Source organism: Blautia sp. HA9023 (genome assembly GCF_056504095.1).
This window is the reverse complement of record NZ_JBWLUR010000003.1, coordinates 230,687-335,631: the sequence shown is the minus strand read 5'-3', so window position 1 is coordinate 335,631 and position 104,945 is coordinate 230,687. Positions and strand designations below refer to the sequence as shown.

The window sequence follows — 104,945 nt, the reverse complement described above, 5'->3', positions numbered from 1 at the left end:
GGGTGTGACTATGTGGAACTTATTAAAATCGGAATTATTGAAACTGCGCCGGTGCCAAATCCTTTTGGTAGGGTTTGTGGCACTTGCACTTTGTCCTTTGGTGCAATATGGAAGCCAGTTGATTATGGAGGCGGAGTACCGAAATCCAAACTATGATTTTTCTGCACTATTTGAAAATGTTGTTTGGGGAAACACTCAGATATTCCTTCCAATTTCACTGGTAATGATCGGAGGATGGCTTATAGACAGAGAATCCACTCATGATACACTGAAAAACATCATGACAATTCCTGTTTCTATGCCGAAAATGTTGGGAGCTAAGTTACTTTTAGTCGGTATGCTTGCAGTTCTGCTGGGAATATACAGCGTTGGCATTACCTTGATTACTGGTTTGATGGTTGGATTATCGGGATTGACAGCGGAAGTGTTTTTTCATGGAGGTACGCAGATCGTGTTAGCAGCTCTGACGACCTATTTGGTCTGTATGCCGCTGATTCTGATTTTTGGGCAGATCCGAGGGGCATATCTGGGCGGTTCCATTCTGGCGTTCTTCCTTGGATACAGCATGTTGTTTTTCAAAGGTGGTATCTTTGCCAGCATCTATCCTTTCTCTGCTGCGCTGATTTTAGTAGGATTTGACATGAGTGAATATGCTGGAACAACCACATCATCAAATCTTTTGTTGGCGGTTATTGGGGTTGGTATCATGGTTCTTTGGACTGTGCTGTTGTTACTGATGTCCAGTAACAAAAAAGAAATAAAATCCCGTAAACAGACAAATGCCAAGGGAAAAGAAAAGCGTGCTATACGCAGGAAAGGAAGGTGATAGCTGTGAAGAAAATAGTCTTATCATTATGCCTGATGCTATTGGGTGCTTCTGTGCTTTCAGGTTGCACAAAAGATGAAGTTCTCGATCAGTATAACAATATTGTTCAGTCTGCTGGTTCCATAGCGCTTACTGGAAATTCATCCTTACAAGGTACGAAAGAAAAAGGAATTGATGATTATACTGGAAGCTATACAGCCAACTATGAGGATTTTTCAGATACAGAGTATTTGTTCGGCGGAACTTCCATAAAGCGTGAAGCTGGTAAGGATCTGTCTATTGACTGCGCGCTGGAGGTTACGGAGGGAACTGCAAAAGTATTTTGGATTTCTGGAGCTGATGAAGCAGTCACTTTGTTTGAAACAACTGGAACATATAGTGATACAATTACACTCCCTGAAGGTGGAAACTATATCGGTATTGAATGTGAGAATTTCACTGGAAACATTGAATTAAATATTGAATAATACTCTGCTGGACGACGGCAAAAGAAAAAAAGCCGTCGTAGAGCAGACAATTTGAAACGCCCATTTGAAACGGCGGCTTTGATTTTCAGAGCCGCCGTTTCTTTGCGTCTACACAAACCTATGACGACTTGCGGGGACACGGTAGCCGATTGGAGGTTAATTTACCGTGTCCTGTTTGCTTTTTCAAAGCCCACATGATCTACATCAGTTAAAAAAGTATTACTCCTCCCGGGCACGTATAACATTGCATCGGCATTATCGTTCCATGTAATTCAGTATAATAATGGCTGTTCTTGGCGCGCCAGTTTTCCATCACGGAAATCTGGCGTTTTCTTATAGATTTGTACTTGCCTGTTTATCCAATATACGGGAATATTAAAGTAGCTTCACACCCTTTCGGGAAAACATTAGTAAGTTTGAAATTGCCGTTATGAGCTATGGCGACTTGTTGGACAATCAGCAATCCAAGCCCATGTCTTAAATCAAGCCGTTCATCTGTGATTTCCATATAATGCGGTTTTTCTTCCAGCTCTTGTAGCTTTTCAGCAGACAGACCCGTTCCGTTATCCGTAACCGCCAAGATAAGATGGTTTTGCGATGCTGTAAGCGAAAGGCAGACTTCACAGCCCTGTGGGTTGTGTTTTATGCTGTTCTGGACAAGGTTGTTTACAGCTCGCGAAATCAATCTGGCATCACATTCCAACACAGCATTTTCGGCGTCAGGAGTGATCTTAATTCCGATGTTGTAGCTATCGGAAATTCCTGTATTCAACAGGTCTGCTACATAGGATCGCAGTAGTTTGGATAAGCGAACCATCTCTTTATGAAGCGGCTGCATCTCATATTCCAACTGCGATACTAAATTCAAATCCTGCACCAGCTCTTTGATTTTTACACTTTGCTTCCGTACTATTTCCGCCTGTTCACGGATGCTCTTGCTGGCAGCTTTACTTTCTGCAATACGGCCTGCATACCCCATAATCATGGAGAGAGGTGTGCGGATGTCATGGGAAACGCCGCTGATCCAGTTCGCCCGCGCTTCATTTTGCCTATTCAAAATGGAAGAAGCTTTGTTTACACTGCTTGCAATTTCCGATAGTTCTCCGCTGATATGAAGTGAAACTGGCTTTCCATCTGCCAAAGTTTCCACAGCGGACACAATCGGTTCGGTATTGTGAATGATTCTGCGTTTGGAAAAGTAATAGGCTGAAAAGAGGCACAGCAAATCCAAGCCAAGCATCCCCAGAACAAAGATGGGGAGTCGTTGAAGTGCTGCAATGGAATAGTAATTGCTGGTGAGTTTTGTGTAGCTGTCTGTGGGATAGCCCAGCACCAACAACCCATCATCGGTGTTCCAAATAAAAACCGGGTAATCCTCAATATACCCTTTTGAAAATAGTGCGACATCTTGAATTGTGTAATTTTTCGGCACATTGTCCGGCAAATCAACCGACCAATAACATTGACCATCTGTGTTCAAGTAGATCGCCCAAATATGATTCTGTCGGAGCATTTGCACCGCCTCATCCGATAATTGTTCCGGCGTAGCGGCGGTAGCAGTCATTTCCAACATGGCTTGCGGGGATGAATCGCCATAATCCTCGGTCACAATCTTTTGAAAAGTCAGACCGAATACTACTGCATTAAGAAAAAGCAATATCAGAATAAAGGCAACGAACGACACAAGATATTTAGATATATAACTTCCGAATGATTTCATGACATCACTTCCTTGCTATCAGCTTATAGCCTAATCCTTTAATGGTTATTAGGGACACGGGTTTTGATGGATCGGTTTCAATCTTTTCCCGGACGCGCCGGACATGAGCATTGAGGCTGTTTTCGTAGCCAAAAGGATTATCCCCCCAGAGGGCTTCACAAAGCGCATCTACGGTAACAATCTTTCCAGCATTACGGGCAAGCGTTTCAAGTAAAGTATGTTCTTTGGCTGTCAGGGAAATAATTTCGCTGCCCTTATGGACTTCGGCCCGGCTGAAATCAATCGTACATCCATCCAAAACAAGCAGCGGTGAATCCTCTTTGTAGGTCCGCCGCAGTACCGCATAGATACGCAGTAACAGTTCCTGCGGCATAAAGGGCTTAGAAATGTAGTCATCTGCACCAAGCCCCAATCCCGATAATTTGTCGGCTGCTTCGTCCTTTGCTGTTAAGAAAATGATCGGCACATTGGTAAAAGTGCGGAAATGTTGCATCAGAGAAAAGCCATCCCCATCCGGCAGCATGACATCCAAAACAATTAAATCGGGAGTTTCCTCTTTTGCGGTCAAAATAGCTTCTTTGACCGTCATTGCGGTAAGGACAGTTTCAAATCCTGCATCTTTCAATATATCTGAAACCATTTTCAATAGTTCCTGTTCATCATCTACCAACAGGAGCCTTTTAGTATGTAAAAAGGAATTATCCATAGCAGTTTCTCCAATCTGATTTTATTTGTTTCTATTATATCATGGGCTGTCCATTCTGCGTTCTTGTTCCTTGAAAAGTAAGGTAAAAGTAAGGACGGGAGAATGTAGATGTCAGGTTGAAGTTGTACCATAGAAGCATCGAAAGGAGATGTTTCTATGGACTATATCATTACAACGGAACAGTTGACCAAAAAATATAAGAACTTCACTTCGGTCAATCATGTTTCGCTTCATATTCGCAAGGGCAGCATTTATGGTTTTCTTGGCCCGAACGGGGCAGGCAAATCCACTACCATGAAAATGCTGTTGGGGTTGACCGACCCCACAAAAGGCAGCTTTACCATTGATGGGAAACAGTTTCCGCAGGATCGGATTGCCATTCTCAAAGAGATCGGCTCTTTCATCGAAGCGCCGTCTTTCTACGCGAATCTCACCGGGCGGGAAAATCTTGACATTATCCGCCGCATTTTGGGACTGCCGAAAGCGGATGTGGAAGATGCTCTGGAACTGGTAGGGCTGACCGAGTTTGGCGACCGGCTGGCAAAACAGTATTCGCTGGGAATGAAGCAACGCTTGGGCCTTGCCGGGGCACTCTTGGGGCGTCCGCCGATTCTGATTCTGGACGAACCCACAAACGGTCTTGACCCGTCTGGTATCCACGAAATCCGCAATCTGGTAAAATCCTTGCCCGGCCTTTACGACTGCACGGTGCTGATCTCGTCCCATATGCTGTCTGAAATCGAATTGATTGCAGATGACATTGGGATTCTCAACCACGGGCGGCTGCTGTTTGAGGGAAGCATGAATGATCTGCGTCAATACGCCCTGCAATCCGGCTTCGCTGCGGACAATCTGGAAGATGTGTTTCTTTCTATGGTTGAGAAAGATAACATGGACAGAAAGCAGAGGGCAAAATTATGAAAACGCTGGCAATCGAACTTCGGAAAGGAAAGCGAACCGGCGTGATTCCCGTGCTGCTGGCCGTTGGTGTCTTGGGAGCCGCCTACGCATTTGTCAATTTCATTGTGCGGAAAGACACACTTCTGAATTTGCCGCTGGCCCCGATGGATGTCTTGTTGACCCAGCTCTACGGCATGATTATGGTGCTGAATCTGTTCGGTATCGTGGTTGCTACCTGCATGATCTACAACATGGAATTTAAGGGAAGTGCCGTAAAGAAGATGTATATGCTTCCCGTCAGCGTCCCGGCCATGTATCTGTGCAAATTTCTGATTCTGACGGTCATGTTTTTGGTTGCAATCGTGCTGCAAAACCTGGCACTTGCACAGATTGGAATGACGGACTTGCCGGACGGAGCATTTGAGATGGGTACGCTGGTACGCTTTGCCGGATACTCTTTTCTCACATCCATGCCGGTACTGTCGTTTATGCTGCTGATTTCCTCGCGCTTTGAAAATATGTGGGTGCCGCTTGGAATTGGTGTTGCCGGTTTTCTGAGTGGTATGGCCCTTGCAAATTCGGGGCTGACGCTTTTGCTGGTGCATCCTTTTGTGATTATTCTGAAACCAGCAGTAGCCATGAGCGCCCAGCCTGATTCGACGGTTGTCCTTGTCGCTTTGGTGGAAACACTGTTGTTCCTTGCTGTGGGCTTGTGGCTGGCGAAGTACAGACGCTACGAGTAAGGAGGGATAATAAGAAATGAGTTTTTTGGATTTACTCAAAATCGAGTTTATGAAAGTAAAACGCTCCAAAATCGTACCCCTGATTTTCATTGCACCTTTATTGGTGGTGGTTTCTGGGGTTGCGTATTTGAGCAACTACTTTACACCGGAATACACCAATGCGTGGGCTGCCATGTTTATTCAAAGTGCGCTTGTTTACGCCTACTATCTGCTTCCATTCAGCATGATCGTGGTTTGCGTGATGATCGCAGGACGAGAAACAGGAAATAACGGGATTCTGAAAATGCTGGCGCTGCCGGTCAGCCGCTGCGCATTATCCATTGCCAAATTCTGTGTGCTTACCTTTTATCTGTTTATGGAGATGGTGGTGTTTCTTGTCGTATTTGTAATTGCTGGGTTGATTGCGACACAGACAATGGGAGTAACAGGAACCCTGCCGATCCTATATCTTCTGAAATGGTGCTTGGGGCTGTTTCTGACTATGCTGCCGTGCATTGCGGCTATGTGGGCCATCACTGTGCTGTTTGAAAAGCCGCTTCTTTCTGTGGGATTAAATCTGCTGCTTGTGATTCCCGGTGTATTGGTTGCGAATACGCCGCTGTGGATCGCCTACCCGTACTGTTACAGCGGTTATCTCGTTTCCTGCTCTCTCCATGACTTTACAGCAGAAACTTCCGACGCCGCTTTTTCGGTGTTTCCGTTCCTGCCGTGCGCGATTGTAGTGTTTGGCCTGTTTTTCGCGCTGGCTGTCACCCAATTTGGGAAAAAGGAAATGAGGTAAAACTATGGAAAAGAAAAAAATACCAATCAATCAGTATCGCTGCGCTCGTTATGAGCATCCTGCCGTTGGCGGCTCTCGCCCCATCGCTTCTGCACCTTTCGCTGTCGGACGGAGTCCGAACCGCTTGGGCCGGAGCCAATATCGTTTTTGTTCTGCTGGGCCTGATTCTTTCGGTGGTATGTGTGCGGAGCAGGGAAAGCCGCAGCGTTATCAATATCGTATCTACGGCAATCAGCGCGTTTTGGGCGTTGCTGATGGTGGGAATTGTTGCGCTTGCCATGTTCCTTACTTTCGTTCAGTGAGGAAACGGTTATGCGTAGAGTTGGGAAATTTATTGGATGCTGCCTGATCGCGGTTTCTTTGCTGGTTTGTACTGCCTGCTCCGTCTCGATAGGTTAGAGCAAAAAGCCAAACTGTACTATGGTAACTATTGCTGCAAAACGGATTTTGATTTAATCCGAAAAATTAAAGCCATAGTCAGTAACTAACTACAGACACCATCTGCCGGACGACGGCAAAAGAAAAAAGCCGTCGTAGAGCAGACAATTTGACACGCCCTTTCTTTGCGTTTACACAAACCAATGATGAATTTTCCGGAAATATTGTAGCTAATAGTGATTTAAACTGTTGTATTTGTTTAAAAATCAAAAAATTTCTAATGAATCTTCTGCATCTATCCACATTTGCAAATTTTCATCAAGATATAATCTTGCATATTCCAGTGGTTCATCAATAGCAAGTGCATCTAATACACAGTCTGATCCAGGCGTGATTTTTAAGTCCTTCTCAGCTTCCCAACAATCAATGCGGAGCATATAACCAGTAAACATCAATGCTGTTTCTGTGTGGATTGCATTCTGCAAATATCGTTCTCATCGTATAGCATCTCCTTATCATTCAATCAATCATCAGTTACAAAAATTAGAAGCATTTCAATCAGTTCACCATGTCACTTTCATTTTGTGTTATAATGTGTTATCAGATTTTTTTGCCCTTGTATTTGCCCTTATCAGAGTTTGTAAACACTGGTGGGACGATATAACACAAGGGAAACAATAAGGGAAAGCTCACCTGCGACAAATTCAGTGTTTTCAATGGTTTACAGTGAATTTGATAACAAAATATAACAGTTATTAAATCTCTTAAAACAGGTGAAATCTCAATCGAAATTGACCGAGCGCATTGGGCGAGAGATACTTCTTGTTTGAATGTTGGAATGATTATAGGTATTTGTTTTCGGTATGAAAATACCGTTTATTTATTCTAGACATAAGATGTCCGGTTGAAAATTAACGGATTCTCGTTTTATGTCGTGGTAATTTTGGTGCATATTGGTAAGCTGTAAGTGGAAGAGAGGTAGAGATATGGATACAAAAAAGATTGGAGCTTTTTTAAAGCAATGTCGTAAAGAAAAGAATCTTACGCAAGAACAGCTTGCCGAGAAGTTTGGGGTATCTGCAAGAACAGTTTCCAGATGGGAAACAGGAATAAATATGCCAGATCTCAGTGTACTTGTTCAACTTGCTGAATATTACGATGTTGAGATGAGAGAGCTCCTGGATGGAGAAAGGAGCCAGACTATGAATAAAGATATGAAAGAAACACTGGACAAAGTTGCGGTGTATGAAGAATGGGTGAAACAAAAAGCATTAAAGGCTGGAAATCTTGCATTTGCATCAATGTTTGTGATTGGTGTGTTAGCGATTATTATTCAGATGCTATTAATGGTGGATACTCGTTTGGTTTTGGGAGAGATAGTAACTGTCTTAGTAGGAGGAATCCTATATGTAGCTATTATGGTGTATAATGGAATATGGGATAAATGCCTGCCAAAAAGTGCTGCTATATGGCGAAATTTTCTCACCAGTGTAATATGTGCAGGAATTTTTACAGTCATCTATGGTATATGTTTATTTAGAATGGGAGCTACAGAAACACAGATAACACGATTGGCATTGGGATTTCTGATAGGTATTACTATTGTGTCATTTATTATTCTTAGGACCTTAGCATTTATTAATCGAAAAAGAAATCAGAATTCACCAAATGTTCAGGAGAGAAAAGAAACTTCCCAATCTAAGACAGAATGGACAAAGATTTATAATGCACAGAATATAGTAGAGACAGAACAGCTCGTAGAAATGTTAAAGCAAAGTGGAATAGAAGCTTTTTCCCAGGAAGCAGGTGCGAATGTTGCAATGCATGGAGCACCTGGATTTGGAATATATGGTATGGATATATTCGTGAAAACCGATGATGCAAAGAAGGCAGTACAGCTGATCAAGGAGATTAATAACCAAGAGAATGAAGAAATTTTTTGACATTGTCACATATGCGTGCTAATATGATTATAGAAAAAGTGTGCTGCCGATAGACGGTTAGTCCACATACTTAATTGATTGAAAATAACCGTTCAGTTTTGCTGGGACGGTTATTTTTGTGTCTTGTTATTAACTTTGCCGAATACCTTTGAGTAACGAGGGAGTGAGATATATGGAGCAATTATTGATTGTTGAAGATGATATTGGTTTGAATCAAGGTTTATGCAAAGCACTGAAAGTAGATGATCGGAAGATCATTTCCTGCCAAGACCTGAAAACGGCGAAGGAGCAGCTGCTTTGCGGCGGTGTATCCCTGATCCTGTTGGATATCAATCTGCCGGATGGCAGTGGGCTTGAATTGCTACGGGAGGTCAAGGAAAACACACCCGGGATTCCTGTTATTCTGCTGACTGCCAATGATACCGATCTGGACATCGTAGACGGACTGGAGAGGGGCGCTGATGATTACATTACCAAGCCCTTTTCTCTTTCGGTTTTGCGGGCAAGGGTGAATACCCAACTGCGAAAGCAAGCGTCAAACCATAAAAATGCGCCGTTCCATATGGATCTATTTCACTTTGACTTTGAGGCTATGACCTTTTATGTGGGAGATTCAAAAGTGGAATTGAGCAAAACAGAACAAAAATTACTGCGTCTGCTTGTTGAAAATCGTGGTCGAACCATGACCCGTGGAGACCTTGTCGACCGGATCTGGACAAATGGCGCAGAATATGTGGATGAAAATGCTTTGTCTGTTACGATCAAGCGTCTGAGGGATAAGCTTGGTGCACAGAAATACATTAAAACCGTCTATGGAATCGGTTATAGCTGGGTGACAAAAGATGAATAAAACCGGTATTGTGATCATACTGCTGTGTTTTCTGGCGGCGGCAGCTGTTGTGTTATGGGAGCAGAGAAAGACCAGAAAAACGATGGAAGAAATCGAAAGGATGCTGGACGCTGCCATGACCGGCTCCTTTTCTGAAACCAATTTTGATGAAAGTCGGCTGTCTGCTTTGGAAACAAAGTTTGCACACTATCTTTCCGCAGCAGAAGCATCTTCTCGAAATGTAGCGCAGGAAAAAGACAAAATCAAAACCTTGATTGGGGACATCTCGCACCAGACAAAAACGCCGATTGCAAACCTGCTGTTATACAGCGAGCTTCTGAAGGAGGAAACTCTGCCTGCATCGGCGAAGGCAAATGTGGAGGCGCTGTACAAACAATCGGAAAAGCTGCGATTTTTGATCGATTCTCTCGTAAAGCTTTCCAGACTGGAAAATGGGATCATTTCACTCACCCCTCAGCAAGCAGCGCTACAGCCGCTGCTTGAAAGCGTAGTAGAACAATATGCCGCCAAGGCTTCTGAAAAAGGATTGTCTTTGCGACTGCAGGATACCGATGCTTTTGCTGTATTCGACTTCAAATGGACAGCGGAAGCGCTGGCGAATATCGTAGACAATGCCATCAAATATACAGAGCATGGCACAATCAGGATTTCTGCCGTAAGTTACGAAATGTTTGCAAGGATCGATATATCGGATACTGGCACAGGCATTTCGGAAAGTGAGCAAGCGAAAATATTTGCTCGCTTTTACCGCTCAAATAGTGTGCAGAAACAAGAAGGTGTGGGCATTGGCTTATATCTTGCCCGACAGATCATATCCGGCGAGGGCGGTTATATCAAGGTTGCTTCCGTTCCGGGAAAAGGAAGTGCGTTTTCCATATTTCTGCCGAAATAACAACAATTCTTTCAAAACTGTTAGATTTTTTTGCGCCCTCGCAAGAATGTGGAAAGAATCCTATGCGATAATCTGTATGTGTAAAAGGATCATTTCCTTTCATACATACAGATTTTTTCATGGAGGTACTCATTTATGGAAGTTTTACAGGCAAAAGACCTGAAAAAGATTTATGGCTCCGGCAATAACGCAGTTCATGCGTTGGATGGAGTTGATTTAAGTGTGAAGAAGGGCGAATTTGTTGCAATTGTCGGCACGTCCGGCTCCGGAAAATCCACGTTGCTGCACATGCTGGGCGGGCTGGATCGCCCTACAAGCGGTACGGTCATGGTGGACGGACAGGATATTTTCTCCCTGAAGGAGGAAGCGCTGACCATCTTCCGCCGCAGGAAAATCGGCTTTGTATTTCAGAGCTACAATCTTGTTCCGGTGCTGAATGTATATGAAAATATCATTCTACCAATTGAACTGGATGGTGGAAAGGTAAACAAGAATTTTGTGCAGCAGATCGTGCAGACGCTTGGACTGAGCGACCGCTTGGATGCGCTGCCAAATCAGCTCTCAGGCGGTCAGCAGCAGCGTGTGGCAATCGCCCGTGCTTTGGCGGCAGCGCCCGCTATCATTCTGGCAGATGAACCGACAGGTAATCTGGATTCCAAAACCAGCCAGGATGTATTGAGTCTTTTGAAAGTCACAAGTCAAAAATTCGCCCAGACAATCGTAATGATCACTCACAACGAAGAAATTGCGCAGATGGCAGACCGCATTATCCGTATCGAAGATGGTCGGATCGTCTCCGAGAACTAACGGGAGGTGGCTACGATGAATGTCAAAAACAGAAAATGTATTCGAAAGCTCAGCTTAAAATCTCTTTATGCGAACCGTCGCCGCAATCTGATTGCAATTTTTGCTATTGCGCTGACCACGCTGTTATTTACTTCCATGTTCACCATTGTCCTGTCATTGAACGCCAGTTATGAAACCTACCAGTTTCGGCAGGTAGGCGGCTATGCGCATGGCACCTTTAAGGATGTTTCCCCCGAGCAGGCGGAACGTATCGCTGCCCACCCAAAGGTGAAGGCTACGGGGGTACGGAAGGTAATCGGTATCACTGCGGAGGGGGTCTTTGCCAAAATACCGGCAGAGATCAGCTACATGGATGCCAACTGCACTAAATGGAGCTATGCCACCCCTACTATCGGACGGATGCCCGAAAGCGGCAAAGAGGTGGCTATGGATACGACAGCGTTGCAGCTGCTTGGTGTGACACCGGAACTGGGTGCCGAGGTCACGGTTTCCTATTCCATCATGGACAAAGATCAAACCGGTTCTACTGTAACAGATACCTTTACGCTAGTAGGCTATTGGGACTATGATGAACTAATGCCTGTTCACTACATCAACATCAGCCGTGATTACGCAGATGACATCGAAGCGCAGGCAGTGAAAACAGGGTTACAGCCTTTCCGCACCGATTTGAATGTCATGCTGGCTTCCGGCACAAACATTCAAGGGCAGATGGAGCAGGTGGATACCGATCTTGGTTACACATGGGACAGCTATACTGATCCCAACAGCGTCCGAATCGGCGTCAATTGGGGATATACCTCATCTCAGCTGGAGTCGCAGCTCGATCCAGAGCTGATAATTGCCATAGCAGCTTTTTTGTTGCTGGTGATTTTCACGGGGTATCTTATCATCTATAACATTTTTCAGATCTCTGTTGCAGGGGATATCCGGTTTTACGGACTTCTGAAAACCATTGGCACAACGCCCCGGCAGCTCAAACGCATCATTCGCCAGCAGGCACTTCTGCTTTGTCTGATCGGCATTCCGGCGGGGCTGCTACTGGGCTACGGCATCGGTGCTGTTCTGATGCCTATTGTCTTGCGCTCCACCAAGTTGGATGCAGGCATCACCACCATCAGCACTTCGCCTGTGATCTTCCTTGGTTCCATGCTGTTTGCCCTGTTGACGGTGCTCTTGTCCTGTTCCAAGCCTGGAAAAATGGCAGCCAAGGTCTCTCCAGTGGAGGCTATCAAATATACAGATGCAATGCAGACTAAGAAAAAACAGCGCAGCACCCGGGGGGCCAAGCTCCATCAGATGGCCTTTGCCAATCTGGGACGAAATAAGAAAAAGACGGTGCTGGTGGTGTTGTCTCTGGCACTGTCGGTGACACTGTTCAATGCGCTGTGTGCCTTTGTGGGAGGCTTCAGCATGGAGAAGTATGTGTCCAGCATGACCTGCGCCGATTTTATCGTCAGCACGCCCGACTATTTCCGCTACAACCCGGCAGATGAATTCATCACGCCAGAACAGATCGGAGAGATCGCAGCAAACACAAAGGCCAGTCTTTCCGGCACGGGATATGCTGTGCGAAAACCCGCATATCTGTGGATGACGGAGGATGCTCTGCGGCAGGACTATGCATTGTTCGAAAGTGCTGAGCAGGTGGACAGCCATATGAGCCGCATGGAGCACCGGGGCAATATGGTGATGGGAAAGACCAGAATTGAGGCTTTGGATAACAGCCTGTTTGACAAGCTGCAAGTATTCGACGGAGATATTTCTCCTATGCTGGAGCCAAACAATAACGCTATTGCCATTGCGGTTTCCTTAGATGACTACGGTAATCTGCCCAATCCTGAATACTACCCCAAGGTGGGAGACACGATCACAGCTACCTATGCGGACGATGTGAAATATATCGACAGCCGCACCGGGGAACTCTGCACCGAAGATACACCGGAGGAGTACCTTCAGGAAAAACTGTGTGGAGCCAGAGATGTAGAGTACACGGTCTGCGCCTTGGTAGAGCTTCCGTTTTCCATGAGTTATCGTTATGATGGTATTGGATATGAGGCGGTTTTGTCTGTGGATACCGCACAGAGGGACAGCGGTGGTGCAGCCATTCCGATGCTCTACCTGTTCGACACAGCGGACGAAGTTGACGAGGCCGAAGCAGAGCAATATCTATCGAAGCTCACTGCCGGTGAGTTTTCGCCCTTGATGTATGAAAGCAAGGCCACGGCTCGCTCTGAGTTTGCTCAATTCCGGCAGATGTTCCTTCTGATCGGTGGTATCCTCTGTGCTATCATCGGGCTGGTGGGACTCTTAAATTTCTTCAACGCCATGATGACCGGTATTCTTTCCCGCCGCCGTGAATTTGCTGTGCTTCAGGCTGTAGGAATGACAAACCGGCAGCTCAAAACCATGCTGATCTACGAGGGATTGTTTTACGCAATGTCTTCCGTAGCGGCGGCCTTTATTCTGTCGCTGGCGGTGGGACCTCTTGCGGGGAAAATGCTGGGCAGTATGTTCTGGTTCTTTGAGTATCGGTTTACCATTCTGCCTGTCCTGCTGACAATTCCAGTATTTCTTCTGCTGGGGTGGCTGATTCCCTGCATGATGTATGATAACGCAGCGAAATGCAGCATTGTAGATCAGTTAAGGGATGCTCAATAATTGCTAAGCCAAAATTAGCCCTCTGTCAATGAAAAGGCTGAGGGCTGGAATTCAAATAATAATCAAAGTGACCATTACACTGGCCAGCGGCAAGAAACAGGTCATTTCCGTTACTGTGCAAAAAACAACGGTAAGAACAACAAAGATCACCGGAATGAAATCAAGCGTGACCGTTGCAAGAAATAAAAAACTTACGCTGAAACCGGTCATCAGCCCGATCACTTCCCAGGAGAAAGTTACCTACAGTTCTTCAAATAAGAAGATCGCAACGGTAAGTTCCAGTGGTGTGATCACTGGAAAGAAAAAGGGAACAGCCTATATCACAGTGAAATCTGGAAATAGTTGCAAAAAAGTAAAAGTAGTTGTTAAATAAAAATGATTTAAACAGGAGCTGCCGTTCATGAATGCACATTGAATGGCAGCTCCTTTTTTTCATTTTTGGCATGTAGCTTTATTTGCAGAAGCAGATTACGATATTAATAGTTGACCAGGGAGAGAAGAATGATTAGATAATATGTTATAGTGATAATGGAATTATGGTAACAAAAAAATTTATAAAAAAAGTGCAACCAAACAGAAAAAAATACGTTATATATAATAGACAACATTAATATGGCACACTGCAAATAGCCTATCTGCATAAAAGCACTAATATACAAGGGAGAAATGTGATATGGAAGATATACATATTATAAATTTATTTTTAAAAAGATCAGAAGATGCAATTCGCCAGGTAGAAGTAAAGTACGAAAAATTTTGCTTTAAGATTGCATGGAATATTTTATATAACACAGAAGATTCAGAAGAATGCGTAAATGATACGTGGCTGATAACGTGGAATAAGATTCCGCCCAAAACGCCAACAAAATTATCTGCATTTCTTGGAAAAATAACCAGAAATTTGGCATTGGATAATTTCAGAAAGAAAAATGCTTCAAAAAGAGCAGATACACATATGATGGATATTTGTGGTGAAGTGGAAAAACTGGAAAGTACAATAAAGGATTATGTGGAAGAGGATATAAAGAAAAAGGAAATTTTGAATATTTTAGAAAAATTTTTAAGTGATTTAAAAGCAGGGGACAGGGATATTTTTGTCAGGCGATATTGGTATATGGATAATATTAAAGACATTGCAAAAAGACATGGATGCTCTGAGACTAAAATTAAATCCAGCCTTTTTCGAAGCAGAAACAAATTATGGGAAGAGGTGAAAGAAATCATATGAAAAAAGAAAACAATTTTTTGGATCTGATGGGAGAAATAGATGAAAAATTTGTTTATGAAGCTTCCTTGCCATGGGAAAAGCGAAATGTTAATTTGAAATTAAAATTAGCAAAAATTGCAGCAGCAGGAGTTGTAATAGCATTATTGATAGGAGGCTTGGGACATCCGCATGAGATAAAGGCGGCCTGGGAACAGATTACTTCGTGGATTCAAACTGCATTGGGGATTAATGAAAATGTAGAATCATATATAGATAGTGTTGGAAAAACGATTACTAAAAATGGAGTTTCTATTACGTTAGATGAAATTGCTGCTGATAAGGAGAATTTATGGGTGGCAATATCTGATAATATAAATGCTTCAAAAGAAAAGGAGACTATTCTACTAACAGAAGTGGAGATAAATGGAAAAGCGGCACAGTTAGATGGAACATATGCTCTGGAGAAAAAGGAGAACGGAACAGATGGTCAGGTTTGTCATTATAGGTTGGAAGATACAACTATTAAAGATAATACAGCAGATATAAAAATGAAAGTATGGTTATTTGATCCAACAGAAATGGATACTGCAGATACAGAAGATACGGATGACTATATTTTTGAATTTTCATCAAATTGGGAAGAACTGGAGAAGAATACAATAAATGTAAATGTGAATAAAAAAATAAAGATATCTCCAAATCAAAATCTGACGATTTCAAAAATGAGCTTAAACGATTTGGCAAGTACAATTTATGGAAATTTGGATAATAAAGAATATGAAGATTATTATTTACTAGGAACCGACGATAAAGGAAATCAGGGGCTTTATAGAATGACAAATTATGGAGACACAGAGACTGTGTTTGAAGAAAGCAGAAATAATACAAAATATAAAGGAATTTCTCCAGATGCTAAAACGGTGACATTAGAATTATATGTAAATAAAGAAGAAAAAAACAGAACAACATATAAAAAATATGAAACTGGAACAGAAGATACTTACGGAGAAGGCGTAGGACGTGTTTATGAAAGTGATGAAGATCCTCTGGATTTATATAGCCCAGTGGAAGGAAAAATAGAAATTAAAATCAGATGACAAAAGAATAATTTTATCGAAGAGAGGAACAGCCAATATCATCTGCCTTCAGATATTGGCTGTAATATATATGATACATAAAAAATACAAGCAGCAGATAACGATAAGATTCTTATATCAGTCAAGGAAGCCTGTGAACGCACAGGTCTTTCAGAGAAAACCATGAGAACTCTTATGAAGAATAATACCTTCATGGTACGAATTGGGCGAAGAACCCTGATTGATAAGAAAAAATTTCAGAAATGGATAGATTGGCAGTCTTGAAAGGTTTTTGGGGTTGTGTTAAAATTAAGTCCAGTGCCATGCATGATCATCTATTGTTATTAGAAAAAGGATGGTAATGTTATGGAAAAAATCTAAGAGGAAAAGAAATAGGTAAGGGAATCCGACAAAGAAAAGATGGGCGGTAAGAAGCCAGAATCACAATTAAGGAATCTGGCAACCGCCTTTTTCTATCTATGGAACAAATCTTCAGCAGGTGAAAAAGCAAAGAAACATGTATTTGGCGGAAGTTCTCCCAGGTATTCCAGGCTTTGATTCGAGTATGTCCGTTTCAAAATGGTATGAGAAATGGATGGAACTTTATAAGGTTCGAAATCTTAAAGCAACCACGATAAGAAATTATGAAGAAAAGTATGGAAAAGAAAGCTAATTTTACTGATAAAATGACAATTTAGGAAGAGGTTTAAATATTTGGAAAAAGCAAGAAACACTGAAGAAGAAAAAAAAATGGGTCAAAAGTGGGTCAAAGAGGAACATAAAGCATCTACAAGCCGCGTAAATACAGGGTTTCCAGTCAACACAGGGAAATTATCACCGATGATGAAAGAATACGTAAAGACCAAAGAAGAATACAGCGACTGTATCCTTTTTTACCGTCTGGGCGATTTTTATGAAATGTTCTTTGATGATGCGCTGACTGCATCCAAGGAACTGGAGATCACACTTACAGGAAAAGACTGCGGATTGGAAGAGAGAGCGCCCATGTGTGGCGTTCCTTTTCATGCTGCGGAAACTTATATCAACCGATTGATAGAAAAAGGTTATAAAGTTGCCATCTGTGAACAGGTAGAAGATCCGAAAAAAGCCAAGGGTCTTGTTAAACGAGAGGTTGTCCGCATTGTCACACCGGGAACTACTCTGGATACCATGTCACTGGACGAGTCAAAAAACAATTATCTGATGTCCATTGTCTCCATTGGAGATCATTTTGGCTGTGCAATTGCAGATATCACAACCGGTGACTGTTTTCTCACAGAACTGGATAAACCACAGAAGCTTCTGGATGAGATCAATAAATTCACACCTGCCGAGATCATCTGCAACGACGCCTTTCTTTTAAGCGGTGTGGATGTAGCGGATCTGAAGGGGCGTCTTGGGATCTGTGTATTTGCTCTGGATCCCTGGTACTTTGACGACCAGCTGTGCCAGAAAACCCTGAAAGAGCATTTTCACGTCGGAAATCTGGAAGGTCTCGGGATCGGAGATTATGATAGCGGGATCATTGCTTCCGGTGCACTGTTCCTGTATCTGAAGGAAACACAGAAAACAGCACTTTCCCATATGGCAAGCATCCGCCCTTACTCTGCTGAAAAATATATGCTCATCGACAGCTCCAGCCGTCGTAACCTGGAGCTTGTGGAAACCATGCGCGAAAAGCAGAAAAGAGGTTCTCTTCTCTGGGTTCTGGATAAAACCAAAACTGCCATGGGTGCAAGAACCCTTCGTTCTTATGTGGAGCAGCCTCTGATCGATGCAGAGGAAATCGAAAAGAGACTTGGTGCCCTGGAAGAACTGAACGCAAAACCTATGGATCGTGATGAGATCCGGGAATACTTAAATCCGATCTACGATCTGGAACGTCTGATAAGCCGTATCAGCTACAAATCTGCCAACCCAAGAGATCTGGTTTCTTTTGCCTCTTCTCTGGAAATGCTTCCTTATATAAAACAGGTCCTGGCAGAATTCAAATCTCCACTGCTTACTAAGATCAACGAAGATATGGATCCTCTGACAGACATTACCTCGCTGATCCGGAACTCTATCACCGATGATCCGCCTCTTGCCCAGAAAGACGGTGGCATTATCCGGGAAGGATATAATGAAGATGTAGATAAATTCCGCCGTTCCCGGACAGATGGAAAGAAATGGCTTTCTGAGCTGGAGGCAAGAGAGAGGGAACGTACCGGTATCAAAAGCCTGAAGATCAAGTACAATCGTGTATTTGGTTATTCTCTGGAAGTTACCAATACTTTCAAAGATCTTGTGCCGGAGGATTATATCCGCAAACAGACCCTTACCAATGCAGAGCGTTATATCACTCAGGAACTGAAAGATCTGGAAGATCTGATCCTTGGAGCTGAGGATAAGCTTTATGCGCTGGAATTTGAACTGTTTTCCAGTATCCGTGATCAGGTTGGAGCGGAAGTTGTCCGTATCCAGCGCACTGCAAAAGCAGTGGCTGCACTGGATGTTTTCGCTTCTCTTGCACTGGTTGCCCAGAGGAATAATTTCGTCCGGCCCAAGATCAATGAGACCGGCCTCATTGATATCCGAAATGGCCGCCACCCGGTTGTGGAACAGATGATCGAAAACGATATGTTCATTCCAAATGATACGTATCTTGACAACCACAAAAAACGTATCTCCATTATCACAGGACCGAACATGGCCGGAAAATCCACATACATGCGCCAGACAGCCCTGATCGTACTGATGGCACAGATCGGAAGCTTTGTTCCGGCAGACAGTGCAAACATCGGTGTGGTTGACCGGATCTTCACCCGTGTAGGTGCATCTGATGACCTTGCAAGCGGACAAAGTACCTTTATGGTGGAAATGACGGAGGTTGCCAATATTCTTCGCAATGCCACTTCCCGTAGCCTTCTGATCCTGGATGAGATCGGACGTGGAACCAGTACTTTTGACGGTCTCTCCATTGCCTGGGCAGTGATCGAACACATCAGCAACACTAAGCTCTGTGGTGCCAAGACCTTATTTGCGACCCATTATCATGAGCTTACCGAACTGGAGGGAAAACTTTCCGGTGTCAACAATTACTGTATTGCTGTCAAAGAAAAGGGCGACGATATCGTATTTCTTCGTAAGATCGTAAAAGGCGGCGCTGACAAGAGTTATGGTATCCAGGTGGCCAAGCTTGCCGGTGTTCCGGATTCCGTGATCCAGCGTGCCAAGGAACTTGTGGAAGAGCTCAGTGACGCAGATATCACCGCAGCGGTAAAAGACCTGACTGCTCCGAAAAAGAAGCAGAAGATCACCTATGACCAGGTGGATATGGCACAGATGTCACTCTTTGACACGGTGCAGGATAATGATATCATCGAAGAGATCAAAGGCCTGGAGATTGGCAACCTGACTCCAATGGAGGCCCTGAATATTCTCTATAATCTGCAGAACAAAATAAAGAACCGGTGGTGATACCTTGAGAAAAATTGCAGTTTTAGACCAGAATACCATTGATAAGATTGCAGCAGGTGAAGTTGTGGAGCGGCCTTCTTCTGTTGTAAAAGAACTTGTGGAAAATGCTATTGACGCAGGAGCTACCGCCATCACAGTAGAGATCACAGATGGTGGAAAAAAGCTGATCCGTATCACAGATAACGGCTCCGGAATGGAAGCAGAACAGGTTCCCCTTGCTTTTCTACGTCATGCTACAAGCAAGATTGAAAAAGTGGAAGACCTGACACATATTGCCTCCCTGGGCTTTCGTGGCGAGGCTCTTTCCAGTATTGCCGCAGTTTCCCAGGTAGAACTGATCACAAAAACTCCTTCTGCCATCAGCGGTACCCGCTATGTGATCGAAGGTGGAAAAGAACAGTCTTTGGAGGAGATGGGCGCACCGGAGGGAACCACCTTCCTGATCCGGAACCTTTTTTACAACACACCTGCAAGAAGCAAATTTCTGAAATCCGACATGACAGAAGCCGGTTACATCAATACGCTGATGGAACAGCTGGCGCTTTCCCATCCGGAAATTTCCTTTAAATATATCCAGAATCGTCAGGTGAAACTTTCCAGTTCCGGAAATTACAGCGTAAAGGATGTGATCTACAGCGTTTACGGACGGGAGATCGCCAAAGCACTTCTGGAAGTCTCCTATGAAAATGATTTTATGAAGATCGAAGGCTTTGTGGGAAAACCGGAGATTTCCAGAGGAAACCGCACTTTTGAGAATTATTATATCAATGGCCGGTATGTAAAAAACAAGATCATTACCAAGGCTATTGAGGATGGGTATAAAGGACTGGTCATGCAGCATAAATTTCCGTTTGTCTCACTTCGGATTGAAATGGACGGCAATGACCTGGATGTTAATGTGCATCCCGCAAAGAGAGAAGTGCGTTTTGCCAGAGAAACCGAAGTTTATACGGCTATCTATGAAACTGTTCGTAAGGTACTGACTCACAGAGAACTAATCCCGCAGGTATCTGTGGGAAAAGACGAACCGACATCTCACAACGAGCAGATGAAGCCAGGAAATGTTCCGGAACCTTTCGAGGTAAAAAGACGGCAGGAGATGTACGGACACCAGAACCGGACGGCGAATATAGCTTCCCATATTGCACCGACAGCTTCTGAAGTACGTACATCGCCGGTTTCATCGATACCTTATAATAAGTTGACAAATAGTACAGCCTCCTATGGCTCAGCTGAAACAGCTCACAGTTCTTCAGATTCTTTTACAGATAAATACAGGCATATGGGTTCTCTGCGGGAAAATCCCGTATATAGATCTCAGCCCTTTACAAAAGAAGAAGAGGAAATGTTTTCCGGCACACTGAAGGACGGAAAAAAAGAGACTTCCGCTGTAGAAACAGCTGATCCAGAAGTGATATCTGAAAAACCTGCCGAATCGACATCTCCTGAGATAAACAGCGAGCCGATCAAATCCCTGGAACAGGAAACGCCAAAACAGCTGGAACTTTTCGAAGAACGGCTTCTTGCCCCGGAATCCAGAAGCCGCCACAGGCTGATCGGACAGCTGTTTGACACCTACTGGCTGGTACAGTTCGAAGATAATTTTTATATCATTGACCAGCATGCGGCCCATGAAAAAGTATATTATGAGCGGTTCGTAAAGCTGTTCCAGTCTCAGAACATCCAGTCTCAGTACGTAAGCCCTCCGCTGATCGTTTCACTCAGCCTTGAGGAAGAAAACCTGTTAAAAGCAAACGAAAAATATTTTCGGGATTTCGGTTTTGAGATCGAACCTTTTGGGGGAAGAGAGTACAGTATCAGTGCGGTGCCATCCAGTCTTCTGGGAATGACAGAGGAAGAGCTGTTTCTGGAAATGCTGGACCATCTCACTGCAGACGGCTCCAAAGATGCATTTGAACTGTTTACCGCAAGGCTTGCAACTATGGCCTGCAAAGCTGCTGTAAAAGGCAATCATTCCATGTCACCCCAGGAAGCCGACAAGCTGATCGATGAACTTCTGACACTGGAAAATCCTTATAACTGTCCTCATGGAAGGCCAACCATCATTGCCATGAGTAAGACAGAGATTGAAAAAAAATTTAAACGTATCGTGTAAGATACCTATCATAAACGGAGAAAATCTATGAAAAAACCTCTTATCGTCCTTACCGGACCTACTGCCGTGGGAAAAACAAAACTTTCCATTGCCCTTGCAAAAGCAGTAAACGGAGAGATCATCTCCGCAGATTCCATGCAGGTTTACCGCCATATGGATATTGGTTCCGCCAAGATCACACCGGAAGAAATGGATGGCGTCCCTCATCAGCTGGTGGATGTGTTGGAGCCCACAGAAGATTTTAATATTGTCCTTTTCCAGCAGATGGCAAAAGAAGCCATGGAAAAAATTTATGATAAAGGCCGGATCCCGATCCTGGTAGGCGGCACGGGATTTTATATTCAGGCCGTAACCAGAGATATTGATTTTACCAGTTCCAACCAGGATGACCATTACCGCAGGGAGCTGGAAGAGCTGGCAGAACAAAAAGGCCCTTCATTTCTTCATGATATGCTTGCACAGGTTGATCCCAAGTCAGCCCAGGACATCCATGAGAACAATGTCAAGCGAGTGATACGCGCCCTGGAATTTTATAAACAGAACGGTACCAGGATCTCCGAACATAATGAAGAGCAGAAAGAACATACCAGCCCCTATGCCCTGGCATACTTTGTCCTGAACGCACCCCGTCCCCTTCTCTACGAACGCATAGACACAAGAGTGGATGAGATGTTGAAAAACGGGCTTGTAGAAGAAGTAAAAAAGCTCCGGGAGATGGGCTGCCACAGAGGAATGGTTTCGATGCAGGGACTGGGCTATAAAGAAATCCTGGACTGGATGGACGGAGAATACCCTTACGAGGAAGCCGTTCGCATCCTGAAACGTGACACCAGACATTTCGCCAAACGCCAGCTTACCTGGTTCCGAAGAGAAGGCGAGGTAACCTGGGTAGATAAAGATAACTTTGATTACGATGACAGCCGGATCCTTTCCTACATGCTTTCTGTATGCAGAGAAAAAGGGATCCTGCCTGCCAAATAAAATAAAAAAGGAAAAATGATCATGAAAGAATTATATGCACAGCTTGGAATCTCTTCTGCAGTTTACGATTTCGGTAAATCCGTGGAAGATTCCCTGAAAGAACGTTTTGAAAAATTTGATAAAACTGCAGAGTATAACCAGATGAAGGTTATCCATGCCATGCAGAAAAACCGTGTCAGTGAGGCATGTTTCGGAGCTTCCTCCGGTTATGGCTACAATGACCTTGGACGCGAGACCCTGGAGCAGGTCTATGCGGATACATTCCACACAGAAGCCTGCCTGGTCCGCCCGCAGATCACCTGCGGGACCCACGCACTTGCCATTGCACTGTTTGGAAACTTACGCCCGGGCGATGAGCTTCTTTCCCCTGTAGGCAAACCATATGATACTCTGGAAGAAGTCATCGGGATCCGTCCGTCCAACGGTTCTCTTACAGAATATGGTGTAAAATACCGTCAGGTAGACCTTCTTGAGGATGGTACCTTTGATTACGAAAATATCAAAAAGGCAGTCAATGAAAAAACAAAACTGGTAACCATTCAGCGTTCCAAAGGCTATCAGACTCGTCCTTCCTTCTCTGTAAAACAGATCGGTGAGCTGATCGCTTTTGTAAAGAAGATCAAACCGGATGTGATCTGCATGGTAGATAACTGCTACGGTGAGTTCGTAGATACCATAGAGCCAAGTGATGTAGGTGCAGATATCATGGTGGGTTCCCTGATCAAAAATCCAGGCGGCGGTCTTGCCCCTATCGGCGGATATATCGCCGGAAGAAAAGACTGTGTGGAAAACGCTTCCTACCGTATGACCTGCCCGGGACTGGGCATGGAAGTGGGGGCAACCCTTGGTGTAAACCGTTCTCTGTACCAGGGATTTTTCCTTGCACCGATGGTTACCAAAGGAGCTTTAAAAGGCGCCGTTTTTGCAGCAAACATTTACGAAAAACTTGGTTTCCCGGTGGTACCGAACAGCACAGAACCACGTCAGGATATCATCCAGGCAGTCACCCTTGGAACACCGGAAGGTCTTGTAGCATTCTGCCAGGGTATCCAGGCTGCAGCACCGGTAGACAGTTTTGTGACACCGGAACCGTGGGATATGCCAGGGTATGACAGTCAGGTCATCATGGCTGCAGGTGCTTTCATCCAGGGTTCTTCCATCGAGCTTTCTGCCGATGGTCCTATGAAACCACCTTATGCTGTTTATTTCCAGGGTGGTCTTACCTGGGAGCATGCTAAACTTGGAATCCTGAAATCTCTTCAGTATATGGTTGATAAGGAACTTGTGAAATTATGAAAAAATCTGAAGGACAGGACTTAAAAAAGCAGGTCTTTGTCGTAGGAGCAGGTGCTTCCGGCCTTATGGCGGCTATTCAGGCTGCCATAAACGGAGCAGCGGTTACGGTTCTGGAACAGAATGACCGTCCCGGAAGAAAAATCTGTGCTACAGGAAATGGACGCTGTAATATGACAAATCTGAACCAGGATGAAAACGCTTACCGGGGATCCCATCCGGAATTTGTCAAAGATGCCCTGGCACAGTTTCCTGTGGAAAAGACTCTGGAATTTTTTCAGGAACTGGGAATCTGTACCACAGACCGCGACGGATGGATCTATCCCCGGAGCAGCCAGGCGCAGAGTGTGGTAGATGTTCTTACCATGAAAGCACGCAGCCTGAAAGTAAAACTGAAAACCAATCAGACTGTTACCGGCGTGTCTTTCACAGACGGACAGTGGAAGATCCATACTGACGGATGGACCTACAATGGTGATGCCGTGATTCTTGCAAACGGTTCCCGCGCCTCTTCCGTTGCAGGTTCCAGTGAAAGTGGATACAAAATCGCAGAAAGTCTCGGACATCATCTGATCGAACCTCTTCCAGCTCTGACAGCTTTGAAATGTAAGGGAAATTCTTTTTCCGGCTGGAGTGGTGTGCGGACAGAAGGTAAGATAACCCTTTATATAGATGGCATTCCGGCAGCCTCTCAGCAGGGAGAACTGCAGCTTACCGATTACGGTGTATCCGGGATCCCGGTATTTCAGATTTCCCGCTACGCCATCCGAGCGGTTCACGAAAACAAAAACGCAGAGCTTTCCATAAATTTTTTTCCGGAACTGAACCAGAAAGAACTGGAAGAATACCTGGAACAGAGAAAAACAGCCTGCCCTTATAAAACAGAAAAAGAACTTCTCATCGGACTTTTTCCGGAAAAACTGATCCGTGTCTTATGTGCACAGAAGGATCTGATCCATGGGATCAATGATTTTCGCCTTCCGGTAAAAGACAGCCTTTCTTTTGAACAGGCACAGGTTTGTTCCGGCGGCGTGGATACTTCTGAAGTTCAAAGTAAAACCATGGAATCCAGACTTCATAAAGGCCTTTATTTTGCCGGAGAACTCCTTGATATTGACGGCACCTGCGGTGGATACAACCTGCAGTGGGCATGGTCAAGTGGAGCTACCGCCGGTATCTGGGCAGCAAAGGAGGAATAACAATGATCCGGATCACACAGTTGAAGCTTCCCATCACCCATACAGAAGAGCAGCTTCACAGAAAAATAGCGAAAACACTTCGCCTTGGAAATCAGCCGTTCACTTATGAGATCCGAAAACAATCTCTGGATGCCCGGCATAAAGAGGACAAAAAATTTGTCTATACTGTAGACATTAAAGTGGATAATGAATCCCGTGTTTTAAAAAAGGTTCACGATAAAAACATTATGTTAACTACAGAGAGAAAGTATCATTTTCCGACACCTGGTTCTGAAACATTGTCCCATCGACCGGTAGTGATCGGAAGCGGACCGGCCGGATTATTCTGCGCCTGGTATCTGGCAAAAGCCGGATACTGTCCATTGGTACTGGAACGTGGAGAAGAAGCAGATAAACGCCAGGAAACTGTAGAAAATTTCTGGAAGAACGGCATCCTGGATCCGGATTCCAATGTGCAGTTCGGAGAAGGCGGTGCGGGAACTTTTTCCGACGGAAAGCTGAATACTCTGGTAAAAGATACCTACGGAAGAGGAAAAGAAGTCCTTTCCAGATTTGTAGAAGCAGGAGCTCCATCTGAAATCCTTTACCAGCAGAAACCCCACCTTGGTACGGATCAGCTTGTGGGAATCGTTCAGTTTATGCGCCATCAGATTGAAGAAATGGGCGGGGAATTCCGATTCCGTTCCACAGTGACTGATCTGGTGGTCCGTGACCAGAAACTTGCGGCTGTCATCGTCAATGAAAAAGAAGAAATACCGGCAGAAATCTGCGTTCTTGCTCCCGGCCACAGTGCCAGAGATACTTTTGCCATGCTGAACAAGCACAATCTTTCCATGGAGCCAAAATCTTTCGCAGTAGGAGTACGAGTGGAACATCCACAGACCATGATCAACCAGGATCTTTACGGAGAGCCGGAAAATGATTACCTGGGCGCAGCCAGCTACAAAGTTACCCATACACTGGAAAACGGACGTGGCGTTTATTCTTTTTGCATGTGTCCCGGTGGCTATGTGGTAAATGCTTCTTCTGAGGAAGGCATGCTGGCAGTAAATGGGATGAGTTACCAGGCACGTGACAGCCGTAATGCCAACAGTGCCATCATCGTTACAGTAAATCCTTCTGATTTTCCGGAGGAAGGCGTTCTTGGAGGAATCGCACTCCAACGAAAGCTGGAACGTGCTGCCTGGGAAGCCGGAAACGGAAAAGTTCCGGTACAGCTTTTCAAAGATTACTGTGCGCATAAGAAAAGTATCAAACTTGGAGATGTGAGCCCCTGTATCAAAGGAGCCTATATACTTACCGATGTCCGCAGCATTTTCCCGAAAGAGATCGGGGATTCCATTGAAGCCGGAATCCATGCTTTTGGAAAAAAACTTTCCGGTTTTGACCGGCCGGATGCATTGCTGGAAGGAGTAGAAAGCCGTACATCTTCTCCTGTCCGGATCGTGCGGGAACCAAAAAAACTCACTTCCAATATAGAAGGAATCTACCCCTGCGGAGAGGGCGCTGGTTACGCCGGTGGCATTACATCTGCAGCAATGGACGGAATTAAAGTGGCAGAAGCAGTAGCTTCCATTTATGCCCTGCCTGTAAATAAAATGTGAAAAAAGTGGAAATTTCCGGGATAGAGTGTACATTCCTGCTTTTTTATGCTAAAATAACTTCTGCAATTTTGCATACCCTTCTTCGAGAGCGAAAAGGGAAATCATATGAAAGATACTATAATGGAAATGCCAGATTATCAGCGCCCGTATGAAAAATGTCTTCGGGAGGGAGAACAGTCTTTAAGCGATCGTGAGCTTCTTGCTGTGATCCTGCGCTGTGGCGTACAGGGATTAAGTTCTCTGACACTGGCTGATAAAATCCTTAATTTATCGGAACAAACAGGTCATTCCGGACTTTTGGGTCTGTTTCATGCTTCTGTACCGGAGCTGATGAAGATCCATGGGATTGGCAAGGTAAAAGCCATACAGCTGAAATGCATCGGGGAGCTTTCCAAACGTATGGCAACTGCTGCAGCGAAGCCGGAACTGTCTTTTCAGCATCCTGTCACAATTGCAAAGTATTATATGGAACAGCTTCGTCACGAAGAACAGGAATTATTGTACTGTATGATGCTGGACGGACATAATCATCTCACAGGAGAGCAGCTTTTAAGCCGTGGGACTGCCACCGCCACACTGATCACTCCAAGAGAAGTTTTTGTAGAAGCTGTAAAATATCATGCTGTAAATTTGATCCTTGTGCATAATCATCCAGGCGGTGATCCTTCCCCCAGTCAGGCCGATCTGGAAGTCACCAGACGGGTTTTCGAATCTGGTGAGCTTCTTGGAATCCATCTGTTGGATCATATTATCATTGGAGATCACAGGTACATCAGTTTCCGGGAAAAGGGGATTTTTGATGAGTATATTAAGTGAAGGGGCAGATTTATGCTTTTTAGAAATAATTACGGGGTAGACCTGGGGAGCAGCTCTGTAAAAGTCTATTCTTTTTTCAGAAATAAAACTTACATAGAAAAAAACATGGTTGCCTACCGGGGGCGTCGAATCCTTGCTATTGGAAATGAGGCCTATGAAATGTTTGAAAAATCACCTTCGGATATTTCTGTAGATTCTCCCATGGCTTTTGGAATGCTTGCGAATCTCGAATTACAGGAAATCGTACTTTACAGCATGTTGAAAAAGATCGATCATACATCCGGCCTTGGTGCGGATATGTTTTTTTCGGTTCCTCTTGATATGACGGCCATTGAAAAAAGAGCCTACTATCATCTGGTCAATGGACACTGGCTTAGAAAAAACCGGGTTTTCATGGTAGAATCTCCGATTGCAGATGCGGTAGCCATGAACATCAATCTTGAAAAAAATGAAGGCAGTATGGTTGTAAACATTGGTGCACAGAGTACAGAATTTTCAATCCTTACAGATGGCAAGATCATCATAAGCCGTAAGATCCCTCTTGGAGGCCGGCAGATGAATGAATCCATCTGCAGTGAGATTCGTAAACATTACAATCTGCAGATCGGAACACGTACGGCCAAACGCCTGAAAGTAGTCATGGGACGGCTTAACGACCAGAAAAAGGAAGCCCGGAAAGTTGTAGGAATCGACAGCGTTTCCGGACTTCCCAGAGAAGAAGTTGTTTCCGCCTATGTTGTTAATGAGGGAATCACCAATTGCGTAAATCAGATCGCGGCAGAAATGAAAACATTTCTGGAACGTACACCACCACAGATTGCCTATCATATTGCAAAAGAGGGAATTTACCTTACCGGTGGCAGTACTCGACTTCCATATATCGACAACTATCTGGCAAGTTATACAGGATTTGCCTTTAATCTTTCTGATCTGTACGAAACTTCTGCTGTACATGGACTGGAAAAGATCATTCACGACAGAGAACTGCGCAGATGGGCACAGCCTGTAAAGCAGAAAAAACTGTAAAGGGGCATATATAATGAAAAACATCCGAAAAAAAGTGCGTTTTCATTTTAATTTAAAAAGCAAACATCTTCTGGTAATCATGACACTTTTCTGTGGAAGCTGTATTGTTGCTACCGCAGCTTCCGGAACAACTTCAGCACCTCTGCAGAATGTGGCCGGATTTCTGGTCGTTCCCTTTGAAAAGGGCATTTCCGGTGTCAGTAATATGTTCGGAGATGTAAAAAGCAGTCTTCGTGATAAGCAGGACGTACTTCAGGAAAACGAGGAACTTAAAAATCAGATCAACAGTCTTACCGAACAGAATAATATCCTGATCCAGGATCAGACAGAACTTACCAGGCTGAAAGAACTTTATAATCTTGATCAGGAATACACTGATTATCCAAAAGTTGCGGCAAGGATCATCTCCAAAGATCCAGGCAACTGGTACGATACATTTATGATCAATAAAGGTACTAATGATGGAATCCATGTTGACAACAACGTAATTGCAGGAAAAGGACTTGTCGGGATCGTCACGGAAGTTGGCCCATCATGGGCTACCGTTCGTTCCATTATTGATGACAGCAGTAATGTCAGTGCCATGGCTGTCAGCACTTCTGATAATTGCGTTGTTACCGGAGATCTGGAGCTGATCGATGAGGGAAAACTGAGTTTTGAACAGCTCTATGACCAGGATAACAAAGTAACCGTGGGAGAACGTATTGTCACTTCAAATATCAGCGAAAAATACGTGGAAGGACTGTTTATCGGTTATGTCAGCGAAATCCAACAGGATCCCAATAACTTGACAAAAACAGGTACGATCGTTACACCCGTTGATTTCGGCCATCTGAAAGATGTGTTTGTCATTACCGTCAATAAACAGGACGCAATAGACAAAACGGAGGATGCGTCCAATGAAAAATAAAATAGTATTATTTATTACCATTATTGTCTGTTTTCTCCTGCAATGTACAATAATGGATTACATTTCCATTGGTTCCATTACGCCAAACCTGCCTTTGATCCTGTGTGTAGCCATGGGATTGATGCGCGGAAGAAAAGTCGGACTTTGGACAGGATTTTTTTCAGGACTTTTTATTGATCTTTTTTACGGATCACTGTTTGGTTTCTATGCGCTGATTTATATGTATGCAGGATATATCAGCGGCTACGCATTCCGCAGCTTTTATGATGATGATCTGAAAGTTCCGCTTTTTCTTGTAGCAGGAACAGATCTTCTTTATAATCTGTCTGTATACGGCCTTCAGTTTCTTCTCCGGGGCCGACTTGGATTTTTGACCTACATATACAGAATTATTATCCCCGAGATTGTTTATACGGTTTTTCTCACAATTATCGTATATCGGATATTTTACTGGATCAACTACCACTTAATGGATACTGTAAGGAAAGAAAGTGAGTCTATTTGGGAATTAAAATAAAAAAAATCATCAAAAAAATCCGTCTGAAACGTACTACTGTTCTTGTGATCGTATTTGTTTTTCTTTCATCTGTTCTTGTTCGGCAGCTTTTCAGCCTGCAGATCATACAGGGAGAAGACTATATCAGTAAATTTCAGACACGTACCACAAAAACACGTGTGATCAAAAGTACACGAGGAAATATCTATGACCGAAACGGCACTGTTGTAGCTTCCAATGTTCTTGCCTATTCTGTTACTTTTGAAGATAGTGGAACATATAACAGCACACGTGAAAAAAATCTGGCATTAAATGGTATCGCATACCAGGTATTGCAGATTCTCTCCAAAAACGGGGACAGTTTGGCCGACAATTTTCATATTATTGTTAATGATCACGGTGATTATGCTTTCGATGTGGAGGAAGGTTTTACTCTGAACCGTTTTCGTGCAGATGTTTATGGTGAAGCACAGATTGATAATCTGAGTGATGAGCAGAAAAACGCAACTGCAGCACAAATGATGGATTATCTTACAGGAAGCAATGGATTTTCCATTGTACTCTACGGAAAAGATGCCTATACTGACGAAGAGCTGGCAGCGCATTCTCTCCCCAAAGAGCTTACCAAGCAGGAAATCCTTGAAATTGCGATCATGCGCTATCAGCTGAATACGAACAGTTTCAAAAAATATATGCCGGTAACGATTGCAACGAATGTCAGCGAAAAATCAGTTGCTGCCATAAAAGAAAATCAATCCGCACTTCAGGGAATTGATATTGTGGAAGATTCCACAAGGCAATATGTGGAAGATGAGAGTATGGCACCGATTCTTGGCTATACCGGTCAGGCTTCTTCTGAAGAACTGGAAACTCTTCGGAAAGATAATCCGGATTATTCCAATGATGCCATTGTCGGAAAAGCCGGGATTGAACAGTATATGGAACTTCAGCTTCAGGGAAAAGACGGTGAAGAAACCGTTACAGTTGATAATCTTGGAAAAGTTCTTGATATTGATAATTCCAAAACTGTTGAGCCAATAGCCGGAAACGATGTGTATCTCACCATTGATTCTGACTGGCAGAAGAGTATTTACCAGATTCTTGAGCAGCGTGTAGCCGGTATTGTTCTTTCCAAACTGACCCCTGATAAGAGTTTTGATTATGAAGCAGAGAAAGACGCAAGTAAAATCACAATTCCAATCTACTCTGTATATAATGCTCTTATTGCCAACAGCGTTATTGATATCAATAAATTCAGTAACGATGATGCATCCGATACAGAAAAAAATTTATATGCCAAATTTCAGCAAAAACAGCAACAGGTTTTTGATACAATAAGTAACAGGCTGACAGGAGATAATCCTCCGGCATATAAAGACGAAGACTCACAAATGCAGGAATATCTTACCTATATCTGTGATGATCTTTTAACAAACACATTAAACATACTGAAAAGTGATTCCATTGATACCTCTGATGAAACATATAAAGCATGGAAAAATGATGAGAGCATCAGTTTGAAAGATTATCTGAATTATGCTGCCAGTCAGAACTGGATTGATATTTCTCAGATTTCCACTTCTAATGAATATCTGGATTCTGAAGAAATCTATCAGGCACTGACAAATTATATTATCGACTATCTGAAGACAGATACCGGATTCTCCAAGCTTCTGTACAAATATATGCTTCAGGAAGACACCATCAGTGGTGAAGAACTTTGTGTTGTTCTATATGAACAGGGAGTTCTTTCCAAAGAAGATGAGCTGTATCAGACAATGCTTTCCGGAGGTCTGGATGCATATACCTTTATGTATCGAAAGATTGCCAGTCTTGAGATCACTCCAGCTCAGCTTGCACTGGCACCATGTTCTGCTTCTGCTGTTATTACTGATACTACAAGTGGAGATGTTCTTGCCTGCGTTTCCTATCCTGGTTATGATAATAACAGACTGACCAATAATATGGATACTGATTATTATGCCAAATTATCAACTGATCTTTCTAGTCCGTTTTTTAATAAGGCAACACAGCAGAGAACGGCTCCAGGTTCTACATTGAAGATATTATCTACCGTTGCAGGCATGTCAGAAGGTGTTATCGATGACGGTACTTATATTGAATGTACAGGAAGTTTCGATCTTGTAACACCACCGATCAACTGCTGGAATAAACAGGGGCACGGAGCTCTGGATATCCGTGGAGCGATCGAGCAGTCCTGTAACGTATTTTTCAGTACGATCGGTTTTGAACTTGGAAAAGATTCCGAAGGAAACTTTTCTGAAGCAAGAAGTCTTGGTATGCTTCAGAAGTATGCATCCCTTATGGGACTCGACAAAAAAACTGGCATTGAAATTTCTGAAGCTTCTCCTCAGATTTCAGACAAAAACGCAGTTCCTTCCTATATGGGACAGGGTACGAATATGTTTACCACCAGCCAGCTTGCAAGATATGCTTCAACGATCGCTACATCCGGTACGATCTACAAGCTTTCTCTGCTGGACCGTGTAACAGATTCCAAGGGCAAACTGATCAAGGAATATCCTTCTGAAACAGAGGGACAGCTGGACATTTCCAGCAATATATGGGATGATATCCATGATGGTATGTACCGTGTAGTGCAGACTCATGATCAGTTTAACGGACTTGGTGTGGAAGTTGCCGGAAAAACCGGTACTGCCGAAATTGATTACTATCATCCAAATAATGCTCTTTTCGTGGGATATGCTCCGGTTTCCGAACCGAAATATGCAATATCCGTTCGAATCGCAAACGGATATGCATCCGGTAATGCCTGCCTTGCAGCTAATGATATTTTTAAATACATTTTCGGACTTGCAGATGAAAGCACCATTCTCACTGGTTATGCCGCAAGCGACACCAGTAATGTATCGAATGACTAAACAAACTTTATGAGGATACCAGAAGTGTGGAACATTTTAATGGGAGGAATCAGAAAATATGAGTGAGGTCATTGTCATTACATCCGGAAAAGGCGGCGTGGGTAAAACCACTACGGTAGCAAATATCGGGACCGGGCTGGCGGCCATGGGAAAACGGGTTGCTGTTGTGGACACGGATATCGGACTTCGAAACCTGGATGTTGTTATGGGACTTGAAAACCGTATTGTTTATAACCTGGTAGATGTCATCAATGGAAGCTGTCGCCTGAAACAGGCTCTGATCCGTGACAGACGGCATCAGGATCTGTACCTTCTTCCTTCTGCACAGACAAAGGACAAGACTGCTGTATCACCGGAACAGATGATCAAGCTTACGGACGATCTCAGGGAGGAATTTGATTATGTTCTTCTGGATTGTCCTGCCGGAATTGAACAGGGATTTAAAAATGCGGTAGCCGGTGCAGATCGTGCCCTTGTGGTAACAACTCCGGAGGTTTCCGCAATCCGTGATGCAGATCGTATTATAGGTTTGCTGGAATCCGGAGGGATTCGGGATATCCGGCTGATTATCAACAGGCTCAGGCCTGAAATGATCGCAAAAGGAGATATGATGTCAGTAGAAGATGTCCTGGAAATCCTTGCTGTAGATCTGATCGGTGCCATTCTTGATGATGAACAGATTGTAATTTCCACAAATCAGGGTGAACCACTGTCTGGGAAAAATTCACAGGCAGAGGAGGAATACCGCAATATCTGTCGACGACTTATTGGAGAAGATGTTCCCTATACTACCGTCCGGCGAAAAAGCAGTGTATTCCAACGGCTTGGCAGTATTTTTCGCAGATAAATAAGCACTGCCAGATTATCTTTTCATCACAGAGGGAGGAATAAATATGCGGTTTTTCTCCGAAAAAAAACGCTCCGCAGGTTATGCCCGTGACCGAATGAAACTTCTTCTTGTATCGGAACGCATAGACTGCTCTCCACAGATGATGAAACTTTTGCGGAATGACCTCATACATACCGTAAAAAAATACGTTGTAATTGATGAAACAAGGGTGACCATACAGATTTCACAGGAACCACCTGTTCTGCATGCTGTCATACCTGTACTTAAGAAAAGGGATGCATAATTTATGATTAAACAGTATAAGCTGCGGTTTTACAACTTTCGTCTGGTAGTTTTTCTTCTGGCGATCAGCTTTATTGGAATCCATCTTGTAGGAACAGCTGCCGATTATCTTCGCACCCGTCAGCTTCTGGGTGTAATCATTGGAGTAGTCTTTATGCTGCTTCTTTCACTGATGGACTACTCCTGGTTGCTGAATTTTCAATGGATCATGTATGGTTTTAATATTGTAATGCTTCTGGCGGTTCGTTTCTTCGGCTCAAGTGCCAACGGCGCAGCAAGATGGGTGGATCTTGGTTTTATTCGCTTCCAGCCGACAGAGTTATCTAAAATCATCATTATCCTGTTTTTTGCAAAATTTTTCATGGATCACGAAGATGATCTGAATACATTGAAAACTCTGGCACAGTCAGCAGTTCTTCTGGTAATTCCGTTAATGTTGATCTATGTACAGCCAGATATGAAAAATACAATTACTGTAGTAATTCTGTTCTGTATTCTGATCTATATTGCAGGACTCAGTTACAAAATTATCGGAGGAGCGGCTCTGATTGCAATTCCTCTTGCAATTATTTTTCTGTCGATTGTTGTACAGCCGGATCAGAAACTGATTCAGGATTATCAGAGAAACCGTATTATGTCGTTCCTGTATCCGGAGAACGAAGAATATGCGGATGATATTGAACAGCAGAACAACTCAAAAACAGCGATTGCCTCCGGAGAACTTGTAGGACGTGCTTTCAGTAATGACACAAGTGTTACTTCCGTGAATGATGGAAACTTTGTTTCTGAGAATCAGACAGACTTTATTTTTGCAGTGGCAGGAGAGCAATATGGATTTATTGGCTGTACTCTGATCGTGCTGCTGCTGTTTCTGATTACTTTTGAATGTATCCGGATGAGCCTTCGGGCCAAGGATCTTGCCGGAAAGATCATATGTTGTGGAGTGGGAAGCATTGTTTCCATACAGAGTTTTATCAATATCTGTGTTGCTACCGGACTTGCGCCTAATACCGGTACTCCGCTGCCTTTTGTAAGCTATGGTCTTACCTCTCTGATCAGTCTGTTCATTGGTATGGGACTTGTTCTCAATGTAGGACTGCAGAGCAGTGCATATAATAAAGAATTACAGAAGAAAGAGCAGAAAAAGGATGCCTACTTTCGGAAAGAGGAATATTTATGACACATAAAGAACCTGTGAAAAAAACTGCACGTCCTGGAAGTACTCCCGGACATCGGTCTTCCAAAGCCGCAACTCGCACAGCTTCCGCTGGGAAAGACAGAGTTTCTGATCCATCTGCAAAAGCTGTTCCCTCCAGGCGCAAAACACAATCAGTCAGAATGAAACGGATGCGCCGCAAAAAGATCCGCAATACCGTTCTTCTGCTTCTTCTGCTGGTCGTCCTGTGTGGAGCAGGGGGATTTGGAGTCTACATGTTAAAAGGCGGGAATTTTTCCACCCCGGTTAATTCTTTCAACGCCTTTTCCGAATTTGATAATACACTGGTCTCAAAAGAGGAACAGAGAGCAGAGGGCTTTGCTCAGAATCTCTGCGTTGTTACCAAGGATGTTCCTCTGGACTCGGTCAGTCTGGATGATAACCAGTCCGGTGTTCTTTTGAACCTCAGTGACAAAAAGGTCCTCTATGCAAAAGGTGCCTACAATAAGGTATATCCAGCCAGTATCACAAAGATCATGACCGCAATGCTGGCTCTGAAATACGGCAATATGGATGATACCGTAACGATCTCCCAGGAAAATGTTACGCTGGAATCCGGGTCACAGGTTGCAGGTTTTATGGAAGGCGACCAGGTCACCATGGACCAGCTGCTTCACTGCCTTCTGGTCTATTCCGCCAATGATGCAGCTTCTGCCATTGCAGAACATGTAGGCGGTTCCACAGATAAATTTGTGGAAATGATGAACAGTTTTGCCGCTGAGCTTGGATGCACAGGAACTCATTTTACCAATCCTCATGGCCTTCAGGACGAAAATCATTATACAACGCCTTATGATATCTATCTGATGTTAAAAGAGGCGCTGAATTATCCGGAATTTACAGACATCACGCAGATGTCGTCCTATACAGTTACCTACAAACATTCGGATGGCTCAGATGCAAGTACTACCTTAACCGCTACTGACCATTACCTTACCGGTGAGGCCACAACACCGAAGGATGTCACCATCCTCGGTGGAAAAACAGGAACAACGGATAAAGCAGGAAACTGTCTGGCTCTTTTAAGCCAGAATGCTTACGGAAAGCCTTTTATTTCCATTGTTATGGGTGCATCTTCCAAAGATGTTCTGTATCAGGAAATGACATCATTGCTTCAGAATATCAACTGACAGAAAATCATTACATCATAAGGAGGACAAGGCAATGATCATTACAATTGACAGACAATGTGGATGTGGCGGGCACCGTGTAGGTGTTCTGCTGGCAGAAAAACTGGGACTGGAGCTTTATGACAAAAAGAAGCTTCTGGAAGAATCAAAAAAAATCGGTAAATTCGAGGAAAACAGCGATTTCTTTGATGAAAAATCGGTAAACAGCCTGTTATATTCCATCGCAATGAATTATGGTGAAAGAAATCCAATGACGAATTCATTCAGCCTGGTACGGGAACTTACCAAAGGAAAATCTGTTGTTATGATCGGACGATGTGCCAATATCATATATCAGGATATGCCAGATGTCACCACTGTTTATCTCCATGCAGATATGGAACATCGGGTACATCGTATTATGGAGCGCGACCATGTTTCTGATAAAGAAGCACGAAAACAGATCCGGGAAACAGACAAAAAAAGAGAGCAGTTCCATAAATCCTGCACCAATACCTCCTGGAGTGATTCGAACCAGTATCAGCTGTCTATTGATACCGGTCTTGTGGGCATCGAACAATCTGCTCAGCTGATCATTGATTACATTAATCTGAAGAAAAAAAGTATCTGAACCAGACAATAAGATTCATCTGTCAGGCAGATAAAAAAACAGGTACGCTGTGAGTTGGTCAAACCTGCTCATGAAGCGTACCTGTTTTTTATTTATGCATGTGTTTTCTGAAGATCAGTAGACTTCTACGGTATCATCTCCGGTATCTCCGGAACTACTGTCATCCAGTTCCGAATCAGAATTGTCACCGGTATCCGTACCATCATCAACAACATCACCAGTATCTCCTGTATCATCTCCCTGTGAAGTATCTGGATCAGAAGTGTCATTAACGTTCCCGTCATCAGGAGTATATCCCTGATCGTAATTTCCGTCGTCTCCGGTATCTGGATCACCGGTATCTGTGTTATCATCGGAATCATCCGATCCACTGTAATAACTGTCTTCCGTATAGATTGGAAAATCAGCACTGTCAGAATCTGCATCTACGGATCCCTGTGAAGTTGAGTCGGGAACGGGCTCCGCTGCGTTGTTATCCGGAATTGCCGTAAGATGAGAAATGTTTCCATCTTTGGGGACCACAATATAAATCCCAAGCATTACAATACATAATGCCATGGCAAGTCCGGCGATCTTCATTTCTTCCATATGTTTCATAGACGTCAGTCTCCCTGTCATTTTTTTGTATTATAGCACAGAATCAGTCGTATTTGTAAACCTGTTGTTGTTTTTCATGAAATTTATTTTTGGGCAGTGTAGACACATTTTCCCTTCGTGTTTATAATAAACAATAAGATTGATTTCCATGTAGCCATCGAGTATTTTACACAGAAAGGCAGGATATTTCATGAGTAACTGTATCACCACTTATACGGGAAAACATTTTGATCCCACACACCCTGAAAAAGAACGGATCTGCATAGATGATATCGCACATGCCCTTTCTCTTTTATGCCGCGGAAATGGCCATGTAAAGACCTTTTTTTCCGTAGGACAGCATTGTATCCTCTGTGCAAAGGAAGCCATGGCCCGTGGCTTGCCAAGACGTCTTGCACTGGCAGCTCTTCTTCATGATGCCAGTGAATGCTATATGTCTGATGTTCCCAGACCGTTTAAAAAAAGCCTTCCCGAATATCAGCGACAGGAAGAAAAGCTTCTTTGCATCATATATGAAAAATATCTGGGCACCGGACTTTCTGCCAAAGAGGAGCAACAGCTGAAAAACATTGATAATGATCTTCTCTGGTATGATCTGAAATTTCTTCTCAACGAAGAACCGCCGCAGCCCAAACCATCGGTCTGTGTTCCCATAGATTATACAGTCCGTCCTTTCCAGGAAGTGGAAGACGAATATCGGATGTTATTTAAGCAATTGCGGGCGGATATTCACAATTCAGATTTACTTGATCATGATTGAAAGAAGAAGTATGTATGGAACGATTGATTTTTCATGTTGATGTAAACAGCGCCTTCCTTTCCTGGGAAGCTACCCGAAGAGTAAAGCAGGGGCTTCCGGATCTTCGGGAAATTCCTTCCTGCATTGGTGGAGATCCCAGAAAACGGACCGGCATCGTAGTTGCCAAATCCATCCCTGCAAAAAAATACGGTATCCAGACAGGAGAACCAATGGCTATGGCCTTTCGTAAATGCCCGGAACTGATATCCGTTCCGGCAGATTTTGAGCTTTATGATAAATATTCAAGGTCTTTCAAAAGTATCTGTGCATCCTATGCCCCTGTGATGGAATCCTTTTCCATTGATGAGGTATTTCTGGATATGACTGGCACCTCCTACATTTACCCGGATCCGATTGTAACTGCCCATGAGCTGAAAGATAAGATACGGACCGAACTGGGATTCACTGTAAATATCGGCATCTCTGTCAATAAACTGCTGGCAAAAATGGCCTCAGATTTTGAAAAGCCGGATAAAGTACACACCCTGTTCCCGGAAGAGATCCCTGTAAAAATGTGGCCACTTCCCGTAAGAGATCTTCTTTTCCTTGGAAAATCCTCTGAAAAGAAGCTTAAGGAGGCGGGTATACGAACCATCGGTGATCTTGCCCATGAGAAAAAGCCCAAGATCCAGGCACTTCTGGGTGAAAAAGCAGGACAGCAGTTATACCGGTACGCCCGCGGTCTGGATGACTCCCCGGTAAAAATGAAACCAGATGAAGCTAAGGGATTCAGTCTGGAAACAACCTTTAATGATGATCTGGTATCCATGGAGCAGGCGCTTCCGATCCTTCTGGAACAATGCGATGTCCTTGCTGCTCGTATGCGCCGCAAAAAGAAAAAATGTACCTGCATCTCTGTAACCTTTCGAACGCTGGATTTCCAGAACAGATCACACCAGATGAAACTGAAAAACGCCACAGACATCACCGACGAAATTTATTTCCACGCCCGAAAGCTTTTTGAAGAATCCTGGAGAGAACAGCCGCTGCGTCTTCTGGGGGTATCACTTACCGGACTTACCGACGACTCCTTTGAACAATTATCATTCTTTGAAGATACCAGGGAAAAAGAACGCCGCCAGAAACTGGATGCAGCCCTGGATTCTATCCGACTTAAATACGGAAATGACAAGGTTACCCGCGCCAGTATCATGAACAGTACCGCCCGGATCGGGAGAAAAGCAAAAGCGCAGATGGAAAATGAGAGAGAACAATAATGTTTGATGAAAATTTACCAGATTCTTTCAAAAACCCCTTGCAATTTTATTCACAATGCACTATAATTTGAAACATATCAATAGCAATTTTATTCAAAATTATTATATGTGTCTAAGGAGGAAAACAGGATGGTTGAACTGATCGTAGGAAAGAAAGGCAAAGGAAAAACAAAAGTACTGTTAGACAAAGTAAACGGGGCTGTGAAGGATGCCAGCGGCAGCATTGTTTACTTAGACAAAAGCACCAAGCACATGTATGAGCTGAACAACAAAGTCCGCCTCATTGATGTTTCCGGATTTCCGGTTAAGAATGCGGATGAATTCGTAGGATTTATCTGTGGTATCCTCTCTCAGGATCATGATCTGGAGCAGGTATATCTGGACAGCTTCCTTACAACAGCCAAACTTGAAGGAAAGGATGCAACCGGAACACTGGATCAGTTAAGTGCCATCGGTGAAACCTTCAAAGTTTCCTTTATTATCAGTATGTCTCTGGATAAAGAAGAAGTTCCGGCAGCATATCAGGATAAGATTATCTGCGCATTATAATAAAATTGAATATGAACGTCCTATTTTGTACATAAAACATAAAAGAACGTAAATTTTAAAGGGATCTGTCGCAGGGCAGATTCCTTTTTTAATCGAATAACTGCTTCACAGTTATTCGATTATGAGCAAGTAGCGAATGCGGATTGCGAATATCCTCTTGATTGCAAGCCGATTCCTCATATGGTAAATCACGCAAAAAAGCATTGACATTACAACCGTTATAAGGTTTAAATTATATCCGGGAGGTTATCTGACCGGGAATATTGCCATCCGGCTAATACATCCGACCGATCAGACAAAAGAGAATCATGGAAAAAAATCTTACAACCGGAAATATCTTTAAAACTATTGTGTACTTTGCCCTGCCATACCTGTTATCTTATTTTCTTCAGACACTTTACGGAATGGCAGATCTTTTTATCATCGGACAGTTTGACCATGTTGATGCCATCACTGCTGTATCAAACGGAAGCCAGGTCATGCATATGTTAACAGTCATTATTGTAGGACTGGCCATGGGCGCAACCGTTACCATCAGCCGGGCTGTCGGCGCAGACAGGAAGCTGGACGCAGCCAGAGCTATCGGAAACACGGTCACATTATTCATGGCTGTTTCCATTCTTTTTACGCTCCTGCTTCTTCTCCTCGTCAGGCCCATTGTTGTACTGATCGGTATCCCGACAGAAGCGGTGACAGGTACCACACAATATCTTATCATCTGTTTTATCGGAATTCCCTTTATTACAGCTTATAACATAATCAGCTCCATATTCCGTGGCATTGGTGATTCCAAAACTCCCATGTATTTTGTGGCCATTGCCTGTGCTGCCAATATTGTACTGGATTACGTTTTCATTGGCTTTTTCCATATGGGACCATCCGGAGCAGCCCTTGGAACCACACTTGCCCAAACTCTCAGTGTGATCATTGCCCTGATATTCATTCGCCACAGAGAAACCGGAATCCATCTTACAGGAAAAGATTTCCGCCCGGATCCTCGTGTGATGACGCAGATCCTGAAAATCGGAATCCCGGTAGCTGTACAGGATGGATGTATCCAGGTTGCATTTATTGTGATCACGGTGATCGCCAATCACAGGGGATTAAATGACGCAGCTGCTGTTGGTATCGTGGAAAAAGTGATCAGCGCTGTCTTTCTGGTTCCGTCTTCCATGCTGGCTGCGGTCTCTGCTCTGGCTGCTCAGAATATCGGTGCCGGGAAGCATGACCGTGCGGCAAAAACGCTCCAGTACAGCATCCTGATCACTAGTGTTTACGGAATCATTATCTCATTGATCGTTCAGTTTACCGCTCCACATATCCTTCAGGCATTTACCGGAGATGACACGGTCGTACTTCTTGGCACTCAGTATATCCATTCCTATATCTGGGACTGCATTTTTGCAGGCATCCATTTCAGCTTTACCGGATATTTCTGTGCATATGGAAAATCCTATATTGGTTTTATCCACAATATCATTGCCATTATTCTGGTCCGTATCCCGGGATCTTATCTGGCTTCCAGATATTTTCCCCATACGCTGTTCCCTATGGGAATGGCAGCGCCGGCAGGTTCTCTGCTTTCGGTTCTGATCTGCCTGATCGCCTATTTCTGGTTGAAACACCATGCCGGTCCTGGTCCTGTATCCAGATGCAAAGGAGATTCCAATGGAAGATAAAAAATTATTTCTTATCGGAGAAGTAGCCAAAATGTTCCATATCAGTATGGGGACTCTCCGCCACTATGAGCAGGCTGGTCTTTTAACACCGGAATATACAGACCCGGACACTAGATACCGGTATTATGGCACCAGACAGTTTGAGCTTCTCAACACCATACGTTATCTCAGAGTCCTGGATTTTCCACTCGCCCAGATCAAAACTTTTCTGGATAACCGTGATACCGATGTGATCGAAGAAAAGCTGGTCCATCAGAAAGAAGTGATTGCAAGGAAGCAAAAAGAGCTGGAGCTGATCTCCCGAAAGATCGACCATCGCCTGGAACAGCTCCGGGATGCCATGAATTCCAGGCTTGATGTGATCCAAACTGTCGAAATTCCCGAAAGCCGCGTTGTCTGGCTCCGGGATTCCCTGCATCCGAAAACATATCTGGATCTTGAGAATTCCATCCGAAAACTGGTAGAAAATCAGAAGGAATCTCTGGTTTTTATGGGAAAGATCGGAATCGGGATCTCCAAAGAACAGCTTTCCCAAAAATCTTTTCAGGATTACGACCGGATCTTTCTTCTTCTGGATCAGGAAGACCGATATGACGGAGAAACGGAAACTTTTCCCAGACAGACCTGCGTAACCATCCGTTTCTGCGGAAGCCACAGGGAAGCACCGGCTTATTATCAGAAACTCCTTGCATACATTGAAGAGAAAAAACTCTGTATCACCGGATTTTCCAGAGAAACCACGTTGATCGATTATGGAATTACAAACAATACCGATAAATTTGTTACGGAAATCCAGATCCCGGTGAATATCTGAAATTTATGCCTTCTTATGGAGTGCTTTTTTAGCTTCCAGTGAGGAGGCTTTGTTTATTCTTCATTTCTGTGGTATACTGAATGGCAGAATAAACATACAGGAGCGTTTCTTATGAATCATTTACTGGAAAAAATCAAACAGAAAAATGCATCCGCATTTACCCACAGCGGAAAATTTCATGCAGACGATGTTTTTTCTGCCGCACTGCTTTTATATCTGAATCCTGAGATCACCATCGCACGTGGAAACATTGTTCCGGAAAATTATGAAGGTCTTGTTTTTGATATTGGAAGAGGGCAGTATGACCACCACCAGAAAGACAGCCGTATCCGTGACAACGGCGTTCCCTATGCGGCATTTGGTCTTCTCTGGGAAAAACTCGGGCCGGAAATCCTCGGTGAGGAGCTGGCACAGAAATTCGATGAATCCTTTGTCCAGCCATTGGATATCAATGACAATACCGGTGAAAAAAACGAACTTGCCACGCTCATCGGCAATTTTAATCCTGGATGGGATTCCAAAGGCAGCAATGACGAGGCATTTTTCCAGGCAGTCAGTGTCGCCGGCATGATCCTGGAAAATAAATTTGAGCGTTACCTTGGAAATGAGCGTGCGGACAGACGGGTGGAAGAAGTTCTTGCAGAACACACCGAAGCCCTGGCTTCCGGTGAAACTCCGGCAGAAAATACCAATATCCTGGTACTTCCGGAATTTATTCCCTGCCAGAAGCGCCTTTCCGAAACCAATATCGCTTTTGTGATCTTTCCATCCAACCGGGGCGGCTATTGTATCCAGCCACAGAAAAAAGAATATTCCATGAATTATAAATGCAGCTTTCCTTCTTCCTGGCTGGGCCTGGAAGGAGAGGAGCTGGCTTCGGTAACCGGCCTTGAAAGTGCGATCTTCTGCCATAAAGGCGGTTTTCTCATGACCTGTGGAACTCTTGAGGATTCCATTCTTGCCTGCCGGAGCAGTCTTGCTGCTTTTCATGAGGAAGCTGTGATCGTAAGCCTTGGTGGAAATGATACGACTGACATGCTGCTTCAGAATCTTCCGGAGCTTCCTTCTGCCAGGATCGTGCATCTGCCGGTTCCTCAGCTTCCGGAACTGACTCTGAACGGGATCTACGGAGAACTATCCATGGAAAAAGCAGAATGGAAAAGCCATATAAAAGACCAGCTGAAAGAAATCCTCCGATACAGGCCGGAGGCAGTTTTCGCAGACAATGCCATGTTTTCTCTGTACCCGATCGTCCATGCACTGCGAAAAAAACATATTCCTGTCCTTACAGTAATAGAAAAAGACGGCCAGAAGCTTCTGGTGCGAATCCCATCTGGTTCATAAAATCTGTCAAGCGAAGCAGATATATTTATATTGCATATTCATACAGAAAGAAGGCATATTTATGCGCGAAGAAAAATTTAAAATGGAAAGGCAGGGACTGATCCAGGTAGGAGATAAAGTGAAAATCTCCGAATTTCTCTCTGCTACAAACTACAGCTACATTATTGAGCCTGCAGTAGCCATGTCCGGCTGCTATAGAAACGCAGACCGTATCAAGTCCAAAGAAGGGATTATAAAAAGCATTGAGCATACACCGCGTGGCTTTATTGTTACTGCAGAATTTGACGAATAAGCATACTGCTGATCAGATATCTGCCCCCTTTCAGGGTACATGCCTGATTCGGTTATGATCCGGCAGTTGACAATCTGCCGGATTTTCTGCGAAAAAAACGTCTAATTGTTTCTGGATTATTTTGCAAAAATCTGGTATTATAAAGAAGATATTTGTGTAATTTCTCTAATTATCAGGAAATTACAAATTTTTAGAACAGAGGTGTAATATTATGAGCTGGTACAACGAAGCAACCTTCTACCATATTTATCCACTTGGACTTACAGGCGCTCCTAAAGAAAATGATTACGGAACTCCTGTACATCGACTGAACACACTGCTGCCGTGGATCGACCACATTAAGGAAATCGGATGTACTGCCTTATATATAGGTCCGCTTTTTGAGAGTGTAGGACATGGCTATGAGACAACCGACTATAAAAAACTGGACTCCCGTCTGGGAACCAACGAAGACCTTACAAATTTTGTAAAAGCCTGCCATGATAAAGGGATCCGTGTGATCTTTGACGGTGTATTCAACCACACAGGCCGTGATTTCTTTGCTTTCAAGGATATCCAGAAAAACCGGGAGAATTCTCCTTACGTAAACTGGTACTGTAATGTAAATTTCGGCGGTAACACAGAATACAACGACGGATTCTCCTATGAGAACTGGGGCGGTTACAACCTTCTGGTGAAATTAAACCAGCGTAACCCGGAAGTTCAGAACTATATCTGTGATGTGATCCGTTTCTGGGTTTCCGAGTTTGATATTGACGGAATCCGTCTGGACGCCGCTGATGTCCTGGATTTTGATTTTATGCGTGTTCTCCGTCATACAGCAGATGAAGTCAAAAAGGATTTCTGGTTGATGGGTGAAGTCATCCACGGAGATTACAGCCGCTGGGTAAACGGACAGACCCTTCACAGCGTAACCAACTACGCCCTTCATAAAGCTCTTTACAGCGGACACAATGATCACAACTATTTTGAGATTGCCCACACAGTAAAATATCTTCAGAATATGGGAGATCTGGATCTTTATAATTTTGTGGACAACCATGATGTGGAGAGGATCCATACCAAACTTCAGAATAAGGCACATTTTGCACCGGTACATGTGCTTCTTTATACTTTGCCTGGTGTTCCAAGTATTTATTATGGATCTGAATTCGGAATTGATGGAAAAAAGAGAAATTTTCCGATGCAAGTTTAAGACCGGCACTTGATCTGAAGGATTATGCAGATGCCGTTACCAAAAATCCATGCACAGCTCTGATCGCTGCTTTAGGTAAAGTCCGTCAGGGTACGCCTGCTTTAAGTTACGGAAGCTATTCGGAGCTTGCTCTTACCAACCGGCAGTTTGCTTTTGCCAGGGATCTGGATGGGGTACGCGTGATCGTTACCGTTAATAATGATGACAGTGAGGCGGAGATGAATCTTCCAACCGGAAGCGCAGATGAATATGTTGGCGCTCTTACAGGTAAAAAAGTACGGGTAGAGTACGGAAGGATCCGTGTCAGTATTGCTGCAAACAGTGGTGAGATCTGGCTTCCAGCTGGAGATATGCCGGAATATAAACCGGTTCAGGTTGAAGTTCCAGAAACTGCCGCAGCAAAAGAGAACGAAAGCAATGCGCCTGAGACAGAAGAGAATCAGGCGGCTGAAGCAGGCTCTGTAGCAGAAGCTCCATCCACTCCTGAAGCGGAAGCTTCCAGCTCACAGGAAACAGCAGCGGAGGTATCGAATCCGGATAAAACACCGGAAGAAATGACCGTAGGCGAACTCCAGGCTGCTATCCTTGCAAAAATGGCAGGAAACGGACCGGTCACAGACCAGATGAAAAAAACCGTATACGACAACATCTGGCATGATTCCCTTGTAAACTGGCTGAAGAGCTTCCGCTAAAATTCAGAACATGATTTATAAATATTTTGTAATTTTGCGCAGATCACAGAATTTTCTGCTAATTTTATTCTTATTTTTTATAAATCTGTATATTGATTTTTTGCAAAAATATAGTAAAATAAACTCAATTTAATGATGATATACAAATCAAAGGCGATCTGGTTTCATACCGGACCGCCTTTGTCTGTATATCCGATGATATTACTTCTTATGCGGATCTTTTTGATCCCAAATACAAAAACAGTGAGGTTCTTCTGGATGATTTTCGCGTAATTATCGGCCTCACTGCCAAGAGCCTTGGATACAACAAGGTCATCTGGCTGAAAGATTGGATCGATCCTGATGAGACAAATATCCACTGCATCACACAGCAGCAGCTAACATGTATACTTTGAAGCAGGAGTTGCACTTCATACAGGTAAACAAAAAATGGCGGAAGCCTTAAACTTCCGCCATTTTCGTTTATCCATATTGATTATCGTTCATCAAACGGCACAAAATCTGTATGATGTCCCACATATTTGTAAGCAGGACGGATGATCTTGTTTGCACTGATCAGTTCTTCCAGACGGTGTGCACTCCAGCCAGGCATACGCGCAATGGCAAAGATCGGAGTGAAGAGTTCTTCCGGGATACCAAGCATGGTATATACAAATCCACTGTAGAAGTCTACATTTGCACAGACATTCTTGAACAGCTTCCTGTGCTCCATGATCAGCTTGCCTGCAATACCTTCAACCTTATCGTAAAGTTTGAATTCGTCTGTCATGCCTTTCTCCTCTGCAAGAGCCTGTGCAAAACGCTTCAGGATCACTTCTCGCGGATCAGAAAGGGTATAGACTGCATGTCCCATACCATAGATCAGCCCTGCATGGTCAAAGGCTTCTTTATTCAGCACTTTCTGCAGATATTCCGTGATCTCTTCGTCACTTTCCCAGTCTTTTACATTTGCCTTCAGATCTGTGAACATATTCTGGACCTTCAGGTTGGCACCACCATGACGCGGACCCTTCAGTGATCCAATAGAAGCGGCTGTGGAAGAGTAGCTGTCTGTTCCGGAAGAAGTTACTACATGTGTGGTAAATGTAGAGTTGTTACCACCGCCATGCTCTGCATGAAGCACAAGTGCGATATCAAGAACCTTGGCCTCAAGCTCTGTATACTTGCCGTCCGGACGAAGCATCAGCAGGATATTCTCTGCAAGGGAAAGTCCCTTCTGCGGATTACGAATAAAGAGTGTTTCATCTTTTCGGAAATGGCGGTATGCGTGATAGGAGTAAACCGCGATCTCAGGAAGCTTGGCAATCAGCTCCAGAGACTGGCGGAGCACATTCTCTACGGAAATATTCTCCGGATTATCATCATATGTATAAAGAGCAAGTACGCAGCGCTCCATGGCATTCATAATGTTGGCATTGGTTCCCTTCATGACAACATCACGTACAAAACGTCCTCCCAGATCTTCCATATCAGAGAGAAGTTCCAGGAACCTGGACAGCTCATCTTTACTTGGAAGTTTACCGAAGATCAGAAGATAGATCGTTTCCTCAAAGCCAAAACGTCTGTCCTTCAGACCGTTTACGATATCCTGTACATTGATTCCCTGATAATACAGTTCACCGTCTGCCGGAATACGTCTGCCATTGACCAGCTTATATCCGGTAACATCAGAAATTTCAGTAAGACCGGTAAGTACACCTTTACCTGCAGAATCACGAAGGCCTCTTTTTACATCATATTCCACATAGAGATTGGGATCAATGTGGTGATGCTTCAGCAGCTCCTGCTCAAAGAATTTCATTCTGCCTTTCAGCTGTTCGGAGTCCTCCAGACTCATCATTTCATGCTTTTTTTCCATAATCTTTTCCTCGTTTCCCCATTGTATATTAAAAAACACTGATACAGTTAAGATTGGTTACATCTTCGTAATCAGTGTTCGGGTATGGCATACATTTGTGTTTACCTGATTAATAATTCTACAGTAAAAATTCCGAAAATGCAAGAGGGTATTTTATTTTTTCGTGCATACCTCTGGTTTCTGCAACAAAGCTATGTTATGATTGTTCCGTAACTTTTTCTATAATAGAAGGGAGAATTTAAAAGAATGCAAAGCAGCATCAACAACATTTATCAGCTGGAGGGAAGAGTCCCTGTCGCAAAAGCGATCCCATTTGGACTTCAGCACATCCTTGCCATGTTTGTGTCAAACCTGACACCGATCACGCTGATCGCAGCCTCAGCCCAGCCTGCTCTTACCCAGGCACAGATCGCAATCCTGCTCCAGAATGCCATGTTTGTGGCAGGAATCGCTACGCTGATCCAGCTTTACCCCATATGGAAGATCGGTTCCAGACTTCCGGTTGTAATGGGAGTCAGTTTTACCTTTGTCACTGTTTTAAGTACGGTTGCAGCCAATTACGGTTATCCTGCCGTGATCGGCGCAGTTATGATCGGCGGTATCATGGAAGGAACCCTTGGCCTCCTTGCAAAATACTGGCGGAAGATCATCACACCGGTAGTTGCCGCTTCTGTCGTAACCTCTATTGGATTTTCACTGTTTACCGTAGGTGCCAGATCTTTTGGCGGCGGGTACAATGAAGATTTCGGCTCTGCGCAGAACCTGCTTCTTGGTACTATCACACTTGCTGTGTGTCTTCTCTGGAATGTACTCAGCAAAGGATATCTGAAACAGTTATCTGTGCTTGCCGGCCTGGTAGTCGGATACATCATTGCCATTTTTATGGGAAAAGTCGACCTTGGTTCCATCTTATCCGGAGGCCTTATTTCCCTTCCTCATCTGCTTCCTGTAAAACCGGAATTTCATGCAGGAGCCATTGTTTCCACCTGCATTATCTTCCTGGTATCTGCGGCGGAGACCATCGGCGATACTTCCGCACTTGTTTCTTCCGGACTGGACCGTGAGATCACTGGAAAAGAAATTTCCGGTTCTCTTGCCTGTGATGGTTATGCTTCCACGATCTCTTCCCTGTTCGGATGTCCTCCGGTAACATCCTTCTCACAGAATGTAGGACTGGTTGCTATGACGAAAGTCGTAAATCGTTTTACCATTATGACAGGAGCTGTATGTATGATCCTGGCCGGACTGCTGCCACCCATCGGAAACTTTTTCGCTTCACTTCCGGATTCTGTTGTGGGCGGATGTACCATTATGATGTTCGGTTCCATTCTAACATCTGGTGTACAGATGATCGCTTCCTGCGGTTTTTCCCAGCGGAACATTACCATTGTTTCTCTTTCCCTGGCCGTGGGAATTGGATTTACCACAGCAAGTGAAAGCGGGATCTGGGATATTTTCCCATCTATCATACAGTCTGTTTTTGCGGAAAATGTAGTTGCTGTTGTGTTTATCATATCTATTGTTTTAAGCTGTATCCTTCCTGAAAACATGGATATTGAAAAGATCAAAGAATAGGGATGTAAAAATGTTTAAAATTCTCATTGCGGAAGATGACCGGGAACTTCGCCAGCTTTTCCAGCATGTCCTGCTGAAAAACGGTTATACGGTAAAAGGGGTTTCCGACGGACAGGAAGCACTGAATGCCCTGGAAAAAGACTATTATGATCTGATCATCTCGGATATTATGATGCCAAACATGGACGGCTATGAACTGGTCCGTTCGCTCAGAGATGCCGGAGATTCCATTCCTGTACTTATGGTTACCGCCAAAGATGCTTTTGATGATATGCGTATGGGATTTCTGTCCGGTACGGATGATTATATGATAAAACCAGTTAATATCAATGAACTGGTTTTGCGGGTGGGTGCCCTTCTTCGTAGAGCACAGATGATCAATGAGCGGAAACAGCGGATCGGGGATACCATCCTGGAGTGCGATTCCCTGACGGTATCCACCTCCTCGGAAAATATGGTTCTTCCTCAGAAGGAGTTCATGCTTTTGTATAAAATGGTATCCTTTCCGGGAAAGATTTTTACCAGGCAACAGCTTATGGATGATATCTGGGGATATGATTCCGCAAGTGATGCCCATACTGTGGATGTCCACATCGGAAGGCTTCGGGAACGTTTCCGCGATAATCCGGATTTTAAGATCGTGACGATCCGTGGAGTTGGATATAAGGTGGTAAAAGCATGAAAAAGAAACCTTTCGAAAATTTAAGCATCCGCATACGTTTTATACTTATGATCATGCTGGAGCTTATCTGTGTATCTCTGATATCCTGGATTGTTATGGATGTACTGCATATTTCAGATGTTCCGTACATTGTATGGATCATCCTGGCCAGTGTGATCGCAGGGGGCGTTCTCAACAATTTCCTCAGTATCCGGTATTTTGGCCCTGTATTAAAGCTGGAAAAAGCCATGCAGCAGGTAGCAGAGGGAGATTTCTCCGTCCGACTAAAAACCGGAAAACATCTGAAGGAAATCCAGGACATTTATTCCAATTTTAATCTGATGGTCCAGGAACTGGAAGCAACGGAAATTCTGCAGACAGATTTCGTTTCCAATGTTTCCCACGAATTTAAAACACCCATCAGTGCCATTGAGGGATATGCAACTCTTTTGCAGGATAGTGACATGCCTATATCAGAAGAGCAGGAACAGTACATAGACAAAATCCTTTTTAATACCGGAAGGCTTTCACACCTGGCTGGAAATATCCTGCTATTGTCCAAAATTGAGCATCAGGCGATCCAGACCCGCCAGAACTGGTACCGCCTGGATGAGCAGATCCGGCAGTCCATTGTTATGCTGGAACCGAAATGGTCCGAAAAAGAGCTCGAATTTGATGTGGACATGGTAGATGTGGAGTATCTGGGAAATGAGAATCTCATCTGCCATGTATGGGACAATCTGCTTTCCAATGCCATCAAATTCAGTCCCTGTGGTGGTACGATCTATATCCGGATGATGCCGGAAGGGGAAAAGATCCGTTTTTCCATAGAAAACGAAGGGCCCCAGATCCGTGAAGACTCCATGAAACATATTTTTGACAAATTTTACCAATGCGACAGTTCCCATAAACAGGAGGGGAACGGTCTTGGACTTGCCCTTGTAAAACAGATCCTGAATCTGTGCAAGGGAACGATCTCTGTAGAAAATATTCCCGGAAGTGGCTGCCGTTTTACTGTTATACTGTAAAATAAATACTTTATTATATCTTGAAAATGAAAACAACGGACATCTTATTTTTACTACAATGAGGTGTTTCCGTTGTTTTTTATTTTGCACAAATTTTTTTATAAACTTCAACAATTGTTGAGAAACAGTTGATATTTGGTTGCAGATCATCTTTTAAAGTATAAGATAGTTATTTATAAAAAAACAGGAGATGTGAAATATGTTATTAAAAAAAGAACCTGCCTACAGGAAGGCAGAAAAGGAAGATTTTCCACTGATCCGGGAATTTATCCGGAGAAATTATAAAGACCGCTGGGAATTTGAGGAAGCACATACAGAAAAACGCCTGACCAGACTTTTGTTTTATACTTATATGATTTCCAGAGACAGTATTACCGTGGCAACCTACCGCGATCAGGTAGTTGGAGTGCTTATAACCGGCAAAGGATCCAAGGTCCGTTTTGCTCCGGTTTTTCGTCTGAAAAAAGGCTATCATTTCCTGCGCCTGAAACTTACCAGAGAAGGCCGCAAGAATCTGGAACATTTCAACAAACTTCAGGATATGAAAAAACAATTGACCATTTCCAGCGAAAACTCCGCTTCCCCAAATATCCTCTTTCTTTATGTGAGCAAAGATTATCGCAGAAACGGAATCGGTACCGGGCTTCTTAAACAGATTTTAGCAGAAAAAAATACCGATTGTTCTATATATATGGACCAGCTGGATCACAGAGCGTTTATGGAAAGCCATGGTTTCATAAAGAAAAACGAGGTTTCCCAGATGCGGGAGCTGAACAAAAAACGCTTCCGGGAAAGCGTAGCTCTTTATCAGAAGAAAACCCATTGAGAAATGCATTTATGAATTACACAGGAGAAAATATGATATGAGAAAAATTGGAATTATGGCTGACAGCCACAGCGGTATTTTAAAAAAGGAAGCAGAGGAACTGGATATTCATGTTCTTCCCATGCCTTTTTATCTGAACGGAGAACTTTTTCAGGAAGACTTAAATTTTTCCAGAAAAGGATTTTATGAAAAACTCCGTGATGGAGCAGATGTCTCAACTTCACAGCCTTCCCCTCAGGAGGTTATGGAAATGTGGGACGAAATGCTTTCATCTTATGAGCAGATCCTCTACATTCCGTTAAGCAGCAGTTTAAGTGGTTCCTGCATGACTGCTTCTGCCTTGTCGCAGGAACCAAAATACGATAATAAAGTGTTTGTGGTAGATAACGGACGGGTTTCCACACCTCTTCACCGCTCTATTCTGGATGCAATAGACCTGGTGGAAGATGGATATACAGCACAGCAGATCAAGGATATCCTGGAGGCTTCCCGTGAAAAAACCGTGATCTATGTTGGCTTAAGTACGCTGGAATATCTGAAAAAAGGAGGACGCATCAATGCCACCACAGCACTGGCCGCAAATCTTCTCAATATCAAACCGGTTATGAAATTTGGGACCGGTAAGCTGGATATTTTTCAGAAATGCAGAGGCATAAAGAAATCGAGAAAAGCCATGCTCGATGCCATGCACAACGAACTGGAAACAACTTTCAAAAAAGAATATGAGGCCGGAAAAATATATCTTATGGCTGCATCCAGCAGTACTTCGGAAGTTACCGCAGACTGGATCTCACAGATCCGGGAAAGCTTTCCGGGAATGGATGTGATGTGTGATGATCTTTCCCTTGGTCTTTCCTGCCATATTGGTCCGGACGGGCTGGGGATCGGATGCTCCTGCATGCCATTATAAAAAACGTTTCAATATTTTCTGCAAATAATCCAGAGTTGTGGTATGATATTGTTATAAATACATAACAGAAAGATTTTATCTGTTACTATAGCAATTCCAGCAATTCATGTTTTGTACAGTTCAACCTGATACAATCATTTCCGGGAATGCTATAATCAGAAGGGAGAAATTACCATGGCAAAAACAATCAAAGAATTAACACAGGATCTTCTTCAGGCACCCTCTGCATGCAAAGAAGTAAAAGAAGCGGCACAGAATTATCTGGATGCGGCAGGAACTGAGAAAGAAGCAGATGCGGCAACTGCTTACGTAAAAGAACTGGAAGCAGATATCATGCCCATCGACGGACTGATCTCTTTTGCAGGTTCTGACATGGGTGCTCAGGTATTTGGCGCAGATGGCGCAAAAAAGATCCTGGCTCACGCTGAGGAGATCAAAGCTGCAGGTGCAAAATACTGTGACTGCCCGGCATGTGCAGCCTGCGAAGCACTTCTGAACAAAAAATCTGAAATTCTGAAGTAATAGCATGGATCAGTTTGAAATTGAGGTCAAGCTTCCATTAAAGAATCTTAAGGAAACTCTGAAACTTCTGACAGATCAGGGATTTCATGAGACAGCAGAAATCAGGGAAGAAGATACCTATTTTAACAGCATCTACCATGATGTGAAAAAACGTGATGAAGCACTGCGAATCCGAACAAGCACAGACTGCAGATCCGGTATTTCCAAAACTCAGATTAATTTTAAAGGTCCAAAACTGGATAAAGTCTCCATGTCCCGAATGGAACTGGAAACAGAAGTATCCGATACAGAAGTGCTTAAAAATATTCTCATCCATCTGGATTTTTCTCCTGTAGCGTCGGTTATAAAACTGCGAAAATACCTGAAATGCGGCAGATTTACCGCCTGTCTGGATCAGGTAGAGGGACTTGGAGACTTTCTGGAGCTTGAAGTGATCGCAGAGCAGGAAAGCGAACGGGAAGAAATTTTATCCAGGATGGAAGATCTTCTTGCCATATTGGGATATCACATGTCAGATACTGTACAGACTTCTTATCTCAGTATGCTTCAGAAAAAGGCTGCACATACAGAAGCAGATGGATATCTTGCCTGATTCGGTTAAACTGGCAGGAATATTTTCGTATAAGTATTTAAGCTACAGAATACGAAAATGTTCCTGCTTTTTCTTTTCTTACAATATTATAAATTCCACATTATAAAACAACATCAAACCACATTCAAATCACATGATATTTCCATTGATTGTTTGCTTTTTTGTTGCTTTATGTTTACTTTTATGTGGTTTGTTGAATGCTTACAATGTTTTTTGTGTTGTGAGTGTGGATTTGTTGACATTTTTTCAAAAAAGGTCTTTACAAATCCACATCATCGGTCGTATAATAAAGCCACAAACAACAAGAAACAATATAAAAAGATTGAAATCTCAACAACAAACCACATATAAACACGGAGGGAATATAATATGAAAATTCTTGAATCTAAATTTGTACAGGGCTTTATCAAAATGGCGGATGATGGATATCAGCAGGGATGGCATGAGAGAAACGGCGGAAACTTAAGCTATCGTCTGAAAGCAGAAGAAGTGGAGATGATCCGTCCACGACTGAACGCCCCAGGAGAGTGGATCCCTATTGGTGTTGAAGTTCCGGGGCTTGCAGGAGAGTTTTTCCTGGTAACCGGAAGCGGCAAATATTTCCGTAATATTATCGTTGACCCGGAAGTATGTCTTGCGATCATCGAGCTTGACGAAACAGGAACAAATTACCGTATTCGCTGGGGACTGGTGGAAGGTGGCCGTCCGACCAGTGAGCTTCCAACTCATCTGATGAACCATGAAGTAAAGAAAAAACTTACCAACGGAAAACATCGTGTTATTTACCATGCACATACTACCAATACCATTGCACTTACCTTTGTTCTTCCTCTGGATGACAAAGTATTCACCCGTGAACTCTGGGAATCTGCAACGGAGTGTCCGGTAGTATTCCCGGATGGTGTTGGTGTCATCGGATGGATGGTTCCAGGCGGAAGAGATATCGCTGTCAAAACCGCAGAACTGATGAAAAAATATGACGTCGTCATCTGGGCACATCATGGAATGTTCTGCTCCGGCGAGGACTTTGACCTGACCTTCGGCCTTCTTCATACTGTTGAAAAATCCGCAGAGATTCTGGTTAAGATCTTATCCATGGCTCCACAGAAACTGCAGACTATCACACCGAATGATTTCCGTGCCCTTGCAAAAGATTTCAAAGTAACTCTGCCGGAAGAATTCCTTTACGAGAAGAAATAAGATCCTTCATATGATACAAATTATACAGCCTGTATTTCTCTGAAAATTTATCGGAAACAACCAAATATTTGCTGATTTTTGCTGATAAATCTGGTATGATAAAAACATATCTGGTTTATCAGCAAATTAATTTCAGAAAGGATATGGATAAAGTATGGAAGAATTATATAAAGCGATCGAGGAGAAGATCAAGGAAAGCGGATACCCGCGAAAGATTTCCGGAGAAGAGGTTTACGATGACATCTGTGATCAGATTGACGGAAAGGAAAACGGAAGTTATGTGCTGCTTTCCAAGTTTGATGATGATGTGATCTTTGAATATCATATCACGATCATGGACAGCGAGTTTAATCTGGGTGTTCTTACCATGCGTACTCCAGAAGGCGTATTTGAAACGGATTTTGATAAATAATATTCTATATCTGTTTTAATAGTGGATATAAAACGTATATAAATATAGAGGCGTTCGATTTACATAACGTATATTATGTGAACCAACCACCTCTATATTATTATTTACACCCATACATCTCAGGATACGTCAAGCGGATATTCGCAATCCGCTTCGCTACTTGCTCATAACCAAATAATTGCTACGCAGCTTATCAGTCCTCACGAAGCCGTACAGCCTTGGCCGCCTGACGCCGCCTGGCATCGTCCAGAGCCGCATAATGCTTCTTGGTAGTATTGACATCCTTATGTCCAAGAACATCCGCTACAAGATAAATATCGCCGGTTTCCTGATAAAGCGCTGTGCCATATGTACTTCGCAGCTTGTGAGGCGTGATCTTTTTGGTAGTTGTGATCTCTCTGGCATATTTTTTCACCAGATTCTCGATAGCCTGGACACCGATCCGGCGACGCTGGGTAGAATAGAAGAGTGCATGCTCATGGCCGGCCAGAGGTGTAATATTTTCCCGCACTTCCAGATATTTTTTCAGAGCTTTTTCTACCTCCGGACCAAAATAAACGACCATCTCATTTCCACCTTTTCGTGTGACCTTGATCCCGTTATTTTTGAAATCCACATCCTCAACATCCAGTCCGACACATTCAGACACACGAATTCCCGTACCAAGGAGAAGAGTAACAATAGCAAGATCTCTGTCCTTTGTCTTTTCATAATACATACGTTTCTGACCAGTCAGAGTATCCCCACAATGTTCAATATAATCAAGAAGCAGAGCGACTTCATCTGTATCCAGGCGGATGATACTTTTGTCATGGATCTTGGGAACATCAATAAGAACTGACGGATTCGTGGTGATCATTTCGTGCTTATAATAATAAGCATAAAAACTCCGCAGCGCAGAAATTTTACGTTTGACACCGCGTTCGCCGTTTGTTTCGGTTTTGGAAGAGTCCGCGGATTTATAAACCTTCAGATATTCTTCATATTCCTCAAGATCAACAGCCTTGATCTGGTCCAGGACATCCACCGTGAAATCCTTCATTGTTTTATCTTTAAACATTGGATTCTGATCTAATAAAAACTGAAAAAATATGCGGATATCGTACGCATAGGAAATTCTGGTCTTGGTCGTTGTGGTTGCATCAATAGCACGAAAATAATCCCGGCAAAATGGAGGAAGCGTTTTCAAAACTTCTCGAAGCTTTAAAACATTGTCAATGTCATTTTGTTCGTGGTAAGTAATTTTATTCTCCATAAAAACTCCTTTATAATAATTGTCACAAACCTATTTTATATTATCACAAAAACAACCATATTTCCAGAAAACCAGGAACAGATTGGGATAACCAGAAATCCCTCATAAGAAGTAGTTACTCACTCATCTATATCTATACGACAAACCCGAGTTTTTCAAATAGATGGGTAGTATAAACAGCTACTTCCTGCAAAATTGCCTGTTTTTGATAAATTTTCAAGTAAATAAAGTGCCTCCTTATGGAAGCACTTTTTATTATTATTTGTCGTTACCCTCTGAGGTTTTCATCAAAAATAACGGTAAACGGTCCGTCATTTTCCAGAGATACTTTCATATCTGCACCAAAAATTCCGTGTTCCACAACCGGAACCTGTTTACTGGCTTCTGAAATAATATATTCATATAATTTATTTGCTTCATCTGGCGCACCGGCTTCTATGAAACTTGGACGATTTCCCTTACGGCAGTTTGCATATAAAGTAAACTGTGAAACCAAAAGCAATTCCCCGTTTACATCTGCCAGGGATAAATTGGTCTTTCCATTTTCATCCTCAAAAATACGAAGTCCCAGAAGTTTTTTCAAATACCAGTCTGCATCTTCCCTGGTATCCCCACGGCCAACGCCGATCAGAACAAGAAATCCTTTTCCAATTTTTCCAACTGTTTCTCCATCTACTTTAACTTCTGCATGATTTACACGCTGAATTACAAATTTCATCGTTTATTCTTCCTCCGTCTGTTTTTCTGTTTCAGTCGAAAACCTATATATTTTGCCTGGACAAACTTGGCCAAAAATGCAAACATTCGTTTGATTTCGTTCCATGCTCCGGTCCACACTCTGTGTTTTTCTGCTTTTATTGCAACTGCCTGCATTTTTGCTTTTGTTGCAGATTCTTTTACCGGCATGGGCAACGCTTTTCCGGAAACGGGATCTACACAGTCAATATCTTTATAAAACTCAGCATCTGCAGACATCTCTTTTTCATCAAGGCTACGTCCGATCAGCTTCCATACAGCCGCATTCAGAACCGCAAAAACCGGAACGCCGACAATCATTCCCGGAACTCCGAATAAACCACCGCCAACCATAATTGCAACAATGACCATGAAACTGGACAATCCGGTAGATTCCCCCAAAATCTTAGGTCCAAGAATATTTCCATCAAACTGCTGAAGAACCAGAATAAAGATCAGGAAATACAGACTCTGAATCGGATCTACCAGCAAAATAAGAAGAATACACGGAATCGCTCCAAGATATGGTCCAAAAAACGGGATAACGTTTGTCACGCCAACGATCACACTGACCAGAATCGCATATGGCGTTCCAATGATGGATGTTCCCACATAACACAATACACCGATAATTGCAGAATCCAGGATCTTGCCACTGATAAATCCGCCAAAAGTCTTATGCGTAAAACGCATGGAATGAACAAGAAAAGTCGCCCATTTGGCCGGTAGAACCGCATAGGTAGCCATTTTGGCCTTTGCAACAAATCCCTCTTTATCTGCCAGGATATAAAGTGATACAATCGCTCCAATAAGGAAATTCTTCAAAAAAACAAGAAGATCCAGAAAACTCGCAGATATGTTTTTCATCATGGACTGCATCTGAGGAAGGATCGTATTTGTCAGATATTCCTGCAATCTGCTGGAATACTGGTTGATCTGGCTGATCATATCCGGATTCAGCTTCCAGCCCTTTTCCACAACGGAATTCAGCCAGTTCTCCACAACATTTACATAATGAGGAAAACTGTAGATGATATTCATGATACTTCGGATCAACTGCGGAAGGATCATCATGACAAGGGCATAAATGATCAGGAACATAAAAAACACAGAAAGAATTACACAGATCCAGCGTACTACTTTTCTGCCCTTTTTCTGAAGGGTTTTGTGTCTTTTTTCAAAAATAGGAAAAATAATCTTCCGCTCCAGAAAATTAACAATGGGGGTTAACAGATATGCTATGGCGGCTCCATAAATGATCGGCGCCATAATGCTGAAAAATGTTTTAATTCCGGTAACCAGGGATTTCATATGGAAAATCCCGTAATAAAATAAAATACTGGCAGCAATGACCAGAAATGCAGTCACACCTAACTGCACGTAGCGATGATTCCAACGAATTTTCATAGTAATTTCCTCCACCATGTGATTATAACATAGCATCTCCGGTTTGTGTCTAAAAAAAGCATAAACATTCTCTCTCAAAACTCATAAGGATGAATTCTGTCTGTATTTTTTCGCTGATACCGAAAACACCCTGCCATAAAATGGCAGGGTGCCTATAAAAATCTGACGTTTATTTTTTCAGGCTGTCATAAATGTGAATGGCTTCAATAATGGCCTTTGCAGTTCCATCAATACCAAGCTTGCTGCTGTCCAGACAAAGATTATAGCTGTCGGCAGATCCCCATTTCTTATTGGTGTAATAATTATAGTAACTGGAACGGCTCTTGTCTGTTTTGTTGATCATGTCTTTGGCTTCTTTGGCGTTCTTATTGTATTTCTGGGAAATACGGTTGATACGCCAGTCAAGATTTGCATGGACAAATACGCTGAAACAATCCGGATTATCTGCAAGTGCATAATCTGCACATCTGCCTACCATTACACAGGGGCCTTCTGAAGCAAGCTTCTTGATCGCCTCAAACTGTGCAAGAAAAATCTTATGGTTCATAGGCATATCTGTAAACCCTGCGGATGAATATCCAAAAGAATACGTATCCATTACAAGAGAATAAAGAAAACTGTTTGTAGGTTTCTCATCATGATGCTCAAACAGTTCCTTACAGATTCCACTATCATTGGCTGCGTGCTCCAGCAGCTCTTTATCATAGCATTTAATTCCAAAATACTTAGCAACTTCCTGGCCGATCTGTCTTCCGGCACTACCATATTTACGACCAATTGTAATAATAGAACTTGTTGTATTGTTACTCATAACAGCCACATCCTTTCTGCTTCGATTCAGCAAATTCATAAATATGAACTTCGCTTCCTCTTTAATACAGCTATTATACACTATATTTCACAAGTTTTCCAGTTATTTTCGCAATTTTGACAGCAATTTAACAAAATATTCCGGAAGTGGAGCTGTAAATTCCATATATTCACAGGTACGTGGATGAACAAACCCAAGAATCATTGCATGAAGAGCCTGTCCCTCCAGATGATAGGGATTTTTTGAAGACCCATATACCGTATCTCCCAGAAGTGGATGTCCGATGCTGGCCATATGCACGCGGATCTGATGGGTACGCCCTGTTTCTAGCCGGCATTCCACATAGGTTGCCTGTCCAAAACGTTCCAGTACTTTGTAATGTGTTACCGCATCTTTCCCATTTTTGTAATTGATGGCCATTTTTTTACGATCTGTTGGATGACGTCCGATAGGACCTTCTATGGTTCCCTCGTCCTCTTTCAGATTTCCCTGTACAACTGCACGATAACGTCTCCGGATACTGTGGCATTTCAGCTGTTCTGCCAGATCCCGGTGGGCCGTATCGTTCTTGCACACCAGAAGCGCACCGGTAGTATCTTTATCAATTCTGTGGACAATTCCAGGTCTCATCACCCCGTTGATCCCGGAAAGGCTGTCACCACAATGGGCCATAACCGCATTTACCAGTGTTCCCTGATAATGCCCGGCAGCAGGATGTACCACCATTCCTTTGGGCTTATTAACGATCAGCACATCTTCATCCTCATAAAGAATATCCAGCGGAATATCCTCCGGAACAATATCCGGTTCACTGGAATCCGGAATCTCCAGATGAATTCTGTCGTTTTCCCTGACCTTATAATTGGATTTGGCAGCCTTATCCCCAACTGTAATCTGTCCATCTTTCAGAAGTTTCTGAATGAACGACCTGGAAAGACCGCTGTCTTTTTCTGCAAGATAGCGGTCGATTCGTATACCTGATTCTTCTTTTTCTACTGTATAATCGTATATTTCCATTTTATATCTCCTGCAAAATCAGATGAATCCATCATCCTCTGACCAAATCACCGTTTAATATTCAGAAATGAAAAATCATCATCTCTGTATTTGGTACACACAAACAGAATCAGAAAAATCCCACTTGCAACCACATAAATATCTGCCAGATTAAACACCGGAAAATCAATCAGGGAGAAATAGATAAAATCAATCACATATCCTCTGAAAAAACGATCAATAAAATTTCCCAGAGCACCGGCAGCAAGTACGGTAGCAATCGTAAGTAACGGCAGATAAAAACGCTCTTTTGGAATACGGATCCATGCATAGAGAATCACTCCCAGAAACAGCACACTTACAATTGCAAAGAAAAGTACACTTCCCTGAAACATTCCAAAAGCAATTCCCCTGTTTTCCGGATAAAGATAATGAAGTTCAAGTACACCGGGAATCAGCGAAATCGACAGTTGCCCTTTCAGATACAGATATGACAGCCATTTCGCCACCTGATCTGCGGCTACAAGTAAGATCATCAGGAAAATATCCCCTGCCAGACATTTGCCAGGAGACATTTTCTGATGATGGTTAACACGGCTGATCATAAAGTTATCTCCTGAATACAGGATAACAGTTCTTCATCGGTAACTGTTTTGTCAATAAAACTTTTTCCGATGCCGTCCATCAGGATAAACTTAATATGACCCTGTTCCATTTTTTTATCTTTCTTTGTTGCCAAAAGAACTTCTTCCGGAATAAGGCCATCTACATGTACAGGAAGACCATAGTCCGCACATCCCTGACGAATTTCCTGATATTCTTCTTCTGTCAAAAGTCCTCGTTTCATGGAAAGATACGCCGCAGCTACCAGTCCGGCTCCCACACACTGCCCATGAAGCAAGGTGAAATTCTTGAGTTTTTCTACCGCATGACCTACGGTGTGTCCCAGGTTGAGAAGTGCACGCTCTCCCTGCTCCTTTGGATCACGCTCCACAACACCAGCTTTGATCTCACAGCATTTGCGTACCATTCTGGCAATCCGTTTCATGTCCAGCTTTTTAATCTCTTTCTGCTCACGGCATACAAAACGGAAAAATTCTTCATCACAGATCAGTCCTGTTTTCAGGATCTCACCCATTCCACACGCAAACTGTTCTGCCGGCAGAGAAGAAAGAGTACTCATATTCATATAAACAAAACGTGGCTGATGAAAAGCTCCAACCATATTTTTATACTGCTGGAAATCTACTCCTGTTTTTCCACCAACGCTGCTGTCTACCTGAGCAAGTAACGTCGTTGGAACCTGAATAAAATCAATTCCTCGAAGATAAGTAGCCGCTCCAAATCCGGTAAGATCACCTACAACACCGCCACCCAGAGCAACAAGAAGACTTTTTCGATCAAGTCCGTTACTAATCAGTGCCTGATACAAGCTGGAAACGGTATCCAGATTTTTATTTTTTTCTCCGGCCTCAAAAGTAAACACGGAAATATCAGAGCTTACTTCACTTAAAGCTTTTTTTACAGGTGCTTCATACAATGGACCTACATTAGAATCTGTTACAATACAGATTTTTCTGTCCGCAAGTCCTTCTTCTCTCATAACCTGAGCCAGATTGGAAAAATCCTCTTCAAAACAGATTGGATATCTAAAATCCCCCTCACGCTTTACAAGTAATTTTGATTCAGCCATCGCGTTTTCCTCCTTGCTGTCAGATATAAAGCAGAATACGTACACCGAGACGTCCTTTTTTCGTCCGGCGGGATACTCCATCAAAAATAAAACGTCCTTTTTTTCGAACGGATATAATATCGCCTTCTTTAGGCTCATAGCCATTGGATGTAATCAGTTTTCCATTTACAAATACAAGACCTTCTTCAATACAATGTACAATACTGCTTCTTGACGTCCCAAAAGCCAGTGCGATCAATGAATCCAGACGTACAGAAGCACAGGTACCTGTAATTGGTGTCATTTTCGGCTGTGGAAATTCACCGGGGTCTTCTATCCTGGAAGCCACAACGGTGGTATGTCTTACACGGCACAGATTCTCCAGAAAAAAATCTGTCATTCTATGCAGGCAGAAGAAACTCGCCGTATGGTCTTCTATGAGAATATCACCCACAACACTTCTGTCAACGCCAAGGTTCAGTATTGCTCCAAGATAATCCCGGTGTGTCAAATCTTCCGAAAATTTTACTGCTTTGGGCTCCAGGCGGAATGCAATCAATGGGATATTCCCATGTAAAAGTAAGAGCATCAGAATGAAAGGCTACCATCTGACGCTCTGCATTTTCATATCCTCCAAAACTTTCTGCTGTTACGCCCAGCTTATGAAAATTCTGACTGTTTAAAATATTTTGTTCATTTAAATTAAGAAAATCCGTAAATGTGGTAATATCCCGCTGATATGCCATGTTTGCCAACTCACGGATTCTCTTGATAAAAAGTTCTTCTTTATCCATGGAATCAGTAACCCACTCTTACAGATGGTACAGATCCTCCAAGGATATTCTGAAGATCACCGGTAATATCCACATTGTATGGTCCAAGTACAAAAATATAGCTGGATACCTGCTGAAGACTTCCTCCAAGAGAATAACATGCTCCAGAAGTAAAATCAATGATCCTCTGAGCAAGTTCCACATCAATTCCTTCAAGATTCAGAATCACTGTAGAATTTTCAACAAGTGTATCTGCAATCTCTCTTGCCTCTTCCATAGTAGTTGGTTTAATTACACACACTTCCATATTTACTGACTGTGAGGAACGTTTACTTGTACGCATAGGTGTGATCTTAGACGAAGGCGCTGGTCTGGAAACACGTTCCTGTTTTACAGGAGCTTTGGCAGCAGCTGTTTTTGCACTTACTTTTGGAGCAGAAACCTTCATCGGTTCTTCCTCCGGCTCATCGTCCAGAAAATCGTCTTCCTCTTCTACATTCTTTTTCTTGGAAAACTTCTCAAAGAATTTCTTCTTTGGCTTCTCTTCCATATCATCGTCATCATCGAGGAAATCGTCATCATCATAATCGTCCTCATCCTCAAGAATACTATCATCCAATAATTCGTCATCGTCATAATCGTCGTTCAGTTTGATGGCATCTAAAAATTTATCTAAAACGCCCATTTTAAATCTCCAATCTTATTAGTCTTATATTGCGTAATTTCTTGCACCGAAAATACCGGTACCTACACGCACCATTGTAGCGCCCTCCTGCACGGCGACCATATAATCTCCGGTCATTCCCATACTCAGAACACTCATAGTAACATTATTAATGTTTTTAGCTGCAATGTCAACACTTAATTTCTTGAGTTCACGGAAAATTTCACGATTTTCCTCAGCATTTTCTACATAAGGAGCAATTGTCATAAGACCTTTGATCTGTATATGTGGAAAACTTGCAATCTGTTCAATAAACGGCAAAACTTCTTCCGGCTTTAATCCAAATTTGCTCTCTTCCTGAGCTACATTTACTTCTATAAGAATCGGTACGACTACATCCTTTTTCTCTGCCTCTTTTTCTATGGTTTCAGCCAGTCGAAGAGAATCTACAGAATGAATCATCGCAACCTTATCCACAATATATTTTACTTTGTTACGCTGCAGATGTCCGATCATATGCCACTGAACATCCGCCGGCATCTGATCATATTTATCCACAATCTCCTGTACTTTATTTTCTCCGAAAACGCGTGCACCTGCAGCATAAGCCTCCTGAAGCATTTCCACTGGCTTTGTCTTGCTGACGGCAATAAGTGTAACCTCTCCAGGATCTCTATTTACTTTCTTACAGGATTCTTCAATATTTTTCTGTACCTGTACTAAATTTTCCGCTACCATAGCCGAAAGCCTCCTTTATTAATAAAGTATATCTTGTTCACTTACTTTATCTGCATTTTTTACAATACGGTCATATCTGACAAGTCCATTATATGTTTCTTTGGAAACAACCGCGTATTCTTCATTTTCATCCAGAATTTCAATTCTGCGAAATACAGCATACCCTTGGTTGATGCAGTAAACGCCCTCCAGAACTTCTGTATCTCCGATTACAAACTTTTCTCCGCTGTCCGGATCAATGATTGCATCGCCTTCATTGAATTTACTTTTATCAACGTAATAAATATAACTTACTTTCTGTGTTTTTTCATCCGTAGCCTCATCACGTCCGTAAATACCCGTATTTATAAACGTTGTAGTGCTGTTTCCTTTTTTGTTTCTGCCTGAAAGCATAAAGCCTGACTGCTGTGTATCTTTATCCGTTGTCATATATTTCGAGGGAATTGCATAAAATTCCTTCGTTACTATAGATGATAACGGAACTTTCAGTCCGGTCACATTATTGGTAACCAGTTCTATTTCAAGGAAACGATCCGATGCATAACGGATAAGACCTTTATTGAAATCAATCTTTCCATATTTAGATCCATCAATCTCCTTAATGGAAAAATCTCCGGTCTGAGTCAGATCATCTTTTAAAAATTTAACACGTATGGATGTGCGGTCTTTCAGATTGGCAGCCTGTTTTTCACTTAACGGAATCAAAAGACTCCATCGTTCATCCGTGATAATTGTATAAATATCATCTCCGGCATTTACCTGGCCATCTGTTTTCAGATCTGTTTCCTGATAAGAATTCTGATCAAAATCAGCTGCTGTAACGGTATCGACGGTTTTGGATTCATATCCATCCGTAGAATACAAAATAATACCGTCTGTCTGGGCACGACGTATATTCGGGTCACTGGAAGCTGTTGTTGTAGTTGTTGTAACTTCCTCCCCGTCTTCGTTCACTGTACTGGTCGTAGATACACTGGAGTTATCAGAAGCATACTGAAGAATGCTTCCGTTCAGCTGATATTTAAAACTGTATGTACTGTTAAATTTACTTGCATCAAACCCTTTGGAAAAACTCTGCATATTACTGCGGATATCCGTCAGCTCCTCCTTACTCAGAGAAGAACCGCTGCCCGCAGCCTTGGAGCTGTTTAAACTGTATACAGCTCCATTTGCATTGATCTTGGTTCCCTCTCTTGCATAATAGGTAACATACCCACCAGCATCTGCCTGTACTACATTTTCTGTCATAATAGACAATCCGGTGTATGTTTCATTCATGGACAAAGGACCTGACGGAACCTGATAGGACTCCATATGAGAAGCCGTAAGATAAAGAATCACACTGAAAATCATATAGATAAGTATCGCTCCAAACATTACCGTTCCAATGTTCAGACCAAAAATTTTACGAAGTTTTGCCAGTATTCCAGGTGTGCTGCTGGAATGCGTTTTATTATCAGGCAAATGAATGCCTCCTTTACATCTTTCATCTCTTAAAATCCGTTTTATTGTAACATTTTCTTTTCCTGAATACAAGCTCTAAAACGGGCGAACATACTTTCCGAATATCCGTTTGCTATTTTCGCAAAAATATGTTATAATATTCAAAATATAATTTCGTGACGCTGTCATATCATATCCGGCAGCAGATAAACTTTAACCCAGGGAGGTAAATACATATGACATATGGCAGAATCAGCAAAAAACAGCAGGAAATACTGGATTACATGAAAAATGAAATTCTCAACAGAGGTTTTCCGCCTTCTGTACGTGAGATCTGTGAAGCAGTAAATCTGAAGTCCACCTCTTCTGTTCACTCTCACCTGGAAGCTCTCGAAAAAAACGGATATATTCGCAGAGATGCAACCAAACCCCGTGCAATTGAAATTATAGACGATAATTTCAATCTGGTACGCCGTGAGGTTGTCAATGTCCCACTTGTAGGTACCGTTGCAGCCGGACAGCCGATCCTGGCTGTCGAAAACATTGATGCCTACTTTCCAATCCCGGCAGAATATATGCCAAATGAACAGAGCTTTATGTTAACAGTAAAAGGTGACAGTATGATCAACGCAGGTATTTTTGACGGTGATCAGGTGCTTGTAAAACAGCAGTCCACCGCCGAAAACGGAGATATGGTAGTTGCTCTGATTGATGATTCTGCCACAGTCAAAACATTCTATAAAGAAAATGGTTATTATCGTCTTCAGCCGGAAAATGACAATATGGAACCGATTATTATCACTGGAAACCTGAAAATCCTTGGCAAGGTATTTGGAGTGTTCCGCTTCTTTTCTTAAACTGCAGTTTCCAGTTATATGAAAGCAGCAAAAATGCGGTATCTGTTTAAAGGATACCGCATTTTTTGTTCAGCTTGTTTAACCAAATCAAGTAAGTAGCGAAGCGGATTGCGAATATCCGCTTGACTCTATACGAAGTTATTCTTTGCCTTTCATGGTTTACATAATGTTTTTACAGTAAACTTTAAAACAAAATTTATTCTTCACCCTCTGCCAGAAATTCCTGTGCGTCAAGAATCTTTCCGTCTCTCCAGATTCTCTCCAGATCATAAAACAGTCTGTTCTCTTCGTCAAAGATATGGATGATCATATCGCCATAATCCATAAGAACCCAGCTGGAGTTTCTGGTTCCCTCGATCTGTTTTGCCTCATATCCGGCACGGCCAAGCATCTCATCTGCGTTGTCAACCATTGCCTGTACCTGATTCTGGTTGGAAGCACTTGCGATCACAAAATAATCTGCGATTACGGAAACCTCATGGATATCAATGATCTTGATATCTTTTGCTTTTTTATCATCCAGTGCCTTGCAGGCAATCCGGACCATCTCTTTTTCGATACTCATAGAATTTTAATCCTCCTGTCTGTTGGCTGCATCCTGCATTTTTCTGTCATGGAGGTCTTTATAATAAACATAAGCATCCCTGGTCGTACTGTCGATCTCCTTGGGATTTTCCTCCAGATATTCCAGTGTATCTTTCAAAATCTCATACATACACTCATCCAGATCTTCAAAAGCGATCTTTCGAACTTTTGGAAGATTCGGGGCTTTGTCACGCATTGGTTCGATATAATCTGAGATATATACAATCTTCTCAAGAAGACTCATTCCCGGTCTTCCTGTCGTATGATACGTGATCGCTGTCAGGATCTCTTCATCTTTAATGTCATATTTACTGCTGGCCACATAAGCCCCCAGTTTTGCGTGAAGAAGAAATGGATGATCCTTTTCAAAATCTGATACCGGAATATCATGCTGGCTGCACAGTTTCAGTTTCTTTTTATTAGGAATGCACTTTGCACTGTCATGAAGAAGACCAGCAGCCTGTGCATCCTCCAGATCATAACCATAAACCATGGCAAGTGCGGCACAGGTGTACATAACTCCCATCGTATGCTCAAATCTGGCTTCATCCAGATATTTGGAAAGTTTCTTTTTTATCTTGATAAAATCATATTTTCCCATCTGAATCATTTCCTTTATATATATCGTTTTTCTCAATATAGGAAATCACAGGTTGTGGAACGTAGTAGCGGAGACTTTGTCCGCTTTTGTGCCAGGAACGGAGAAGTTCACTGGACACATCAATATTCATGGTATCCAGTCGGATAAATTTCCCGTTATACTTTTGAGCCAGAAGTTTCATCTGCTGATCAAGTTCCTTTAACGGAGTGTGATCTCTGGTTGCCACTACCAGCACTGCTTCCTGACAGATGCGTCCCGGTTCCCTCCAGGTATCAAAATTATAAAGGGAATCCGCACCGATAATAAAATAATATTCTGTATCCGGATTCGCTGCATTCAACTGTTCCAACGTCCGGTAAGTATACGTATAGCCTTCCTCATGCATCTCGATCAGAGACAGCTCAAAATGAGGATTGTCCTTTATGGCAAGACGAACCATTTCCGCACGCTGTTCATCGGTAGCCCGGCCTTTCCGGTTTCGTTTATGCGGGGGATTTCCACAGGGCATAAACAAAACCTTATCAAGGCCCAGCTGTTCATAGGCTTTTTCTCCCAGAATCAGATGTCCCATATGAATGGGATCAAAAGTGCCGCCCATGATTCCTATTTTTTTTACTTTTTTGCTCAATTATGACCTCCCGAAATTACGGAAGAATGATCTTTTTCTTATCCTTTTTACCTTCTCTGTAGAGAACGATCTTTTTACCGATCACCTGTACTACCTGAGATCTTGTTCTCTCTGCAAGGACCTGTGCCATTTCACGTGGGTCTTCCAGACAGTTCTGAAGAACACTGATCTTGATCAGCTCTCTTGCTGCAAGAGCTTCCTCAACAGCAGCAGTATTTTCAGGAGTAAGACCTCCCTTGCCAAGCTGAAGAATCGGATCCATGGTCATGGCAAGGCCTTTTAAATATGCTCTCTGCTTACTTGTCATTTGTCATACCTCTTATTTATAATAATCAAAATCAAAGCCATACATACGAACTGTGTCGCCTTCCTGGATACCTGCTTTTTCCAGTTCTTCCAGAATGCCGCCTTCTTTTAGGAATCTCTGGAAGAACGCAAATCCCTTCTCAGAATCCAGATTTGTATAGCCAAGCATTTTTTCAATCTTAGGACCTTCCACAAGAAAGACTTCCGGATCTTCTTCACTGCGTTCCACAGTAAACGGAAGATTCTCATTTACCAGAACATCTTCAGGGAAGAATTCCTGTTCAAACACAACCGGTTTCATAGGACTCTTGTCCAGAAGCTCTTTCACATGGAAAAGAAGCTCTCTGACACCCTGTCCGGTAACTGCTGAAATCGGATATACAGAAATACCCTGCGGTTCAAATTCTGCTCTCAGCCGGTCAATGGGGTTTTCTTCTCCATCGTCGAAAATACAGTCGATCTTGTTGGCTGCGATCACCTGCGGTCTTGCCGCGATTTCCGGATTGTAAGCTTCCAGCTCTTTATTGATCTTGTGGATATCTTCTACCGGATCACGACCTTCTACGGAAGCTGCATCTACAATGTGGATGATAACTCGTGTACGCTCAATATGACGGAGGAATTCATGTCCAAGTCCCACACCCTCCGATGCACCCTCGATCAGTCCCGGGATATCTGCGATAACAAAACCGCCGTTATCCGTATCTACAACGCCAAGATTCGGGCTTAATGTTGTAAAGTGATAGTTGGCGATCTTCGGCTGTGCATTGGTCACACGGGAAAGGAAAGTGGATTTACCAACATTCGGGAATCCTACCAGACCAACATCAGCGATCACTTTGAGCTCAAGGAGAACTTCAAGCTCCTGAGCCGGCTGTCCTGGCTGTGCGTATTTCGGTACCTGCATAGTAGCTGTTGCGTAGTGCTGATTGCCTTTTCCGCCACGGCCGCCCTTTAACACGATCTGTCTGCGGTTCTCACCGGACATATCCGCAATGACCTTGCCGGATTCCGCATCCATGATGACCGTTCCTTCCGGAACTTTCAGGACAACATCTTTGCCATCGGCGCCATGACAGCGTTTTTTACCGCCCTCCTGGCCATCCTCAGCTTTATATTTTCTTCTGTGTCTGTAGTCTCCGAGAGTATTCTGCCCCTCGTCGATCTCAAAAATCACATCACCGCCACGACCGCCATCGCCGCCGTCCGGGCCACCATTCGGCACATACAGCTCACGGCGGAAGCTTACATGTCCGTCGCCGCCTTTACCGGAGCGGATAATGATCCTTGCTCTATCTGCAAACATATTACACCTCTATTCCAAAAAAAGGCTCCAAACCGGATCGATTTGAAGCCTTTTACCTATTTCATTACTCTGCGTCTACAGGAACGATAGAAACCTGTTTCTTATCGCGACCTTTTCTTGTGAATCTTACGACTCCGTCTGTAAGTGCAAATAAAGTATAGTCTTTACCGCAGCCTACGTTTTCACCTGGGTGAATCTTGGTTCCGCGCTGTCTGTAAAGAATGTTTCCGGCTTTTACAAACTGTCCGTCTGCTCTTTTCGCACCTAATCTCTTAGACTCGGAATCACGACCGTTCTTTGTAGAACCAACTCCCTTTTTATGTGCGAATAACTGAAGGTTCATCTTCATCATTGTTGTTACACCTCCTTGACTTTTACTGTCAAATATCGATTGTTATAACTACCAGCAATTTCCGTCAGACCGAGAAGTAAGGAATCCATAAGGAGCATCCCCCGTTCAGAAAGATCATTTCTGAAATGAATGGAAACAAATCCATCCTTTTCCTGCACATCAAATTTATCATCTGTAAACTTCTCAAGAGAATTTACAGTGGTAATAATCAGTGCAGACACAGCAGCACAGACAATATCCTGTCCAGCTTCCGCATAACCGGCATGTCCCTTCGAAATAAATTCTACGTAAGATCCGTTTTTCTTTCTGACTTTAATTGTAATCATGATGACACCAGATTAACCGTTAATCTTTTCGATCTTAACTTTGGTGTACTGCTGTCTGTGTCCGTTTTTCTTGTGATATCCAGTTTTGCGTTTGTATTTGTAAACGATGACCTTGCGATTCTTACCGTTTTCAACTACAGAAGCGGTAACACTGGCATCTTTTACATCTTCGCCAACTTTTAATCCGTCATTGCTAACTGCGATTACGTTGTCAAATGTTACGGTTTCACCAGCTTCTACACCGAGCTTTTCAACTTTAATTACGTCACCCTCGGCAACCTTGTACTGTTTACCACCTGTTGCAATAATTGCGTACATCTGTGGCACCTCCTAATTATTTACTCGCCAAATTCGGTGGCTTCTGTCTTAAAACTGAAGCTCTTTAACCTCTTTGTGCGGCATACTCGATTATCATAACAGCGACTTACTGTTCTGTCAATAGTTTTTTTGACATTTTTATTATTTTTTTGCAATTTCCCGGATATCTTCAATCACAGGGCGTCTTACTTTCTTTCTGGTCATTTCCAGGATGTGTAATGGCGTGATATCAATGGCCCGGCTCTTTATCGGATCCTTTCTGAGAAGCTTCTGTAAAACATGGAAGAGTTCATCTCTGTGATCCGGGTTTTCCATATTGATAAAATCGATCAGGATAATGCCTGAAAGATTCCGAAGCCGTAATTGCCGGCTGATCTCCGCTGCAGCTTCCAGATTGATCTTACGGAAAGTTTCTTCCATTTTCTTCTTTCCGGTATATTTTCCGCTGTTTACATCAATCGATACAAAAGCCTCCGTCTGCTGGATCACCAGAAAACCACCGCTATTCAGCCATACCTTTTCCTTCTGGATCGTATCCAGTGCCGTTTCCACACGATACAACTTATAAAGAGGAAGTAGTTTATCCTGATAAAAACGAAGCTTTTCTTTAAGCTCTGGACTGATCTCTTCCAGATATCCCTGGATCACTTCCCTGATCTCGGGCACATCGGTGATGATCTCATCCAGATCACGGCCATAGGCATCCCGTACAGCCGCCACATAAAATGGTTCGGTCTCCAGAACAAGGCTGAAGCAGGTACGGTTCCGTCCCTGAACCACAGCTTTATGGTAACGGCCCTTCAGCCATTCCAGTTCCTTCAGGATTTCTTTTTTGGAAGCATCTGCGGCATTGGTACGAACAATGATCCCGAATTCTTTATCCGGGCGGTCTGCTTCTTCTTTCAGCCATCCGCTGAGACGATGACGGTCTTCCTGTGTCAGTTTGGAAGACAGGCCAAATTTTTTATCTCCTGTGGTAAGAACAAGATATCTTCCTGTAAAATTCAGATTAGACGTCAGTGCAGGAAGTTTTCCCTTCATGGCATCCCTGCTCACCTGGACCAGAAGTTCATCTCCCGGCCGCAATGGTCCGTTTCCTTTTCTTCCTGCGGAAAAAACAGCTCTCTGCGCTTCCGCAAGGGGATAGTAACATCTCTTTCCAGGTCCGATCTGGACAAAAGCCGCCTGGATATTGGATGCGATATTTTCAACCTGTCCGGTATAGATATTTCCAAGAATGGATTTTTCCTGATCGGATTCCAGCCGGACCTCCACAATCCGTTCCTCTTCAATAAGAGCCGCAACTGTACACGGAACATCATGGATCTCCATCCTTGTTATGATCAGTTTACTCAATTTCCTCACCTAATGATTCCAGCGTCACAAAACGCGGGCTTGCATTTTCTCCCTGGTCTGCATACATTTCCAGACGTTTCACTGTAAAGGCAAATTCCGGAAGTTCTTCTCCCAGCCATTTGAAGAATGTATTTGTTACCAGTTCTGGTTTCGTGTAATTGGAACTTGCAGATGCCAGCATATAAAAGAAGCCATTCTCCCTTACTTCCATTTTATAGATATTCGGTCGAAGATCGATTTCCTTTTCACTGCGCTTGGTCTGCTTGGTCACTTTGATCTCCGGCTGTGCCAGAAATTCTTCCACTCGGCTTTTCCATTCAATAGAAGGCTCCTTGCCCAGCCGGAACTCCACAAGGTAATCTGCTGCTGCCACCAGCGCCATCGCTTTACCAGCTTTTCCATCCTCTACCTTGCGGACACTTACGATATGCATCCCCTCTGCCATCTGTTCATCCAGACGAGCCGCAATCTCAGACGTAGCCATGTCTTCTGCCATCTCCAAGTCAAAATAATCTCCCAGGCTTTCCATTCCAACTCCAAGAGGAACTGCAAAAGACATGATCATATGGGGACTGTATCCTCCCGAAAAAGCCACTGGAAGCTCTGCACGGCGTATCGCCTTCTGGAAATAACGCATGGTATCCAGATGTCCCACAAACTTCATAGGACCCTCTTTACTGAATTTAATTCTTACCTTCAAGGCAGACACCTCCTTTAAATTTCATAGCTCCACATGCAGAACATTTCTGACGGCAGTTTTCTGTCACAACACCCTCTTTTGCACGCTGCCATTCACGCTCCAGGAATTTACGGCTGACACCAGTATCAATGAAATCCCATGGAAGGATCTCATCCAGGCTTCTTTCACGAAGTGTGTAGAATGTCATATCCACGCCACATTCAGCCATAGCTTCTTTCCAGATACCATAATCAAAATTTTCTGTCCATGCATCATAGAGAGCACCTTTTTCATAAGCTTTCAGGATCACATCTGCACATCGTCTGTCACCTCGTGCCAGGAATCCCTCCAGTGCTGTTACATCCGGCTCATGCCAGTTGTAACGGATGCTTCTCTGGTTCAGCTGTGCACGGATCTCACTCTTAACCACTTTGGCTTTTTCCACAAAATCCTGCTCTGTATACATCGGTGCCCACTGGAATGGTGTAAACGGTTTCGGTACAAAGAAGGAGGTGCTGACATTGATCTGTACTTTGCCCTTCCTCTGTTCTTTCGGAACCACTTCATAATAGGTTTCCGCGATCTTCTGAGCCAGATGTGCGATTCCCTTCATATCGTCTTCTGTTTCTGTTGGAAGGCCAAGCATAAAATAAAGTTTTACCTGATTCCAGCCGCCTTTAAACGCCTCGCCAGCGCCATGGAGGATTACTTCCTCTGTCAGTCCTTTGTTAATAACATCACGAAGTCTCTGTGAACCTGCCTCCGGTGCAAAAGTCAGGCTGCTTTTCTTTACATCCTGCACTTTGCTCATAACATCCAACGCAAAGGCATCGATCCTGAGGGACGGAAGAGAAATATTGATCGCTTTTCCATGAAACTCCTCGATCAGAAAATTCACCAGTTCTTTCAACTGAGAATAGTCACTGGAACTTAAAGAACTGAGGGAAATCTCTTCGTGTCCTGTATTTTTCAGCATGACCCGTGCGGATTCTTTCAGAGTTTCAACATCACGTTCACGGGTAGGACGGTAGATCATTCCTGCCTGGCAGAAACGACATCCACGGATGCATCCTCGCTGGATTTCCAGAGTCACACGATCCTGTGTAGCCTTGATATGTGGAACAACCGGTGCCTCCACTGCACGATATTCTTTTTCCATATCTATGATCAGCTGTTTCTGGACTTTTTCCGGAACACCTTCCTCAGTTGGTACAAAAGACGCAATCGTGCCGTCTTCTTTATAGGTAACCTCATAAAGAGATGGAACATAAATTCCCGGAATCTTAGCTGCTGCCAGAAGGAAATCTCTCCTGCTGCCCCCGACCTTCTTATTGGCCTTATAAGCATCAAAAAGAGCATCGTAAACCGTCTCGCCCTCTCCAATATAAAACAGGTCAAAAAACGGCGCCAACGGCTCCGGATTATACGCACAGGCACCACCACCGATCACAATCGGGAAATCCTCACCACGGTCCGCACTTTTCAGCGGAATCCCGCTGAGATCCAGTACCTGGAGGATATTGGTATAACACATTTCATAACCAAGAGTGATCCCAAGGAAATCAAAATCACGGATCGGCTCCTGGGACTCCAGTGCAAATAACGGGATATTCTGTTCTCTCATCACCTTATCCAGATCCGGCCATGGAGAAAAAAGGCGCTCACACCATACGTCCTCACGCTGGTTGAACATGTTGTAGAGGATCATCATGCCGAGATTTGACATGCCGATCTCATAGACATCCGGGAAACACATTGCAAAACGGATATCTATCTCATTTTTATCTTTCATGACAGAGTTGACTTCACCGCCGATATAGCGGGCGGCCTTATCAACTTTAAGTAAAATTTTATCACTTAATGCTAACTTTCTCATCTTTATCCTTTCAATTTTTTGTACATACTCAACAAAAACAGGTATATAATTTAAGGATGAGTATGCAGTTATTGTCTTTGAACAGGCTTCAAAAGTGTACAAAACTGTGAGCACTTTTGGAGCTTATCATTCATCAAAAAATCTATTTGGTCACAAACTTTTTTCAAGCTGCCATAAGAGTTTTTGACCTGGAGTTTCTGAACACCCCATAATGTTCCTATTATACCTAGATTATTCCATAAGTTCAAGCAGATAATCGTCGTCAAACGGATTTTCATAAATTTTACCGACTGGAACTTTCGAAGATGCCTTTATCTGGTTACGATAATTTTTCTTTTTGGAAGGAATCTGCAAACGGAAGGCATGTTTCTGGATCCTTTTAATCTGAAAATCTGCGTCTGATAAGAATTCACATACTCCCTGTAACTTCTTTCAGCTTCTTCCTTTGATGAAAAACCTGCAATGTGCCCATACTCGATGGTATAAGTATCGGGATTTACCGTTTTTATGAGATGTCCCCAGGTACTGTCGTTGATTTGAAATACCGGATGATTGATTTTTTTGTTCATTATTTTATTTCTCTCTATTTTTTAGTGGATATATCATATTTTGATGCAATTCTTTATTTATTTGGAATTATACTCCTGCTTTCTTCCAATACGGTCTGTTCCCACTTCCGCATAGCCGCTACTTCCCTGTCTGTATGAAGCCAATGCTGCCCATTTTCCACAAAATTCAGTCGGCAATTATTTTCTTCCGAAAATCTCTTTACAATCTTATACGGGATCATTTCATCCTGAGTTCCATATAAAATATTTGTTTCTTTACAGATCGACTTTACTGGATGTTCCCGCACCCAACACAAATACTTCCAGGACAAAACCACTCCCGTTTCTGTTTTAATCTCCTGACTTTCTTTTAACTGCTCTTCTGTTACCTGTGCCTGTAACATCATATTAGAAATCATATTTTGAACACATCCAGCTTTAATTGCTGAAATTCCTGATTTCCATGAGTTGCTTCACCTAATGCAACAATCTTTGCCTGTTCTGGAATTGAAATATCTTCAACTGTTACCGCATATTTTTCAAATTCATTTATATCGGCACATTTTCCCGTTCCCAGTCCGCCAAAATAAGAATAAATACTCCCAAGCAAAGCTACAGAAGCCACTACTGTCAATAGCCCGTATTTCAAGACTGAATATTTCCTTTTCTTATGTTTTCTGTTTTTCTTGTATTTACTCACAATTATATTCCTGCTTTCTTCACAGATAGCTTATTTTATTTTGTCTCTAATTTTCATATAAACAAATCTTTTATCAGCGGTTTTCCTGCTTATTGTACAAAAAAAGACACAGGCAAAAATTTTTTATTTCTGCTCTGCGTCTTAGCGTCTGGCGTCTTTCTTATATTCCACTATATGATCTTTTACATTGATAATAAAATTTTTTTTACATTTCGGACAAAACAAAGGAAAATTTTTTAGTTCTGTGTTTTCCAAAACCTGCGTCCTTGTTTTCGCTTTACACTCTGGACATAAAATCCATTTATCCGTTATGATTGATTTCACTCTTCCTCGTCTCCTTTAATTATTTAATTCCATCCTATAAAGGTGCATTCCCAAAACCGCCTGAAAACCTGTTGCTGCAAAAACACTGAACCTCTCGACTATTCCAAAATACTCTTTCGGAACAATGTTCATACCTAATGCACCAACCATCATCATTCCAAGTGCTATTCCTGCAAATACCCCATAGGAACAACAGCTTCTGTTTTTTATCCCGGAAATAATGATTAAGATTAGTGATATGATAGATAACAATACAACGATTACCGTTGACAAAATGTGCATCTGATCCTGAAAGATCGCTTACTGCCTGTGCCATCCAGTTATATCCAGGATAAGCAAGTGGAGAAAATACAACTGCCGCAGTATAAGAAATAAATGCAGCAACTCCAAGCAGTCCGCAATAATTTATAAAATTCTTTTTCTTCATTTTACTGCATTCTCCTTACAAAACCATTGCAGATATTCGTCAAGATCGTTTCTTTCCTGATTCTCTGTTTTACATCCTCCACTTCTAAGGTCCAGTTCATAATCCATAAGTCCATGAACTGTCATTGCAAAACTTACTGCACTCATATCTGCATTTTGAAAATGAAGTAATTTGTGTACTTCCATTGCATAGAATAACTGTTTCGTTGCAATGATCATTTTTTCTGTTTCCTCTGCCAGAATTTTAGCAGCCATCGGCTGGATATTTCGCTCAGAATAAATAACCTTATAGAAATTCAGCATATGTTCCTGCTGATTCATATGAAAGTATCCTCCAACCATCATCCTTAATATTTCCAATGCACTCTTTCCGGCAAAAATAACCGTATAATCAATCGCACCTACATTGGCATTCTTCTTTGCTTCTTCCCGGAGAAATTGATACATTGCTTCCACAAGTTCCTCTTTCGATGCAAAATGATTGTATAATGATGGTTTTTTTATCCCAACTTTATCTGCAATCATATTCATAGATACGTTACCAAGTCCTTTATTTGCCGCCAGTTCCAATGTAGCCATGATAATCTCTTTTTTTCTCGTATCACTCATTATTCGTTTTAACCATCCCCTATATATTACCTATTGGTTTTGTTTTAACTACCATTTGGTAGTTTTGCTATATCACATTGATCTGCATAATTCAAGTACATGTTTTACTTTAATTCCGTCCCGAATAAACCATTAATTGAATATCATTATCCGATGATGGTTTACCAGTAAAATCTCCTGCCCTTTACATGTGAAGTGGATATTCACAATCCACTTCACTAAAATAACTGCCCCGGTAGTTTTTTCTTCTCTTTATAAGGAAACAACTTATCAAATTCTTCGGTTTCCTTTTCGTCTACAAAATATCCCGCTGGTGTCGCATACTCTCCCGTAATACCATCCAGATAGCCAGGAATCAGCTCTCTGCATAAAAAGAAAGTCGCATCCTGCCCTTCTTCTAGTCCATGATAACGAATGTTAAATTCTCTTGCCGGTCTGAATCCACTTTTCCCATAAAAATCAATATTTCCCTCAAAGCAGACTGCACCACAACCAAATTTCGCAGCCTTGTCTAATGAATAATCCAGTAAGACTTTTCCATATCCTTGTCTTTTCAGTTCTGGAGTAATACAAATCGGTCCCATAGTCATAATTGGAATATTTCTTCCATCATCCGCTTTAATACTTGTTCTCATAAACATATTCTGACCGATCAACTTACCATCTTCATCATTTTCATTAAGAAGCATCACAAAATCCAGTTCTGGAACAAATGCCGGATCATTTCGGAGCTGATGCAATACATAATGCTCAAGGCATCCTGGACGATACACATTCCAAAAACTTTCTCTTACCAGATTTTCTACTTTCTGATGTTCTTCCTTTTTCTCTAAACGAATCGTAATATTACTTTTTTCCATTTCTTTTATATCCTTTCAAATTATTCTAGATAAAAAGCCACTAATTTTGATTACTTTGCATTTATCAAAATTAATGGCTCTGCGTCTAAGCGTCTGGCTCTTATGTTTTTTAATTATTGCTATTTCTAATTTCTTCTGTGATTTCGGTCAGCATATGCTCAAACTGACATTTTACTTTCACCTTATCTGATGCTCCATCATACACACTATAATAGAAAAACATATTTGCATAAAATTTAACTGCAGTCTCCTCTGGATTTTCTATTTTCATATTTTTGAACAGATCCTTCACGTATTCTGCCGGTCCAGATACCAGATATTGCTGATACAACTTCTGCATTTCTTCATTTCTAAATTGTTCAAGCGTAAGCATTTTCCGAAATGATGATGCAAAATCATCCTCTGTCCAATACTCAAACATTGATTTGCTGTATCCTACAAAATCTTCTACTGATACGTTCTGATATTCTTCCGGCATTTTCTCAATACTTTCTTCTGGTACTTCATTCTGCCTGGCTTGTTCACTGTCCTGCTGTTCCATTCGTTTCACAATGTGCAAAAATATGTCTCTCTTATTTTCATAATGTCTGTATAACGCTCCTTTAGTCATTCCAAGAACCCCTGCAATCTAACTCACAGATACAGCTTCATATCCATTTTTCGCAAACAAGTGAAGGGCCACAGTCATAATCTCTTCCTTTGTACTTCCCATACATAATCATCTCCCTTACTACAAATAAACGACCGTTTACAGTCCTATTTTAGTAAACGGTCGTTTATTTATCAAGTCATAAATGATTATTTGAGCAAAAGTACAAGGGATTTTAACGTCCCTTGTGCTTTTCTCTTTTCTTTTTCTGTTTCAGCTCAAGCATTCGTTGTTCCGCCGCCTGTTTTATTTTTTTATATATCCCAGATCCGGGTTCTTATAATCCCCTCTGGCTTTTTTCTTTTCCACGTATGGCCCCCACACGTTTGCCTCATCTTTGATACCAACTGTCTCCGGATCAAATAATGGATCAAGCCCTGCATTTTTCTGTTTTTCATAATCTCTGACAATTTTAATAACCTGCGGCGTCAGAAGAAGGATACTGAATGTATTTACCCAGAGCATACAGCCAACTCCGATATCACCCATTGACCAGATCGTATCTCCGTCAATAAGGATTCCGAACAGACAGAAGATCAGGAACAAAATACGTACGATGGTAACTACTACTTTGTTTTCTCCCCACAGATATTTGCAGGTAGACTCCAGCTGATAGGAGTAGGATAACATTGTAGTAAAAATAAAGATAAACAGCATTACTGCCAGAAACATGGCCCCTGTTTTTCCAATTGATACCCTGAGTGCTTCCTGCATGAAAGAAATACCATACTGGATTCCCGGTACCTGTTCTACAAGAAGTACTGCTCCTGTTCCGTCAGCCGCTACATTATATGTACCTGCAAGTAAAATACAAAATCCGGTACAGCTGCACACCAGAAGTGTATCAATATATACAGAAAGTCCCTGTACAAGCCCCTGTTTTACCGGGTGGGAAGTATCGGTTGTCGCTGAGATCAGCGGGCTCATTCCGTTTCCTGCATCATTTGAGAAGAAGCCTCTCTTGATTCCCCATGCCACAGCAGATCCTACAATTCCTCCAAATATTGCATCCTTTCCAAATGCACTGGCAAAAATAGAACCAAACATCCCCGGAATTTCTTTATAATTCATAACAAAAATTGCAATGGTGATCAAGAAATAAATTCCGCACATGATCGGTGCAAGGACTTCTGCAACCTGACCGATACGTTTAATACCGCCCATTGTTACTACTCCAACAATAAGGACCATACCAATTCCAACTACGATAAACGGAATTCCAAATGCTCCTTTGATCGCAGTTGCTGCAGTCTGTGTCTGCATTGCAGGAAGCAGAAAACCAGGTCCAATGAAAACCGCAATACAGAATAATACTGCCAGAATTCTTCCAACCTTCTTATTTTTGAACCCGTTTGACATATAAAATGCCGGGCCGCCTGTTAACTCTCCTAAATTTCTGGTCTTATACGCCTGACCAAGAATACATTCCACAATACCGGTGGAAGCTCCCAGGATTGCTGTTATCCACATCCAGAACAGAGCTCCCGGTCCACCCATAAATATAGCGGTTGCAGTTCCTGCAATATTACCGGTACCGACACGTCCTCCTACGGTTGTCGCAAATGCCTGAAACGCTGAAAGACCGGTATCTTTCTTATTATCTCCCTTTTCTGTCAGACATTTTACCATGTCTTTGAATCTGCGGACCTGAATACCACGTAAACGAACGGTAAACCAGACCGCCGCGCACATCAGGAACACACACATCACCGGATGCCAGATGATGTCATTGATCGCGTTCATTACTGTTACAAATACTTCCATACTCTTTCCTCTCGTCCTTATATATTTAAAACTCTATTCTTTAATTTACTATAATCTGACATTTTTCACAAGTGTTTTCCATATAAAAACCTTTGTTTTTATCAGAAAGACACAGGAATACGTCAAGCGGATATTCGCAATTGAAGCAGGGGACTTACTTGATTTGGGTCAAGCGGATATTCGCAATCCGCTTCGCTACTTGCTCATAACCAAATAACTGCTCCGCAGTTTATTTGGTTAAAAGGGGAAGCTGACTGTCTTCAGCTTCCCCTTCATATTTAACTACATATAGCTTATTGTTTCTGTTAATTCTTTTCTGCTGTTATGGTTTGGAAGTGCGCCTGTTCCGTCTGCCGCAATTCCAAGATCCAGCAACATCAAAATTTCTTCTTCCTCCGGAAGTCCAAGAGCCTTTGCCAGTTCATCCGGATTGAAAAAATTGATCCAACAGCTGTCAATCCCCTCATTGTAAGCTGCCAGCATCATGTGAGTTGCTACAATACTGGCATCTTCAATCCCGGAATCTCTTTTTCCTCCAGGATATGTGAAAACATTATTCTTATTATATGCTACCACCAAAACAACAGGTGCCTGATAACGGCATGGTGTTGCTTTATCAATTGCTTCCAGTCCCTTTTCAGACTGTACTACATAAATATGCTGTTCCTGAAGATTTTTTGCTGTTGGAGCGACACGTCCGGCCTCCAGGATCTTATCCAGCTTTTCTTTTTTCACTTCCACGTCACTGAATTTTTTGCAGGAATATCTGTTTTTTATTACTTCTGAAAAATCCATTCCAAACCATCCTTCCTATAATTTTTTATTATTTTACCATAAAAACGCAGATGCGCAAACTATCATCTAATACAAATAAATCTTCTTTTCTACAAGTCTGTCCCCTTCATACTGTAATTTTACGGAAAAAAAGCGTTCTTCTCCAGAAAGAAGCAGATCAAGAAATACTTTATCCCCCTCCCATGCAGGCAGTTCAGGCACTTTGGTTTTGTCAACCCAGCAAAGTTGTCCTTCATTACATTCAATCAGTTCTCCTGTATATCTGTCCGCTGTGAAAACACACATAAGCTCAGATTCATATTCATTATTAACAAATGTCACCAGCCCACGAAATTTATAAGATGTAAGTGTTAATCCGGTTTCCTCCTTCACCTCGCGCATAAGACATTCCTCCGGAGTTTCCTGACTTTCTACATGTCCGCCAACACCGATCCATTTTCCACCATTCATGTCATTCTGTTTTTTAATTCTATGAAGCATCAGATATTTGTCATCATTTTCTATATAACATAAAGTGGTTGTCGTCATTTAAATACCTTCTTTCCGTTTAATCACCCTACCACTGCCAACACAATATAAACCAGAATCGAAACAATACAATACAATGAATTTGTTGTAGAAGCATATGCACTGCTTTCTTTCTTTTTCAGAAATGTCTGCATACTGAATGTTGCTGGAGACGACATATATATAATAATTGCCAGATTCAAAAGTCTGGAACTTCCGACCAGATATTTCACAGCTATAAGAACTCCCATTATCATCGCTGCCTGCAAAATAATCCTCAGAAAAATAGTTTTGATACAGGGTCCTATAAGTTCCGGTACCAGTTCCATACTGTACCCAACAACAATAAGGATAATAGGCGTAATTGCAGTTGTCAGAATGCTTTCTGCACTGAGATAGCCAGGACCAAAAGAACTATCCATCAACCGGTTGATCAGCCCCGTCAATCCGGCGATGATTCCAAGAACCGTCCCTATAAAAGCAGGAGTTTTTAATGCACTGTAAAATAAACTTTTTGCATTGATCTTTTCTCCGTTTTCCGTTTGTCCCAGCATTCCCATATACACACTAAAGCCAAAAAGCAATCCTGCAATATCCAGCACCGCAATCTGTGAAAGATTTTCGCTGCCACAAAGGCTTGTATATAAAGGATATGCCATCATTCCGCCTTCATAGATACAGACCAGAAAAGGAAGATATTTTTTATAGGGTTCTTCCATAAATCTCTTCAGCAGGAATCCCACGCCAAATGAAATCAGAAGCATTATGAACATGATCAGCACCAATGTTCCAATCTTTCCACTGTATTTTGCAGTCGCAAGCGCATGAAAAATTGCCACAGGAAGCATAATGTTTGTTACCAGTGTTTTCATGTTATTGACACCATTCTGATCTAAAAGTTTCCACTTTCTACACAGCATTCCAAGAATGATCATAACCAGTACCGGTAAAACAATCTCTAAAACATCCATTTTCTCTGTCATCCTCTCCGTTGTCCTTAATTTTTTATTTCTATCTGTTTCTGTGCATCTGCAAAATTTCCAGCAGCACTTCATATACTTCCATATTTTCCTTTACCACAAGAGCCAGACTCTCTTTCGCCTGGTTCAGAAGATGAAAAAGTCTCCGCACACTGAAATCTTTTTCCGAAGAACACATGAATCTGAGATATCCTTTTTCATCGTAATAATATTGTTCGTCCAGTAATACAACAATCTTCTCCTCGTCTCTCACTGCCTGGGCATCAAGCTGTCCAGATCCCTCTGTCGTCCGCCGCTGATATCCCTGTCTCACAAAATCATTCATAAGATTTTCCGATTCTCGGCCATTACCAGCATACACCACTGCAATATTCGGATACCATCTGGGACTTCTTTTTTCCGGCAGGTGCATCATGTTCTGGATAAAAGTGGAAAGCTCCGCATTGGTACGGATCCGGTTTGTCAAATGAAATTTCTGGAGCCCCGGCAGATTCTCCAGTCTTTCCACAATGCTCCGGTCCAGCTCTTCCGGTGAAATCACATCTTCGGAGTCACTGGAAAAGATCACTGGCCTGTGCTCACTCCATGCAAGCAGAACAGATAATTTTTCCAGGGACAGAAGATGTGCTTCATCCACCAGAATACTGCTGTAACAGCCAAGATCTGTCGTCTTTCTCAACTGATTATCCGCCAGAAAGTCTGTCCGCCGCAGACGTTCATGAAGGAGCTTCCATTCTTTTCCAGCCTCTCCGCAGTGAATGATACAAACCCTCTGTCGTACGGAAAGCTTCATCGCAATATCATAAAGCAGCAATGTTTTTCCTGTTCCGGGAAGTCCACTGAACCAGAAATATCCTTCTCTTTCTCCACGAATCCGCTTCAGGATCTGTCGTTCAATATCTCTCTGCTGAGAGGTAAGGAAATACTCTTTTTTGAGAAAACGTTCCGGTTCTGTCAGTGGAGAGATCAGATACAGTTCTGCCTGAAACAGCTTTTCAATATCTCCCTCATAGTCCGGGGTTTCTTTCTCCAATGCATTACAAAGCTGTTTCCAGTCTCCCTCCACAATATGATCGTGATTGGTCAGTCTCACCAGACGGTCTTCACTGCTGATATAAGTATACGACAGGATCGGTTTCCCGAAAACGGACAGATAATACCGGTTCTGGATCAGCTGTCTCCGGATGGCCTCGTCCGATACGCTGCCGCTTTTCAGTTCAATATTCACAATCTGGTCATCTTTGATCTGAAGAAGGTCAAACTCCTTTCCAAGCTTCGGAATCTGAAACGAATAAAAAAAACGGAGTTTATATACTTCTTCCATATGTAGTTCCAGCTGTTTCACCAGCGCTTTCATACTTTCCAGTTCCCACTCTTTAATCCGGAGGAAAAAATCTCTGCCAGAAAGCTGACGCTCCAGTTTCTGGATACATTCCATATTCTGATTTCTTGTAAGTGCATAGATCGATATTGCTTTCATATTTTGCCCCTTACTTTACCGTTCATTTCTTTATCCGCAGTGTCCTTAAATATTCCTTCTGCTCCGATGTAATCCGGTAACTTTCAATGGCCTTCTGTATCGTCTTGTTATGAGTCCAGACATCCATCTGACGCTTTTCCAGGAAAGGAAGAACGTTCTCATACTGTTTTGCCAGAGCTGTGGCAAAATACCAGGCACGCATCATATTTACATAATATTCTTCCGACCGGATCGCTGCTACTTTTTCAGGATATTCTGTTTTAAATTCTTCATCCAGATAATGGCGCATCAGCATACTGATTCCAAACCGGATGGTATACGGCTGATCCGATTCTATCCAGCGAAAAACTTCCCGGATAAATATATCCCGGTGTTTTTTCATCATATGGAGCGCCAGCAGATCACAGGTTGCCCAGTTATCAATAAACGGGAGAAAACGCTCCAGTTCTTCCAGACATTTATCATAGTCTCTGATCTGTTCGATCAGCAGTCCATGGAGATTATTTTCCTCATAATACTGATGAGGTAAAACCTTCAGGAACAATTCAGATTCTTCTGTTTTTCCAAACTCTTTTGCAAATTTCCGGAGTATCGGTGTCCGGATACCGATGATCTTTTCTTTCTCCACAGTCGGAATCAGCCTTGCATGAAAATCCCGATATCCTGTATCCTGCATTTCGAACAGTCTTTTCCGAACATCCCGGATCATCTCTTCCTGATTCATTTATCATCCCCGCCTTTTACACCAAAGATTGCGATCAGAGAACTTACAAGCAGAAGCATGGGATAAAACAGTTTCGGCATGATCTGAAAAGCAGAAAGCTCAAATCCCAGTTCCTTTGCCGCAGAAATGGCAACCAGCATCTGGGCTCCATACGGGATCACCCCCTGGAAAATACAGGAAAATGTATCCAGGATAGAAGCTGTCTTTCTGGAAGTGATCTTATATTCCAGCGCCATTTCCTTTGCAATGGGGTTGGCCATAACAATGGCTACCGTATTATTGGCTGTTGCGATATCCATGGCTCCAACCAGAAGTCCCATACCGAGAAGTCCGCCCTTTTTCCCTTTAAAAACTCTCTGTATTCCGGAGAGCAGTGCTTCAAAGCCTCCATGCTCACGGATCAGCGCACACATGGCTGCTACAAGGATAGCCACCATGCAGGTCTCAAACATTCCGGAAACGCCGGAGCCGATATTAGTCAGGAGCTCCACAGGTGCGATATGTCCTCCAAGAAGCATGATAAATGCTCCGGAGACAATTCCGATCAGAAGTACCACAAATACATTGATGCCGATGATCCCGCCGATCAGAACCAGAACATACGGAAAGATCTGTATAAGATGATAATCCTGTACCACTCTTCCCTGGATCTCTGTCTGAAAAGACAGGATAAGGATCAGGATCAGTGTAACAACAGCTGCCGGAAATGCGATCCAGAAATTTTCCCGGAATTTATCCTTCATCTGACAGCCCTGACCGTTGCAGGCCGCGATCGTGGTATCAGAAATAAAAGAAAGGTTGTCACCGAACATGGCTCCTCCCATCACCGACGCCACACAAAATGCCATATCAAAACCGGAGGCTTTGGAAACTGCTACCGCAATAGGGGTAAGAAGCGTGATAGTCCCAACGGAGGTTCCCATCGCCACAGATACAAAGCAGGCAACTACAAACAGTACCGCAACGGAAAAACGTGCAGGTATCAGAGAAAGCATGCAGTAGGCCACACTTTCTGCACTGCTGCGCCCCACAACGCCCACAAAAGAGCCTGCAGTCAGAAAGATCAGAAGCATGGTGATGATATTTTTATCCCCTACTCCTTTTGCCATAAGCTCCAGCTTTCTGTCAAAGCTGATCGTTCTGTTCTGAACACATGCCACCAGGATCGCAGCCAGAAAAGCCACAACGATCGGTACATTATAAAATCCCATGGGGATCTTCATCACATACTCAAACAAAATCCCCAGCCCCAGATACAGGACCAGGAAAACACCGATAGGCAGCAGTGCGATCACATTTCCTTTTTTCCTCATTTCCTCCATAAAACAATTCCCTTCATCACTTATTATATTCCCGGCTTTTTCTCCGGGTGATCTGTTTTCTATCATATCATATTTCCCCATTCCTGTCCTGCTGCCGGCGGAAACTTCTTCACATTTCCGGCACGATCCTGTTATCTCTGATATTTTTTACCTTATTTAACAAGATTTTCACTAATTAAATCGTTCCTTCCGTTGAAATCCAGAGCTTTTTTCAGTATAATTGGCTGTAGACAATTGTGAAAAAGATATCCAACGGATTTATAGTGATATCTCGGATCACAGTCATTAAAGGAGGAATATGATTATGGCAACATGGAAAAATCTTGACACTCTTGCTTCTTACAGCACACTTAACGGTCTGAAAGATCACGTGAACATTGCAGAGGCAATGTCCGGCGAGCAGGGTGCAGAACGTGTAAAGAAGTACAGCGTACCGATGGCAGCAGGTCTGGCTTACAATTACGCAGCTAAGGAAGTGGACGAGACCGTTCTTGACGCACTTTCCAAACTGGCTGATGAGGCAGAACTGATTGAGAAATTCCAGGAATTATACAACGGTGCAGTGATCAACACAGGCGAGAAACGTATGGTACTTCATCATCTTGCACGTACACAGCTTGGCGAGCCTGTTGTTGTTGACGGTGTGGACAAGCGTGAATTCTATGTGGCACAGCAGAAGAAGGCCGCAGATTTTGCAAACAGAGTACATGCAGGCGAGATTACAAACGAAGCCGGTGAGAAATTTACTACTGTTGTACAGATTGGTATCGGCGGAAGTGACCTGGGACCGCGTGCATTATATATCGCACTTGAGAACTGGGCAAAGGCAAACAACACCTTCAAGATGGAAGCAAAATTCATCAGCAACGTTGACCCGGATGATGCAGCTGCTGTTCTTGCATCTGTAGATCTTGCTCACTCTCTTTTCATCGTTGTATCCAAATCCGGTACAACACTTGAAACTCTGACAAACGAGGCATTCGTAAAAGACGCCCTTACAAAAGCGGGCCTGAACCCGTCCAGACATATGCTTGCTGTAACCAGTGAGACCTCTCCTCTTGCAAAGAGTGATGAGTACCTTACCGCTATTTTCATGGACGACTATATCGGCGGACGTTACTCTTCTGTTTCCGGCGTAGGCGGAGCAATCCTTTCCCTTGCATTCGGACCGGAGGTATTCGCAGACATCCTTGACGGAGCTGCTGAAGAAGATAAGCTTGCAACAAATAAGAACATTCTTGAGAACCCGGATATGCTGGATGCCCTGATCGGCGTTTATGAAAGAAACGTACAGGGATATCCTTCTACTGCAGTTTTACCATACTCCCAGGCATTAAGCCGCTTCCCAGCTCATCTTCAGCAGTGTGATATGGAGTCTAACGGTAAATCCGTAAACCGCTTTGGTGAGCCGGTGGATTATGTGACCGGACCGGTGATCTTCGGTGAGCCAGGAACCAACGGACAGCATTCCTTCTACCAGCTTCTGCATCAGGGAACCAATATTGTTCCGCTTCAGTTCATCGGCTTTAAAAAGAGCCAGCTTGGTGTTGATGTTGATATCGAGAACAGCACAAGCCAGCAGAAACTCTGTGCAAACGTTGCAGCACAGATCGTTGCTTTTGCATGCGGAAAAGAAGATGAGAACCTGAACAAAAACTTCAAGGGCGGACGTCCTTCCAGTATCATTGTCGGTGAGGAACTTACACCGAAGTCTCTGGGTGCGCTTCTTGCACACTTTGAGAACAAGATCATGTTCCAGGGCTTTGTATGGAACCTGAACAGCTTTGACCAGGAGGGTGTACAGCTTGGTAAGGTTCTTGCAAAACGTGTTCTTGCTCATGATACAGACGGAGCACTGAAGGTTTACAGTGATCTTCTGAATATCTGATAAGCAGATAAATACCGTCCCGGGAAATATTTTTTTCGGGACGGTTTTTTTGTATATGTGACCTTAACCGTGAAAGGAATTCTTAAATATGCAGCAGATAAAAATGATCGGTCTTGATCTGGACGGTACTCTTCTGAACACCAAAAAAGAGCTCACAGAAAATACCAGGCGTGTTCTCAGGGAAGCTATTAATGCAGGGATCCTTGTTCTGATGGCTACCGGCCGGCCATATACTGGCATTCCCGCGGAACTGAGAAATTTTCCGGGAATTCACTATGCTCTCACCTCCAACGGAGCCAGAGTCCTTGATACAGACCATAATAAACTTCTTATCGAGCAGCTTCTTCCCATGGAAAGTGCAAAAAAAGCTCTCCGTATCTTTGAAAAATATGATACTTTAAGTGAGATCTATTTTGACGGGCAGGGATATGCAGACACTGCCAAGCTTGACAATGTAGGAAAATATCATCATGATCCCAATATGTGGGATTACGTTAGATCCACCCGTATTGCAGTTCCTGACATCTGGGATGTGATTGCTAAAGAGCACCGCAATATGGATAAGGTGCAGGCACTTTTTGCCAACCTGGATGAGCGTGCAGCTGCCTGGAAGGAATTAAGCGAACTTAAGGAACTGGAGCTTGTCGGTTCCTTAAGCTATAATATTGAGATCAATGCAGCAGGTGTCAATAAAGGAACTGCCCTTGTTGCGTTAGGTAAAATGCTGGGAATCCCAAGAGAATCCATTATGGCATGCGGAGACGGAGACAATGATGTGCATCTTCTCCGGGAAGTTGGCTTCGGCGTAGCCATGGCCAATGCACAGTCGCAGGTAAAAGATGTGGCGGATTATATTACCTCTTCTAATGATGAAGATGGTGTAGCACGCGCCATTGAAAAGTTTGCGCTGCACCGATGAGATATTCTATTATGTATGCCAAAAAGGAACCGACAGTTTTTACGCTGTCGGTTCCTTTTTTAGAATGGGATTGAATAGCGGTACATTCACATTCGATCAATATTCATAGTTTCCTGCCGGCTGTTTGATCCTGGTAAGAAGATCATGCCAGGACTGATCCCAGATATACCATTTTCCGGTTTTGGAGTGCTTATATGTACAGATCCATCTGGAACTGTCGCTGCCTGCAAAATCAGTAAATGATCTGTAGATCGCAGGAGTGGTCTGGGTCGGTTCAAAATACGGGATATCTTCACTGATGGAATTTCCCTTACCCGGAAGTGTGTCCTGTCTTAACGTAATGGAAATCGGTTTAGACGGAGTATAATTGTTGGCCGGAGTTGCTCCGTTCAGGTAAGAATTGCCAAGATATTTATATCCGTTATCCGCTTTCATACGATCTCTCAAAAAGTTTTTGTAATACTGAGTCATCTCTTTATTGTTGAGATAAGAAATCATCTCCTCGCAGTCCGTCGGATTGGTCGGTGTCCAGGTACGATATGCAAGAATCAGAAGAGCCATGGTCTTATAGCGGCTGTCTGCCGTTGTGATATCATACTGTTTCAGCTCCTCTGCATTGGTCGGGATCGTGGTAAAGGTGTAAGTATAGGTATTTATCGTTACATCAATGACTTCCTTCTGTCCTTTATCGTTGGTGATCTCTTTTTTTGCAGATTTAGTTCCTTTTGTAAGAACCGGCTCCACCTGTTTCTTTACTGTCTGTGTCACGTGGACAATACAGCTGCCTCGCCAGGTACTCTTATCCCGGACCTGGATCTTTGTTGTTCCCACATTCACTGCCGTTACTTTGCCTTTACTGTCTACAGTTGCAACAGATGTATCATCACTGGTCCATACAAGAATCTCTTTATAATTCTTTACCTGAAGCTGTCTCACATCACCTTTATTCATATTTAAGGTGGTGGCACTTAAAGATGGTTTCGGCACCGGTGTAGGTGTCGGCTTCGGTTTCTGCGCTGCTTTTACTGTAACCTTACAGTTAAATTTCTTCGTATTTGCCTTCGCTGTGATCACTGCTGTTCCTTTTTTCACTGCGGTGATCTTTCCTTTGGAATCCACACGTGCGATCTTCGGATTGGAAGAAGAATATTTCACCTTCACAGTTGTTCCTGTCAATTTAATGGCACTGAATTTCTTTTCTGTTAATGTCAGCGATGTCCTGCTGAGCTTCGGTGTTTCTACCTTTACAACACATTTATATGTTTTTTTGCTTACCTTTGCATAGATCGTTGCGGAACCTTTATTTTTTGCAACCACCTGGCCTTTGCTGTTTACGGTCGCAACGCTCTTTTTGGAAGATCTCCAGGCAACCTTCTGCTTGGTCCCGGTAACCTTGAGTGTTGTCTTCTCACCTTTTAAAAGAGTTACTTTTGTTCTGTTCAGTTTTGGTGCGGCGCTGACCGTCACACTTCCAAATGCCATCGTAAAAATAAGGCTGATCAGCAGCACAAAACACAACAGATTTTTTTTCTTTTTCATTCTGATTTCCCCCTTTCCGGTAAAACGTATATTTACGTCATATATTGCTTTAATCATATTTTAGAGGAAATCCCTTATAAAAACACTAGCACTTATGATAGTATCCTTGTAAATATGATCGTTTATATTCTTTCATCGCCCATAACGGGGCTTATTGTCAGGAAACAAAAATAAAACAGGACTGATTTTTGATACAGATACTTGAAATCAAAAGTTTCATCTGTTTAAAAATCAGTCCTGTTATATAAAAAATATCATGGTTGATCCGTAATAGCAGGCAGATCAAGGCATTCGCTATCTGCTCATAATGATACAGTCACGTAACATCGCCAGTGCATGCGCTGTAGTCTGCTCGCGGATTCGCATGCGGTTTCCTGTGAAGTGGAACTCTTTGGCAATGGCCTTGCCCTTATAACAGCAGCCCATAAATACAGTTCCAACCGGAGTTTCCTTTGTTCCACCTCCCGGTCCTGCTAAACCTGTCACGGAAATACTGATATCTGCTCCGGATGCTTTGCAGGCACCCTTTGCCATTTCTCTGGCACATTTGGCAGAAACTGCACCCTGCTCCTTCAGAGTACGTTTCTTCACTCCCAGGCATTTATGCTTGGCCTTATTACTGTAGGTCACAAAGCCATATCCAAACACCTCAGATGCACCGGATACATTGACAATGCGCTGGGCGATCATACCGCCGGTAAGCGATTCCGCCAGGGAAAGCTTCAGATCTTTCTCTTTCAGAAGATCGATCACCGCTTCCTCCAGTGTCTTGCTCTCATCTGTGGCAAAAACATTCTCTCCAAAACGCTTCTTTAGCTCCTTGACAACCGGTTTGATCAGCTTTCTGCAGGCCTTTTCATTCTCTGCGCTTGCTGTCACACGAAGATGCACTTCACCGGTTTTGGCATAAGGTGCAATGGTAGGATTGGTCTGACTTTCGATCAGATCCTGGATCTCCTCTGCTACCTGGCTCTCACCGATCCCGCTGATCTTAACCATCTGGGATACAATGATCTCCGGCTGGTTTTTCTGCAGATACGGGACAACGTACTCCTCGAACATGGGCTTCAGCTCATTGGGAGGTCCCGGAAGAAGGATCGCGGTTTTTCCTTTTTTTTCAAGGATCAGTCCCGGAGCAGTTCCGTTATGATTATCAAGAACAATGGCTCCCTCAGGGACCATGGCCTGTTTGTAGTTGTTCTTCGTGATACGTCTCTGAGGATTGTTTTTCTCATATTCCTTCAGATATTTATCGATCAGTTTCCTTGAGTGGGAATCTTCCTTAAGCGGCATTCCCATCAGATCAGCAGTTACTTCCTTGGTGATATCATCCTCTGTTGGTCCAAGGCCTCCGGTCAGGATCACAACATCGGAACGGTCCAGTGCGGTACGGATCACGTCACGCATACGGCCTTCATTATCCCCTACTACATCCTGATAGTAAACACTTAACCCAAGCAGGGCGCATTTTTCAGAAAGATAGGCACTGTTGGTATTTACGATATTTCCAAGAAGGATCTCGGTTCCTACAGATATCAGTTCTGTGATCATGGAAAGAAACTCCTTTCGTATACTCTGATCCCTACTCCTGCATGGAAAGGACCTTTCTGTTCTGCATGATATAAGTCAGCAGGGAGATAATGGTCAGTGCAACGGACAGCCAGATAAATATCTGTGTCAGCACTGCAAAAACGCCTCCAAAGTCCAGCATCAGAAGTATGATCATGATCATCTGGGAAACGGTTTTGAATTTTCCCCAGTAGTTTGCGGCAATGACAATTCCGTTCTCAGCTGCGATCAGACGGAAACCGCTGATGATAAATTCCCGTCCAATGATAATGATCACAACCCATGCCGGAAGCTTGTCAACCTCGATCATACAGATCATGGCAGAGCATACCAGAAGCTTGTCAGCCAGCGGATCCATAAATTTTCCAAAATTGGTTATCAGATTATATTTTCTGGCAAGATGACCGTCAAACCAGTCTGTCACACTTGCTGCGACAAAAATCGCAAGACAGATCCAGCGGTTTGCTTCTCCTCCCCATCCTGTCAGTAAGAAAACTACAAGAAATGGTACAAGTATCATTCTTGCAACTGTAAGTTTATTCGGTGTATTCATCGCTCAGCACTCCTATCAAATCATACTCAAGCGCACCTGTCACACGTACCTTTGCAAAATCACCTGTCATAAGCAGTTCGCCTGTCTGAACGAAAATGTATCCGTCAACCTTCGGTGCATCCCCATAGGTACGTCCGATATAGGCACTTTCATCTGCAACTTTTCCTTCGATCATAACAAGAAGTTCCTGTCCGATACGGTCCTGGCCTCTGTCGTAAGAGATTTCCTGCTGAAGCTCCATCAGCTCGTCTCTGCGTTCTTCCTTCACTTCTTCCGGAACCTGGTCTGCCATCTCTGCTGCCGGGGTATTCTCCTCCGGAGAGTAAGTGAAGACACCGAGACGGTCAAATTCCATCTCATCTACGAACTCCTTCAGTTCTTCATGATCTTCCTCCGTCTCCCCCGGAAATCCGGTGATCAGAGTTGTACGCAGTACGATATCCGGAATCTCCTTACGGAGCTTTCCGATAATATCGATCAGTTCCTGTTTGGAAGTGCGGCGGCCCATTCTCTTAAGAATGCGGTCCGATGCGTGCTGGATCGGAATATCCAGATAATGACAGATCTTTTTCTCATCACGAATGGTTTCGATCAGTTCATCGTAAATCTCCTCCGGATAGCAGTAAAGAACACGGATCCAGCGGATACCTCTGATCTCACAGAGCTTCTTTAAAAGAATGTGAAGAGATTTTTTGCCGTAGAGATCCTTGCCGTAAACGGTGGTCTCCTGTGCTACCAGGATCAGCTCCTTCACGCCCTGCTCTGCCATATCCTCTGCCTGGGCAACAAGGCGCTCCATGGGAACGCTTCGGAACCTGCCGCGGAGTTTCGGGATGATACAGTAGGTGCAGTGCTTGTCACAGCCTTCTGCGATCTTCAAATAACCGAAATGTCCGCCAGTAGTAAGGACACGTTTGCTTCCTGTGTCCGGAAGATAGTCAATATCACGGAACTCTTCGAAATGATTTCCGGCTGCTGCTTCTTCCAGCGCCTTTACGATGTCTCCATAGGACGTGGTTCCAAGAACAGCATCTACTTCCGGAACCTCCTGGATGATCTCCTTCTGATATCGCTGTGCCATACAGCCGGTAACAACCAGGGCATGGCAGCTTCCTGTTTTCTTGTATTCTGCCATCTCAAGAATGGTTTCCACACTCTCTTCCTTGGCGTCCTTGATAAAACAGCAGGTATTGATCACGATTGCATCTGCCTGTGTCTCATCGTCTGTGATCTCATGACCTCCGGCTGTAAGAAGTCCCAGCATTTCCTCGGAATCCGCCAGGTTCTTATCACAGCCAAGAGAGATGAATAATATCTTCATACAGTTACTCCGCTTCTGTCTGAGCTGCATCTGCAGTCTCAGTGCTCTCTGCGTTCTCACCTTCTGCTGCCTCAAGGGCCTCTTTCTCTGCTTCAAGAGCTTCCAGTTCTTCCTCTTCTTCCTGTCCGGGAAGGATCTTTACCTTGCCCTTGTAGAGCTCATCAATGGCAACGGAAAGCGGTTTCTTTCCTGCTGCACCAGGTACAAGCGGCTCTGCTCCTGCGATCAGCTGACGTGCACGTTTGCTTGCTGCAAGTACAAGAGAATAACGGCTGTTCAGCACGAGAGCCTCATCGTCGTCCTCGTTGTTTGTGTTGATAGCCTCAATTAATTCTGAATAAGATGGATGTATCATATCTTTTCTCCCTTCTGTAACGGCAGGGCCGTATTTAACTTGTTAATTGGTATTTATAAAAAAGCTTCCGCTTCTTTCTGAATTCTGGATACAAAATCATGGTTTCTGGATGCGCGCATACGCTCACATCGGATGGTTTCATGAAGTGTATCAACACATTCCTCCAGATCATCGTTGATCAGGAGATAGTCGTATTTATCCATTCCCTTGGATTCTTCAACGGCTCTTCTGAGACGTCCGTTGATCACATCCAGAGTTTCTGTTCCGCGGCCTACCAGACGGTTCTTAAGCTCTCCCATAGATGGCGGGCAGACAAATACAAGCAGAGTATCCGGGAATTTCTCACGGATCTTCATGGCTCCCTGGATCTCGATCTCAAGGATCACATCTTTTCCTGCTGCAAGCTGTTCCTCCACATATTTACGAGGAGTACCGTAATAATTCTCCACATACTGTGCGTATTCGATCAGTCCGTCTTCCCGGATCAGCTGTTCAAATTCTTCTTTTGTGCGGAAGAAATAAGCTTCTCCGTCTTTTTCGCCTGGTCTTGGATTTCTGGTGGTAACAGAAACGGATAATGCATAATTGTCATATTTCTCCATCAGCCGTTTCATGACGGTGCCCTTTCCGGAACCGGAAAAACCAGAAACAACAACTAAAATTCCCTTACTCATTTCCTTCCTCCCTCTCTTCCTCTCCGTAGGCTTCCGAAAATCTCCTGGCAATGGTTTCCGGCTGCAAAGCGGAAAGCACAAGATAATCATCGGAAGTAACGATCACTGCTTTTGTTTTTCTTCCCTGTGTGGCATCAATCAGGGTGCGGGTTCCCTTGACACTCTGTATCATGCGCTTCACAGGAGCGGCATCCGGACTTACCACAGCCACGATCTTGCGTGAATTGACAACATTTCCAAAGCCTACATTGATCAGTTTCGCCATTTCCGCTCTCCTTTTCTGTCTGTGTACGGTCTTTATCTGTCCGGTTACTCGATATTCTGGATCTGCTCACGGATCTTCTCGATCTCTGTCTTCAGATCGATAGCCGCGTTGGATACGGTAAGATCATTGGATTTAGACAGGATGGTGTTCGCCTCACGGTTCATCTCCTGTGCCATGAAATCCATTTACGCCCCACGCCCTCGTCCTCATCCAGGATCTTTCTCATTCCGTGGATGTGGCTTCGAAGACGTACCGTCTCCTCGTCATTGCAGATCTTATCTGAAAAAAGTATCACCTCCGCGGCAATCCTGGAATCATCGATCTGGTTATCTTCAAGAAGCTCGTGCATCTTGGCTTCCAGTTTCTCCCGATAAGCCTTTACTACTTCCGGAGAACGTTTTTCCACTACATCGACCTTTGCTTCCAGTCCGTCCAGCTTCCCAAGAAGATCCTGTTTCAGATTGGCACCCTCACGCTGGCGGGTCTCCACAAATTTCCGGCAGGCCTCATGAAGCGGACCCTCCAGAAAATTCCAGAGCTCTTCCTCATCCGGAGCCTGCTCTTCCATTGTAAATACATCCGGATATCTGGAAAGTGTGGAAACACGGATATCGTTCTCGATCCCCAGCTCCTCACTCATCTGGTTCAGATAGCCCAGATATTCCTTTGCCAGCTCTGCATTGTATTTCAGAGCCATTCCGCCCATTGTATAGTCTTCATAGGTGATGAACACATCGACTTTGCCACGGCGGATATAAGTCTTCATCACATTTCGGATCTCTCCCTCAAAATAGCTGAGTCTTTTCGGCATTTTGATGTTCAGATCCAGATATCTGTGATTGACGGATTTCAGTTCAACAGAAACCTTACGCTCTCTGGAAACTGCTTCTGCCCTGCCAAAGCCGGTCATACTTTTTATCATGTTATCCTCCAATACTGCCTCTTAAGTTTATCGGCTGCAGATAAATGCAGCCAATGATTGCATACGGATTTATTATAGTTCATTCCAAAACCCTAGTCAAACTCTTTTTTTACTGTTATAATGATTGATGTTGAAATGGAGGTAAAATCATGGCATTTGACGGAATTACAGTTTCTGCTCTCGTGGCAGAGATCGATGATAATTTAAAAGGCGGACGTATCAACAAGATCGCCCAGCCGGAAAACGATGAACTTTTGATCACAGGAAAGGGCGCCAACGGACAGAAACGTCTTCTCTTAAGTGCAAGCGCATCCCTTCCTCTGATCTATTTTACAGATAAGAACCGTATCAGCCCTTTAACCGCACCGAATTTCTGCATGCTTCTCAGAAAGCACATCGGAAGCGCCCGCATCCTTGATGTAAAGCAGCCTGGAATGGAGCGTGTGGTGGAATTTGAGCTGGAGCATCTTAATGAGCTGGGGGATCCCTGCAGAAAGCGTCTGATCATGGAGCTGATGGGCAAGCACAGCAACATCATCTTCTGTGACGAAAAGGGAATGATCCTGGACAGCATCAAACATGTCTCTTCCCATATGAGCTCTGTCCGTGAGGTTCTTCCCGGAAGAGAATATTTCATTCCCAATACCAGGGATAAAGAAAATCCGCTGACTGTTTCCGAGGAGGAGTTCACACAGCACATTTGCAAAAAGCCTGTGAATATTTCCAGGGCGCTTTACACTTCACTCACAGGTATGAGCCCGGTAATGGCTGAGGAGATCTGCTACCGTGCATCCATTGACGGAAGCGATGCAGCGCAGTCCCTGGATGAGGCAGCCTGCACCCATCTTTATCATACCTTTCTCCGCCTTATGGAACAGATCCGGAACAGAGAGTTCACCCCGAATATTGTCTACCGCGGAGAGGAGCCTGTGGAATACGGTGTCTTTCCTTATCAGCAGTTTGGCAGTGAATACCGCAGCGAAACCTTTGACAGTGTCTCTGTTATGCTGGAGACCTATTATGCTACCAAAAGTCTGCTGACACGCATCCACCAGAAATCCTCCGATCTTCGCCGTGTAGTACAGACTGCTCTGGAACGTAACCGCAAAAAATACAACATCCAGAAAAAGCAGCTGAATGATACTTCAAAAAAAGATAAGTTCAAAGTCTACGGTGAACTGATCAACACCTACGGATACGGGCTTGAGGAAGGCTGCAGATCCTTTAAGGCACTGAATTATTATACCAACGAGGAGATCACCATCCCTCTTGACCCGACACTGACACCGGCACAGAATTCCAAGAAATATTTTGATAAATACGGAAAGCTGAAGCGTACAGAGGAAGCCGTCACCGAACAGATCGCAGATACGGAAAGTGAGATCTCTCATCTGGAATCTATCTCCAATGCTCTGGATATCGCCAGATCTGAAAGTGACCTTTCCCAGATCAAGGAAGAGCTCACTGAGTACGGCTATATCAAACGTCACTACACAAACAAAAAAGGCCAGAAAGCCCAGCCGAAATCAAAACCGCTCCACTATATATCCAGTGACGGTTTTGATATCTATGTTGGAAAAAACAATTTCCAGAATGATGAGCTGACCTTCAAGTTCGCAACCGGAAATGACTGGTGGTTCCATGCAAAGAAGATGGCAGGTTCCCACGTGATCGTCCGCACCAAAGACGGTGAACTTCCGGACCGTACCTTTGAAGAAGCAGGGCGCCTGGCAGCCTGGTATTCCAAAGGTCATTCTGCTCCTAAAGTAGAAATCGACTACATCCAGAAAAAACATGTAAAGAAGCCTGCAGGTGCAAAACCTGGTTTCGTTGTATATTATACCAACTATTCTCTGATGGCTTCTCCGGATATCTCGGATCTGAAAGAGGTTACAGAATAATAATTAATCAATAAAAAACCTTCCTGTGTTTTAGTATTTCTTCTGGCCAGGATACCTGCATCTATGTAAGTATCTGTCCTGAGAAATCTTTCTGTAAACACAGGAAGGTTTTTATTTTTGCAACAAACATTCGCATTCCACTTCGTTACATGCCCATAAGTGGAAATCACTTTATGATTTTTGTTCAGATTTCCAGTTTTTTCTTTACGGCAGGCGCAATGGATGTATCTGCCTTATGATACGGGATCAATGTGGACTGCAGCGCATGATACAGGTCGGATTTTCCCGGCCATACGGTTCCTTTCAGATGATTATGCTCGTCCAGCTGATGGAACCAGGAGCCATTCTCGTGATCCATGACCACTTCATCCAGGTACTTCATAAACTCAGCATAATCTTTCGCATATTTCTCCTTACCGGTCACATGATAAAGAACTGCGGAGGTATTGATCGCTTCCGCAAGAGTCCAGTGCATACGGTCATGTACCACCGGTTTGCCATTCCAGTCTGTTGTGTATACAATCCCCGGTGCACCATCTGCATCCCAGCCGTCTTTTATAGCTGTTGTATAAAGGTTCTCTGCTGCCTGGAGATAATTTTCCAGTTTTTCTTTCTCTTCCCCGCAGTTTGCAAGTGCCCATTGAGTGATCAGCCTTGCCCACTCAATTCCATGGCCCGGTGTTGCACCATATGGCTTGAACGGGTCATCCGGGCGGTCGCGGTTGCAGTCAAGATCTGCCACCCATTCCTTTGTGAAATGTTCCGGAATCCTCCAGGAGTTATCCTCTGCCCAACGGATCACATGGTCAATGATCCTGCCTGCGCGGATGTGATATTTTTTGTCCCCGGTGACATCTCCTGCTGCCAAAAAAGCTTCCACAGTATGCATGTTTGCATTTAATCCCCGGTAATCGTCCAGCACGGTAAATTCTGTATTCCAGGTATCGCAGGCCAGTCCTTCCTCTTCATTCCAGAAATGCTGATCATAAACATCCAGCGCCTCCTCAAGGAGTTCTTTTGCCCCAGGCCTTCCGGCTGTCAGTGCGGAAGATGCAGCCAGGATCACAAAGGCATGTGCATAACACTGTTTATTGGGAACAATGCCACCCTCCTGTGTCACACCTGCATACCAGCCACCATTTTTGTCATCGTGAAGCTCTCCCCTAAGACCTTTCAACGCCGCATCCACAAGCTCTCCGCTTCCTTCATGGCCAAGCATCAGTCCCAGGCTGTATACATGTGCCATGCGGCAGGTGATCCAGGTTTCCCGGTTTCTGTCCTTCCATGGTGTTCCGTCATCCCCCAGATAATAGGAACCTCCATTTGGAGAAGGAAACCGATGTCCGAAGTTCAGAAGATCCTCACAGGATGCTTTCAGGAATTCCCGGTTTTCTTTAGTGTTGATCTCATATTTACTGTTCATTTCAACCACCCCATCTGTTTTTCTTTAGGATATCATTCTTTTTGGGGAACTTCAATTCCTTTAGATTATTTTGGCAGACTAATGAAAAAAGAGAATGCCGCATACGCATTCTCCTCATATCCAGACTTCTTAATCTCATTACCATAACGGTCACAGATAGCCCTGTATCAATCTTCAAAACAGGTGATCACATAGCGGTCGCTTTCTATGATCACATCGGAAACATTATCCCTGTCCCAGATCGCATCGCTGATGATATCTTTCAACTTATCATCCATAACGATATTAAAATTCTCCTCGATCACCTGAAACGGGACTCCCTCATTCTCCTGTGCATACTCCATGATAAAATCAAGAATCTTCTCTTTCCATACCTTAAATTCTGCCGCCTTTCTGTAAATAATAACGTTTAATATATTACATCAGATTTCCGCAGATGTCCAGATATTTTCCTGTCATGTCCATGCGGTATTCCATAAGATATTATGCCGGTATACACACGCCCTTCACATTTCACTCTATATCAGAATCTGGTATGCCGGTTCACATATTTTGCCTTATATTTGGAATACACAATGGTCTGATCCTTATAAAGGCCATAATATCCAGATGCTGCATAGCTGATAGATACTGCGATCAGATAGAAGGAGACTCCTTTAAATCCAAACATTTCAAAAGCGATCAGAATCGAAGTGATCGGGAACAGTTGGTCACACCGCAGAAAACTGCTGCCATTCCACAGGCAGCACAGATTGACGGAGAAATTCCCATAAGATTTCCCATCACACAGCCAAAGGTGGCTCCAATGCAGAAAGAAGGTACAATGATCTCTCCCCCACGAAATCCTGCACGCATAGTCAGTGCAGTAAGCACCATTTTCCAGAAAAAAGCAAACGTATCCGCCTGTCCGTCTTCCACCGCTTTTTCAATAAGCTCTGCACCGGCTCCCATATATTCATTTGTTCTCAGTATAAAGGTGACTGCAATGACCAGGCATGCTCCAACCACCACACGAAGATATTTATTTTTAAACCATTTGCCATACAAGCCTGCAGCGCCATTCAGTGCAATACAAAATACAATACTGACAACTGCGCATCCAAGTGCCACAACGCCCATTTTCAGTCCGCTTTCTATGGTAAGCGCAGGAATATCCGTCACATGAAAGCTCTCCGGCGTGACTCCCATTCCTGCCGCAAATCCGGAGGCAACCAGCGATGCGATCATACATGGCATCAGTGCCGCATAATACATCACGCCCACACTGACCACTTCCAGCGCAAAAACTGCCGCTGCCATCGGTGTTCCAAACAGTGCTGAAAACGCCGCGCTCATGCCGCACATGACAATTACATGACGGTCCTCCTCGTCCAGATGGATCCATCTTCCAAGCTGGTTGGCAATACTTCCTCCAAGCTGGATCGCTGCCCCCTCACGTCCTGCAGAACCACCGGTAAGATGAGTCAGTGCCGTTGTGATAAAGATCAGTGGTGCAGAAAGGATCGGCACATCATCTCTGGAACGCACGGTAGAAAGAACCTGATTGGTCCCTCCATCCTCTTTTCCAAGCTTCTCATACAGAAATACAATGACAAGTCCGGACAATGGCAGCAAAAGAAAAATCCATTCATGAGCCTTTCGGTAACCGGTTACTGCCTTCAACGTAAAAGAAAACAGTGTGCTGGCAGCTCCTACGATACATCCTGTAACGACAGCAAGAACCAGCCACTTGATCAGATTTGATATATCCCGGCTGACTCTTGCACTGTAATAATATAAATGTTCCTTTAATCTTTTGTTATGATCTATCCCCATGTTCCTTCCCCTCTTTTCTTTACTGTCTGCATTATACTACATTTTTCTTCACAGTAAAAGCAGTAAGGAGAAAGCCCTTTTATTTTTTCTTTCCGGAAATATATCTATGTATCAGGATCGAGAATACACTGATCATCACAAGAAGTACCGCGGAGAGCCAGAATGCCGGTGATCCGGGATTCTTGATATTTGCTCCAAATATCGTGGCAAGGATAACTCCCGGAAGTGTTCCCAGCATCCCGCCCAGCATATATATTCCAAATGGGATCTTCACCGCACCCAGAAACAGACTCACTGCATCCCCGGGCAAAAAATTCAGCGTTCTCATAAAAAAAGAAATATACAAAGGATTTCCGTTCTGGTAATCCACCACTGTTTTCAGCTTCGGATATTTGGAAGTAAGATTCTCCACCATGGAAGAGCCGGAAAAACGTCCCATCCAGTAAGGAATTGCCAGTGTAACTGCTCTTCCCAGAAAGTTCACCAGAAGTGCAGTTCCTGTAGAAAACAGATGTCCTACAGCCAGCTGCAGAACTGCAATGGGGAATACAAAGGAGACACTTTTCACGGCGTAAAACACAAGCATAAGTAATGCTGCCTTAACAGGTTCCTTCGGTGTATAGCGCAGGATCTTTTCCACAGACAGATCCTTTCTGTAACGGATGCAGAAAAAAAGCAGCACAAAAAGAAACACCACGGGCAGATATTTTCTGATGTTATCAATCATTTTTTTCATGGTCTGATCACTCCGTTTTCAAAAAAAGAGCACCGGCACCTGTTTCCAGTACCGTGCTCTTTCATAAATTCTGTTTTTTTAAGTTTCAGGATCAGCAGACTTTCTTCGCTGCCTTTCTCTCCTGATCTTCCTTCCACATTTCCTCTGCTACCGGTTTCCAGTTTTCAGCATACCGGTCACATTTTGCACAGAGATGCTCTGCACTCTCCGGTGACTGAAGATCTGTGGAATGTGCTCCGGATTTTTCTACCATTTCTCTCAGCTTCTGTGGATTTTCAAGCATCGGGCATGGGCGGTACATATTGTCATTAAACGGCTGTCCGTCATGATATGCCATCATCATCGGAGACTGCAGTGCTTCCAGAAGTGTTTTCTCGCGGATATTGGAATCAGAATAATGGATAAATACACATGGATCGATATCACCATTTGCATTGATATGCAGATAACGACGGCCGCCTGCAATACATCCTCCCACAAACTCTGCATCATTCTGGAAATCCATGGCAAACAACGGCTTTGTTGCACGGTATTTACGGATACGCTCATAGGTTTCTCTTCTCTGTGCAGGAGTAGGAAGCAACTCCGGTGCTGCATCATTTCCAACCGGCATATAATGGAAATACCAGATAAAGTACGCTCCAAGATCGATCAGGCTGTCGTAAAATGCCTCTGATGTGATAGACTCGAAATTTGCACTCGTATAACATGCAGAGATACCAAATACAAGCTTCTTCTCTCTGAGAAGATTGATGGCCTTGATAACCTTCTGGTATACACCATTTCCTCTTCTGCCATCTGTTGCAGTCTCAAATCCTTCCAGTGAAATCGCAGGAACAAAGTTTCCTACCCGAAGCATATCATTTGCAAAATCCTCATCGATCAGTGTGGCATTTGTGAAGGAAAGGAAGATACAGTCATTATGTTTTTCGCAAAGACGGATCAGATCCTTTTTTCTTACAAGTGGCTCTCCGCCTGTGTAAATATACATATAAACGCCAAGCTCCTTACCCTGGCGGATGATGTCATCGATCTCATCGTAGGTGAGGTTCAGCTTGTTTCCATACTCTGCTGCCCAGCATCCTGTACAGTGCAGGTTACATGCACTTGTTGGGTCAAGAAGGATCGCCCACGGGATATTACAGCCATATTTCTCACGGCATTCATCCTGTTTCTTCCAGCCTGCAAGATTTGCATTGATAAAAAAGTTTGCAACCAGAGTTTTCATAACATGCGGATCAATATCAGTTACCAATCTATGAATAAACGGATAATACGGATGTTCCGGATCAGAAATGGCTTCGCGGATCATTGCTCTCTGTGTAGGAAATCCACCACCGGAAAATTTATCTGCCCAGTCCATGATCTTGATAAAATTCTTATCCGGATCTTTATAAACATAGTTGAATGCCTGTTCCAGTCCGAATTTCTTAAGTGTGTTCATTGCGCTCATACTATCTCTCCTTATTTCTCTCAATGTAAATATGCAATCTAGCTAAACGGACATCCTCATTCCGTCACACTGCATTTCGAGTAACAAAGCTTTCTTACTGTCTTTGCCTGACTCATGGTGTTACTGTACGTTTTTTCCATTTGAATAACAATAGACAATATAATTGGTATGACCAAAAACTAGGCAAATCTATTAAAATGCCTAAATATTTTTGGCATTTCTTCTAAATAACATTTGTTATTTTTGTGCATGCTTACTGATTTCACGATATTTGTCTATATAAAAAACACCCTGGCAATGGCAGAAATATCTTCCGCCCTGCTTCGGGTGTTTTTAATTTATCTTATTACTTTACTACGATATTGATGATCTTCTTCGGTACATAAATCTCTTTGATGATATTTCCGGAAATCTTATCTGCAACTGCCTTCTTTCCTTCGGCGATCGCATCTTCTTTGGAGATCTCTGCCGGAATACTGATAACAGCCTTGGTCTTGCCGTTGATCTGAACCGGAACCTCGATCTCATCATCCTTCATAAGCTCCTCATCGTGAGCCGGCCACTGAGCATGGAAAATGGAATCCTCATGTCCAAGCTTCTCCCAGATCTCCTCTGCAATATGAGGAACAA

104 protein-coding genes and 5 pseudogenes (1 of these 109 cut by a window edge) are annotated in these 104,945 nt (G+C 43.2%); 52 read left to right on the top strand and 57 right to left on the bottom strand.

Translation table 11 applies throughout. The features are described 5' to 3' along the window. The coding region (locus AC04Q6_RS03660) for an ABC transporter permease (RefSeq protein WP_476389525.1) at nt 1-826 on the top strand (826 nt) is incomplete at its 5' end. 5 nt (nt 827-831) lie between these two features. Then, nucleotides 832-1,293 carry a hypothetical protein gene (locus AC04Q6_RS03655; RefSeq protein ID WP_118069980.1) on the top strand — a complete coding sequence of 154 codons (462 nt, stop codon included), beginning with the start codon at nt 832-834 and terminating at the stop codon, nt 1,291-1,293. 355 nt (nt 1,294-1,648) lie between these two features. Here AC04Q6_RS03655 and AC04Q6_RS03650 read toward each other — a convergent pair whose 3' ends face one another. Beyond that, a complete protein-coding gene (locus tag AC04Q6_RS03650) occupies nt 1,649-3,013 on the bottom strand; it encodes a sensor histidine kinase (RefSeq protein WP_117657553.1) in 1,365 nt (454 codons plus the stop codon). A 4-nt stretch (nt 3,014-3,017) separates the two neighbouring features. Beyond that, nucleotides 3,018-3,719, bottom strand: a complete 702-nt coding sequence (locus tag AC04Q6_RS03645) for a response regulator transcription factor (RefSeq protein ID WP_015515120.1) — start codon at nt 3,717-3,719, stop codon at nt 3,018-3,020. A 156-nt stretch (nt 3,720-3,875) separates the two neighbouring features. Between AC04Q6_RS03645 and AC04Q6_RS03640 the strand changes: the two genes are divergently transcribed. The 4 genes from AC04Q6_RS03640 to AC04Q6_RS03625 are packed head-to-tail and all read left to right on the top strand — an operon-like array spanning nt 3,876 to nt 6,492. Then, nucleotides 3,876-4,640: an ABC transporter ATP-binding protein gene (locus AC04Q6_RS03640; protein ID WP_118064589.1), complete on the top strand. Its 765-nt coding sequence runs from the start codon at nt 3,876-3,878 to the stop codon at nt 4,638-4,640. Then, on the top strand, nt 4,637-5,362 hold the full coding sequence (locus AC04Q6_RS03635) for an ABC transporter permease (protein WP_118069982.1): 726 nt from the start codon (nt 4,637-4,639) through the stop codon (nt 5,360-5,362). Before AC04Q6_RS03640 ends, AC04Q6_RS03635 begins: the two co-directional genes overlap by 4 nt. Nucleotides 5,363-5,378: 16 nt before the next feature. Beyond that, nucleotides 5,379-6,143, top strand: a complete 765-nt coding sequence (locus tag AC04Q6_RS03630) for an ABC transporter permease (RefSeq protein WP_118069984.1) — start codon at nt 5,379-5,381, stop codon at nt 6,141-6,143. A gap of 4 nt (nt 6,144-6,147) precedes the next feature. Beyond that, a complete protein-coding gene (locus AC04Q6_RS03625) occupies nt 6,148-6,492 on the top strand; it encodes a hypothetical protein (RefSeq protein WP_178087455.1) in 345 nt (114 codons plus the stop codon). Nucleotides 6,493-6,787: 295 nt separating this feature from the next. Here the strand turns inward: AC04Q6_RS03625 and AC04Q6_RS03620 are convergent. After that, a pseudogene (locus AC04Q6_RS03620) lies at nt 6,788-7,019 on the bottom strand (DUF6061 family protein). 488 nt (nt 7,020-7,507) lie between these two features. Between AC04Q6_RS03620 and AC04Q6_RS03615 the strand changes: the two are divergent. The 25 genes from AC04Q6_RS03615 to AC04Q6_RS03495 all read left to right on the top strand — a co-directional run bounded on the left by AC04Q6_RS03615 (nt 7,508) and on the right by AC04Q6_RS03495 (nt 36,848). Then, a complete protein-coding gene (locus tag AC04Q6_RS03615) occupies nt 7,508-8,464 on the top strand; it encodes a helix-turn-helix domain-containing protein (protein ID WP_118069988.1) in 957 nt (318 codons plus the stop codon). A gap of 172 nt (nt 8,465-8,636) precedes the next feature. Continuing rightward, nucleotides 8,637-9,314, top strand: a complete 678-nt coding sequence (locus AC04Q6_RS03610) for a response regulator transcription factor (RefSeq protein WP_118069990.1) — start codon at nt 8,637-8,639, stop codon at nt 9,312-9,314. 82 nt (nt 9,315-9,396) lie between these two features. Further along, nucleotides 9,397-10,206, top strand: coding sequence for an ATP-binding protein (locus AC04Q6_RS03605; RefSeq protein WP_476389524.1), 810 nt, complete (start codon nt 9,397-9,399; stop codon nt 10,204-10,206). Nucleotides 10,207-10,341: 135 nt separating this feature from the next. Continuing rightward, nucleotides 10,342-11,013, top strand: coding sequence for an ABC transporter ATP-binding protein (locus AC04Q6_RS03600; RefSeq protein WP_055163149.1), 672 nt, complete (start codon nt 10,342-10,344; stop codon nt 11,011-11,013). Between the two features lie 15 nt (nt 11,014-11,028). Beyond that, entirely contained in the window at nt 11,029-13,674 is a 2,646-nt protein-coding gene (locus AC04Q6_RS03595; RefSeq protein ID WP_118069993.1) for an ABC transporter permease, read from the top strand. 67 nt (nt 13,675-13,741) lie between these two features. Then, nucleotides 13,742-14,047, top strand: coding sequence for an Ig-like domain-containing protein (locus AC04Q6_RS03590; protein ID WP_242997103.1), 306 nt, complete (start codon nt 13,742-13,744; stop codon nt 14,045-14,047). A 300-nt stretch (nt 14,048-14,347) separates the two neighbouring features. Further along, entirely contained in the window at nt 14,348-14,902 is a 555-nt protein-coding gene (locus AC04Q6_RS03585; protein WP_118070529.1) for an RNA polymerase sigma factor, read from the top strand. Beyond that, entirely contained in the window at nt 14,875-15,978 is a 1,104-nt protein-coding gene (locus AC04Q6_RS03580) for a DUF4179 domain-containing protein (protein ID WP_118069995.1), read from the top strand. Before AC04Q6_RS03585 ends, AC04Q6_RS03580 begins: the two co-directional genes overlap by 28 nt. Before the next feature lie 84 nt (nt 15,979-16,062). Then, a complete protein-coding gene (locus AC04Q6_RS03575; RefSeq protein WP_118069997.1) occupies nt 16,063-16,242 on the top strand; it encodes a helix-turn-helix transcriptional regulator in 180 nt (59 codons plus the stop codon). A 555-nt stretch (nt 16,243-16,797) separates the two neighbouring features. Continuing rightward, nucleotides 16,798-19,416 carry a DNA mismatch repair protein MutS gene (gene mutS / locus AC04Q6_RS03570; protein WP_118063913.1) on the top strand — a complete coding sequence of 873 codons (2,619 nt, stop codon included), beginning with the start codon at nt 16,798-16,800 and terminating at the stop codon, nt 19,414-19,416. A gap of 4 nt (nt 19,417-19,420) precedes the next feature. Beyond that, on the top strand, nt 19,421-21,532 hold the full coding sequence (mutL, locus tag AC04Q6_RS03565; protein ID WP_118169684.1) for a DNA mismatch repair endonuclease MutL: 2,112 nt from the start codon (nt 19,421-19,423) through the stop codon (nt 21,530-21,532). A 27-nt stretch (nt 21,533-21,559) separates the two neighbouring features. Next, nucleotides 21,560-22,513 (top strand): tRNA (adenosine(37)-N6)-dimethylallyltransferase MiaA, encoded by a 954-nt coding sequence (gene miaA, locus AC04Q6_RS03560; protein WP_476389523.1) that lies wholly within the window; start codon nt 21,560-21,562, stop codon nt 22,511-22,513. A 21-nt stretch (nt 22,514-22,534) separates the two neighbouring features. Then, nucleotides 22,535-23,809 (top strand): methionine gamma-lyase family protein, encoded by a 1,275-nt coding sequence (locus AC04Q6_RS03555; RefSeq protein WP_119247940.1) that lies wholly within the window; start codon nt 22,535-22,537, stop codon nt 23,807-23,809. Next, entirely contained in the window at nt 23,806-25,005 is a 1,200-nt protein-coding gene (locus AC04Q6_RS03550) for a BaiN/RdsA family NAD(P)/FAD-dependent oxidoreductase (protein WP_021978000.1), read from the top strand. The genes AC04Q6_RS03555 and AC04Q6_RS03550 overlap by 4 nt, the downstream gene beginning before the upstream one ends. Before the next feature lie 2 nt (nt 25,006-25,007). Then, the gene (locus tag AC04Q6_RS03545) at nt 25,008-26,609 is read left to right on the top strand and encodes an NAD(P)/FAD-dependent oxidoreductase (RefSeq protein WP_244832565.1); all 1,602 of its coding nucleotides are present in this window, start codon (nt 25,008-25,010) and stop codon (nt 26,607-26,609) included. Between the two features lie 105 nt (nt 26,610-26,714). Beyond that, a complete protein-coding gene (gene radC, locus AC04Q6_RS03540) occupies nt 26,715-27,425 on the top strand; it encodes a RadC family protein (RefSeq protein ID WP_021978002.1) in 711 nt (236 codons plus the stop codon). A 12-nt stretch (nt 27,426-27,437) separates the two neighbouring features. After that, complete coding sequence (locus AC04Q6_RS03535) at nt 27,438-28,451, top strand: rod shape-determining protein (protein WP_021978003.1); 1,014 nt, start codon at nt 27,438-27,440, stop codon at nt 28,449-28,451. A gap of 13 nt (nt 28,452-28,464) precedes the next feature. Then, nucleotides 28,465-29,361 (top strand): rod shape-determining protein MreC, encoded by an 897-nt coding sequence (gene mreC, locus AC04Q6_RS03530; RefSeq protein WP_118063828.1) that lies wholly within the window; start codon nt 28,465-28,467, stop codon nt 29,359-29,361. Then, entirely contained in the window at nt 29,351-29,878 is a 528-nt protein-coding gene (gene mreD / locus AC04Q6_RS03525; RefSeq protein ID WP_021978005.1) for a rod shape-determining protein MreD, read from the top strand. Before mreC ends, mreD begins: the two co-directional genes overlap by 11 nt. Then, nucleotides 29,863-32,760: a penicillin-binding transpeptidase domain-containing protein gene (locus tag AC04Q6_RS03520; protein WP_118063830.1), complete on the top strand. Its 2,898-nt coding sequence runs from the start codon at nt 29,863-29,865 to the stop codon at nt 32,758-32,760. Before mreD ends, AC04Q6_RS03520 begins: the two co-directional genes overlap by 16 nt. A gap of 58 nt (nt 32,761-32,818) precedes the next feature. Then, nucleotides 32,819-33,607: a septum site-determining protein MinD gene (gene minD, locus AC04Q6_RS03515; RefSeq protein ID WP_022427288.1), complete on the top strand. Its 789-nt coding sequence runs from the start codon at nt 32,819-32,821 to the stop codon at nt 33,605-33,607. A 46-nt stretch (nt 33,608-33,653) separates the two neighbouring features. After that, on the top strand, nt 33,654-33,893 hold the full coding sequence (gene minE, locus AC04Q6_RS03510; protein WP_021978008.1) for a cell division topological specificity factor MinE: 240 nt from the start codon (nt 33,654-33,656) through the stop codon (nt 33,891-33,893). 3 nt (nt 33,894-33,896) lie between these two features. Beyond that, nucleotides 33,897-35,072: an FtsW/RodA/SpoVE family cell cycle protein gene (locus AC04Q6_RS03505; protein WP_021978009.1), complete on the top strand. Its 1,176-nt coding sequence runs from the start codon at nt 33,897-33,899 to the stop codon at nt 35,070-35,072. Beyond that, on the top strand, nt 35,069-36,238 hold the full coding sequence (locus AC04Q6_RS03500; protein WP_118063832.1) for a D-alanyl-D-alanine carboxypeptidase family protein: 1,170 nt from the start codon (nt 35,069-35,071) through the stop codon (nt 36,236-36,238). The genes AC04Q6_RS03505 and AC04Q6_RS03500 overlap by 4 nt, the downstream gene beginning before the upstream one ends. A gap of 34 nt (nt 36,239-36,272) precedes the next feature. Next, nucleotides 36,273-36,848 (top strand): cytidylate kinase-like family protein, encoded by a 576-nt coding sequence (locus AC04Q6_RS03495; RefSeq protein WP_021978011.1) that lies wholly within the window; start codon nt 36,273-36,275, stop codon nt 36,846-36,848. A gap of 114 nt (nt 36,849-36,962) precedes the next feature. Here AC04Q6_RS03495 and AC04Q6_RS03490 read toward each other — a convergent pair whose 3' ends face one another. Further along, nucleotides 36,963-37,445 (bottom strand): hypothetical protein, encoded by a 483-nt coding sequence (locus tag AC04Q6_RS03490; RefSeq protein WP_021978012.1) that lies wholly within the window; start codon nt 37,443-37,445, stop codon nt 36,963-36,965. 190 nt (nt 37,446-37,635) lie between these two features. On the opposite strand from AC04Q6_RS03490, the gene AC04Q6_RS03485 reads away from it, so the two are divergent. The 8 genes and pseudogenes from AC04Q6_RS03485 (at nt 37,636) to AC04Q6_RS03450 (ending at nt 46,026) form a co-directional block, all read left to right on the top strand. Next, nucleotides 37,636-38,205, top strand: coding sequence for a hypothetical protein (locus tag AC04Q6_RS03485; RefSeq protein WP_118063834.1), 570 nt, complete (start codon nt 37,636-37,638; stop codon nt 38,203-38,205). Nucleotides 38,206-38,219: 14 nt separating this feature from the next. Then, nucleotides 38,220-39,461 carry a Y-family DNA polymerase gene (locus tag AC04Q6_RS03480; RefSeq protein WP_119247942.1) on the top strand — a complete coding sequence of 414 codons (1,242 nt, stop codon included), beginning with the start codon at nt 38,220-38,222 and terminating at the stop codon, nt 39,459-39,461. A 129-nt stretch (nt 39,462-39,590) separates the two neighbouring features. After that, the gene (locus tag AC04Q6_RS03475; protein ID WP_021978015.1) at nt 39,591-40,010 is read left to right on the top strand and encodes a hypothetical protein; all 420 of its coding nucleotides are present in this window, start codon (nt 39,591-39,593) and stop codon (nt 40,008-40,010) included. 308 nt (nt 40,011-40,318) lie between these two features. Continuing rightward, nucleotides 40,319-41,689 carry an MATE family efflux transporter gene (locus AC04Q6_RS03470; RefSeq protein ID WP_118063838.1) on the top strand — a complete coding sequence of 457 codons (1,371 nt, stop codon included), beginning with the start codon at nt 40,319-40,321 and terminating at the stop codon, nt 41,687-41,689. After that, the gene (locus AC04Q6_RS03465) at nt 41,679-42,503 is read left to right on the top strand and encodes a MerR family transcriptional regulator (protein ID WP_207660362.1); all 825 of its coding nucleotides are present in this window, start codon (nt 41,679-41,681) and stop codon (nt 42,501-42,503) included. The genes AC04Q6_RS03470 and AC04Q6_RS03465 overlap by 11 nt, the downstream gene beginning before the upstream one ends. Before the next feature lie 111 nt (nt 42,504-42,614). Continuing rightward, nucleotides 42,615-43,847, top strand: coding sequence for an MYG1 family protein (locus AC04Q6_RS03460; protein WP_118070025.1), 1,233 nt, complete (start codon nt 42,615-42,617; stop codon nt 43,845-43,847). Nucleotides 43,848-43,908: 61 nt separating this feature from the next. Further along, nucleotides 43,909-44,139 (top strand): hypothetical protein, encoded by a 231-nt coding sequence (locus AC04Q6_RS03455; protein ID WP_021978019.1) that lies wholly within the window; start codon nt 43,909-43,911, stop codon nt 44,137-44,139. 211 nt (nt 44,140-44,350) lie between these two features. Continuing rightward, nucleotides 44,351-46,026 (top strand): annotated as a pseudogene (locus AC04Q6_RS03450) (alpha-amylase family glycosyl hydrolase). A 475-nt stretch (nt 46,027-46,501) separates the two neighbouring features. On the opposite strand, the gene AC04Q6_RS03445 reads toward AC04Q6_RS03450, so the two are convergent. Then, nucleotides 46,502-47,884, bottom strand: a complete 1,383-nt coding sequence (locus AC04Q6_RS03445; protein ID WP_242996980.1) for a citrate/2-methylcitrate synthase — start codon at nt 47,882-47,884, stop codon at nt 46,502-46,504. Nucleotides 47,885-48,130: 246 nt separating this feature from the next. Between AC04Q6_RS03445 and AC04Q6_RS03440 the strand changes: the two genes are divergently transcribed. The 9 genes from AC04Q6_RS03440 to AC04Q6_RS03400 all read left to right on the top strand — a co-directional run bounded on the left by AC04Q6_RS03440 (nt 48,131) and on the right by AC04Q6_RS03400 (nt 55,610). Further along, on the top strand, nt 48,131-49,459 hold the full coding sequence (locus AC04Q6_RS03440) for a uracil-xanthine permease family protein (protein WP_118070031.1): 1,329 nt from the start codon (nt 48,131-48,133) through the stop codon (nt 49,457-49,459). 10 nt (nt 49,460-49,469) lie between these two features. Then, entirely contained in the window at nt 49,470-50,141 is a 672-nt protein-coding gene (locus tag AC04Q6_RS03435; RefSeq protein WP_118063850.1) for a response regulator transcription factor, read from the top strand. Beyond that, the gene (locus tag AC04Q6_RS03430) at nt 50,138-51,148 is read left to right on the top strand and encodes a HAMP domain-containing sensor histidine kinase (RefSeq protein WP_021978024.1); all 1,011 of its coding nucleotides are present in this window, start codon (nt 50,138-50,140) and stop codon (nt 51,146-51,148) included. Before AC04Q6_RS03435 ends, AC04Q6_RS03430 begins: the two co-directional genes overlap by 4 nt. A 199-nt stretch (nt 51,149-51,347) precedes the next feature. Then, nucleotides 51,348-51,974, top strand: a complete 627-nt coding sequence (locus AC04Q6_RS03425) for a GNAT family N-acetyltransferase (protein WP_118070032.1) — start codon at nt 51,348-51,350, stop codon at nt 51,972-51,974. Between the two features lie 37 nt (nt 51,975-52,011). Continuing rightward, nucleotides 52,012-52,884, top strand: coding sequence for a DegV family protein (locus AC04Q6_RS03420; RefSeq protein ID WP_118070034.1), 873 nt, complete (start codon nt 52,012-52,014; stop codon nt 52,882-52,884). 174 nt (nt 52,885-53,058) lie between these two features. Further along, on the top strand, nt 53,059-53,406 hold the full coding sequence (locus tag AC04Q6_RS03415; RefSeq protein ID WP_021978027.1) for a hypothetical protein: 348 nt from the start codon (nt 53,059-53,061) through the stop codon (nt 53,404-53,406). Nucleotides 53,407-53,410: 4 nt separating this feature from the next. Beyond that, complete coding sequence (gene cyaB, locus AC04Q6_RS03410; RefSeq protein WP_118070036.1) at nt 53,411-53,998, top strand: class IV adenylate cyclase; 588 nt, start codon at nt 53,411-53,413, stop codon at nt 53,996-53,998. A gap of 369 nt (nt 53,999-54,367) precedes the next feature. Then, nucleotides 54,368-55,198 carry a rhamnulose-1-phosphate aldolase gene (gene rhaD, locus AC04Q6_RS03405; protein ID WP_118070038.1) on the top strand — a complete coding sequence of 277 codons (831 nt, stop codon included), beginning with the start codon at nt 54,368-54,370 and terminating at the stop codon, nt 55,196-55,198. A gap of 154 nt (nt 55,199-55,352) precedes the next feature. Further along, nucleotides 55,353-55,610 carry a hypothetical protein gene (locus AC04Q6_RS03400; RefSeq protein WP_021978030.1) on the top strand — a complete coding sequence of 86 codons (258 nt, stop codon included), beginning with the start codon at nt 55,353-55,355 and terminating at the stop codon, nt 55,608-55,610. Between the two features lie 193 nt (nt 55,611-55,803). On the opposite strand, the gene AC04Q6_RS03395 is transcribed toward AC04Q6_RS03400, so the two are convergent. The 12 genes from AC04Q6_RS03395 to AC04Q6_RS03340 form a co-directional block, all read right to left on the bottom strand. Further along, nucleotides 55,804-56,865: a tyrosine-type recombinase/integrase gene (locus AC04Q6_RS03395; protein ID WP_021978031.1), complete on the bottom strand. Its 1,062-nt coding sequence runs from the start codon at nt 56,863-56,865 to the stop codon at nt 55,804-55,806. Between the two features lie 268 nt (nt 56,866-57,133). Beyond that, nucleotides 57,134-57,583 (bottom strand): D-aminoacyl-tRNA deacylase, encoded by a 450-nt coding sequence (dtd, locus tag AC04Q6_RS03390; protein ID WP_118063858.1) that lies wholly within the window; start codon nt 57,581-57,583, stop codon nt 57,134-57,136. Continuing rightward, the gene (locus AC04Q6_RS03385) at nt 57,580-59,007 is read right to left on the bottom strand and encodes an AI-2E family transporter (protein WP_021978033.1); all 1,428 of its coding nucleotides are present in this window, start codon (nt 59,005-59,007) and stop codon (nt 57,580-57,582) included. The genes dtd and AC04Q6_RS03385 overlap by 4 nt, the downstream gene beginning before the upstream one ends. 169 nt (nt 59,008-59,176) lie before the next feature. Further along, entirely contained in the window at nt 59,177-59,818 is a 642-nt protein-coding gene (locus AC04Q6_RS03380) for a cytidylate kinase-like family protein (RefSeq protein ID WP_021978034.1), read from the bottom strand. 102 nt (nt 59,819-59,920) lie between these two features. Then, on the bottom strand, nt 59,921-60,835 hold the full coding sequence (locus AC04Q6_RS03375) for an RluA family pseudouridine synthase (RefSeq protein WP_021978035.1): 915 nt from the start codon (nt 60,833-60,835) through the stop codon (nt 59,921-59,923). 47 nt (nt 60,836-60,882) lie between these two features. After that, complete coding sequence (lspA, locus tag AC04Q6_RS03370) at nt 60,883-61,419, bottom strand: signal peptidase II (protein WP_021978036.1); 537 nt, start codon at nt 61,417-61,419, stop codon at nt 60,883-60,885. Then, nucleotides 61,416-62,507: a 3-dehydroquinate synthase gene (gene aroB / locus AC04Q6_RS03365; RefSeq protein WP_476389522.1), complete on the bottom strand. Its 1,092-nt coding sequence runs from the start codon at nt 62,505-62,507 to the stop codon at nt 61,416-61,418. The genes lspA and aroB overlap by 4 nt, the downstream gene beginning before the upstream one ends. A gap of 19 nt (nt 62,508-62,526) precedes the next feature. Then, on the bottom strand, nt 62,527-62,997 hold the full coding sequence (locus tag AC04Q6_RS03360) for a YlmH/Sll1252 family protein (RefSeq protein ID WP_476389521.1): 471 nt from the start codon (nt 62,995-62,997) through the stop codon (nt 62,527-62,529). Next, nucleotides 62,951-63,280, bottom strand: coding sequence for a hypothetical protein (locus AC04Q6_RS03355; RefSeq protein WP_476389520.1), 330 nt, complete (start codon nt 63,278-63,280; stop codon nt 62,951-62,953). The genes AC04Q6_RS03360 and AC04Q6_RS03355 overlap by 47 nt, the downstream gene beginning before the upstream one ends. A gap of 4 nt (nt 63,281-63,284) precedes the next feature. Beyond that, nucleotides 63,285-63,944: a cell division protein SepF gene (locus AC04Q6_RS03350; RefSeq protein WP_021978039.1), complete on the bottom strand. Its 660-nt coding sequence runs from the start codon at nt 63,942-63,944 to the stop codon at nt 63,285-63,287. 24 nt (nt 63,945-63,968) lie between these two features. After that, complete coding sequence (locus AC04Q6_RS03345) at nt 63,969-64,661, bottom strand: YggS family pyridoxal phosphate-dependent enzyme (protein WP_021978040.1); 693 nt, start codon at nt 64,659-64,661, stop codon at nt 63,969-63,971. Nucleotides 64,662-64,679: 18 nt separating this feature from the next. Next, nucleotides 64,680-66,125 (bottom strand): biotin/lipoyl attachment domain-containing protein, encoded by a 1,446-nt coding sequence (locus AC04Q6_RS03340; protein WP_021978041.1) that lies wholly within the window; start codon nt 66,123-66,125, stop codon nt 64,680-64,682. 215 nt (nt 66,126-66,340) lie between these two features. Between AC04Q6_RS03340 and lexA the strand changes: the two genes are divergently transcribed. Beyond that, on the top strand, nt 66,341-66,961 hold the full coding sequence (gene lexA, locus AC04Q6_RS03335; RefSeq protein ID WP_021978042.1) for a transcriptional repressor LexA: 621 nt from the start codon (nt 66,341-66,343) through the stop codon (nt 66,959-66,961). A 196-nt stretch (nt 66,962-67,157) separates the two neighbouring features. On the opposite strand, the gene rsfS is transcribed toward lexA, so the two are convergent. The 26 genes from rsfS to AC04Q6_RS03205 form a co-directional block, all read right to left on the bottom strand. Then, nucleotides 67,158-67,526 (bottom strand): ribosome silencing factor, encoded by a 369-nt coding sequence (gene rsfS, locus AC04Q6_RS03330; RefSeq protein ID WP_021978043.1) that lies wholly within the window; start codon nt 67,524-67,526, stop codon nt 67,158-67,160. A 6-nt stretch (nt 67,527-67,532) separates the two neighbouring features. Next, nucleotides 67,533-68,147: a bis(5'-nucleosyl)-tetraphosphatase (symmetrical) YqeK gene (gene yqeK, locus AC04Q6_RS03325; protein ID WP_021978044.1), complete on the bottom strand. Its 615-nt coding sequence runs from the start codon at nt 68,145-68,147 to the stop codon at nt 67,533-67,535. Next, the gene (nadD, locus tag AC04Q6_RS03320; RefSeq protein WP_118070042.1) at nt 68,134-68,775 is read right to left on the bottom strand and encodes a nicotinate-nucleotide adenylyltransferase; all 642 of its coding nucleotides are present in this window, start codon (nt 68,773-68,775) and stop codon (nt 68,134-68,136) included. Before nadD ends, yqeK begins: the two co-directional genes overlap by 14 nt. Before the next feature lie 16 nt (nt 68,776-68,791). Beyond that, nucleotides 68,792-69,082, bottom strand: coding sequence for a ribosome assembly RNA-binding protein YhbY (gene yhbY, locus AC04Q6_RS03315; RefSeq protein ID WP_021978046.1), 291 nt, complete (start codon nt 69,080-69,082; stop codon nt 68,792-68,794). Between the two features lie 12 nt (nt 69,083-69,094). Then, nucleotides 69,095-70,387, bottom strand: a complete 1,293-nt coding sequence (gene obgE / locus AC04Q6_RS03310) for a GTPase ObgE (protein WP_118070044.1) — start codon at nt 70,385-70,387, stop codon at nt 69,095-69,097. A gap of 64 nt (nt 70,388-70,451) precedes the next feature. Further along, complete coding sequence (gene rpmA / locus AC04Q6_RS03305; protein ID WP_015525168.1) at nt 70,452-70,739, bottom strand: 50S ribosomal protein L27; 288 nt, start codon at nt 70,737-70,739, stop codon at nt 70,452-70,454. Between the two features lie 5 nt (nt 70,740-70,744). Continuing rightward, nucleotides 70,745-71,065: a ribosomal-processing cysteine protease Prp gene (locus AC04Q6_RS03300; protein ID WP_021978048.1), complete on the bottom strand. Its 321-nt coding sequence runs from the start codon at nt 71,063-71,065 to the stop codon at nt 70,745-70,747. A 12-nt stretch (nt 71,066-71,077) separates the two neighbouring features. Next, complete coding sequence (gene rplU / locus AC04Q6_RS03295; RefSeq protein ID WP_015525170.1) at nt 71,078-71,383, bottom strand: 50S ribosomal protein L21; 306 nt, start codon at nt 71,381-71,383, stop codon at nt 71,078-71,080. Nucleotides 71,384-71,524: 141 nt separating this feature from the next. Then, nucleotides 71,525-72,748, bottom strand: a complete 1,224-nt coding sequence (locus AC04Q6_RS03290; protein WP_118070046.1) for a ribonuclease E/G — start codon at nt 72,746-72,748, stop codon at nt 71,525-71,527. After that, a complete protein-coding gene (locus AC04Q6_RS03285) occupies nt 72,732-73,448 on the bottom strand; it encodes a TIGR03936 family radical SAM-associated protein (protein WP_334292278.1) in 717 nt (238 codons plus the stop codon). The genes AC04Q6_RS03290 and AC04Q6_RS03285 overlap by 17 nt, the downstream gene beginning before the upstream one ends. Then, on the bottom strand, nt 73,423-75,294 hold the full coding sequence (locus AC04Q6_RS03280) for a TIGR03960 family B12-binding radical SAM protein (protein WP_118070048.1): 1,872 nt from the start codon (nt 75,292-75,294) through the stop codon (nt 73,423-73,425). Before AC04Q6_RS03280 ends, AC04Q6_RS03285 begins: the two co-directional genes overlap by 26 nt. Before the next feature lie 311 nt (nt 75,295-75,605). Then, nucleotides 75,606-75,863 carry a hypothetical protein gene (locus AC04Q6_RS03275; protein WP_118070050.1) on the bottom strand — a complete coding sequence of 86 codons (258 nt, stop codon included), beginning with the start codon at nt 75,861-75,863 and terminating at the stop codon, nt 75,606-75,608. A 53-nt stretch (nt 75,864-75,916) separates the two neighbouring features. Beyond that, the gene (locus AC04Q6_RS03270) at nt 75,917-76,261 is read right to left on the bottom strand and encodes a hypothetical protein (RefSeq protein ID WP_021978053.1); all 345 of its coding nucleotides are present in this window, start codon (nt 76,259-76,261) and stop codon (nt 75,917-75,919) included. Further along, complete coding sequence (locus AC04Q6_RS03265) at nt 76,258-76,542, bottom strand: hypothetical protein (RefSeq protein WP_021978054.1); 285 nt, start codon at nt 76,540-76,542, stop codon at nt 76,258-76,260. The genes AC04Q6_RS03270 and AC04Q6_RS03265 overlap by 4 nt, the downstream gene beginning before the upstream one ends. Nucleotides 76,543-76,683: 141 nt before the next feature. Further along, entirely contained in the window at nt 76,684-76,866 is a 183-nt protein-coding gene (locus tag AC04Q6_RS03260; protein WP_243003902.1) for a cysteine-rich KTR domain-containing protein, read from the bottom strand. A 34-nt stretch (nt 76,867-76,900) separates the two neighbouring features. Further along, a complete protein-coding gene (locus AC04Q6_RS03255) occupies nt 76,901-77,293 on the bottom strand; it encodes a DUF998 domain-containing protein (RefSeq protein ID WP_021978055.1) in 393 nt (130 codons plus the stop codon). Further along, entirely contained in the window at nt 77,290-77,901 is a 612-nt protein-coding gene (locus AC04Q6_RS03250) for a TetR/AcrR family transcriptional regulator (RefSeq protein WP_118070052.1), read from the bottom strand. The genes AC04Q6_RS03255 and AC04Q6_RS03250 overlap by 4 nt, the downstream gene beginning before the upstream one ends. Nucleotides 77,902-78,119: 218 nt before the next feature. Next, nucleotides 78,120-78,761 (bottom strand): GNAT family N-acetyltransferase, encoded by a 642-nt coding sequence (locus AC04Q6_RS03245; protein WP_118070054.1) that lies wholly within the window; start codon nt 78,759-78,761, stop codon nt 78,120-78,122. 109 nt (nt 78,762-78,870) lie between these two features. Continuing rightward, nucleotides 78,871-79,371 carry a TetR/AcrR family transcriptional regulator gene (locus tag AC04Q6_RS03240; RefSeq protein WP_243004373.1) on the bottom strand — a complete coding sequence of 167 codons (501 nt, stop codon included), beginning with the start codon at nt 79,369-79,371 and terminating at the stop codon, nt 78,871-78,873. A 285-nt stretch (nt 79,372-79,656) separates the two neighbouring features. Further along, nucleotides 79,657-81,174, bottom strand: a complete 1,518-nt coding sequence (locus AC04Q6_RS03235) for an alanine/glycine:cation symporter family protein (RefSeq protein ID WP_021978059.1) — start codon at nt 81,172-81,174, stop codon at nt 79,657-79,659. 282 nt (nt 81,175-81,456) lie between these two features. Beyond that, the gene (locus AC04Q6_RS03230) at nt 81,457-81,969 is read right to left on the bottom strand and encodes a nitroreductase family protein (protein ID WP_021978060.1); all 513 of its coding nucleotides are present in this window, start codon (nt 81,967-81,969) and stop codon (nt 81,457-81,459) included. A 66-nt stretch (nt 81,970-82,035) separates the two neighbouring features. Then, nucleotides 82,036-82,497 carry an NUDIX hydrolase gene (locus AC04Q6_RS03225; protein ID WP_021978061.1) on the bottom strand — a complete coding sequence of 154 codons (462 nt, stop codon included), beginning with the start codon at nt 82,495-82,497 and terminating at the stop codon, nt 82,036-82,038. Nucleotides 82,498-82,520: 23 nt separating this feature from the next. Continuing rightward, nucleotides 82,521-83,447 (bottom strand): AEC family transporter, encoded by a 927-nt coding sequence (locus tag AC04Q6_RS03220; RefSeq protein ID WP_118070532.1) that lies wholly within the window; start codon nt 83,445-83,447, stop codon nt 82,521-82,523. Nucleotides 83,448-83,487: 40 nt separating this feature from the next. Next, the gene (locus AC04Q6_RS03215; RefSeq protein WP_118063885.1) at nt 83,488-84,936 is read right to left on the bottom strand and encodes a P-loop NTPase family protein; all 1,449 of its coding nucleotides are present in this window, start codon (nt 84,934-84,936) and stop codon (nt 83,488-83,490) included. A 22-nt stretch (nt 84,937-84,958) separates the two neighbouring features. Continuing rightward, nucleotides 84,959-85,660 carry a DNA alkylation repair protein gene (locus tag AC04Q6_RS03210; protein WP_118070056.1) on the bottom strand — a complete coding sequence of 234 codons (702 nt, stop codon included), beginning with the start codon at nt 85,658-85,660 and terminating at the stop codon, nt 84,959-84,961. Further along, nucleotides 85,657-86,973, bottom strand: coding sequence for a Na+/H+ antiporter NhaC family protein (locus AC04Q6_RS03205; protein ID WP_243006116.1), 1,317 nt, complete (start codon nt 86,971-86,973; stop codon nt 85,657-85,659). Before AC04Q6_RS03205 ends, AC04Q6_RS03210 begins: the two co-directional genes overlap by 4 nt. A gap of 313 nt (nt 86,974-87,286) precedes the next feature. Between AC04Q6_RS03205 and AC04Q6_RS03200 the strand changes: the two genes are divergently transcribed. Then, nucleotides 87,287-88,870, top strand: coding sequence for a glucose-6-phosphate isomerase (locus tag AC04Q6_RS03200; RefSeq protein WP_118063889.1), 1,584 nt, complete (start codon nt 87,287-87,289; stop codon nt 88,868-88,870). A gap of 88 nt (nt 88,871-88,958) precedes the next feature. Next, complete coding sequence (locus AC04Q6_RS03195) at nt 88,959-89,789, top strand: Cof-type HAD-IIB family hydrolase (protein WP_118070058.1); 831 nt, start codon at nt 88,959-88,961, stop codon at nt 89,787-89,789. A gap of 96 nt (nt 89,790-89,885) precedes the next feature. On the opposite strand, the gene AC04Q6_RS03190 is transcribed toward AC04Q6_RS03195, so the two are convergent. From AC04Q6_RS03190 to AC04Q6_RS03155, 8 genes and pseudogenes are all read right to left on the bottom strand, one after another. Beyond that, nucleotides 89,886-91,328 carry a DUF6935 domain-containing protein gene (locus AC04Q6_RS03190; protein WP_178087456.1) on the bottom strand — a complete coding sequence of 481 codons (1,443 nt, stop codon included), beginning with the start codon at nt 91,326-91,328 and terminating at the stop codon, nt 89,886-89,888. Nucleotides 91,329-91,622: 294 nt separating this feature from the next. After that, nucleotides 91,623-92,879, bottom strand: coding sequence for a competence/damage-inducible protein A (locus tag AC04Q6_RS03185; protein WP_022427252.1), 1,257 nt, complete (start codon nt 92,877-92,879; stop codon nt 91,623-91,625). Between the two features lie 31 nt (nt 92,880-92,910). Continuing rightward, nucleotides 92,911-93,450: a CDP-diacylglycerol--glycerol-3-phosphate 3-phosphatidyltransferase gene (gene pgsA, locus AC04Q6_RS03180; RefSeq protein ID WP_015525184.1), complete on the bottom strand. Its 540-nt coding sequence runs from the start codon at nt 93,448-93,450 to the stop codon at nt 92,911-92,913. After that, entirely contained in the window at nt 93,434-94,771 is a 1,338-nt protein-coding gene (gene rimO / locus AC04Q6_RS03175) for a 30S ribosomal protein S12 methylthiotransferase RimO (protein WP_118070061.1), read from the bottom strand. The genes pgsA and rimO overlap by 17 nt, the downstream gene beginning before the upstream one ends. A gap of 100 nt (nt 94,772-94,871) precedes the next feature. Next, nucleotides 94,872-95,126, bottom strand: a pseudogene (gene rpoZ, locus AC04Q6_RS03170) (DNA-directed RNA polymerase subunit omega); the annotation flags it as partial. A gap of 53 nt (nt 95,127-95,179) precedes the next feature. Beyond that, entirely contained in the window at nt 95,180-95,800 is a 621-nt protein-coding gene (gmk, locus tag AC04Q6_RS03165) for a guanylate kinase (RefSeq protein WP_118070067.1), read from the bottom strand. Then, nucleotides 95,793-96,065, bottom strand: coding sequence for an extracellular matrix/biofilm biosynthesis regulator RemA family protein (locus tag AC04Q6_RS03160; protein ID WP_118070069.1), 273 nt, complete (start codon nt 96,063-96,065; stop codon nt 95,793-95,795). Before AC04Q6_RS03160 ends, gmk begins: the two co-directional genes overlap by 8 nt. 44 nt (nt 96,066-96,109) lie before the next feature. Beyond that, nucleotides 96,110-96,987: pseudogene (locus AC04Q6_RS03155) on the bottom strand (YicC/YloC family endoribonuclease). Between the two features lie 149 nt (nt 96,988-97,136). Here AC04Q6_RS03155 and AC04Q6_RS03150 point away from each other — a divergent pair. After that, the gene (locus AC04Q6_RS03150; RefSeq protein WP_021978074.1) at nt 97,137-98,888 is read left to right on the top strand and encodes an Rqc2 family fibronectin-binding protein; all 1,752 of its coding nucleotides are present in this window, start codon (nt 97,137-97,139) and stop codon (nt 98,886-98,888) included. 184 nt (nt 98,889-99,072) lie between these two features. Here the strand turns inward: AC04Q6_RS03150 and AC04Q6_RS03145 are convergent, their stop codons facing one another. The 6 genes and pseudogenes from AC04Q6_RS03145 to leuS form a co-directional block, all read right to left on the bottom strand. Continuing rightward, nucleotides 99,073-100,311, bottom strand: a complete 1,239-nt coding sequence (locus tag AC04Q6_RS03145) for an AGE family epimerase/isomerase (RefSeq protein ID WP_118070071.1) — start codon at nt 100,309-100,311, stop codon at nt 99,073-99,075. 167 nt (nt 100,312-100,478) lie between these two features. After that, nucleotides 100,479-100,655, bottom strand: a complete 177-nt coding sequence (locus tag AC04Q6_RS03140) for a hypothetical protein (RefSeq protein WP_476389519.1) — start codon at nt 100,653-100,655, stop codon at nt 100,479-100,481. 179 nt (nt 100,656-100,834) lie between these two features. After that, a pseudogene (locus tag AC04Q6_RS03135) lies at nt 100,835-102,126 on the bottom strand (chloride channel protein). 79 nt (nt 102,127-102,205) lie between these two features. Continuing rightward, nucleotides 102,206-102,862 (bottom strand): TVP38/TMEM64 family protein, encoded by a 657-nt coding sequence (locus tag AC04Q6_RS03130; protein ID WP_118063906.1) that lies wholly within the window; start codon nt 102,860-102,862, stop codon nt 102,206-102,208. A gap of 91 nt (nt 102,863-102,953) precedes the next feature. Next, a complete protein-coding gene (locus AC04Q6_RS03125) occupies nt 102,954-104,315 on the bottom strand; it encodes a radical SAM/SPASM domain-containing protein (RefSeq protein WP_118070075.1) in 1,362 nt (453 codons plus the stop codon). 346 nt (nt 104,316-104,661) lie between these two features. Next, nucleotides 104,662-104,945 carry the 3' portion of a leucine--tRNA ligase gene (leuS, locus tag AC04Q6_RS03120; protein WP_118070077.1) on the bottom strand. 2,134 nt of this gene lie beyond the right edge of the window, so 284 of the gene's 2,418 nt are visible here — the last part of the coding sequence; its start codon lies beyond the right edge, outside the window; it ends in the stop codon at nt 104,662-104,664.

What these genes read in the sequence shown, in the direction of transcription:
- AC04Q6_RS03300 (WP_021978048.1), bottom strand. Translation starts at nt 71,065, where the DNA reads ATGATTACAATTAAAGTCAGAAAGAAAAACGGATCTTACGTAGAATTT.
- AC04Q6_RS03485 (WP_118063834.1), top strand. Translation starts at nt 37,636, where the DNA reads ATGAGTAACTGTATCACCACTTATACGGGAAAACATTTTGATCCCACA.
- pgsA (WP_015525184.1), bottom strand. Translation starts at nt 93,450, where the DNA reads ATGAATACACCGAATAAACTTACAGTTGCAAGAATGATACTTGTACCA.
- AC04Q6_RS03350 (WP_021978039.1), bottom strand. Translation starts at nt 63,944, where the DNA reads ATGGGCGTTTTAGATAAATTTTTAGATGCCATCAAACTGAACGACGAT.
- rhaD (WP_118070038.1), top strand. Translation starts at nt 54,368, where the DNA reads ATGAAAATTCTTGAATCTAAATTTGTACAGGGCTTTATCAAAATGGCG.
- AC04Q6_RS03495 (WP_021978011.1), top strand. Translation starts at nt 36,273, where the DNA reads ATGATCATTACAATTGACAGACAATGTGGATGTGGCGGGCACCGTGTA.
- AC04Q6_RS03145 (WP_118070071.1), bottom strand. Translation starts at nt 100,311, where the DNA reads ATGAACAGTAAATATGAGATCAACACTAAAGAAAACCGGGAATTCCTG.
- AC04Q6_RS03150 (WP_021978074.1), top strand. Translation starts at nt 97,137, where the DNA reads ATGGCATTTGACGGAATTACAGTTTCTGCTCTCGTGGCAGAGATCGAT.
- rplU (WP_015525170.1), bottom strand. Translation starts at nt 71,383, where the DNA reads ATGTACGCAATTATTGCAACAGGTGGTAAACAGTACAAGGTTGCCGAG.
- AC04Q6_RS03460 (WP_118070025.1), top strand. Translation starts at nt 42,615, where the DNA reads ATGAATCATTTACTGGAAAAAATCAAACAGAAAAATGCATCCGCATTT.
- AC04Q6_RS03465 (WP_207660362.1), top strand. Translation starts at nt 41,679, where the DNA reads ATGGAAGATAAAAAATTATTTCTTATCGGAGAAGTAGCCAAAATGTTC.
- AC04Q6_RS03205 (WP_243006116.1), bottom strand. Translation starts at nt 86,973, where the DNA reads ATGAGGAAAAAAGGAAATGTGATCGCACTGCTGCCTATCGGTGTTTTC.
- AC04Q6_RS03215 (WP_118063885.1), bottom strand. Translation starts at nt 84,936, where the DNA reads ATGAAAGCAATATCGATCTATGCACTTACAAGAAATCAGAATATGGAA.
- AC04Q6_RS03220 (WP_118070532.1), bottom strand. Translation starts at nt 83,447, where the DNA reads ATGGATGTTTTAGAGATTGTTTTACCGGTACTGGTTATGATCATTCTT.
- AC04Q6_RS03480 (WP_119247942.1), top strand. Translation starts at nt 38,220, where the DNA reads ATGGAACGATTGATTTTTCATGTTGATGTAAACAGCGCCTTCCTTTCC.
- AC04Q6_RS03605 (WP_476389524.1), top strand. Translation starts at nt 9,397, where the DNA reads ATGGAAGAAATCGAAAGGATGCTGGACGCTGCCATGACCGGCTCCTTT.
- gmk (WP_118070067.1), bottom strand. Translation starts at nt 95,800, where the DNA reads ATGAGTAAGGGAATTTTAGTTGTTGTTTCTGGTTTTTCCGGTTCCGGA.
- AC04Q6_RS03585 (WP_118070529.1), top strand. Translation starts at nt 14,348, where the DNA reads ATGGAAGATATACATATTATAAATTTATTTTTAAAAAGATCAGAAGAT.
- AC04Q6_RS03125 (WP_118070075.1), bottom strand. Translation starts at nt 104,315, where the DNA reads ATGAGCGCAATGAACACACTTAAGAAATTCGGACTGGAACAGGCATTC.
- radC (WP_021978002.1), top strand. Translation starts at nt 26,715, where the DNA reads ATGAAAGATACTATAATGGAAATGCCAGATTATCAGCGCCCGTATGAA.
- lspA (WP_021978036.1), bottom strand. Translation starts at nt 61,419, where the DNA reads ATGATCAGCCGTGTTAACCATCATCAGAAAATGTCTCCTGGCAAATGT.
- AC04Q6_RS03210 (WP_118070056.1), bottom strand. Translation starts at nt 85,660, where the DNA reads ATGAATCAGGAAGAGATGATCCGGGATGTTCGGAAAAGACTGTTCGAA.
- AC04Q6_RS03385 (WP_021978033.1), bottom strand. Translation starts at nt 59,007, where the DNA reads ATGAAAATTCGTTGGAATCATCGCTACGTGCAGTTAGGTGTGACTGCA.
- AC04Q6_RS03630 (WP_118069984.1), top strand. Translation starts at nt 5,379, where the DNA reads ATGAGTTTTTTGGATTTACTCAAAATCGAGTTTATGAAAGTAAAACGC.
- minD (WP_022427288.1), top strand. Translation starts at nt 32,819, where the DNA reads ATGAGTGAGGTCATTGTCATTACATCCGGAAAAGGCGGCGTGGGTAAA.
- AC04Q6_RS03550 (WP_021978000.1), top strand. Translation starts at nt 23,806, where the DNA reads ATGAAAAAATCTGAAGGACAGGACTTAAAAAAGCAGGTCTTTGTCGTA.
- AC04Q6_RS03230 (WP_021978060.1), bottom strand. Translation starts at nt 81,969, where the DNA reads ATGGATTTTTCAGAAGTAATAAAAAACAGATATTCCTGCAAAAAATTC.
- AC04Q6_RS03400 (WP_021978030.1), top strand. Translation starts at nt 55,353, where the DNA reads ATGGAAGAATTATATAAAGCGATCGAGGAGAAGATCAAGGAAAGCGGA.
- yhbY (WP_021978046.1), bottom strand. Translation starts at nt 69,082, where the DNA reads ATGACAAGTAAGCAGAGAGCATATTTAAAAGGCCTTGCCATGACCATG.
- cyaB (WP_118070036.1), top strand. Translation starts at nt 53,411, where the DNA reads ATGGATCAGTTTGAAATTGAGGTCAAGCTTCCATTAAAGAATCTTAAG.
- AC04Q6_RS03475 (WP_021978015.1), top strand. Translation starts at nt 39,591, where the DNA reads ATGGTTGAACTGATCGTAGGAAAGAAAGGCAAAGGAAAAACAAAAGTA.
- AC04Q6_RS03445 (WP_242996980.1), bottom strand. Translation starts at nt 47,884, where the DNA reads ATGGAAAAAAAGCATGAAATGATGAGTCTGGAGGACTCCGAACAGCTG.
- aroB (WP_476389522.1), bottom strand. Translation starts at nt 62,507, where the DNA reads ATGGCTGAATCAAAATTACTTGTAAAGCGTGAGGGGGATTTTAGATAT.
- mreD (WP_021978005.1), top strand. Translation starts at nt 29,351, where the DNA reads ATGAAAAATAAAATAGTATTATTTATTACCATTATTGTCTGTTTTCTC.
- mreC (WP_118063828.1), top strand. Translation starts at nt 28,465, where the DNA reads ATGAAAAACATCCGAAAAAAAGTGCGTTTTCATTTTAATTTAAAAAGC.
- lexA (WP_021978042.1), top strand. Translation starts at nt 66,341, where the DNA reads ATGACATATGGCAGAATCAGCAAAAAACAGCAGGAAATACTGGATTAC.
- mutS (WP_118063913.1), top strand. Translation starts at nt 16,798, where the DNA reads ATGATGAAAGAATACGTAAAGACCAAAGAAGAATACAGCGACTGTATC.
- minE (WP_021978008.1), top strand. Translation starts at nt 33,654, where the DNA reads ATGCGGTTTTTCTCCGAAAAAAAACGCTCCGCAGGTTATGCCCGTGAC.
- AC04Q6_RS03430 (WP_021978024.1), top strand. Translation starts at nt 50,138, where the DNA reads ATGAAAAAGAAACCTTTCGAAAATTTAAGCATCCGCATACGTTTTATA.
- AC04Q6_RS03380 (WP_021978034.1), bottom strand. Translation starts at nt 59,818, where the DNA reads ATGAGTAACAATACAACAAGTTCTATTATTACAATTGGTCGTAAATAT.
- miaA (WP_476389523.1), top strand. Translation starts at nt 21,560, where the DNA reads ATGAAAAAACCTCTTATCGTCCTTACCGGACCTACTGCCGTGGGAAAA.
- AC04Q6_RS03355 (WP_476389520.1), bottom strand. Translation starts at nt 63,280, where the DNA reads ATGGATAAAGAAGAACTTTTTATCAAGAGAATCCGTGAGTTGGCAAAC.
- AC04Q6_RS03505 (WP_021978009.1), top strand. Translation starts at nt 33,897, where the DNA reads ATGATTAAACAGTATAAGCTGCGGTTTTACAACTTTCGTCTGGTAGTT.
- AC04Q6_RS03610 (WP_118069990.1), top strand. Translation starts at nt 8,637, where the DNA reads ATGGAGCAATTATTGATTGTTGAAGATGATATTGGTTTGAATCAAGGT.
- AC04Q6_RS03415 (WP_021978027.1), top strand. Translation starts at nt 53,059, where the DNA reads ATGGCAAAAACAATCAAAGAATTAACACAGGATCTTCTTCAGGCACCC.
- AC04Q6_RS03140 (WP_476389519.1), bottom strand. Translation starts at nt 100,655, where the DNA reads ATGGAGTATGCACAGGAGAATGAGGGAGTCCCGTTTCAGGTGATCGAG.
- AC04Q6_RS03490 (WP_021978012.1), bottom strand. Translation starts at nt 37,445, where the DNA reads ATGAAACATATGGAAGAAATGAAGATCGCCGGACTTGCCATGGCATTA.
- AC04Q6_RS03275 (WP_118070050.1), bottom strand. Translation starts at nt 75,863, where the DNA reads ATGAACAAAAAAATCAATCATCCGGTATTTCAAATCAACGACAGTACC.
- AC04Q6_RS03650 (WP_117657553.1), bottom strand. Translation starts at nt 3,013, where the DNA reads ATGAAATCATTCGGAAGTTATATATCTAAATATCTTGTGTCGTTCGTT.
- AC04Q6_RS03420 (WP_118070034.1), top strand. Translation starts at nt 52,012, where the DNA reads ATGAGAAAAATTGGAATTATGGCTGACAGCCACAGCGGTATTTTAAAA.
- AC04Q6_RS03615 (WP_118069988.1), top strand. Translation starts at nt 7,508, where the DNA reads ATGGATACAAAAAAGATTGGAGCTTTTTTAAAGCAATGTCGTAAAGAA.
- AC04Q6_RS03645 (WP_015515120.1), bottom strand. Translation starts at nt 3,719, where the DNA reads ATGGATAATTCCTTTTTACATACTAAAAGGCTCCTGTTGGTAGATGAT.
- AC04Q6_RS03580 (WP_118069995.1), top strand. Translation starts at nt 14,875, where the DNA reads ATGGGAAGAGGTGAAAGAAATCATATGAAAAAAGAAAACAATTTTTTG.
- AC04Q6_RS03250 (WP_118070052.1), bottom strand. Translation starts at nt 77,901, where the DNA reads ATGAGTGATACGAGAAAAAAAGAGATTATCATGGCTACATTGGAACTG.
- AC04Q6_RS03280 (WP_118070048.1), bottom strand. Translation starts at nt 75,294, where the DNA reads ATGAGAAAGTTAGCATTAAGTGATAAAATTTTACTTAAAGTTGATAAG.
- AC04Q6_RS03160 (WP_118070069.1), bottom strand. Translation starts at nt 96,065, where the DNA reads ATGGCGAAACTGATCAATGTAGGCTTTGGAAATGTTGTCAATTCACGC.
- AC04Q6_RS03200 (WP_118063889.1), top strand. Translation starts at nt 87,287, where the DNA reads ATGGCAACATGGAAAAATCTTGACACTCTTGCTTCTTACAGCACACTT.
- AC04Q6_RS03375 (WP_021978035.1), bottom strand. Translation starts at nt 60,835, where the DNA reads ATGGAAATATACGATTATACAGTAGAAAAAGAAGAATCAGGTATACGA.
- AC04Q6_RS03635 (WP_118069982.1), top strand. Translation starts at nt 4,637, where the DNA reads ATGAAAACGCTGGCAATCGAACTTCGGAAAGGAAAGCGAACCGGCGTG.
- AC04Q6_RS03225 (WP_021978061.1), bottom strand. Translation starts at nt 82,497, where the DNA reads ATGACGACAACCACTTTATGTTATATAGAAAATGATGACAAATATCTG.
- rimO (WP_118070061.1), bottom strand. Translation starts at nt 94,771, where the DNA reads ATGAAGATATTATTCATCTCTCTTGGCTGTGATAAGAACCTGGCGGAT.
- obgE (WP_118070044.1), bottom strand. Translation starts at nt 70,387, where the DNA reads ATGTTTGCAGATAGAGCAAGGATCATTATCCGCTCCGGTAAAGGCGGC.
- AC04Q6_RS03425 (WP_118070032.1), top strand. Translation starts at nt 51,348, where the DNA reads ATGTTATTAAAAAAAGAACCTGCCTACAGGAAGGCAGAAAAGGAAGAT.
- AC04Q6_RS03255 (WP_021978055.1), bottom strand. Translation starts at nt 77,293, where the DNA reads ATGAAGAAAAAGAATTTTATAAATTATTGCGGACTGCTTGGAGTTGCT.
- AC04Q6_RS03195 (WP_118070058.1), top strand. Translation starts at nt 88,959, where the DNA reads ATGCAGCAGATAAAAATGATCGGTCTTGATCTGGACGGTACTCTTCTG.
- AC04Q6_RS03185 (WP_022427252.1), bottom strand. Translation starts at nt 92,879, where the DNA reads ATGATCACAGAACTGATATCTGTAGGAACCGAGATCCTTCTTGGAAAT.
- AC04Q6_RS03500 (WP_118063832.1), top strand. Translation starts at nt 35,069, where the DNA reads ATGACACATAAAGAACCTGTGAAAAAAACTGCACGTCCTGGAAGTACT.
- AC04Q6_RS03595 (WP_118069993.1), top strand. Translation starts at nt 11,029, where the DNA reads ATGAATGTCAAAAACAGAAAATGTATTCGAAAGCTCAGCTTAAAATCT.
- AC04Q6_RS03235 (WP_021978059.1), bottom strand. Translation starts at nt 81,174, where the DNA reads ATGGAAGTATTTGTAACAGTAATGAACGCGATCAATGACATCATCTGG.
- dtd (WP_118063858.1), bottom strand. Translation starts at nt 57,583, where the DNA reads ATGAAATTTGTAATTCAGCGTGTAAATCATGCAGAAGTTAAAGTAGAT.
- AC04Q6_RS03470 (WP_118063838.1), top strand. Translation starts at nt 40,319, where the DNA reads ATGGAAAAAAATCTTACAACCGGAAATATCTTTAAAACTATTGTGTAC.
- AC04Q6_RS03440 (WP_118070031.1), top strand. Translation starts at nt 48,131, where the DNA reads ATGCAAAGCAGCATCAACAACATTTATCAGCTGGAGGGAAGAGTCCCT.
- AC04Q6_RS03240 (WP_243004373.1), bottom strand. Translation starts at nt 79,371, where the DNA reads ATGACTAAAGGAGCGTTATACAGACATTATGAAAATAAGAGAGACATA.
- AC04Q6_RS03625 (WP_178087455.1), top strand. Translation starts at nt 6,148, where the DNA reads ATGGAAAAGAAAAAAATACCAATCAATCAGTATCGCTGCGCTCGTTAT.
- AC04Q6_RS03245 (WP_118070054.1), bottom strand. Translation starts at nt 78,761, where the DNA reads ATGGAAAAAAGTAATATTACGATTCGTTTAGAGAAAAAGGAAGAACAT.
- AC04Q6_RS03600 (WP_055163149.1), top strand. Translation starts at nt 10,342, where the DNA reads ATGGAAGTTTTACAGGCAAAAGACCTGAAAAAGATTTATGGCTCCGGC.
- AC04Q6_RS03130 (WP_118063906.1), bottom strand. Translation starts at nt 102,862, where the DNA reads ATGAAAAAAATGATTGATAACATCAGAAAATATCTGCCCGTGGTGTTT.
- AC04Q6_RS03640 (WP_118064589.1), top strand. Translation starts at nt 3,876, where the DNA reads ATGGACTATATCATTACAACGGAACAGTTGACCAAAAAATATAAGAAC.
- AC04Q6_RS03395 (WP_021978031.1), bottom strand. Translation starts at nt 56,865, where the DNA reads ATGGAGAATAAAATTACTTACCACGAACAAAATGACATTGACAATGTT.
- AC04Q6_RS03555 (WP_119247940.1), top strand. Translation starts at nt 22,535, where the DNA reads ATGAAAGAATTATATGCACAGCTTGGAATCTCTTCTGCAGTTTACGAT.
- AC04Q6_RS03270 (WP_021978053.1), bottom strand. Translation starts at nt 76,261, where the DNA reads ATGATTTCTAATATGATGTTACAGGCACAGGTAACAGAAGAGCAGTTA.
- AC04Q6_RS03535 (WP_021978003.1), top strand. Translation starts at nt 27,438, where the DNA reads ATGCTTTTTAGAAATAATTACGGGGTAGACCTGGGGAGCAGCTCTGTA.
- rsfS (WP_021978043.1), bottom strand. Translation starts at nt 67,526, where the DNA reads ATGAGTATCGAAAAAGAGATGGTCCGGATTGCCTGCAAGGCACTGGAT.
- AC04Q6_RS03190 (WP_178087456.1), bottom strand. Translation starts at nt 91,328, where the DNA reads ATGAAAAAGAAAAAAAATCTGTTGTGTTTTGTGCTGCTGATCAGCCTT.
- AC04Q6_RS03435 (WP_118063850.1), top strand. Translation starts at nt 49,470, where the DNA reads ATGTTTAAAATTCTCATTGCGGAAGATGACCGGGAACTTCGCCAGCTT.
- AC04Q6_RS03455 (WP_021978019.1), top strand. Translation starts at nt 43,909, where the DNA reads ATGCGCGAAGAAAAATTTAAAATGGAAAGGCAGGGACTGATCCAGGTA.
- rpmA (WP_015525168.1), bottom strand. Translation starts at nt 70,739, where the DNA reads ATGATGAAGATGAACCTTCAGTTATTCGCACATAAAAAGGGAGTTGGT.
- AC04Q6_RS03545 (WP_244832565.1), top strand. Translation starts at nt 25,008, where the DNA reads ATGATCCGGATCACACAGTTGAAGCTTCCCATCACCCATACAGAAGAG.
- AC04Q6_RS03345 (WP_021978040.1), bottom strand. Translation starts at nt 64,661, where the DNA reads ATGGTAGCGGAAAATTTAGTACAGGTACAGAAAAATATTGAAGAATCC.
- yqeK (WP_021978044.1), bottom strand. Translation starts at nt 68,147, where the DNA reads ATGGGAAAATATGATTTTATCAAGATAAAAAAGAAACTTTCCAAATAT.